Source organism: Catenibacterium mitsuokai (assembly GCF_025148785.1).
Lineage (GTDB): Bacteria > Bacillota_I > Bacilli_A > Erysipelotrichales > Coprobacillaceae > Catenibacterium > Catenibacterium mitsuoka.
Genome location: NZ_CP102271.1, coordinates 2,420,001 through 2,535,343, shown reverse-complemented (window position 1 = coordinate 2,535,343; position 115,343 = coordinate 2,420,001). Strand labels below are relative to the sequence as shown.

Genomic DNA, 115,343 nt, shown 5'->3' with positions numbered 1-115,343 from the left:
ATCTGTTCATATATCAGTAATAAAGGCTTAACGGAATACTCATTTGTAGCTGATATGTCAAGCGGATACAGCTGCAACTTAGGTTATCCTATTCCGAAGAACTGGGCATTTGATCAGTTCTTTGAATTTAATAAGAGAACAGGTGGGCAATTCCCTTCAAGTCCTTCATTTGATTTAGATAAGGCAGGCTATTCAGGTAGAGATAAGGGTATTACAACATTTGATAAAATGGCTTATATGTCACCAGATGAATTAGCAGAGAAAAGCTCAGATCAGATGATAGAAGAACAAAAAGATCAATTCGTTTGTAACATTCTAGAAAAATTAGGATATTTAAATAAAGTTGTTAAGGCAAACATTGTATATGAGAAAGAGTTCGTAGTCTCTGCAATTCCTACAGATGGATGTACAATTTTTGTATCTTGTAAAAACTCAAAATCTTTTACACCTGATAATGAGTTTGGTAAAAAACCTATTTATATTGAAATGGATAATACAGGTTCACTGACAACAACATGTGATAATCAAATTAAGGATTTGACAGCTGGCTTGGAGATTAAGGACAAAGATATCGTAAGAATACTAGATGGTACAGTAGATGGCCTAAGAGAAGTGGCAATCTCTATGAAGGCTGGAAAAATTGGTATGAAGATTGGAGTAAAGGATAATTTGCCTGTATATACAATTATCTTCACAACAAAAGATATTTTGCCTCAATTAGATACAAAAGATTATGAAATGACAACTGAAATCAGTTTTAAAATCATGCCTAGTATTTCAGATGGTGGAAAGCAGCCAAAATACGAAATTGATTGGGAGAGAGCAGAAAATTTCGGGGTGAACATTGGTCTATTAGGATTAGTTGGTTCTGGAACTTATTATTTGATTCTTAAATTACTAGAAGTTATAGGTGCATTAACACTTGTTTAATATTATAAACATAATAGTATAATTGGAGCTTTATTAGTTAATATCTCCAATTATACTTTTTACATATTTTGAGCTATTAAAAACATAAATAAGTTATATGTAATATTTATTATTTATGTTAGAATAATTCTAGTAATAAATATTCTTAATTTGTGAGGTTAGACAGAATGGAACTATTAATTGTTAAAAATAATCATCAGAATTATGCGAATTTAAAAAAAATAAGATTCTTCTTTTTTCATTTTATATACAAATTCTTTTTTCTATGTGGAGCAGTCTTAGGATTATTAACCGCATTGATTAACGTATTTAATGGTGATATGTTTGATTTTATCAAATTTTCTTTATTATCAGTTATTGTGTGTATATTACCTTTTGTTACATCAGAAGTTATGTTGAAAAGATTAATAAAACTTCAAAAAGAAAAATATGGATCAGATCAGGTAATTACCGATTTAATATTTGATAATGATGGAATTATTTCAGTTGAACAATCTACTCAAAATAAGAGTAAAATCATGTATAAGGATATTAAACAAGTTAAAGAAACAAAAGAAATTATACTATTTATAACTAAGGCAGGATATGCAACATTTTTTGAAAGAAAAAATGTGGAATCAAATGATCTCGAAAAATTAAAACAATTCTTTGATAAACAGAATATTTTATGGGAAAAATCAATATTAAATATATTTTAAACTTGATAATTTAACTTCTGAAATAGACAATTAGATAATAAAACTTGCAACACAGATTATTGAAGATATTAAAAATGGTCAGGCAGATGCTCTATTAACTGATATTTATGTAGATGAGTCTTTATTAGATACTCAGAAAGAAAGATATATTGCAGCTATTGAAAAGTTTATTTCACTTTATGGTGATAAGGAAGTAGAAGTATTCTCAGCACCAGGTAGAAGTGAAGTATCTGGTAACCATACAGACCACCAGCATGGTGAAGTATTAGCTGCTGCAATTAACTTAGATATTATTGCGATTACAGCACCTAGAGATGGTGAAATTAAGGTATTATCTGATGATTATGACTTAAAGGCTGTAGCTGTAGATGACTTAGAAAAGAAAGCTGAAGAAGAAGGTACTTCTGAAGGATTAATTAGAGGTACTCTTGCACGCTTTAAGGAATTAGGTCTTCATATTGGTGGTTTTGAAGCTTATATGACAAGTGAAGTATTACAGGGTTCTGGTCTTTCTTCATCAGCAGCATTTGAAGTCATGATTGGTACTGTATTATCAGGTTTATATAATGATATGACAGTGAGTCCAGTATTGATTGCACAGATTGGTCAGTATACAGAAAACGTCTATTTTGGTAAACCATGTGGATTAATGGACCAGTGTGCAAGTTCAGTAGGTGCTCTTATTCATATTGACTTTAAAGACAATGATCATCCTGTTGTAGAAAAAGTAGATGTTGATTTCTCTTCATTCCATCATAGTTTATGTATTGTAGATGTTCATGCATCTCATGCAGATTTAACTGATGATTATGCAGCCATTCCTACAGAAATGAAGGAAGTAGCACACTTCTTTGGAAAAGAATTCTTAAGAGAAGTATCAGAAGAAGAATTTAAAGCACATATTCCTGAATTACGTGAAAAGATGAGTGACCGCTGTGTCATCCGTGCATTACACTTCTTTAAGGAAGATGCAAGAGTAGAAAAAGCAGTATCTGCCTTAAAGAACAATGACTTTGATACATTCAAGTCAGTCATCAAATCATCAGGAGACAGTTCTTATAAATACCTACAGAATATCTATTCTAACCATGATGAAACAAACCAGGCAGTTTCTATTGCCTTAGGCTTATCTGAAGATATCCTAGGTAATAAAGGTGTATGTAGAGTACATGGTGGTGGATTTGCAGGTACGATCCAGGCCTTTGTAGAAGATGATTATGTAGAAACATATAAGACTGAAATTGAAAAGTATTTTGGTGAAGGTTCTTGTCATATTCTTAAAGTAAGAAAGTATGGCGGTAAGAAAGTAGAATTATAAGCATTAGAAAACCTCTTTGATATGAGAATCAAAGAGGTTTTCTTTACTATAGAATTGATTTTCTCCAAGTGATATTCTGCTTATCAAAAAACGCATGTAATCTCTCAATGTCTTCACTGCTGGCATTTTTCTTTTCAAAATAGATTTTAAAGCCTGCATTACTTGTAAAAAATACAATATCATTTGTTTCGTTAATTTTCTTTAAATCTTTGTATTTTATAGGAACTTTATTCGTTGATGAGTCTACCTTGGAGTAAAGTTCATCTTCTTCAAAGACTAAATCAAAATATATTACGTCTTTGTTGAATCGTTCTATTTGCTGTTTCATTAATTGTTTTAATAAAGCTCTTGATACAGCAAGATTAAATATAACTTCGAATAATAAAATAGCGCTAATTTTTATGCAAAAAGAAAAATCTCTCATAAATAGACCTATCAATAAAAATATCAAACCAAAAATGGATACAGCTACAAATAAGATTTTAGATATAGTAGGAAAGAATAGAATGATGATTTTTTTGAGAGTTGGATAATCCATTTTATTATTTTTGACGGTTAATGTTTCCATTTCTTGATACCCCCTTATTATAATATATAAGTTATTTTTACATAAACAAAACTATTAGTCAAAATGAAGTGTTATATAGGATTCTATAATTTCTATTTTATCCTTACTGAGCACCTACAAAATTGACTTTCTCCATGTGATGTTCTGCTTATCAAAAAATGCATGTAGTCTCTTAATGTCTTCATTACTGGCATTTTTCTTTTCAAAATAGATTGTATACTCTGCTTTACTTGTGAATATTACGACATCTTTGGTTTCTAATATTTTTTTAATATTCTTGTATTTCATGGGAATTTCATTTTTTGATGAGTATTCAGTTGAGGTTAATTTACTTTCATCAAAGACTAGATCATAGAAAATTACATCAGTGTGATACAAATCATTAAGTTGATTTATGTATTTTTTTGCGGTCATTCTTGATTGAATAAGAGGTGTTGTAGCTACAATTAGTAATATAATAATGCATGTTGCAATTTCAATAATATCTCCTGTATATAGATTTATAAACAAAGCAATCAATGCACCACAAAACATAGCCACTAGTGACAGTATATAATATGTAGGAAATGTGTAAAAGACAACTTTTTTAAGAGTTAAATAATCAATTTTATTATTTTTGACGGTTAATATTTCCATTATTTGATACCTCTCTATTCATAATATATTAATTTTAACATGGATAAGTAACAATTACACCAAGTATATCTGATATATATTACAAATTATGATTTCCTCTTTCGATTGATTATTTATTCTGATAAGATAATCATTTCATAATCTTGGCTGTGCTTGTATACAGAATAGCTTTTTACATCCAATGGTATATCAACTCGAACTTATATTTTACGGAAGTATTAAATCTAAATTCTATTTTGTTTAACTGTTTGGATAACCCTAAATTGAGTACCCGAATTGCAAGCAGAAACTGGAAATAAGAAGATAAATTAGATTTTATAGAAAATGGTATTATTAGTTACATTAAGTTTAGCTAGTTCGTTAAGAAATAGTTCTTCAGAAGAAAGGTATCCAAGTATCTTTCTTTTCTTCTGATTTATTTTATTGTTTATATCAATAGTTGTCTCCTTATCAATTGTATTAATATCAGTTCCTTTCGTAATGAAATATCTTATAAGTCCATTGCAGTTCTCATTTGAGGCTCTGTCACATGAATGATAGGGTCTACCGAAATAGACAGTGGTTCTTTTCTCTTTTGATTTTGGCTTTTGTTCTATATCCTTCCATCTAGAAAACTCACTTCCATTATCAAAGGTGATTGATTTAAAGATATCCTTAAAGCTATCACCATAGAACTTATGAAGCTTGTTTATCTGCATATAGACCTGCTTTGAAGATTTGGCAGAGATAGGAATCATATAATAGAAGCGTGTCTTTCTTTCAATCAGAGTAAGATATGCACCATTCTGTCCATCTCTAGGTCCAGTAACTAGATCACCTTCCCAGTGTCCGAATTCTTCTCTGTCCTTGATATATTCAGGCCTTTCGGTAATGGAAGTGCCTTTCTGTCTTTTTGGAATGTATGACTTCCAGTTCTTCTTTGTCTTTCTTCTGACCATGCGTGGAAGATCAATAGGCTTGATGGATGTTCTTCCCTGGTGGACATAGCTGTAAAATGTTTTAGTAGACACAGTCACTATATTCTTTATAATATCTGGCTGATGAATCCTTAAATAGTTTATGGTCTCATCAATAGAGGATAATCTATTTGATTTTACTTCTTGTTCGACAAGAGAGATGAACTCTTTTGATTTTTCAAATTTAGAGTTATTTGGAATCTTATGATTCTTGGATCTCTTCTCGAATGCAGCCATGGCAGAAAGTTCATAATGAATTTTAAGATGAGTATCTTTGATAGTTATAGTGGCATCCTTAATGACCGAATAGACATTAGAGACGGTAGTGCCTACAGTAGAAGCTAACTCTTTAATGAATTGAGTCTTGCCAATGTTACGCTTGCCAGAATGGGAAGCATTGAACTGAATCAAAGAATTGATGATGAATTCATAATGAGAAAAATTAAGGTGTTTATTTTTAGCTTTTTGTGATATATTAATGCTGTTCATAGGAATCTCCTTATAAAGTGTGGTAACTATATAATACGATTTCTATGGACTTTTTTTATACAGAAATTGAGAATAGGGGCTTGCGGCCGCGCGAATTGGGATAAAGGGGCATGCCCCTTTATCCCAATTCCTTAATTCCAGTTTCATTTTACAATTCAGACCCTAAATTGAGTATATAAAAATAGTTGACAGATAATGATGATATGATAAATTACTTATTAGAGGGTGATATTGAATGAGGATTGAAGTTCAAAATAATGTAATTAATAAAGAAGTTCTTGAAAGGAATAAAAAATATTTAATGCCTACTTGGAAGAATTATTTGGCAAGAATATATATTACATTCTTTCTTGTATTATCTATAATCTGTTTAATACAGGGAACTTCTGAAATGAGAATATATGCATTTGCTGCTTTTACAGTTGCAGCAGTGTTTTTCTTCGCTCGTATTTACGTTACTAAAAGAAACATCAATTTAATTTTATCTAAACAAATAGAGATATCAGGAAAAGAAGAAGTATTTTATTCGTTGGTCTTTGGAAATAATAGTGTCAATATAATTTTATCCAGTGATAAAACAAGTCAAATAAAGTATGAAGATATTAACAAGATAATTGATACACCAAAAGATTTTGTATTTATAAGTAAACATAGCTTTTTTATTATTTGTCAAAAAGATAATTTAAAGAGCGATGAAAAAGAAAAAATATATGAAATAATAAAGCGTATGAATATAAAGTTAGTAAAGGGAAAATAAATGTTGCATTCAATATAGTGGGCAATGTTGTTTTGAAGATAATAAAGAACTATTAAACCTATTACAAAGTATACCTAATGTTAAGTGGAAAGAAGCTAAACAATGGACACTAGTTTAGAAAGTAATAATAGATAGAATTATAACGACTGTGCATTTACTAATAGGGGTTTATTCCCCTGTTTTTTTTATGTATACTTGTTTAAAAGCGAGGTAATAAGAAAAATGTTATTTAATACACATACACATTTAAATAGTGAACAATTATTTGAAAATCGTGATTTATATATTCAGAATGCAATAGAAAGAGGTGTGAAGTACTTTACTGTTGTAGGTTATGATTTAGAGTCTTCACGTCTTGCAGTACAGATAGCGCATGAGTATAATTTTATTTATGCTGCAGTAGGTATTAGTCCTAATGATTGTAAAGAGACAACAGATGAGGATTTAGAGGCAATAGAAGCTCTTTCAAAAGATCCTAAGGTTGTTGCTGTAGGTGAAATAGGATTAGATTACTATTGGGATGAAGTATCTAAAGAAAAACAGATTGACTGTTTTAAGAAACAATTAGAAATAGCCAAGAGATTATCTTTACCTGTTACTATTCATGCCAGAGATGCTTATGAAGATACATTGGATATTCTTTCTAAGTCAGGTGTAAAGGGTATTATGCATTGTTATAGTGGAAGTTATGAGATGGCTTTAAGATTCATTAAGATTGGTTATTATATTTCTTTAGCAGGTCCTGTTACTTTTAAGAACGCGAAGGTTCCTAAAAGAGTCGCTGAAAGCGTAGATTTAAACTATCTACTTGTAGAAACAGATGATCCTTATCTCACACCAGCACCTTATAGAGGAAAACAGAATGAACCAGGTAATGTCTATTTTGTTGCACAAAAGATTGCTGAACTAAAAGGATTAAGCTATGAAGAAGTCGCAAAACAGACAACAGAGAATGCACTTAAAGTATTCCAGTTAAAGAAATAGTAATTAAAATAGAGTATAATATAGTCTATCAGGAGGCTAATCTGAATAAAAATTGAAAGAGAAAACAAATTTTACCCTAAAAAAGTGCATAAAGCCCCTTTCCCCAAATGGAAGGCTATTCTATTTGAGGTGAGTTCTTAGATTCTTTTCTGATGAGTTGTAGAATCTCTGCTTCAGACAAGCCTGTGCGGCTGAGTTGATTGAAGGCATTTCGTAAATTATTTTTAACGTATTCAATTCGTTGCTTCTTTGTTGTTTCAACATCTGCCATGTCTGTTGGATTAAATGCTTCACCTGTTTTTAAAAGATGATAGACAGCAATAAGTATTTTTCTCGCAATCGCAATGATAGCTCGTTTCTTACCGCGTCTTTTAGATATCTTGTTGAATTTGTCTGCATAGTATTCGCATTCCTTATCTTTTACGGCAGCATGTGCAACCTGAACAAGACAAGGCTTAAGATAAACGCCAGCTTTTGAAACTTTAACCGATTTCTTTTTGCCAGCTGATTCATTACATCCAGGAGCTAATCCAGCCCATGCAGCAAGTTTGCGATGAGAGGACCATTGAGACATATCAGTGCCGATTTCAGAGATAATGGTAATAGCAGATTTTCTATTGATTCCTGGTATTGTACAAAGAAGCTGTATGTAGTCTTCGTAGTTGGCAACCATCAAGTTGATATGGTGCTGTATTTCATCAAGAAGAGAATCCAGATAGTCCATATGTTTCTGAACGATTTTAATTCTAGCCTTTTGAAACTGATTTAGCTGAATACCATCAACAGCACTCAGGATGTCTTCATGAGATGCTTTACAACCGGCATGAACTTTAGAAAGAATATCTTCACTTGTATATGGATCATTTGATAAAATAGTATTGACAATAGCGGAAGCAGATTTACCAAAGATATCAGAAAAAACAATATCAAGTTTACAGTTTCCAGTAGTCAAAGCATTTTGGAAACGATTCTTTTCAGAAGAACGCATATTGATAAGTTTATACTGATAGCGGGTAAATTCCCTGAGGACGCGGATATCCTTTTCAGGGATATAGCTGGATCTGACAATACCGAATTTAAAGAGGTCGGCAATCCATTTGGCATCCTTATTGTCATCCTTCTCACCTTTGATAGCCTTGACCCATTTAGGATTGGCAACAACGACATTAGAAATATGGCCTTCTAATGCATTGTATACAGGGATATAGTACTTGCCGGTTGATTCCATGCATACATTTTGACAGTTGTTTTCAATAAGCCAATCCCTGAATTGAATGAGCTGGTTATTGAAGGTTGAGAATCTTTTTTTAATGTACTTGGGTTTGACGGATTCAGAGATGCAGATAACAGCAACAATGAAAGATTTGTGCACGTCAACACCACAAGATCTAGGGTAAACAATCTCCATAAATAAAAGGCTCCTTATAAGAATATAGAGAAGGAGCTCAGTGACTGACTGATCAACACTAAAAGATTAAACTCAAGTCAATGATTAATCTGCAGACTTAAAAGACATACTCATGTGTGCTTGAAAAGATCAGCCTTGCACTGGTTATTATACTGTTTTGACTTGAACGAGTTGCAAGAATCTACAACTCACCTCGCCGTGCTTTGTAGTGTAAGACTCCTTCAATTAAAATATAAAATAAGATGCCTGCACAAACAAGAATTATTCATTTCTATGTGTGCCTTGGAGCCGCAGGCGGAAAGGAATGTGAGGTTATTATGAACATATATGATAAGCTCGAACAATTATCCCTTACAGAAAGTGAAAAAACACTTATAGACTATGTTGTAGAACACTCAGAAGATATTATGAATATGTCTGCTGCAGATATTTCTAAAAACAGCTATGTGTCTGTATCTACTATTTATCGTATTATTGACAAACTAGAACTTTCAGGTTTACAGGCATTTAAATCTCATATTCATTTTGATCGTGAAAGATACCAGAAAGAACTTGTTTCAGTGGACTATAATTATCCTTTCAGAATCAATAACACAAACCATGAAATCATGACTAAAATGTTGAATCTCTATGATCAGACACTTCATTCTACATTAAACCTAGTGAATCTCGATGAATTTGGTAAAATTGTCCAGAAGATGTATGATGCGAATGTTATCGCATTATTTCCGTCTATAGGTAATTTCTTCATGGCTGAGTGTTTTAGACAGAACATGTTAGAAATAGGTAAGGATGTCATAGTAGAAAAACAGATCTTCTATCAAACAAAGGTGGCTGAAACATTAAAAAAAGGAGACCTCGCAATCGTGATCTCCTATGCCAATAGAACACCTCATGTAGAAGATTTCATCCGTGTGATGAATAAGAACCAGGTGACAACTGTTCTTATTTCTTCTACTAAAGAGAGTGAATTATCTAAACTTGTTGATTATCATCTCTATTTTGCATCGTATGAAGATTCAGAAGAAAAGATTGCCTCTTTTTCTTCAAGAGTTTCATTACAGTTCTTATTAGACTGTCTCTATGCATGCTATTTTAATAAAGATTATGAAAAGAATATAGACTATCGTATTGAACACTATATAGAACTCTCTTAGTTCTGTGTTGTACTTAATATCATAGTCCCAAGAAGAATATATTCCTGCATGTTATCTACTTTGGTAATAGGCGGAATATATTTTTTTGGTATAAGAGTAGCCATTTCTTCATATAAAGGAAGTACATGAGGAATAAAGTCACAATAAAGAACGAGTTCTTCTGGACTTAATAAACTGATAATAGATACTAAATAACGGGCGACAACCTCAATACATCCTTCAGGAGACATGCTGAGTGTCATTTTATCTTCTGTTAAATCTAAAGGAAGAAATTGTACTTCTCCTACTAAGTTATGCATACCATGTAGTAGGCAGTTATCCACAATAATACCTGCACCACTTATTGCATGTACAGGCTGGAATAAGAAAGCCAGTGAACTTACTTGATCCTGTGAAGAATAATAACCGACAGCTGCTGCATTGACATCATTACATATACATACAGGCAAATGATAACGTTCAGTGAGGACGTCTTCTAATCTCTCTGGTGTTTCCCATCCGACTAAACTTGTAGAAGACACATAACCATCATCAATAATACCTGGAGTCGCAATACCAATATAACGAATACGAGGATAATGAAGACGGGCAATATCTATAATGTCACAAATATCCTGAAGATTAACTATAGGTTTAATTACTTCATTATCTAATAATATTTCTTGATTCTTATCATATACACGATAAGCAACATGAATGGATTGTTTATTACGGAAAATAGAGAGAGCCAATGTCTTATGTTTAATTTCTACATCCAACATAACAGGTAAAGGAATCTTCTGATCAGATTGATTCTTTTTAATCTCTAATGATTCTTTCACAAGTGTAAAGATGGCTTTTACATCATATTTCGCAAATACTTCAGGGGGTACATTCAAGACAATCTTATCTTTAAGAATATCACATGCTTTAGCATGTAAATAAGAAATCTGTGGTGCTAAGAGAACGACATCATAATCCTGCGCTACATAGTATAAATTATTATAACCACTTGCTTCTGTCACATAAGGAAGACTCATTAATTTAGAAGCTTCATTCATCTTCATCGCAAAATAGCTGGTTGTTAAACCACCACTACAGCACAACAATATCTTAATCGTAGGCGATTCACCAATATGCTTCATATAATGAGTGAGTTCTTTAAATAACTTTATTGCATGATTCAATGTTTTCATCTGGAAATGTAGATAATATTCAATCTCACCAGATTGTGTATTGGTTGCTTTAAACTCTATGATATTCAATGGATTAAAGACAATTTCAATATCGGCATGCTTATTATAGAAATGAATCTCTGTATAGTCTTCATTCACTTTTGTTTCAAAGTCAGGCACTTCCTGCAATAGAATCCATTTCGCAAAGAGTATTGTATAAATATCACTTAAGAAATCATCCATGAATATCACCTCCATGTCCATATTTTAACATACTCACAATCTTTAAATACAGTAACTCTTGAAATATGGAAAATATATATCATATAAGCTAAATGAAAGCTGATAGAAATGAAAAAAACCTTGCGAATGCAAGGTTCTAGATATCCATCTCAAAGATGAATTTAGTATTTGTGATATTGTTTCCTGATAGACCACTGTAATTGTCTTTTTCTTTTAACTTCTTAATTGTAGTCATATCAGTGATCTTTTGAATACCTTCCTGATCAAATAGACTCATTCCTTCAGATAAGCTTTTTGCGCCAGTTGTAAGAGTCTGATATTGTTGAGAAAGTTCATTCCCAGCTTGACTCAACTCTGATAAGCTAGAAGATAATGTCTCTAATTGTCTTGATACAGGACTTTGAGAAAGCAATTGTGAGAGTTGTTCAAGGCTCTTCTTATTTGACATTAAGCTTTCCTGAACACCTTCACTGATTGCTTTATTGACTGCTGCACGTTGTTCATCAGTGAGATCAATATTATTTATTTTAGATTGAATCAGTTCTGTAGAATCCTTCATAGAAGATATTAAGTTTTTAATCAGTGCCTGTGTAGACGCATCATATTGTTTAGACCCTTTTAATAATGCATTGGCTCCATAACTCACTTTAGACACATTGGACATATATGTATGAAGATATTGTCCATACGTTGTACATCCTGCCAATAATTGGGCTGAACCTTCTACTAACTTCTGTGCTGATTGATTTAATTGATCTGTTGTCTTTGTGAGTTCACTTAAATCTAAATCTTTAAATACACCATCAGTAAATACAGTACTCATATAGTCACATTGGAAGTTCTTGATCTTCATAGTTTCCTCCATTTCCCCGCGCCTTCGTTGCGCGGACACAAATATATAATCAAACTCAAATCAAACTCAAATCCACCAAAACTCTAGTGTGCCTCTCGATATAATAGTATAATCAAAGAGAGGTGGTATACTACAGAGCACGTGAGGGAGAGTAGGCAATTCTACTCAAATAGAATATCCTGAATTGTTATAAGTAGCCGCTATCTTTTCAAGCACAAATAAGTTGGACTTAGAGCCAGGACACTTATGATTGTACAATCAACTGAGTGATTAGCTTAGATAGCAGTCAATGCCACTTCTCTTCTTTCAATGAAAGGAGAGATTTTTTTATGAAGATTGTTAGACCAATCTGCTGTGGCATGGATGTTCACAAGAATATCATTGTGGCTACAATCGGTATTACTAATAAGAAAACTCGTATTACCGAATACATCCAAGAAACGTTTTCAACTTTAAACCCTGATTTACTGAATCTTAAACAGTGGCTCATTAATCACAAATGCTTTGATGCATGCATGGAATCTACTGGCAAATATTGGATTCCAATTTTTAACATCTTAGAAGATGAAATCAATATTTACTTAACTCATCCAAAATATGTCAAAGCAATTAAAGGGAAGAAAACTGACAAGAAAGATTCAAAATGGATCTGTGACTTATTTAAACATGATCTAATCAAATTTTCTTTTATACCGCCCAAAGAAATAAGAGCTTTACGAGAAATATCTCGCTATCGCTATAAATTGGTTGGGATGCGTTCCTCTGAACGTAATCGATATCAGAACTGTATGACAGTTTCCAATATCGGTATTGGTTCTGTATTTTCAGATCCGTTTGGAAAGTCTGCACAAGCAATCATGAAAGAAGTACTTGAGTCAGATATCATTGAAGATGAGAAAATTTTGAAATGTATCCATAGATCGTGTAAAAATAAAGATAAGATTCTAGATTCCATTAAACACTGCAATATTGAAACTGATCAAAGGTTTAAAATGAATGAGTCAATGACTCATATGGAAGAATTACAAGTCCATATTGATAACTGTGAAATCGAAATGATGAAACGTGCAGCACCAATGTTCGATCAATTCATGCACATCACCCAACTACCAGGCATCAGCACTTTATCTGCAATTCTCATTATTTCAGAAATCGGAGTAGATATGAAACAATTCGAATCAGATAAACAGCTAACCTGTTGGGCTGGATTAGCACCTGCAAACAACGAAAGTGCTAACAAGAAAAAATCAGTTCGTATTTCTAAAGCAGGTCAATATTTAAAACCTTTATTAGTTCAGTGCGCTCTTGGAGCAATCAAAGATAAGGATGGCTATTTTGGAATTAAGTATTCTCGTATCAAAAAGAGACGAGGTCACAAGAAAGCCATTATCGCAATTGCAAGAATGATGCTTGTCAGTATATACCATATGATTCTTACTGGAGAGACATTTAATCCTTCAGATTATGAATCATTTAAAAATCCTAAGCCACCTATAAAGCAACAAGTTTTAACAGAAGAATCAGCAATTGAGTTTCTTAAGAAATCAGGTTTTGACGTTTCTAAATTAACTAAACCATAATATTCGATTATTCTATTTTTTCTAAATTATTCAAACTTGTTTTTAAGTTCGTCTTTTTTTATACGTTTTGATTGATTTTTGTTTCACACTTACTTCCATAGAATCCTTAAATGGTTCATAACCAGGACAACCTAATCCAACAATGGCTTGATAATCATCCATCAACATACTCTTTCCATTCTTCACTTCAATATCACTGACTGACTCTGTAGGAAGAAGCATAATAGTAGTCGCTACGAAAGGAGTCTCAGTACTATTCTTATATTTAAATACAGCCTTTAATGTCCCTGTTTTACCTTTGATATCTGTCACTTTCTGTCCATCCAAATAATAAGTCACATCGACACCGACAGGAAGTGCTGCATCTAAAGTACCCTCATACTGAATACTATTCTTATTATTCTCTATCAATAATTGATGATTATTCAAAGTGATATTCTCATCACCCTTATTACTGATATCCTTTAATACAGTTGTATCTTCAATAAGATCACCTTCACTTATAGAAGGAATAGTCACTTCCGCTTTTGTGCTTTTTATCTCTCCAAGTGTATTTGTCTTTACGGTAATGGTTTCACTCTTATTCACTGCTTCTTTTACATCATGTCCATTAGTTGTAAGTACAACAGGTGCTTCTTCTTTGACTGTCTTTGTTTTATTCGTCTTTGTCTCTGTTGTGCATCCTGTAAGCAGGATACAACATAATATCGCTATTAACTTCTTATTCATGCAAGTACCTCCTATTCCACATTCTTCAATGCATCCTGCATTGGAATCTTTTTAATCTTCTTATACTCAATTAACATCACTATGAAATAACTGATAAAACCAATAACGATTGTCTTTAAGAAAGTAAGGTTACTTACCGTTAGAGGCATCCATCCTGCCATCTCTTCTTTCATCATTGCCTCAAATATAGGCTTTAATATCGCATAATCGAGTGGCACAGTGATCAGAATAAACAAAGATACAATAATAGATGTCGATACAATATAAATAGAACTTACTTCATGATTGGTATAACCAAGAATCTTAGTCATAGAAATAGATTGCGCATTCTTTTCAATAATTGTTTTTGTAAGAAGATAAATAAGCACAATAAACATGATGACAGCCATTCCACAAAGTAAATAAGCCATACCTCCCATTGATACATTCAATTGTCGAGATACTTTACTTAATGAATCATAATCAATAGTTGTGCCTATATACTTTTCATTCATATCAGTAATAGGATTCTTAGAGAAATATCCAGAAAAATAATCATCATCTAAATCAAATAATTGATTCATTTTTTTCTGATTCATGAATATCGCAATCGCACCTGGATAGTTATATTCACCACTGACCTTTAATGTATACTTCTTATTTGTATACTCTGTCCTTAAGTGAAGTACATCGCCCTTATGGATATGATATTTATCTGCATAAGCACTTGATACATAAACACCATCATTAATAGAAATATAACGACTATTCTTCTTTACACCATATACAGTCACAGTATCTAATGTATTGTCTTCCATCTTTAAGCTATAAGCACTAAACTTCTCAGCTGTCTTTTCTTCTGTTTCTATTCCTTTTGTGAAAGTATAAGCTTCTATCATATTAGAAAAGCTCTTTTCACTAGACTGCAAGCTTGCTGGTACTTTAAGAATATATTGATAATCCGCAAACATATTCTGTTTAATATTAGTTCCATAGGAATTAATAATATCTGGCATCGCAAGTCCAAATAATAAGATCATATTCGCAAACATTAATCCAATAAACATTACAAGATAATGGGCTTTATTTTGAAGAATAATACGTGTTCTAAAACGTGTAATAAAAGGAATGCGTTGTGACAAAGGCATGACATGTGACTGCTTATGTCTCTTTAAATCTCTTCTCAAGAATTTAAGAGGAGATAGAGACAACTGTCTATTTAATATAAAGAGATTAATAATAAACATGAGTATAACAGGTATAATTGTTGTCTGAATAAAAGCACCTGCACTCCATACTGTTTGATAAGTTGTTAAACTATAGCTGGCATAATATAAGTTCGCCATAGTTACTCTAAAATAGGTATAACCTGCAATATTACCTATCAAGGCACTCATAAGTGTCACAATAATAGGAAGTGTCATATAATGACTGATCAATTCTTTCTTTGTATAACCAGATGCAAGCAATGTCCCAATCACATTGGCTTCTTTCTGGATTGTATTGGTCATAGTAACCGCAAATACAAATGCGATAATCACAATCATGATATATAAGAGAAGTCTGACCATCACACCGTCACTGCCCATATCATCACCAGTAAAATGAATGGCCTGGTTCTCATATTGAGGTGTATACTCCTCTAAATGCACTTCTTTATTCAATAACTTTAAGAATGATTCAGATTTCTTTTCTTCATTCTTTGGCTTATTTGTATAAAGCCATGAATAGCTATAAGTCATATGTGCTGTATCCCATTGATTAAATAAAGAAGGTTGTACAACAGCCACACCAAACTTGATGGCATCAAACATCGTATCGCTGTTATTTTCAAATAATGCGGAATAGTCAGGTAAAGCCACTAAACCACAGATCTTTAATGAATGATTCTGACTCTTAATAGTATCCCCAATAGATAATTTGTTATTGACGGCATACATACGATCTATCGCAATCTCTTTACTAGTTTGAGGAAGTTTTCCTTCCATCACACATACTTTATTCACACTTTGAGGTGTCGCAAAGATACGTAATTTATTTCCATTGATCAATGTTTCTTCTACATAGGAATGATCATAAAGACGCACACCCGCTTTAGAAATATTGATCAATGACTGATTATTTAGTTTCTTATCTACATTAAAGTGACCATCTTCAATTGTATACTTCTCAAAACTTTCATTATAAGCCCTGATCATACTCTCATCCGCCACAATAAAACCAGATACAAGACCAATCATACCTGTCATCAATAAGAAGATGACAAGATACTTACTCCAGTCTTCTTTTAATTCACGTATAAAACGTTTATTTAATGGATTCTTCATATTACCAATCCACCTCATTCACTCGTTTACGATTTGTATTGATATAGTCTTCTTTAATTCTTCCATCATGTAATACAAAGATATGATTCGCAATATACTTAATAGATTCATTATGTGTGACCATGATGATTGTATTTCCAAATCTTTCATTAATATCACAGATCAACTGTAATATATCCTGTGAAGTACGATAATCGAGTGCGCCAGTCGGTTCATCACAAAGAAGTATATCTGGATTCTTTATGACTGCACGTCCAATTGCAGTACGTTGCTGCTGTCCACCTGATAATTGATTAGGTAATTTATTTTGATGCTCATATAAACCAAGAGTATGTAATAAATCATCAATATCCAAAGGCTTCTTACTTAAATAAGCACCTACTTCGATATTCTCTCTCACTGTTAAGTTAGGAATTAAATTATACATTTGAAATATATAACCTAAATGATCACGTCTATATTGACTTAATTCCTTCTCTTTCATTGTCTTTAAACGATGTTTATTAATAATAAGTTCTCCCTCATCTAAACTATCAATACCCCCAATAATATTAAGTAGTGTAGATTTACCAGAACCAGAAGGACCAAGTAGTACACAAAATTCCCCTTGATTAATAGTCATATCAATCCCCTTTAATACATCAATATGACTCTCTCCCTGTCCAAAAGACTTCTTTAACCCCTTAATCTCTAAAAAATTCATAACATCTCCTCCTGTGTTAGTATTACCTAACTATATTATAATCGAATAGTTAGTTCGTGCAAACTAAAAACTATGATATAATGAAGAAAAAATGAGGTACATATATGAATTATACAGAAGAAGAATTATGCACATTAGTAGATCAATTACCAGATATTCAATATAACTTACAAATGCCTGTGACTTCTATTAATCTATTAGGTTTAACACCTGATTTATTTGATGAAGAAGTTTATGAAATATTAAAGGATTACTTTACTGAACAGAAATACAATGTCCTTACAACTTTCTTATATCATGATACATCCCTTGATATGGCCGGTTATGCAGATGTAAATATTGTAGTATCAGTCAAAGGATTAAAGATTGCTGAATTATTAAAAGAGAAGTATGGCACACCTTATGTCGTAGGATTCCCTTATGGGAAGTTCTCTTCTTATTTCTTTATGGCTGTTGAACAGGCATTAGAAACTGGCATTGACCAGATTCCTTATCAGAACTTCTTTAGATTACAGACAGAGCAGATGATTCAATTACATGGAGATCCTGTCATTATGAGTTCTATTGGATTTTCTTTATCACAACAATATGATTTTGGTTATCAAGTGATATCAGATAGAAAAGAAACATTAGGTCCAGTCGATTTTAAAGATACTAAAAAAGATGATATCCAAGTCGATATCACCTTCCCATTACATGAATCTATATTTGATTTAACTATTCATGACTTGTAATACACAATTTTCTATTGTTTCTATTCCCTGGTCATGAAAAGCATGAAGTAAATCTTCATCATAAGTCCCTGGCTGCATCCAGGCATACTTAATACCCAGCTCCCTCATATCTCTTATATAAGTCATACCAATTGCTTTCTTGACGACAAAAACAACAACATCTACAGGATATTGTATATCTAGAAGAGATGTATACATCTTGTCATTGTCTATTGTGTCATATTTAGGAGATATACCATAGACATGCTTACCTGCATTCTTTAAGCACTGATATATTTGATAACTATACTTCTCAGAATCAGGACTCATCCCAATGATACAATAATTATTATAGATCTTTAAAATATCTCTTTCTTTCATTGTTCATCACCGTTTTCATTATATCATACCACCAACATTTTTGATTGAATTTTACACCATAATAATGCATTTGTGGTATAATGACAAACGCGAATTGATGTGTTAATATAAACACGTATTAAATAAGAAAGGAAGGTCGTTAATAGTGTACGATATTATAGTTGTAGGTGCTGGCCATGCAGGTATTGAAGCATGTCTTGCTGGTGCAAGAACAGGAAATAAAACATTACTTATTACAAGCAACTTCTCTAATGCAGGAAGCATGCCTTGTAATACATCCATTGGAGGACCTGCAAAGGGCATTATTGTAAGAGAAATAGATGCACTTGGGGGACAGATGGGTAAAACTACAGATGCGACTTACCTTCAGATGAAGATGTTGAATACTGCAAAAGGACCAGGTGTTCAGTCTCTTCGTGCACAGGCAGATAAGAAAGCTTATCCACGCTATATGCAGAAAGTATTAAAGGAACAAGAAAATCTTGATATTGTAGAAGCAATGGTAGAGGATTTGATTGTAGAAGGTGATGAGTGTAAGGGTGTTATCCTTGCAGATGGTACACGCTATGAATCTCATACTACAATTCTTACTACAGGAACTTATTTAAAGGCTGAAGTCCTTGTCGGTCATTCTAAGACTCCTAGTGGACCAGATAAACAGAAGGAAAGCTTATATTTATCAAGTAAGTTAAAGGATTATGGATTTAGAATCCAAAGATTAAAGACAGGTACACCACCTCGTGTAGAAATCAATTCTATTGATTATTCAAAAACAACAGTACAGCCTGGTACAGATGCGAAACTTTCATTCTCATATGAAACAACACATTTCACACCAGTAGAAGATCAGACTGTATGTTACTTAACATATACAACGGCCCAGACACATAAACTTATTAGAGATAATCTAGATAAATGTGCGATGTTCTCAGGACTTATTAAAGGTATTGGACCACGTTATTGTCCATCTATTGAAGATAAGGTTGTTAAGTTTGCGGATAAGGAAAGACATCAGATCTTCCTAGAACCAGAATCTAAGGAAATGAATACAATCTATGTACAGGGATTCTCTACATCAATGCCTCATGATATTCAGGAAAAGATGGTGCATTCATTACCAGGACTTGAAAACTGTACTATTTTAAAATATGCATATGCGATTGAATATGATGCAATTGATCCATTACAGTTATGGCCTAGTCTAGAAACAAAGGTCTTAAAGAATCTCTTTACTGCAGGTCAGATCAATGGTACTTCAGGTTATGAAGAAGCAGCAGGTCAGGGTCTTATTGCCGGTATTAATGCGTCTAAGAAGGTAAAGGGGAATAAACCTTTAATCTTGAAACGTGATGAAGCTTATATTGGTGTACTCATTGATGACTTAGTGACTAAAGGTACTAAAGAACCATATCGTATGTTAACAAGTCGTGCTGAATATAGATTATTATTAAGACATGATAATGCGGATGAAAGATTAAGAAAATATGGCCATGATGCAGGTCTTGTAAATGATGAAGTCTATTCACTTTATCTAGATAAAATGAATCGTATCCATGCTGAAATAGAACGTCTAGATACCATTCATTTCTCACCTAAGAGTGAAATCAATGACCTCTTAGAAGAGAAGGGCTCAACACGTTTAAAAGAAGGTGTAACTGCCCGTGCCATTCTTCAAAGACCAGAATTAGTCTATGAAGACTTATTACCTTATATTGAACATGTTGACTTAACTGAAGAAGAAATGAGAAGAGTCACTATTCTTATTAAATATAAGGGATATATTGAAAAAACATTAAGACAAGTAGAAAAAGTAAAGAATATGGAAGAAAAGCAGATTCCTGCTGACTTAGACTATGATGATGTATTAAACTTATCATTAGAAGCAAGACAGAAACTAAAGAAGGTCAGACCTGTAACTATTGGTCAGGCAACACGTATTTCTGGTATTAATCCTGCAGATATTTCTGTTTTACTTATTCACTTAAAAACACAATACGGAGATTAATATGACACAACAAGAATTTATTGTGAGCTTAGAAGAAAAAGGCATTGTGCTTTCAGAGAAACAGATTGAACAGTTTGAAAAGTATTATGAAATACTCGTAGAATGGAATGAGAAGATGAATTTAACCGCTATTACAGATAGAGAAGGTGTTTATTTAAAACACTTCTATGATTCTCTTACAATTGCGTTTGATTTCCCATTCTCTAATCAAACAATCTGTGATGTAGGTGCAGGTGCTGGATTCCCTTCAGTTCCACTTAAAATCGTTTATCCAGAATTAAATGTCACTATTGTAGATTCTTTGAATAAGAGAATCACATTCTTGAATCACTTATTTAAAGAATTAGAATTAGATCATATTCAAGCAGTTGCATCACGTGCTGAAGATTTCTGTAAAGATCATCGTGAATCATTTGATATTGTCATGGCACGTGCAGTTGCAAGATTAAATATCTTAGATGAACTTTGTCTCCCATTAGTGAAGAAAGATGGTTACTTCCTTTCATTAAAAGGACTCAAAGCCCCTGAAGAATTAAAAGATGCGAAGGGAGGCATAAAGGTACTTGGAGGAGAAGTGATGGATGATTTTACTTTTACTTTAAGTGATCAGAATGATCATCGTCATAACATCGTGATCAAGAAAGTGAAATCAACACCTGCAAAGTACCCAAGAAACTATGGACAAATTAAGAAGAAGCCTTTATAGAAAGAAAAGGAACGTTATTAAAGATGCTTATTGTTTCTTAGATATCAATGATATTGTTGCGAATAAGGAACAGCCAAGAACTCATTTTGAAGATGAGAAGATCCAGGAACTCGCTGAATCTATTATGCAGAATGGTCTCTTACAGCCTATCGTAGTCAGAGAATATGAAGGTAAATATCAGATTGTTGTAGGGGAAAGAAGATACCGTGCTTGTAAACTAGCAGGTATTACAGAAGTGCCATGTATCATTCAGGAACTCGATGACAATCAGACAGCTAACGCTGCATTAGTAGAAAATATTCAAAGAGAAAATCTTTCAGCAATAGAAGAAGCCTTAGCTTATCAGCAGATTCTAGATACACAGGGCTTAACACAAGCCCAGCTCGCTGAAAAAGTAGGTAAGAAGCAGTCTACAGTGGCCAATAAACTTAGACTCTTAAAGCTTCCTATGACAGTACAGGAATCAGTTAAGAAAAAAGAAATCTCTGAAAGACATGCCCGTGCTTTATTAAAGCTAGAAGATACAGCACAACAGAATAATATGTTGAAGGAGATTCTTGAACATAACTTGACTGTCGATGAAACGGAAAAAAGAATTGCGAAACTATTAACACCTAAAAAAGAAAAACCACGTGTACGTACATTCTCTAAAAGTGTTAAAATCGCACTCAACACAATCAATCAGGCAGTGAAGATGGTCACTGATGCTGGGACTGATGTAGAAGAAAACATCGATGAAACAGATGATGAAGTCATCATTACCATAAAAGTAAAGAAGTAGATCCTAATTAGTAGGACCTACTTCTTTTTTAAACCTTTCTGGAATTCTATTATGGAATACAATATCCATAACTTCATCATAACTAAATTCATAACATTCATCTGTTTCAGTCACATGTATTCTTAATACATCACCTCTCTCTGCTTCTGTTAAGAATAAATATAAATTTCTCATCAATTCTTCCATATGGGACCTCCTATATATTTATTCTCAAAGAATCTTTAAATTACTTAATGATATAAAAAAAGATTGAGCTAAGCTCAATCTTCAACACATACGCATACAGGTGCAGGAATCTCTAATTCAGAATCTGTCATCAATAGCTTTTCATTCTCTTCATCAAAAGTAAGTACCTGAAGCTTATTATCTTCCTGTGCACCTACAATAACATACTTATCATCAATAATATTAAAGTCTCTAGGTTCTTTACCAGTATGTACCATATAAAGTAAAGAAATCTTACCATTCTCTTTATTGACTCTATATAAGGCAATAGAATTATGACCTCTATTAGAAATAAGTAGATGTTCTCCACTCTTTGTGAGATGAATGGCGGCAGCTGCATTAAATCCCTTAAAATGACGTGGAATACAATGAATAGCCTGAACTAAACTCATACGCCCCTCATTATACTTAAAGACCATGATCTTATTCGCAATCTCATTAATGAGATAACCATAATGCCCATCCTGTGAGAAAATCAAATGTCTAGGACCAGAACCAGGTACAACATTTACTGTATAATCTGTATTCTCTTTAAGAACACCATCTTTATAATTGTACATCACAATCTTATCAGCACCTAAATCTACAGCATATAAGAAACGTCTGTCAGGTGTAAAACCAACATTATGTACATGAGGTGCAGTCTGTCTCTTTAATAAATCAGGCCCCATACCAGTATGTCTCACAGCACCAATCTTATGATCAATACGATAATTTTCTAGTTTATAAGCAGCTGTTGCACCAACATGATAGTTTGCAGCAAAGATATACTTATTATCATCAGAGATACATAAATGTGTATAACTTCTACCAGAAGAAGAATAGTTATTATTAAGAATCAATTCATTCTTATGAATACTAAAACTTCCTAGTCCTCCACCTTCATTATTAGATCTTGCATTCTTATAAGATACATAAAGTTCTTTATTCTTCGCAATCAGATATGATGGAAAATCTTGAGTTAATATCTGTTGTATTTTCTTTAATTCCAATGTTTCTTCATTAAAAGAAACGATATAGATTCCTTTATCGTTACCTTTACCATAACTTGCCACATAAAATGTTTTCATAAATAAATCCTTTCGTTTGTCATAGGCGGAAACCCACTGCCAATAGGTGGTGGGAGGAGCCTTGTAAATCGTTATCTATTATCCCTGACTTTCAATATATTTTTTTATAGTTGCTGATGACACTCCTCCAACGCTACAATCAAAATAACTATCTGACCAAAATGTTTTTTCCCTCCAATACTGTTTTGATAAGATCGAACTATACTTTTGCCATAAGTGGTATGTTGTTGCCTGCTTTGTAATTTTGACAATATTGCAGACTCTATCTGTTGTATCGTAACTTAATATGAAATGTATATGGTCTTTGTCAGTTTCTATCGCAATAATTTCGTAGCCACGAGTATTGGCTATATCGAAAATCTTTTGTTTAACATCATCGGCGATATAATCTTTGAGTAATTGTTTGCGGTATTTGGTTACTAGAACTATATGTACTTTAAGGCTGTATTTTCGACTCTTATGACGATTGTATCTATTATCCACAGTTTACCTCAAAAGATTGATTATCACGTATATATTATATAATATATATAGTGAAATATCTATGAAAGGAGTGCATTTATGGAACAGATGAATATTACAGCCAAAATTCAAATAATCGCAGCTGAAGCAGATAAGGTCTTGCTTGATGAAACTATGTCTGTTTATCGTAATGCCTGTAATTATGTTTCAGAGTATGTATTCCGCACTCATGATTTAAAGCAGTTTTCACTTAATAAGGCTTTGTATTCTACTTTACGAGAAAAGTTTAACCTTAAGTCGCAGATGGCTCAGTCTGTTTTGAAGACTGTTATCGCCAGATATAAGACCATTCTTGAAAATCAGAATGAGTGGATTAAAACATCGTTCAAAAAGCCTCAGTACGACCTGGTTTGGAACAGAGATTATTCCTTAACACAAAACCGTTTTTCAATCAATACTCTTAATGGTCGTGTGAAGTTATCTTATTTTGCTGAGGGTATGTCTAAGTATTTTAACCATTCTGTTTACAAGTTTGGTACTGCCAAACTTGTAAATAAACATGGTAAATACTATCTGCATATACCAGTTACCTATGAGGTTGAAGAAAGTAATATTTCTGACATCTGTAATGTTGTAGGTATTGACAGAGGTATTAACTTTGTTGTTGCAACTTATGACAGCAAACATAAGTCTGGATTTGTTAGTGGCAAAGCTATTAAACAGAAACGTGCTAACTATTCCAAGCTTCGTAAAGAACTCCAAATGCGACATACGCCATCCTCAAGACGAAGACTAAAAGCTATCGGTCAGCGAGAAAACCGTTGGATGCAGGATATTAACCATCAGGTATCGAAGGCACTCGTTGAAAACAACCCAAAGCACACTCTCTTTGTATTGGAAGATTTGTCAGGTATTCGTAATGTTACAGAACGTGTTAAGACAAAAGGTCGTTATGTTTCTGTATCATGGTCTTTCTATGACCTTGAGCAAAAACTAATCTACAAAGCAAAACAGAATCAGTGTTCTGTTATTAAGGTAGACCCTCGCTATACAAGTCAGTGCTGCCCTTGCTGTGGACATGTTGAAAAGTCTAACCGCAATAAGAAGATACATCTGTTTACCTGCAAAAAATGTGGTTATAAATCTAATGATGACCGCATTGGAGCTATGAATCTGTATCGTATGGGAATAGACTATCTTGCAGATAGCCAAGTACCTAATACAGTTGTAGCAGAGTAAACTCTGCTGCAAAGGGTGCTGTCAACCACCCTATGATGTAACGCCACTTAGATAGCAATATCTATTGGGGTTAAAGGTCGGAGGTGTAAACCGTTAGTACGACTGGGCAGTTACAAGCCCATGACCTTTAGGTCGTGGGTAGTTGACAGGACACCTCCATACGAAAATATTCTATCACAATTATTCTCTATTTACTAATGAGTTTCATTATTATAAAATAATTGTAAAATAGTCAAAGGAGGACAAGAGGTTGGATAATAAGGAACTTTTATCTATGAGTGATGGTCTTTTAATTCAATTATTACAGAAAAATGCAAGATATAAGGTTTCTGACCTAGCCGCCGCGCTAGCAGAATCTAAAGACAGCATTGTAGAAAGATTAAATAGACTAGAAAAAGAGAAGATTATTTGTGGTTACCATACTATTGTCAACTGGGACAAGACAAATACTGAACTTGTGACTGCGATGATTGAGATTAATGCTATTCCTGAAAGAGAATATGGTTATGATCGTATTGCGTCACATATTTATAAGTACGAAGAAATTGAAACAATGTATTTATTATCAGGTGATTATGATTTTATGTGCATTGTAAAGGGTCGTACTATGCAGGAAGTCGCACACTTTGTTGCATCTAAATTAGCATGTATTCCAGGTGTTACAGGAACAAAAACAACATTTGTGTTAAAGCCATACAAAACAGATGGACATGTCCTAGTAGATGATGAAGATGGTAAAAATACGCGACTGGTGGTGACTCCATAAAATGGATTATGAGAAGAAATTAAGTACTGCAGCACAAACTATTAAACCAAGTGGTATTCGTAAGTTCTTTGATCTTGCAAACCAGATGGAAGGTGTTATTTCATTAGGTGTAGGGGAACCTGATTTTGCGACACCTTGGAAGATTAGAGAAGCTGCAATCTATTCAATTGAAAAAGGACGTACTTTCTATACCGCAAACAGAGGTTTATTAGAATTACGTCAGGAAATTAGTAATTATTATTATCGTCGTTTTGGTGTACATTATGATCCTGAAAATGAAATCATTGTGACTGTAGGTGGTTCAGAAGGTATCGATATCGCAGTAAGAGCCTTAATGAATCCAGGTGATGAAATGATTATCTTGGACCCAGGATATGTTGCTTATGAACCAAGTGTTATTCTTTCAGGAGGAGTACCTGTAAGAATTCACCTAGAAGAAAAAGATGAATTCAAATTAACACCTGAAAAGCTTAAAGCAGCTATTACACCAAAAACAAAGTTGATGTTAATCAACTTCCCATCAAATCCAACAGGTGGGGCAATGACAAGAGAGGACTATGAGAAACTTGTACCGATTATTAAAGAATCAGGTATTATTGTTATATCAGATGAAATCTATGCAGAATTAAGTTATGAAGAACCATTTAGTACATTGGCTTCATTCCCAGAAATCAGAGATCAGATTATTGTCATCAATGGTTTCTCTAAAGCTTATGCTATGACAGGCTGGAGATTAGGTTATGTTCTTGCAAACCCAGTATTCTCTAAGGCAATGTGTAAGATTCATCAGTATATTATCATGTCAGCACCTACTGGTGCACAATATGGTGCAATAGATGGATTGAGACATTGTGATAAAGAAGTAGAAGAAATGAGAGCCTCTTATCTCTCACGTAGAAACTTCCTTGTAAAAACGTTTAATGATATGGGACTTCATACATTTAACCCAATGGGTGCTTTCTATGTATTCCCATGTATCCGTTCTACAGGACTCACATCTGAAGAATTCTGTGAAGAACTATTAAATGATCAGAAGGTAGCCTGTGTACCAGGTACAGCCTTTGGTGATGCTGGAGAAGGATTTATTCGTGTTTCTTATGCATACTCACTAGAAGAATTAAAAATTGCGACTGAGAAGATTAAACTATTCTTAGATAACTTAAAAAACAGATCTCATTAGAGGTCTGTTTTTTCTCTTTCCAGCATCTCCTGATAGCTATAAACACAGCCACAGTAGTTCTGTCTATACATATGATATTCATCACTCATACGTGTTGATTTTAAATAACCATTATCCTTCTTAAAATCACTATGAAGGAATTTTGGTGCTTCTAGATCTAAATCATCACCAATCTCATTGATCCATTGGCTATTCTTATGAGGAGAAACAGACAACACAGTTGTCCAATAATCAAAACCATGCATTCTAGCATAATCTCTTGCTTTCTCCATTCTTACTTTATAACACACATAACAGCGGTAGCCCTTTTCCCCAGTATCCTTATATGGCGCAATATGCGTTAAATATTCTTCAGGATCATAAGTATCTTCTACCACTTGTACATTCTGGTTCTCTTTATCATTGAACTCTTTCACAAATCTTTCTAACTCAGATTCACGACGATGATACTCATCAGCAGGGTAGATATTACTATTTGTATAATAAATAGTAATATCAAAGTACTGACATAACTCCTTAATTACATTAGAAGAACAAGGGCCACAGCATGCATGAAGCAATAACTTTGGACGTCCTTCTAAATGTTTAAGAGTCTCCAACATCACTAAACGATAATTTTGTTTCATTAGTGGATAAACATTGCATCACCAAATGAGAAGAAACGATATTTCTCATTTACTGCAATCTTATAGGCATTTAAGATATGTTCTCTACCTGCAAGAGCACTTACAAGCATCACTAATGTAGACTTAGGAAGATGGAAGTTTGTGATCAATGCATCAATACCAGTAAATGTATAACCAGGATAAATAAAGATATTTGTATTTTCATGAGCTGCTTTGAAGCATCCATATTTAGAATGGTTGGCTTCTAGTGTACGGCAAGAAGTAGTACCCACCGCAATAATACGTCTACCTTCTTTTTTAGCCTGATTTAATTTTTCAGCGACTTCTTCACTAATTTCATAATATTCACTATGCATATGATGTTCTAATACATTTTCTACCTTAACAGGTCTAAATGTACCTAAACCAACATGTAAAGTCACATCTAGGATTTCAACCCCTTTTTCTCTTACTTTCTGAAGTAATTCTTCAGTAAAATGTAAGCCTGCAGTAGGGGCAGCAGCACTACCTTCTACCTTTGCATAGACTGTCTGATAACGATCAGGATCATTTAACTTTTCTTTAATATATGGTGGTAAAGGCATAATACCTAACTGATCAAGAATTTCATAGAAAATTCCATCATAAATCATCTTGAAGATACGAATACCTTCTTCTCTGATTTCAGTACACTGAGCCTTTAAACGACCATCACCAAAAGTAATCACAGTACCTAGCTTTACAATCTTCGCATTACCTACTAAACATTCCCATAAATCATCATGAAGATCCTTTAATAAAAGAACTTCTACATGTCCACCTGTTTCTTCCTTAAGACCATAAAGACGTGCTGGAATAACCTTTGTATTATTCCTTACAAGCACATCACCAGGCTTTAGATAATCTAAAATATCATAGAAATGTTTATGTTCAACATTTCCTGTTTCTTTATCTAGAACCATTAAACGTGAAGTATCACGTTTCTTTAATGGTGTCTGTGCAATTAATTCTTCTGGGAGATTATAATCAAATAATTCAATATCCATAAAACTAAAACGCCCTTTCATAAACATCACGACCATACTGTTCTAAGAATTCTTCCTTAAAATCAGCTAAACGGTCTTCTTGAATTGCTTTTCTAATATCTGCTGCAAGATCTAATAAGAATGCAACATTGTGAATAGATAATAAAGACTTACCAAAGATTTCGTCACACTTGTGAAGATGTCTTAAATAAGCTCTTGTATAATTTCTACATGCATAACAATGACACTTATCATCAATAGGAGTAAAGTCACGTTTATACTTTTCATTATTGATATTCATACGTCCATGATGTGTCATAAGTGCACCATGTCTTGCGACACGTGTAGGAAGTACACAGTCAAACATATCAATACCTCTCATAGCACCTTCGATTAAATCAATAGGATTACCTACACCCATTAAATATCTAGGCTTATCTTCAGGTAACCACTTAACACTATCTTCGATCATTTTATACATGATTGGTTTAGGTTCACCTACAGAAGTACCACCAATAGAATAACCAGGGAAATCCATATCAACTAAAGTCTTAGCACTTAGTTCACGTAAATCCGCAAACTCACCACCCTGGACAATACCAAATAAAGCCTGGTCTTCTCTCTTATGTGCTTCCTGACCTCTCTTAGCCCATCTTAATGTTCTTTCTACAGAGTTCTTCATATAATCATGAGTACATGGATAAGGTGCACATTCATCAAAACTCATAATAATATCAGCACCTAGATCTTCCTGAATTGCGATGGACTTCTCAGGAGATAAGAATAGCTTAGAACCATCCACAATACTCTTGAAGGTAACACCTTCTTCTTCAATCTTACGTGTCTTACCTAATGAGAATACCTGGAATCCTCCAGAGTCTGTAAGAATAGGTCCATCATAGTTCATGAACTGATGAAGCCCGCCTGCATCTCTTACAATATCACTTCCTGGTCTTAACCATAAATGATAAGTATTCGCAAGTACAACCTGAGAGCCCATTTCTTTAAGCTGTTCAGGAGAAATACCTTTTACTGTTGCCAGTGTTCCTACAGGCATGAACATAGGTGTTTCTACATCACCATGTGGTGTATGAAGAATCCCATATCTTGCGCCTGTCTGTTTACATACGTGTTTACATTCATACCAAAAATCTTTCATTATATCACCTCGATAACCTTGCCTATTATACGAAAAAATAGCCATTAAATCAATAAAAAAGGGGAAAGCTCCCCTTTCTTAAGAATATTATTTGTGTTTTAAGTCATCCAGTTTTTTAAGGATTAGAAGACCAAAGATAATAATCAGTCCAATAATCACTATGCCATAGGCTTTAATATATGTATCATAGGGAGAATTAACATATACTGTATGTTCTATACAATATAAAACCAAAAGTGATGTAAAAAACCAAATGAAAAATTTGACGAATTAAAGGTTAAGGCTTGTTATGGTCAAGACTCTTTACCAAGAGCTTATCGACCATCGAGCCAAGAAGATTGTTTAAATATTTATAAAATGCCTAAAGTGAAAAGTTAAATTCCACTTTAAAAAGAAACGAAAATGATGTGGAATTTAGTCGTTCAGGATTATATTTTCATAAGAATATCGGGTATTAATTCTGATATTCTTTTTGTTTTGGGAATGGAACTTAATCATTCGTACACTAGAAATGAGATTCTAACGTCATAAATCATGGTATTTTAAGGCGCAATAAAGCTATGGAATTTCGTTCATTTTTTCGAGTGTAAGACTAAATTCCACTTTACTTTCATGTGCTATTGTCAGCCTGCCTCTCATGTTTCATACATTCTCCGAATGATTTTAGTTATCTTCTTTTAATAAATATGGTTTTAAAATAATATCATCATTTTCTATTTTCTTGATTCCAAATTCTATGAATCTCTTGTATAAATCTGGATTAAGGAACTCCATCATCTCCAGCGGAGATTTTCCCTTCAGGTACTCCTTTGGCTGGGAATTGATGTGGGATACTATGAGATTAGCCTTCTCCTGTGAATCTAGACCAAGCGCTTGGAGATTTGTCCCTTTAGGGCATATGTAACGTATCTCCTTGTGGTAGTTTTCAAGACTTCCTTTCTGGCGTGATGCCATAGGATCACAGTAAAAGACATGAGTTCGCATGCTGCCATCATTATCTTTTTCCAGTCCTTCTGCATCCGAAAATTCAGAACCTCTATCCGTCTTGATTACTTCTACTTCTTTCAGGAACAGTTCTTTTCCTAATATCGATTCAAGAAGGTCTACACCTTCAACCATAACCTTTGCAGTCTTCTCTTCATGGTATATAATAAACATGAAAGAGTAAGACAGGAACTTAAAAGTCTGCATGAACGGACCGCTTTGTCCATTGTAGACGGTATCCATCTCGACGATACTAACGTTGTCATTATCGTCAGTATATGAGATGAAATCATCATAGGTGTGGCCTATCAGGAACTTTCTGTCTTCTCTTTTTTATATTTGACAGAATCCTTCTTTGATATTCTTCTTGTCTTGACTCTTAGATCAATATCAAGCAGACCGAACTGTCTAAATACGCCAGATTCTATGTAGTTGTATAATGTCTTTTCAGAAATATTCAATTCAGGATGAGAAGTAATGATCGATATGGTGATTGACCTTTCTTGATAAGAGGGACAATGATATCAGCTAAAGCCTTAAGCTCGCTATATGTCATATTTATTCCTTCTCTTGAGTTAATGAGGTCAGCCATATATTCCTTATTGGCGATATCTGCAGAATATGTGAACTTATCAAATCTGCAGTGCTGGTATTTAGGACAGCCATTGCAGGCCAGGGAGATCTGTCTCTTCGCTTACATTTAAAAACTACTAAGTCAGCACAGTTCTTGCATACATGGTGATGCTTGCATCTGTCCTTGTTGGCGCACGCAGGATCAAAGCTGCAAATATGTGAATGTTTTCTATGTGCCTTGATTTCTTTGCCTATAGTTGATTTATCCTTTCCAAGAGTTGCAGCGATAGAAGTCTTGGTAGAACCATTTTCTATCCCTCTCTGAATGATTTGTCTTTCTGAAAGAGTAAGATGCAGATTCTTATTTGATTTAGCCATGATAATCAGCCTTTCATGAAATAGAGAAACAGACATCACAGTAATTATATACCTGAAGGAGAAAATTCAACTATTGAAAGTGTAAAAGTAAATTCAACTGTAAGAGTAAAATCAAGTGGAAAGAAGTGAAAGACTAAACGCAACTTTGCCCCGCCTAAAGTGGAATTTAACTTTTCACTTTAGGTATTTATAAAATGTGTTTATAAGGGGAAGCGTTTAGCTTCCTTTTTGTTTATAATAAAGTAAAGGGTTGTTTATATGAATAATGTTGTACACTTTAATATGATTCTAGAAATTAATCAATTACTTAAAGAAAATAATATAGAATATTCAATTCATGGTGTTGGTGGATGTACATGCTGTGGGTTAGAACTTAGACAAGATGGTAAAAGTTATTCTACAGAAAATATTTTAGAAATCATAAATGGTTCTTTAAAAAATCACTGGATTTATGTTCAAGAAAACAAAAATCAGCCAGGATTTCTTACAGTTCATTCAAAATTTGATAAAAAACCTTGACTATAAAGTAACTCTATAGTGTTAGATAAAGTTAAGGAAGGGGTGTTATCTATGAAAACACACGAATTAGAAAAAGAATTAGGAATCTCAAAACATACCATCTTCTATTATGAAAAGGAAGGAATCGTTACACCACAAAGAGATGACAATGGTTATCGTAGTTATAGCCAAGAAGATTTACAAAAATTGATCATGGTAAAATTTTTACGTAATTTAAATATTTCTATTGATGATGTAAAAGCAATTTTAAATAATGAACTAGATTTTAAAGAATGTTTAAAAATCAATCAAATTCATCTAGAAAAACAAATTAAGAGTTTAGAAGAAGTTCAAGGAAATATTGAAATGTATGTAAGAAAAGATTTACCAATGTTACCCGCTTTACAACAAATCCAAAGAGAAACAAAGAATTATAAATTAGGTTATAAAAAAACAACGGATACAGTATCTCTTGGAAGAAGACTTACAAAGAAACTCGCAATAAAAAAATTCTTATATAAATTTATTCCTACATTTTTAATTGTTTTATTCTTTAGTGCTGTAAATGAGCAAGATGTTTTAACAAGAGTACTTTCAGTATTAGTGATTTCATTTGTATTTACAAATGGTTTGATTGCAGCTGATTTCCAGCTTTCACAATTATGGTTAAGATTACCACTTGATCAAACAAGAAATCAATCGGTAGAGTTTTTAAATGATCGTATTCGTTATTATCAATTTAAAGGTTATATAGATAATGTAAAATATTTTTATTCTGTTTTATTGGGTAAAGAAGATAAATTTATAAAGGAATATAAATATGAAGATATTCAAAGCGTAGAACTTCTTTTAAAACATCGTTATGAAATTTATGGAACACCGATTGCTAGAGATTGGTATGTTCTTGATTATCGCTTTGAATTTAAAGATGGAAATCATTTCTATTTCTATTGGCCTTTTACAATTGATGATGATGCCCGCTTTATTGGAATTATTTTAGATGAAAAGGTAGAAAATGTGATCGATAAAGATCATGTCATGGATGCTTTAAAAAATGGTATTCATTTAAATGATTATATGAAAAAGACTGAAGATTAAAAGTCTGTAATATTCTATATAAATATATTACAATAAAACTATAAGTACTAACTATTTTTAACGGGAGGAAATAGTACAATGAAAAATAAAATGATTATAAAAATTATTGTCTCAATTCTTTTATCCTATCTAATGGTTTTTATTATTAATTCATTGCTTAGTAATACTTATTTGGCTCAACCAGAACTTAATCATATTATTGTCCTTGATTATATTCTTGCTTGTTGCATTGTTATTATTGCGCTCATTATCATATTTGGTTTTTTAATCTTAAATAAGCATAAGTAATTCTAGAATTTAACTTATGTATTAAATGAAATCGTTCTTTTTAAGTAAAATGTTGCTTTGGGTGATTATATTACGCAGCAAAAATATCATAATGATACTCATGATATGCTTCCTTAAGTGAAATAGGCAATGGTATTAAGATAAAGAAAACTAATACCTTCGTGTCATTAAGAAAGGGTGTTTGCTATAAAATGGCAGACACCTTTTCTATTACCACAAAAAACATAAAAAAACATGGCATAAGACATGCTTCCAAAGAACTGTCACATAGTTTTACAACAACAGTGTATAAGTCATGTTAGGATGCTCTCTAATTTAGAGGCTTACATGATTGATTTTTTATGACACATTTAAATGATTTTTATGGTCTTTTGGGAATAGAATTAATGACTTTAGTTAAATACATGGAATGTGTGAAGTAGTACTATTTACTATACGTAATATCTAGTTTTATAATACGAAAAAATCCAGGAAATAATCCTGGATTAATCAAATGTAACATATTCGTTATCTAAAGGTTTAGCCCCTTCAACATGATCTACATCAAGAACACAGATATTCGCATTCATAGATGGATCATATTCAATATGTGTATGACCTTCTAATAGAAGCCATTCATTAGGTATGAATTTAGACGCATATTCACTTACACAAAGCATACCAATTAATGAAGTATCCTGTTCACAACATACCATTGCATAACGACCAAGAATAAAACCATTAGGAATCACTTTATCACGACCTATGAACTTACCTTTGATTTTAATTGTCTTTTGATCATAACGTTCTGGATGTTCCATCGCATCATAACAGAAGATACCAAAATCATGATCAGCAACTTCTAAATGATCCTGTGTATAATCATATGGTAATTCATCATCCTGCATAGTATTTACAGAACCATCTTTATTTTCATAGATGATCTGACATACAGGATTCATTGCCTTGATGTTGTTTCTTAAAGTAGACTTCTTCATACCATCTTCAATACGGTTAAAGATGACTAAGTCACTCTTAGCACAATGTTGGAATAAGAGTGCACGCATGTTATTCACATAAAGCTGGAAAGTAGAGGCATTAATAGTAGTTAGAATCTGTACAACATCCCAGTTTTCAGGGAATTTTGATTCTACAAACTGATCTACATTCCACATACCATTAAATTCTACAAGAACCTGTGTAGGATGATATTTCTCCTTTAAATCCTTAAAGAAATCGGCAGTGAAGTCTTCTTCATTCTCTACATAAACAATTTCACAGTTATGTTCCTTAATAGCTGCTTCATTATATTCTACTTCACCTTCTTCTGTCACAATAAGCACAGATGTCTCATAATCACAGAAGTCAGTATTAATAATTGTATCGTTGATAAATGTTGTTTTACCACTTTCTAAAAAGCCAGTAAATAGATAAATTCTTGTTTCTAAATTATCCATACATTAACCTTTCATTAAATCATAGATTTTATGTGCATCAAGCTTTTCACCAATCACACACATTCTTCCACCAACATCTGGTGTACATTCACGGATTTCATAATCGCCACTTACAAAGTCAAATTCAAACCATTTACCATCAGTACCCTTCACAATACCCTTAGAACGAAGAATATGACCTAAAGATTCATCAGTCCCTAAAGTCTTTAACTTATCATCAAGTTCTTCTTTAGTAAATGGATGTGCTGTTTCAATACCAATACTATTGAATACTTCATCTGCATCATGCATATCTTCTTCATCATAGTATAATGTGCTTTCTCCATCATGGTGATGATGTTCATGATCGTGATGATGACCACATTCACATTCGTGATCATGTTCATGGTGATGTTCACATTCGCATTCGTGGTCATGATCATGATGGTGTCCACATTCACATTCATGGTCATGATCATGGTGATGATGATGTTCATGATGATGTCCATGAACACTTTCCTGATGTTCCTTTTCAGCCGCAATCAATGCCTTTTCTAAAGCATCCTTATGATTACTTGCTTCAAGAATCATATCACCTGTAATCTGGTCCCATGGAGTAGTAACGACCGGTGCATGAGGATTTAACTCTCTAATAATATCTAAACATTCCGCAATCTTTTCTTCAGACACATCCTGTGAACGGCTTAAGATTACACAGCTGGCAGCACCAATCTGGTTATTAAAGAACTCACCAAAGTTCTTATGATACATCTTACATTTCTTTGCATCTACTACAGTAAAGAAACGATCAAGTGTTAAATCAGCACCATGTACCTTCTGTACAGCCGCAATAATATCAGATAACTTACCAACACCTGTTGGTTCAATAATAATACGATCAGGATGATATGTATCTACAACTTCCTTTAGAGCTGTTTCAAAATCACCTGCAAGACTGCAACAAATACAACCCTGACTCAATTCATTGACAGTAATACCTGCATCACGCATAAAACCACCATCAATTCCAATTTCACCAAACTCATTTTCAATGAGTACTAACTTTTCATCTTTTAAAGATTCATTTAATAATTTTTTAATAAGTGTTGTTTTGCCAGCACCTAAGAATCCAGAAATAATATCAACTTTTGCCATTTTATTGACTCCTTTCTTAACCATCTCACATTATATCATTTTTCTTAAAAAACGCTCATAAAATGATAAAAAAGCTTATATAAACTTTTTAATAAATACACCTATCCCATTAGAATCTTTATCCTCTGTGACATAGTTAGCGACAGCTTTCGCATGAATAGACCCATTTCCCATTACTACACCAACACCTGCTTCTTCCAACATATCTATATCATTATCTTCATCACCAAAAGCTATACATTGAGATATAGAAATATCATGAAGGGCTAAAGCCTCTTTTAAACCATTAGACTTAGACACATGAGGATTCATATATTCATATAAAAAACTGGTAGTCACTAAGGCAGACGCTTTATATTCTCTATTCTTAAATGATTTAGAACGTTCCACTATCTGAGGCATATAGCTTGGATTACATATAATCATCAATTTACGATAAGGACGTGTTAAGAATGTATCAAAATCTACAACTCTATATTCAATTCCATCACCTTCAGCCATATTTCTAATATAGTCATCATCCTTAGGTGCATATAGAATACCTTCATGACAGATTGTAAAGTTACAATCCATATCTTTGTAATGATTCATGATTTCTTTAATTAATTCAGGACTCAAAGTATGATTCTCCTGATATATATCAAGAATATAATCATCAATCTCAGAACCTCCAGAACCCACTACAAAATCAATACATCCTTCAATACCCCATGATTTTATATGATTTCTTACACTATCTGCATCTCTACCTGTACATATTCCAAATAATATACCTTTACTTCTTGCTTTCTTAATAGCTGTAACAGTTCTTTCATCTACGACCTGTTTACTAGTCAGTAATGTTCCATCTACATCACATACAATAGCACGTATATCCATATTTATTCCCCCGTCATTTTTATTATAGTATACTGTCTTCTTTTCAATATTCTCTTCATAATGTCTCTTAAATAAGCTGTATAAAGAGTATCTAATACAAATAATAGACTTAATCTTGTGCTATAGGAAGATATTTTCTTATAGTGATTTTATTTTAACGTAATCTCGATTTCAGGATCATATTCAGTAGAAGAAATCAGTACAATAGGGATATGATTCTTATGCAAAATTGAAGGAATCTTATCTGATAACATCCCACGTCCATTAAATGTAGTGACTATTACAAGGCGAGAAGAATCATTTGATGCAAAAAATAATTGTGATTGATATTCTTCTTTTAAGAATTCAATCTTCCTTTTATATTCTGATGTATTACTTTTAGTCGCTAAGTGATAAATAGAAATCACCAAAACATGCTTCACTTATTTCCAGGTAAGGCATATGAATCACTTTCTTAGAATTATCTAAAATATTTATCATATTTCTATAACTATGTATATGTCTGTGTTATAATCCCAAAAAAGGAAGGTGATATTTATGATAGATGGACATATGCATCTAGAATATGGGAATCTCTCAAAAGAATATGTACTACAGTTTGTGGAAAGTGCAGTAAAGAATGGTATGGATGAAATACAGATTCTTGATCACACACATCGTTTTAAAGAATTTAGACCTGTTTATGAAGGCGTAAGAAAAGCATCTCCTTATCAAGAAGAATGGTTAAACAATAAAGAAATGAAGTTTCATAGTACTTTAGCTGAATATTGTGCTTTGATTAAAAAAATCAAGGCGATGGATTTACCTATTAAGGTGTCTTTTGGTTTAGAGGTATGTTATGTACCTGAATATGAAGAAACAATTCGAGAAATATTAAAACCTTATCATTTTGATTTCTTAGTAGGAGCCATTCATTCTATCGACGGTAAACTCTATGATATGAAATGGTCAGAAGAAATTTTATGGAACAAGTATCCTGTGGATGAAATTTATAAGAGATACTATGAATGTGTTTTCTCACTTGTAAAATCTGATTTATTTACACAGCTTGCACATCCAGATACGATTAAGATGTTTGGCCATTATCCTACTTATGACTTACAGCCTACATATGATGAACTTGCTGAATTATTAAATGAACATCATATGAAAGCAGAAAACAATGTGGGATGTTACTATCGTTATCATACACCTGATATTGGCTTGTCAGATCAGTTATTACAGACCTTTAAAAAACATCATGTCCAGATGATTACTGCAAGTGATGCGCATCATCCAGAAGATGTAGGTCGTAATATAGCGGATGTCTGGGATAAAACAATGAAGTGAAGACTGTCTTCACTTTTTTGATATATTTTTATCATAATAGTACTTGAATGATATGCAAATATTGATAAGTTTGTTTCTAATTTCACATTGAATAATTCAATGGAATTTAATGAATATATAATAAATATGAAGGAAGGAGAGAGACTTATGAAGAAGATCTTATTGGTATGTAATGCTGGTATGTCAACAAGTATGCTTGTATTGAAGATGGAAAAGGCAGCACAAGATAAAGGCATTGAAATGGAAGTTAAGGCTCTCCCAGTAACAGATGCAGAAAAAGAACTCAATGACTGGGATGTCATTATGTTAGGTCCACAAGTTCGTCATATGGAAAAGAGATTAAGAGAATTAACATCTACACCAATTGAAGTCATCAATATGCGTGACTATGGTATGATGAACGGTGAAAAGGTATTAGATGCTGCTCTAAAAATCCTCGGATAATATTTGATAATTGAATTACTCCTTAATGTGAAAAGTGAAGATGGGTTCATCTTCACTTTTTGTTTTTCTCCAGTTTTTCTAAATGTTTCTGATGGAGCTCTTTATAATGATTAAAAGCATGAGGATTTAATTCCTGTAGCTTCTTTTCATATTTACTACGGTACTGTTTTAATACACGTAATGTTTCAGGATTCATTTCCTGTAACTTTTCTTCAATACGATCACGATATTGTTCGAGTCGTTCTTCTACATACTGCTCATTTTCATGAATCTTTTCCATGATTTCTGGAATATGCATTTCTAGTCTTGATAAGAATTCATCCGCTTCAATTAAACCTAGTTCACCAAAGTCTGTATGATTTTCAATATCTTTTAATAGATCAGGAGATAAGTCTGTTTTAGAATGAATCTTATCCAACATTTCTTGAGTCATCTTCTGTTTATGCTTTTCAGCTTCATTTCCAAAAGCCCATTCTAATTCAGGTTGTATAAATGAGATATGAGATGTTTCTAAATCTTCTAATGGATAAGGAGGGACAAGCCCACAATCTAATAATGCCTGCTGCATTGTACGTCTTACATGACCACTTGTGATTATTTCTATACCACCATTTTCTCTTAATGCCTGATTAAGATGATCCATATGACGTGTTAAATAGAAATCTATATTTCTTTTCTGTAAATCATTATAGAAGATAATCAAACGATCAATTGCAGTAAAATCAATATTACTAATACCAGAAGCATCTACAATAACCTGCTCAGTATCTTCTTTAATCGCTTTTTCTATATCTTCCTGGAACTTATCAATATTCGCAAAAAATAGATTTCCTGGGAAACGATAAATAATAGTATGTCTAATTGGTCTTGCATTCACATTCTTTTCTAGATTAAAGAAACCTGTCTGCCCTGGAATTACACCTAAGAAATGGGCTGGTGGAGTGACTGCCTTAATAACTACAGCGAGGAATGATAAAACAATACCAATTACAACACCATAAATAGTCCCAAAGATAAGTACTCCACAACATGCTGCCATAAAGATATAGAACTCATTTCTACTTTCTTTAAATAAACGTTGACCTAACGCAAAGTGACAGGCACCAAGTAAGGCAGTAATCACAATCGCCGTTAAAATAGGAACAGGAAGATATTCAATAAATCCTGTACCAAATAATAGAAGAAGTGCCATAGTTGCAGCAGCTGATAAGCTCATCACCTGAGTCTTACATCCATACTGTCTTGCAAGACCAGTTCTAGAAACAGAACCATTCGTCGGACAGCATCCTACAAGTGAAGTAGCTAGTTCAGCCATACCATAGGCAAATATTTCTTTGTTTCCATCTAATTTATAGCCATCCTTCATTGCATTACCCTGTGCAGATAATAAAGTCTGTGCGAGTACAACTATCGCAATAGATAATGTAGTAAAGAATAAAGCAGAAATATCTACATGGGCAATAGAAGGGATCACAAGTTTTGGTAAACCTGAATCAACATGAGGTAATAACTTCACTCCATATCTTTCTAAAGGGAATAGGGCAGTCAATAAAGCACCTATAAACATCATAAGAATGGGCATAGGAATCTTCTTATTTATTCTCTTTACTATAAGAATAATGGCAAGAGTGAAGATACCTAATACAAAAGATAAACCATTAAAGAGTGGTAACTCTTTAATAATATGATTGACTAATTCAAATATTTCACCTGTTCCTGTTGTCCCACCAAAGAGTTTAGGAACAAGCATCATAATAATAGATAAACAGATACCTGTTACGAATCCACCCATGACAGGTGTAGAAATATACTTAACAGCACGTCCTGCTTTAATAATTGAAAAGAAGATCAACCATAAAGCGACCATGAGTGCAATAACAGGGACCACCTGCATTGCTTCTTTAGTTCCTGCAGTAATACCAAGAGTTGCAAGAGCACTTCCAGTAAGAGCTGCAGGTGCTGCATCTACACCAAATACAAAATCATGACTCGTAGTAAATAAACTAAATACGAGAATAGGAACCAAAGAACCATATAAACCATAGACCATTGGTAGACCTGCTACCTGAGCATATCCCATTGATATAGGAATAGATATAAAAGCAACAATAATACCTGCAAAAATATCATTCATTGTCGCATTCTTAAATTTTTCCATACGCCACCTCTTTCTTAATTCTAATTATAATGATTTATCATCGTGAGTCTATCTCTATCAAACTGCCCTTGTATTGTATACAATCTAGAATATTTTTCAAAATATTTGTATTTTTTAATAATATCAGTGGACAAATTTGTATTAAACTAATATAATGCATATAAATTAACAAGGAGGACGTCGAAAATGACAGATAAGAGAGTTTATAATTTTTCTGCAGGACCATCTCAGTTACCTGTAGAGGTATTAAAGGAAGCAGCAAATCAGATGTTGAATTATAAAGGCTCAGGCATGAGCGTAATGGAGATGAGTCATCGTTCCTCAACATACCAAAAGATTTTTGATGATACAAAAGCAACTTTAAAGAAAGTTTTAAATATTCCAGATAACTATAAGATTTTATTATTACAAGGTGGGGCAACACAGGAATTCACAAACATTGCCTTAAACCTTATGGTAAATGGTAAATCAGATTATATCGTTACAGGAAGCTTCTCTGGTAAAGCGGCAAAAGAAGCGGCTAAGTTTGGGGATGTTCATATTGCCTATAACGGTAAGGATAACGATTTTACAGAAATTCCTACACAGGATCAGTTAGATATTCGTGAAGGTGTTGATTATGTACATCTTTGTAACAACAACACTATCTATGGTACAGAGTGGAACTATGTACCAGATACAAAGGGCGCACCACTTGTAGTAGATATGTCTTCTGATATCTTATCAAGACCTGTAGATGTTTCTAAATATGGTGTTATTTATGCCGGTGCACAAAAGAATATGGGTATTGCCGGACTAGGTGTAGTTATTATTAGAGAAGATCTAGTAAAACCACATCCAGCTAATATTCCAGTTCTTTCTGAATTAGATACTATGTTAGAAAAGGATTCTATGTATAACACACCACCATGCTGGGCTATTTATATGTTAGGTCTCGTAGTGAAATGGATTGATGAACAGGGTGGACTAGAAGTGATGAAGGAAAAGAATGAAAAGAAAGCAAAACTTCTTTATGACTACTTAGATCAGTCAGACTTCTATAAACCACATGCAAAGAAAGATGCACGTTCTAATATGAATGTAACTTTCACAACACCATCTAAAGAATTAGATGCTGAATTTGTAAAGGAGTCTATTGCAGCAGGTATGACAAACTTAAAAGGACATCGTAGTGTAGGTGGTATTAGAGCATCTATCTACAATGCAATGCCATATGAAGGTGTAGAATATTTAGTTAATTTCATGAAAGAATTCGAGGAGAAACGTAAATAGTATGTATAAGATTAAAACTTTAAATAAGATTTCTGAACAGGGCTTAGAAATCTTTGATGATAATTATGAAGTCGGTGATAATTTAGAACATGAAGATGGGATTTTAGTCAGATCAGCTAAATTACATGACTATGATTTCCCAGCTGAATTAAAGGCAATCGCAAGAGCAGGTGCAGGTGTCAACAATATTCCTGTAGATACATGTACTGAAAAAGGTATCTGTGTATTTAATACACCAGGGGCTAATGCGAATGCGGTTAAGGAATTAGTATTATGTGCTTTAATCTTAAGTTCAAGACAGGTGATTCCTGGTATTGAATGGGTAAAAACATTACCAGCTGATGATTTTGGAAAAGCTGTAGAAAAAGGTAAGAGCCAGTTTGTTGGTCCTGAAATTGATGGTAAGAAGCTTGGTGTTATTGGTTTAGGGGCAATTGGTGTGAATGTAGCCAATGCAGCTGTTAAATTAGGTATGGAAGTATATGGTTATGATCCATATATCAGTGTCAATGCAGCATGGAAACTATCTAAATGGGTTCATAAAGCAGCTACTGTAGAAGAATTATTCAAGGAATGTGACTATATTACTATCCATGTACCAGCAACTCCTGATACAAAGAATATGATCAATAAGAAGTCACTTGCAATGATGAAAGACGGTGTACGTATCTTGAACTTTGCACGTGATACATTAGTAAATACTGAAGATATCATTAAAGCATTAAAATCAGGAAAAGTGGCACGTTATATTACAGACTTTGGTTCTAAAGAACTTGTAGAAACTGAAAATACAGTTGTATTGCCACACTTAGGTGCTTCTACTCCAGAATCAGAAGATAACTGTGCAACTATGGCTGTAAAAGAAATGATTGATTACTTAGAAAATGGTAATATTCAGAACTCTGTTAACTTACCTACAGTTGTAGAACCACGTACTACAACATATCGTGTATGTATTATTCATAAGAATATTCCTAACATGTTAGCCGTATTTGCGAACGCATTTGCGAAAAAGAGCATGAACATTGAAAACATGGTCAATAAAGCACGTGGTGAATATGCATATACTGTCATTGATACAAATGATTTATCAGAAGATATCACTAAAGTGATTGAAAATCATGAAGGTGTTATTAAAGCTAGAATTATTGCGAAGATTGTTTTCTAAATCCTTCTTTTTGAATAGTCCATCTTAGTGATGGACTTTTTCTATTGAAAAATGTAAGATGGGAGTGCGAAGGGGTGATGGGATGAATAAATTAGTAGATGCTTTATCCTGGGTGGCTATGAGATGTACTCAGAATAAATACTTAAATGCAATTAAAAATACCTTCCAGAATTATATGCCAATATCTCTTACAGGTGCTGTTGGAATGCTTTGGACAAATGTATTAGTTAATGATCATGGGGGATTAGGTACTGTTTTTCCACTTATTATGGATTTAAAAATTTTTAATCCAATCTTTGAAGCATTGAATTATGCAGCAATTTCATGTATCTCTATCGTAATTGTATTATTATTATCTAGTGAAATTGCCCAGGCAAATGGGGATCATGATATTTATCCCATGATTGTCAGTTTTTTAAGCTGGTTGATTGTCACACCACATACAATAGATGGTTTACATATCAATGTGCTATTACGTACAGGTAATGGAGCACTTATTCAAACAAAACTATCTACTTTTGTCCATATTCCAAATTATATAGGAATCACGCTTAAAGACTTTGCGGCAGAGGGAATAAGTGTTACTTATACATATTCATCAGGACTCTTTACCGCGATGTTTGTCGCTATAATTGCGACAGAACTCTATCATTTATTAAGAAACTGCGATTGTCTCTTAATTAAGCTTCCTAGTCAGGTTTCTACCAATCAGGTATTATCATTCATGAATATTGTTCCTACGTTCTTGACATGCTTAATTATGAGTTCTATCTCTTATCTTTGTATCCTAAGCACAGGTCATACACTTAATACAAATATATATAATCTGATACAGCTTCCGTTACAGCTGATGGCAGGGGATAATTTAATTGCGGTTCTTGTTTTGTATCTTATTATCTCATTGTTCTGGATTGTTGGCTTCCATGGGAAGAACCTTATGTCGCCTGTCATTGAATCGTTTTATAGACCATTACTCTATATTAATATGGGAGCATTTAATGCGGGGTTCAGAGGAAAAGATATACCCTATGTATTCAATTCATCGATGTTTCAGATGTTTGGAGATATTGGCGGCTCAGGATGTACATTAGGGCTTGTGATATATATACTTGTTTTTTCTCAAAGACATGATAATCGTCTAGTAGCAAATATTTCTTTATTCCCAAGTTTAGTGAATATCAATGAAACAGTGATCTTTGGTATGCCTATTGTGCTTAATCCTCTATTAGATATTCCTTTTATTCTTGCACCACTTATCTCTCTTACAGTGGGATATTTCCTTATTCAAATAGGATTCTGTCCACATGTGATCATGGAGGTACCTTGGGTTATGCCACCTATTTTATTTGGCTTCTTAGTTACCGGAGGAAGTATCCATGGGGCAATATCACATCTCATATGTATATGTATCTCATTACTTGTGTATGCGCCATTTATTTATATATATGAGAGAAAACAGAAGAAAGAAGAATATATCTATTAAAGTGACAAAAAGAGTGAATTTATGCATATAAATTCGCTTTTTTTGTAACATCTATACAATATTCTTAAGAATGCTTGTTTAATCGTTTTATTAGATTATTATAAAGATGCAAAAAGAAAATAAATTTTTGCTTCCTAAATCGTCATGAGACGTCCAGCTCATGACATTTTTTTATTATTATCATTGATAAAATACCAATAAGATGATAATATATTATCATCTTAAGATTAAGGTCTTAAGATAGGAAAATCTAGTTATACATATCGTGGGGTGTAGGGACCTCATGATCTTGTGCAGATATGTCTGCATCTCCTGTACATTCTTATTCGGGTGCGAGGATAAGAATGATCACTGCTCGTAAGAGTATTGCTAATAATTAAATCCCTTATTGAACATGGATATAAAGTGAGTAATTAATGAAACCCTCATACTTTTAACTCATTATAACTTCGATTTTCCTAGGAACGCTGATCCTTTTAATCATTAGGGCATTGATTGAAAAACAGCCACTGCATTCATATTTCATCCATATCAAGCCAAAAGAATATTTATGTAGTGCATGATCCTCCTTATGGAGGATTCTTTTTTTTACAAATTATTAATATACTCTTTATTTGATGATAACCATACTTATTGTATAAGGTGCTATACTTGTGCACAGAGAGGAAATTATATGAATTATGATGTCAATTATATAAAAGAAGTGCTTTATCATGCTGGTGAATATATTATGGGGCAGTTAAGGGATGATTCAATCTATTCTAAAGGGAAAGATGATTATGTAACCGAAATAGACCTCATTGTACAGGATCAGATTAAGACATGTTTAATGGATAAATATCCTGATGTACAGTTCATGAGCGAAGAACAGATCAATGAAGTGGATTTCAGTCAACCATGCTGGGTATTAGATCCAATAGATGGTACAACAAATCTTATTCATGATTACCATTGCAGTGTTATCTCGTTAGCATTGTTGGAAAATGGTGAACCAACAATAGGGTTGATTTATAACCCTTATATGGGTGAGCTGTTTTATGGTATTAAAGGACAAGGTGCGTATCTGAATGAACATCGTATTCATGTAAGCCATCAAGAGAACCTCTCATCAAGCTTAGTGGCTGTAGGAACAAGTCCTTATTATAAAGATGATGAAATGCTGGATAAGAACTTCTATACGATTAAGGAAGTTATGAAACATTGTTCTGATATACGTCGTAGTGGTTCTTGTGCATTAGATATTGCATGGACAGCGTGTGGGCGTGTAGAGGCTTATTTAGAACGTCGTGTCAAATTATGGGACTATGCTGCTGGTAAGGTGATATTAGAAGAAGCTGGCGGTATACTATGTGATTATCGTGGACATCCAATTAAAAACCAATTAATCACAAATTTAGTTGTAGGCAAAGAAAACGTTGTTCACGATCTGATATCTCAATGTATTAATAAGTAGGGAGACCTGCTTATTTTTTTGTATTAAAAAACCTGGAATAAATCCAGGTTAATCAATAGGTTCCTGATAGAACCTTCCTTTTACAGCATTTGTTTTGACTATATTAACGAAAGCCTGTTTATCAATACTTTTAATAATTTCATAAACATCATTGACTTCTGCGGCACTGACGACTGTATATAACATGACACGATCTTCATGTGTATGAGATCCTTCACCAGTAAAACGAGTCATACCATGATGTGTCTTAACTAATAATTCTCTTTCTAATTCATCTGCTTTATTAGATATGATGAATAAAGTCATCTGCTGATCTGATTTGTGGAAAGTATCTATTGCCTGAGTAGATACGAACTGGAAGACAATAGAATAAAGAGATGCTTCAAATCCAAATAACATTCCAGAAGTTAATAATAGAATAATATTAAATCCTAGAATGATATTCCAAGAAGAAATATTCCACTTACGATGAATATAGACTGCAATAAAGTCTGTTCCTCCGGAACTTGCTTTACCATATAAGGCAATAGAAATAGCTAAACCATTTAATAAACCACCAAATAAAGCAATGAGTAATGGATCAGTTGTCACCTTATAAGAAGGAATCAAATCAACTAAGAATGAGTTTAAAACAATCATTAATACACTATAACCAGTAAATCGTTTTGAAATAAGTTTAAAACCAATAATAGCTGGTATCGCGTTTAATGAAATATTAAGCACAGAATAAGGAACAGTAATGTTAGCATACTTTAACATTATTCTCTGTATTAATAGAGTCATACCGGTAATACCACCAGGGACTAATTCACCAGCACGTACAAATGTCTTAATATTAAAGGCCATTAAACATGATGCAAGAATAACGCATGCGAATGATTTGAGGGCTTTTATTGATCTTTTTTGTTGGATTTCCTTTTCATATAACATAAATTTAACATTCGCCTCCTAAAATTCGACCAAATTGTACTATTGTTTAAACAATAACACAACCGTAATTGTGTAAAAAGTAAAAAATCACTTTTACATAATCTTAAGATAATACATACACAAATATGATTTTTTTGTTAAGGAGAAAAATTTATGATGTAGGTGTCTTAAGAAGACGGGAGGAAAAAAGTAAATATGAAAAAAATATTGACGCTTGTACTTACATGTGTACTTGCATTCTCACTTGCTGGTTGTGGAGGATCTAAAGATTCTTCAACGGCTGGTTCAGGAGATTTATCAGGAAAGATCTCACTTGATGGTTCTACATCAATGGAAAAATTCGTTACTGCTCTAGGCGAATCTTTCAAAGAAAAGAACCCTAACGTTACAGTTGAAGCTCAGTTCACAGGTTCATCGGCTGGTATCTCTTCAGTATTAAATGGTAAAGCTGATATCGGTGATTCATCAAGAGCATTAACTGATGAAGAAAAGAGCCAGGGGCTTGAAGAAAACATCGTAGCTATTGATGGTATCGCAGTTGCGGTTAATAAAAATAATACTGTTAAGAATGTAACTAAAGAACAGTTAACTAAGATTTATACTGGTGAAATCACTAACTGGAAAGAACTTGGTGGTAAAGACGAAAAGATCGTTGTTATTGGTAGAGAAGCGGCTTCTGGTACGAGAGGTGCATTTGAAGAATTATTAGAAGTAAAAGATAAATGTCAGTATGCACAGGAATTAGATAATACTGGTGCAGTTGTGGCAAAATGTGCTTCTATTGAAGGTGCTATTGGTTATGTATCACTCGATGCAGTTGATAAATCAATCAACACATTACAGTTAGATGGTGTTGATTGTACAGTTAAGAACATTAAAGCTGGTAAATATGCATTACAGAGACCATTTGTAATGGCTACTAAAGGTAAAATTGAAAAGCAGTCTAAATTAGTTCAGGCATTATTCGATTACATTGATAGTGATGAAGGGCAGGCTATCATTAAAAAAGTAGGTCTAATCAGTGCTAAATAGCATTGTCGGTACCAATAAAAGTAGACAAGCATCAGAAAAGGCAGCCGCATTAATCGTTAGTGTATGTGCTGCTTTTTCAATAGTTGCAGTCGTCGCTATTACTGCCTACATGATCTATAGCGGCACACCTGCACTTGCTAAGGTTGGTATCGGAAATATCTTATTGAAAACAGAATGGGTTCCTTCTCAAGGAAAGTTCGGTATTCTTTACATCATCTTAACTTCTATTGTTGGTACTTTACTTGCAGTCTTAATCGCAATACCTGTTGGTTTATTTACTGCAGCCGCATTAAGTGAAATGGTCACTGGTACTCCAAAGAAGATTATGAAAGCAGCTATTGAATTATTAGCTGGTATTCCATCCGTTGTTTATGGATTACTTGGTATCTTGATCATCAACCCACAGATGTATAAGTTAGAAAAGTTTTTTTATCATACATCTCATTCACATCAGTTCACTGGTGGGGCAAACCTCATTGCCGCAATTATTGTATTAGTAATCATGATCTTACCAACATTAATCAATGTCTCTGAAACAGCTCTTGAAACTGTTCCAAATCATTTAAGATTAAGCTCTTATGCACTTGGTGCAACTAAAATTCAGACAATCTTTAAAGTCGTTATTCCAGCGGCTAAGAATGGAATCATGAGTGCCATTGTATTAGGTGTTGGACGTGCTATTGGTGAAGCAATGGCTATCTTACTTGTTGCAGGTAATGCTGTTAATTTACCAGCACCATTCAATTCAGTACGTTTCTTAACAACCGCTATCGTATCTGAAATGTCCTACTCAAGTGGTGTACATAGACAAGTATTATTTACAATCGGCTTAGTATTATTCATCTTCATTATGATTATCAATATCGTATTAATGAAGATTCTAAAGAAGGGTGAAGAAAATGGATAAAGCAGATTCTAAAAAAGTATCAGCTACGTCTCCATTAAAGGAAGTGAACGCTGTGGATAGAACGTTATATCATAAAAAGAAAAGAATAGGAGACACTATACTACGTGGACTTATTTATCTATGTGCTGGTTTCTCTAGTATCTTAATTCTTGTCATTATTGGTTATGTATTTTCAAAAGCCATCCCACATTTCCATTTCAAGAATTTAATTGAACCAATGAGTCAGTTAATGAACCCTGAAGGTTTATTAGGTAATATCATCAATACTCTTTATATTGTCGTAGGTACATTATTATTTGCCTGCCCAATTGGTATTGGTGCTGCCATCTACTTAAATGAATATGCAAAAAATAAGAAGTTCGTTGCAGCTGTCTCATTTACAACAGAAGTATTATCAGGTATTCCATCAATTATCTTTGGACTATTTGGTATGATCTTCTTTGGTGAAATGCTTCATTTAGGATATTCAGTCATAAATGGATGTTTCACACTAACTATTCTTATCTTACCAATTATTATTAGAAACACTCAGGTTGCCTTAGAATCAGTTCCTTCTTCATATCGTGAAGCTGCATTAGGTATTGGTTCAACTAAGTGGTATATGATTCGTACTGTTATTCTTCCAAGTGCTATGCCTGGAATCTTAACGGGTGTGATTCTTGGTATGGGTCGTATTGTGGCTGAATCAGCTGCCTTATTATTTACAGCAGGTAGTGGTTATTTTATGCCAAGAGGATTCTTTACGCACTTGATGGAAAGTGGTGGAACACTTACTATCCAGCTTTATATGGCAATGAGTAATGCGGAATATGGACAGGCCTTTGTGATTGCGATGATCTTGATTATTCTTGTATTAATCATGAACTTTATCGCTAAATGGCTATCAAGTAAGTTTAATGTAGAAAAAGCAAAATAATGAGGTCAATATATATGAATAAAATGGAAATTAAGAATTTAAATCTATGGTATGGTGAAAAGCATGCCTTAAAGAATACAAGTCTAGATATCCCAGAACATAAGATTACAGCGTTCATCGGTCCTTCTGGATGTGGTAAATCTACATTCCTTAAAACATTAAACCGCATGCAGGATTATGTAAAAGGGGTAAAGATTACTGGACAGGTGACATTGGATGGTGAAGACATCTTTGATCCTAGAGTAGATACAACTTTATTGAGAAAGAAAGTAGGTATGGTATTCCAGCAGCCAAACCCATTCCCAATGAGTATTTTTGATAACATTGCCTATGGACCTAGAATTCATGGGATTAAGAATCATGCTGAATTAGAAAAGATTGTGATTAGATCATTAAAGCAGGCTGCTTTATATGATGAAATTGCAGATCGTCTCGATACAAGTGCATTAGGTTTATCTGGGGGTCAGCAGCAGAGATTATGTATTGCAAGATGTTTAGCTGTTAACCCAGATGTTATCTTATTGGATGAACCTACAAGTGCCTTAGACCCAATTTCTACATCTAAGATTGAAGATTTATTAATGGATCTTAAGAAAGATTATACAATTGTGATTGTGACACATAACATGCAGCAGGCTTCACGTATTGCAGACAATACCGCATTCTTCTTACAGGGTGAAATCATTGAAACGGGTGATACAGAAAAGATCTTCTCATTCCCTCAAGATAAGAGAACAGAAGATTATATTACTGGTAGATTCGGTTAATATTTAATTATCTAAATCAATATATTATAATGAAGGAGTAAAAATTATGAGAAGTCGTTTTGATCGAGAACTAGATACGCTTAATGTAGATCTTCAAAAGATGAGTGGTCTTGTAGAAAATGCATTAGAAAATACTATTGCTGCATTTCAAAACAAGAACACTAAGCTTGCGAAAGAAGTTATGGAAAATGATCGTATGATCAATGATATGGAACGTTCTATTGAGTCTATTTGTTTTAAATTAATGTTAAGACAGCAGCCAGTGGCAAGAGATTTACGTATTGTGACTACTGCTTTAAAGATTGTCACTGATCTAGAAAGAATTGGTGACCAGTGTTCTGATATTTGTGAAATTATCTTAGATTTATCTGGTGATCATATTTATAGAACAGTAGAACATATTCCAGATATGTTAAAGACTGCAAAAGAAATGGTACATAAGTCTATTGAAGCTTTTGTAGAAGGTGATGTAGATAAAGCACATAACATTTCTAGAATGGATGATGATATTGATGCATTATTCTTGGATATTAAAAATGAAATCATCCAGATTATGAAAGAAAATAGTGAAAATGCAGATGACTGTTTAGATTACTTCATGATTGCTAAATATCTTGAAAGAATTGGTGATCATGCATCTAATATCTGTGAATGGTTAGACTTCATGGAAACAGGATCTATCAACCAGCAGCGTATTATTTAAGGGGGATATAACCAATGAGCGAACGTATATATGTAATAGAAGATGATGAGAATATTCAGGAAATTATCAAGTTATCTCTTGAATCAAGTGGGTATCAAATTACCCTCTTTAATAATGCGATAGATGCAATTGTCGCAATTCATGAAGATACACCTGATCTTGCGATATTTGATGTCATGTTACCAGAATTAGATGGTATTTCAGCTATTAAACAGATTAGAAAGACTAATACAACTTTACCTATCTTAATTCTATCCGCAAAGGATCGTGAAATAGATAAGGTAAGAGGTTTAGATTCAGGCTGTGATGATTATATGACGAAACCATTTGGAGTGCTGGAACTTGCTGCACGTGTTCGCTCATTACTTAGAAGAAGTCAGCACCATTCAAAGGTTATTAAAACTACATCTTTAGAAATTGATAAATCGAAACATATTATTTTAAAGCAGGGTGAAAAACTTGAATTAACTCATAAAGAGTATCAGTTATTACTCTATTTAGTAGAAAACAAAGAACGTGTTGTAGAAAGAGAAGAACTCTTAAATAATATCTGGGGTTATGATTTTGTAGGCGAATCAAGAGCCTTAGATGTTCATATTCGTTCTTTACGTGCAAAACTTGGTGATGATGGACATCATTATATTAAGACAATCAGAAGTGTAGGTTATCGTTTTATTGAGGACGGACAATAATGAGACAATCTATATTAAGATATTTTATCTCTTTATTATTAGTATCTCTATGTATCTGTAGTGCAACGAGTATATTTATTATTTCTGGTTCAATGAAAGAGGATTCCGAAAGAGAAATGATGTATTCTGTTAAATTAATAGAATATAACTTAGATTACTCGGGTGATTTAAATAAACAGATAGAAACATTGAATCCACTTGCTTTCTCTGATGATACAAGAATATCTGTCATAGATGAAAAAGGTAAAGTTCTTGCAGATACATACAAGGATGATATTTCTTCTAATCATATAAAAAGAGAAGAAGTGCAGGAAGCACTTCATTCTTCAAATCATGAGGGGTATGCAATGAGACGTTCTGAGACAACCAATCAGCCACTTCTCTATGCTGCATATTATAAAGATACCCACATTATAAGATTGTCCATCCCTTATTCAGGTGTATGGGGTTATTTCCCAGAACTTGCTCCTGCATTTGCGATTTCTATACTAATCAGTATATTATTTTCATACATAGTTGCACGTAAACTCTCTAAGAGAGTCACTCAGCCTTTGACAGAAATCAGTGAGTCTCTTAATAATATGACTGAAGATTATCGTTTTAAACTTCCAACAACAGATTATGAAGAATTTACACCTATTATTGATACACTAGAAAATCTCTCTCATCGATTAAGAAAATCTATGAGAGAGACAAGATTTGAACAAGATAAGATCAATGCGATATTAAGAAAGATGGAGGAAGGCTTTATCTTACTTGATGAGAATGGCATGATCTTAAGTGTCAATGATAGTGCTATAAAGATTCTAGGACCTTTAAAAGAGAAGGACAATTTAGTTGATCATATCTCTTATCCAAATCTTATAAATGCGTTAAATAGTGCTTCTAAAAAACAACGTATAGAATTAAAGATTCATGATTTTGATTACCAATGTGCAATCTCCCGCCTTCCATTTGGTACAGCACTCTTCTTTGTAGATATTACCGCAATGAAGAACTCACAAAAGATGAGAGAAGAATTCTTCTCTAGTGTATCTCATGAATTAAAAACACCTATTACCGCTATTAGAGGTTACAGTGAATTATTATCACAAGGATTCATCAATGATGAAAATCAGAAGAAGATGATGCTTTCTAAGATTCAAACTGAAGTGACTAATATGTCTTCTTTAATTAATGATATCTTGATGTTATCTAGACTAGATAGTGATGATTTGATTGTAGAAAAAGTTCCTGTTAAGATGCAGGCATTAATGAAGGACATCTCACAAGATTATGAAGGTTTATTATTGAAATACAATGTAGAGCTTCATACAGATGTTGATCCTATTACTTATATTGGAAATGGGTCTCAGATAGAGACATTGATTTCTAATCTAGTAAGTAATGCGATTAAATACAATAAAGAAGATGGTCATGTTTATGTTCATATTTATAGTAAAGAAGATAATATGTTCATTGAAGTCAAGGATACAGGTATTGGTATACCACTTGCAGATCAAGGACGTGTCTTTGAAAGATTTTATCGTGTTGATAAGGGACGTAGTAGAATCAAAGGTGGTACTGGATTGGGACTTGCGATTGTTAAGCATATTGTTTCTTATAATAAAGGAACAGTGAAATTACATAGTCAATTAGGAGAAGGTACTTGTATTACGATTACTCTTCCTAACAAATCATAAGCTGTCATCGTACAGCTTTTTTAATTATTTTTTTAGACACCTATTAATAGGCGCTCTCCAGCGCTTACTCAATACATCTTTTGATGGATAGTACTACAATATAGATATCCAAGGAAGGGGATGTTGATATGATTTTGTTTCTATTATTTTTAGTTTTACTTGTACTAGGCATTGTGTATTTCATAAATAAATCCTTTCGTTTGTCATAGGCGGAAACCCACTGCCAATAGGTGGTGGGAGGAGCCTTGTAAATCGTTATCTATTGTCCCTGACTCTGTATAGTTGCTGATGACACTTCTCCAATGCTACAAGCAAAATAACCATCTGACCAAAATGTTTTTTCTTTCCAATACTGTTTTGATAAGACCGAACTATACTTATGTCATAAGTGGTATGTTGTTTCCTGCTTTACAATTTTGACAATATCGCAAACTCTATCTGATGTATCGTAACTTAATAAGAAATGTATATGGTCTTTGTCAGTTTCTATCACAATAATTTCGTAGCCACGAGTTTTAGCTATATCGAAAATTTTTTGTTTAGCATCATCGGCGATAGAATCTTTGAGTAATTGCTTACGGTATTTGGTTGATAGAACTATATGTACTTTAAGACTATATTTTCGTCTGTTATGATGACTGTATCTATTATTCATAAATCACATCTGATAGTTAATGATATCCACTAATTATGAGCATATACCATTATTAGTGAAATATCTATGAAAGGAGTACATCTATGGAACAGATGACTATTACAGCTAAAATTCAAATAATCGCAGCTGAAACAGATAAGGTTTTGCTTGATGAGACTATGTCTGTTTATCGTAATGCCTGTAATTATGTTTCAGACTATGTATTCCGCACTCATGACTTAAAGCAGTTTTCACTTAATAAAGCTTTGTATTCTACTTTACGAGAAAAGTTTAACCTTAAATCGCAGATGGCTCAGTCTGTTTTGAGGACTGTTATCGCCAGATATAAGACCATTCTTGAAAATCAGAATGAGTGGATTAAACCATCGTTCAAAAAGCCTCAGTACGACCTGGTTTGGAACAGAGATTATTCCTTAACGCAAAACCGTTTCTCAATCAATACACTTAATGGTCGTGTAAAGTTATCTTATTTTTCAGATGGAATGTCTAAGTATTTTGATCATACGATTTATAAGTTTGGTACTGCCAGACTTGTAAATAAACATGGTAAATACTATCTGCATATACCAGTTACCTATGAGATTGAAGAAAGTAATATTTCTGACATCTGTAACGTTGTAGGTATTGACAGAGGTATTAACTTTGTTGTTGCAACTTATGACAGCAAACATAAGTCTGGATTTGTTAGTGGTAAAGCTATTAAACAGAAACGTGCTAACTATTCCAAGCTTCGTAAGGAACTCCAAATGCGACATACGCCATCCTCAAGACGAAGACTGAAAGCTATCGGTCAGCGAGAAAACCGTTGGATGCAGGATATTAACCATCAGGTATCGAAGGCACTCGTTGAAAACAACCCAAAGCACACTCTCTTTGTATTGGAAGATTTGTCAGGCATTCGTAATGCTACAGAACGTGTTAAAACAAAAGATCGTTATGTTTCTGTATCATGGTCTTTCTATGACCTTGAGCAGAAACTAATCTACAAAGCAAAACAGAATCAGTCTTCTGTTATTAAGGTAGACCCTCGCTATACAAGCCAGTGCTGCCCTTGCTGTGGACATGTTGAAAAGTCTAACCGCAATAAGAAGATACATCTGTTTACTTGCAAAAAATGTGGCTATAAATCTAATGATGACCGCATTGGAGCTATGAATCTGTATCGTATGGGAATAAACTATCTTGCAGATAGCCAAGTACCTAATACAGTTGTAACAGAGTAAACTCTGCTACAAAGGGTGCTGTCAACCACCCTATGATGTAACGCCACTTTAGATAGCAATATCTATTGGGGTTAAAGGTCGGAGGTGTAAACCGTTAGTACGACTGGGCAGTTACAAGCCCATGACCTTTAGGTCGTGGGTAGTTGACCTACAATGCATATGTCTAAATCACGAATTTACAATCAATTAACTTCAAGCTACGGAGAAGGTTTTACTGCAGAGGAAGCGCAATATGCGATAGACAACCTACCTCAGTAATCGCAAAGTTGTATTTTTGAAAGAGTTGGAAAGAAGCACAAATAAATGCTTCTTTTTTTGAAAATACACAGTTATTCCATAAGTAATTAGTATAATGCTTGCAGGTGATAAAGCATGAAGATACTTTGGTTAATTGCACTCTTGTTGACAAGTGGATGTTCAACACGTGCCAATTCAAATTATATAGGCCAAGAAGTAAGGACGTTCTATTCAGGATTATTAAATGGTGAAGATATCTCTGTTACATGTAGGGATAGAGACTATAAGACTACTTTCTTTAAAGAGATGAATAAGAATCTTCATAAGAAGGAATATAAAGAGATTGACTCTTATGTCTTTAATAAACATTTAGATGTTTCTTATACGATTAAGAAGAATAATAGACTCATGCGTTGTTATCATGGTAGTTCTAAAGTATATGAGAAGCAGTATATGAATTACTTTTTTACTATTTCGGTTTTGGAGAGTGATTTGAGTAGTCCTCAGGTAGAGACATCTTCTTTTAGTTTTACAGATAAACGTAAAGTGTCTTTAAATATTCAAGTGACTAAGGATAATCACTATTACAATGCTATAATAACTGATAAAAAGACTGCAAGAACTTATAAAGAATTTAAATATCGTTTTGATAATGAAGTCTAGAGGAAAATCTAGACTTTTTGTGTATAATAGATATATAAGGCGAAAGGAGATTGGAATGAATAGCGCTAAATTTTATAAAGTATCTTATGAACAGTTTCAAATGGGAATGGAAAAGGAAGATGTAAAGGACATCTATGATGCGATTAAGCTTCCACGTCGTGCAACTAAAGGGTCTGCAGGATATGATTTTTATACACCTATTGATATACATCTAGAACCTGGAGAAACAGTCAAGATTCCTACAGGAATCCGCTGTGAAATGAATGAAAGATGGGTATTGATGATTTATCCAAGAAGTGGTTTAGGGTTTAAATATCGTCTACAGTTGAATAATACTGTAGGTGTTATTGATAGTGATTATTTCTATTCAGATAATGAAGGTCATATTTTTATTAAGATGACGAATGATTCAAATGAAGGAAAAGTAGTTGATGTTCAGGCAGGACAAGGTATTGCTCAGGGAATCTTCATGACATATGGTATTACTGAAGATGATGATGCGACTGAAACACGTAATGGTGGATTTGGTTCAACGACTAAATAATCTATGAAATATCAACTTCTTCTTGTAGTTATGTTACTTCTTTCAGGATGTAGTGCACCTCCTAAAGAAGTAAAGAAAAAAGAAACTTCGAGTGTTTCTTTTGTTGCAGTAGGAGATAATCTCTATCATCAATGTATGCTCGATGAAGCCAAGACTTCTAGTGGTTATGACTTTACAGGCTATTATAAGAATATTAAGAAGTATATCCAGGCAGATTATAGTTTTGTGAATCAGGAAACGATATTGGGTGGAGGTGCACCTTCTGGTTATCCCCTCTTTAATGCGCCTGATAGTGTTGCTGGTGATTTACAGAAGGTAGTATTTAATGTAGTGAATGGAGCTACTAATCATGTTTATGATCAAGGGACATCAGGTATATTACATTCTATCCAGGTATTTAATAAGTATCCTCGTATGACTTATTTAGGGCTTTATAAGAATGAAGAAGAAAAACAGAATATTAAGATAGTAGAAAAGAATGGCATTAAGATTGCATTTGTATCTTTTAATCAATATGTGAATGGTGTGACTTATCAGGAAAAGTTACCTTATATGATTAATTTTCATGAATCCACTATGATGGAGAATATGAAGAAAGCAAGAGAGAATGCTGATATTGTGATTGTGTCATGTCATTGAGGTATTGAGTATGATTATTATCCTAATACATTCCAAAAGAATATGGCTAAGCAGCTTGCTGATGCAGGTGCAGATGTGATTATTGGAACACATCCACATACATTACAGGATGTAGAATATATTCAAAGAGCGGATGGTAAGCGTACATTAGTTGCTTATAGTTTAGGTAATTTTGTGAGTGGCATGTTAGAAGAATCATGTCAACTAGAAGGTATGCTTTCTTTTGATATAGAAAAAAAGAAGATTAAGAATGTGGTATTCACACCACTTGTGAATTACTATACTTTAACGGGTAAAAGAGAAAGACATGATTTTTCTGTTTATCGTTTAAAGGATTATACAAACAAGTTAGTGGAGAAACATGGTTTTCCTAATCTGACTATTCCTTATATGAAAGAAGAAGTAAAACAGAAAGTAAAGAATATCAAAATTGATATGTAGGGCAGTCTTTGACTGCCTTTTGAGGTTATATTATGAAGGATTATAGACGTTATCACTATGATGAGAATAAACTCATTGATTATGGATTTAAAAAACAGGGTTATAATTATATATATAAGAAAGACTTACTCGATGGTGATTTCAGGATTGAAGTAATAATAAATGATATATTAGAGGCTAAGGTTTATGATTCTGATACAGATGAAGAATATACAAATATTCATCTGGTAGGTAAGCAGGGGAAGTTTGTACAAAAAGTGAGACAAGCTTATGAAGAATGTATTGAGGATATTTTAACTCATTGTTTTGTATATGATTATTTTATTTTTCCTCAATCTAAACGTCTTGTGCATCTCATTGAAGAAAAGTATCATGTTCTTCCAGATCATCCTTTCAAGGATGGTGATTCATTTGTGTTTAGAAATAATGATAAGTGGTTTGGACTTATTATGCATACAGATTATTCTAAGTTTCTAGATAAACAAGGAGAAGTAGAATGTCTGAATATTAAGGTTCCTATAGATACAGTTGACCATCCTTCTATCTATCCTGCTTTTCATATGAATAAGAAACATTGGATGAGTATACTATTAGATGAAACATTGAGTGATGAAGATATCATGTCTCTTATTGATCAAAGCTATCAGACTACTGTGGTATGTGAAGATTGGGTTATTCCCGCTTCTCCTAAGCGTTTTGATTTGATTCAGGCATTTAGTCAAAGTGATACTATAAGATGGCATCAAAAGGGAAATATTCATCAAGATGCTATTGTGTATATCTATTATGGGGCACCTTATTCAGCGATTATGTATAAGTGTCAGGTCATCGAGAGTGATGAAACAAGTATGCTTCTTAAACGTCTAAAGACATATGATCCTTCTCTTTATCCATTAAAAGTACTTAAGAAATATCGATTAAGAGCTATAAGAAGTGCTAGGCATATTCCTAAAGAATTAAAGGAGTATATAGGAAATACCGATAAATAAGTGAATTGTCTAGTAAATGTGATATAATAAGCACAGGCGAAGGAGGCTTTGGGAATGAAGGTAGAATATTATAAAGAATACAGTCCATGTCTTAAAAGAGATATGGAGTTTAAGGTGTATGGACATGCAGGAACACCGATACTAGTATTTCCAACACAGAATGGTAGATTTTATGATTTTGAAAACAATGGTATGGTCGCAACAGTAGAAGGCCTCATTGATAATGGGAATATACAATTATTCTGTTGTGATAGTATTGATTTAGAAACATGGAGTGAAGAAGGTGGTCATGATGTTGACTATCGTTCTTACATGCTTGAACAGTATTATCATTATATTGTCGATGAATTAGTACCAAGAATTATTGATATTAATGCGATGTGCGGTACACATGCAAATGGTATTTATACTACAGGATGTTCATTAGGTGCAACGCATGCAGCAAATTTCTTATTTAGAAGACCGGATATCTTTAGTGGATGTATCGCATTAAGTGGTTATTATGATAGTGATCTATTCTTCCATGATTACGTAGATGATAATATTTATCGTAATAGTCCTATCAAGTATATTGAAGGTATGAGTTATGATCATCCATATGTAGAAATGTATAGAAAACGTCGTATTGTATTATGTTGTGGTCAGGGTGCTTGGGAAGATGAAATGGTTCGTTCTACTAGTAGAATGAAGGAATTATTAGAATATAAAGATATTCCAGCATGGATTGATTTCTGGGGATACGATGTAAACCATGATTGGGATTGGTGGAGAGTACAGTTCCCATATTTCGTAAAGAGAGTTATCTAGGAGGAGAAGAATAGATGAATGTCGTATTTATATCACCACATTTTCCAGAATATTATCATAATTTCTGTTCACGTTTAAAAGATCGTGGTGTGAATGTATTAGGTGTTGGAGATTGCCCATATGATATGATCAGTGATGAAACAAAGAATTCATTGACTGAGTATTACTTTGTAGGTTCATTAGAGAACTATGATGAAGTATATCGTGCGTGTGCTTATTTCTCTAGTCAATATGGTAAGATTGACTGGATTGAGTCTGAAAATGAATACTGGCTAGAACTAGAAGCAACATTAAGAAGAGACTTCAATGTGACTACTGGTCCACAGATTCAGGATATGCGCTGGATGAAGTATAAATCAGCTATGAAAGAAGTTTATAAGAGTGCTGGTTTAAAAGTAGCAGATTATATTAAGTTAGATACACTCGATGAAGCTTTAGAGTTTACTAAGAAAAATGGTTATCCTGTGATTGTAAAGCCTGATAATGGTGTAGGGGCAACGCATACTTATAAATTAAAGAATGATGAAGAATTAAAGGATTTCTATAATCATAAACAGGATTATATTGATTATATTCTAGAAGATTTTGTGCCAGGTGATGTTGTAACATTCGAAGGTGTGACTGATAAGGATAAGAATATTTTATTCTCTACAAGTCATTTTATGGATACTTCTATTATGGATACAGTGAATGATGCATCTGATATTTATTTCCATTCTGAACCAGTAGAAGGTAAGCCTATTTATGAAATTGGTGAAAAAGTAGTTAAGGCATTTGATACAAAGAGTCGTTTCTTCCATTTCGAATTCATTAAGTTATCTGAAGATAAATCAGGATTAGGTAGAAAAGGTGATTTAGTTCCTCTAGAAGTGAATATGAGAGCACCAGGTGCTTTTATTCCAGATATGATGAACTATGCTTATGATGTAGATACATATACTATCTGGGCAGATATGATGATCTATAATAAATGTTTCTATGAAATTGAAAGAAAGTATTATGTGGGTTATGTAGGAAGACGCCTTGGTATTGATTATGAATTATCTGATGCCGAAGTGGCAGATAAGTATAGAGAATATATCAAGATTGAAGCAGATATTCCTCAGGTTCTTGCACAGGCTGAAGGTAACCATATCTTTATCTTCCGTGCTAAAACTAAGGCAAAGTTAAATGAAATTACTAAAGCAATTATTGCACATAAGAAGAAAAAGGCTGCACCTAAGAAAGCAGTAAAGAAGACAGTGAAAGCTGTGACTAAAAAGGTAGAAGAAGTTAAGGAACCTGTAAAAACAGTTGTAGAAGAAACTGTTAAGACAGTAGAAGAGAAAAAAGAACCAGTTAAGGAAACAGTGAAAGCTGTGACTAAGAAGGTTGAAGAAACTAAGGAACCAGTTAAAGCAGTTGTGGAAACTAAGAAAGAAGAAGTAAAAGCAGCTGTAGAAGAGAAGAAAGAAGAACTAAAAGAAGTAGTTAAGAAATCTCCTCGTGCTAGAAAAGCTGTTAAGAAACCTAGACATAAAGCAAAAAAGCGTTAATTAAGAAACTGTGATGAAATGATTTCATTTCTGATCAGTTTTTTCTTTATCTAAAAAACAGGCAGAACCAGTTTAAAAACCCCCACCTCAATATAGAATATAGGTGGGGGATGAATGTCGTTAATGCATCTGATAGAGAAATTTGGAGTAAGAAATAGTATAATACATATAGGAAACTTCTTTTCCTAAATCTACAGAAAGGAGGCTAAATATATGTATCTTACAATAAGACAGCAGGTAAAGCATCTGTCCAAGGAAGACTATCGTTCCATCAAGGAATTATGTCATATTGCAAAGAATCTTACTAATCAGGCAATCTATAACATCAGACAGCATTACTTTGCAGAAGGCAAGTATCTCAATTATGAGAAGAACTATACACTTTTGAAGTCGTCTGATAACTATAGAACGCTTAATTCCAATATGGCACAGCAGATACTGAAGGAAGTAGATGGTTCATTTAAATCATTCTTCGGTCTTCTTAAAAAGGCAAAGCAGGGAAAGCATGCACTTAAGGACTGCAGACTGCCACGCTATCTTCCAAAGGATGGATATACTACGCTCGTTATTGGATTTGTAAGACTTAAAGGGAATAAGCTCATACTTCCATATTCAAACAGCTTCAGAAAGACACATAAGGCTGTTGAGATTACTGTTCCACCTATACTGCTTGATAAGAAAGTGAAGGAAATACGTATCATACCAAAGGCAGATGCCAGGTTCTTTGAAATTCAGTACATCTATAATGCTGAATGCATTCAAAGGAATCTCAATACAACAAATGCACTGGCATTAGATCTTGGTATCAATAATCTTGTCACTGGAGTATCAAGTAAAGGTGAAACATTCATCATTGATGGAAGAAGACTGAAGTCCATTAACCAGTGGTTCAACAAGAAAAATGCAAGATTACAGTCTATCAAGGATAAGCAGCATTTTGGAAAGAAGACAACCAACAGACAGAAGGCATTAGCACGCAGACGCAACAATAGAATAAATGACTACATGAACAAGACTGCACGCAGGGTGATTGATTACTGTATCGATCATGATATTGGAACTCTTGTTGTGGGCTATAATGAAACATTTCAGAAGGATTCCAACATAGGCAGAAGAAACAATCAGACTTTCGTCAATATTCCATATGGAAGGCTGAGAGACAAGCTTGAATATCTCTGTGAACTGAATGGCATCATACTTGTCATGCAGGAGGAATCCTACACATCAAAGGCCAGCTTCTGGGATAAGGATGTTATACCAGTCTATAAGAGTGATGATACTGAAGAATACCATTTCAGTGGAAAGAGAATACATCGTGGACAGTACAGAACAGCGAGTGGACAAGTTCTGAATGCAGATGTAAATGGTGCATTAAATATCATGCATAAAAGTAGCGTTGTGGATGTAAACATCCTATACAGTAGAGGCGAAGTGGACACGCCTATAAGAATAAGGATTGCCTAGCAATAGGTGGAGACTTAAATATCAATCTTCTTAAACGGATGCGTAAGCATCCTAGAAGCCTTGACTTCAAATACGGAGTATTAAGTCGAGGTAGTTCACTTATTTTCTGTATATACAATGTGTTGACTGTTAATTGAGTGATGTTTATAATAGTTGAGAAGGAGTTTATGAACTATGAAAAAAACAACACTAACAGTGGCGACAGCACCAAAAACAAGCACTTTTCAGATGCGTATTAATCCAGAAATCAAAGCACAGGTAGAAGGAATCTATGCACAGTGTGGTATGACACTTACTGATGCTATTAATGCATTTATCCAGCAGTCTATTAATGTAGAAGGGATGCCTTTCTTAGTAACATCAAATAGTAAACAGGCATTAAGAGAACAGGCTATCTCTCAGTTAATGATTGAATTAGATAAAGGTGAAAAAGCACCTGCAGATGAAAGCATTTCTGAAGAAGATATATTAAAAGAATTTGGAATTGAACTATGAATCTAAGATATACAAGACAAGCACGTGCTGATTTAAGAAACCCTATGCGTTTGAATCCAAAGATTGTAAAACTATGTGCTGTATTAAAAACACACCCTGAAATAGGTGGTCAGCTATCTAATAGAACTGGATGGACAACAGATCTTTATTATGTCATTGCAGGAAAATATAGTATTTTCTATAAATATGATCATGATACAGTGACAATCATCCGTATTCTAACGAATGAAGAAAAATATATGAATGTCATCTTTGGTGATAAGTAAAAAGGATTGAATAAACTCAATCCTTTTTTAGTGCTTCTTCCATTGTTTCTTCACCAAGAAGATTATCAGATACCTTGATCTTATAGACAGAACTTAAGATACATTTATTATATATGTCTGGTAGTTCTGAGTCTAAATGATTTGTCTTAATGACACGCTCAAATACATCACAATACATATTATAGAATTCAGATAATTCTTTCTGACTCTGCTGTAATTGAATAAGTTTAGAAATCTCATCTAATGAAAAGACAGATTTTAATAAACAGATTAATGTGAAATAAACAATCTGTTCTCTTTCATACTTCTTCTTTATAGGTGCTTTCACAAGCTTATGTTTAACATAGTTATTAATCATTGTTTTTGTGATAATAGCGTCATTATCATTTTTTAAGAAAGACAAACTCTTTTCTATAATAGATACAACTTGATCTATATAGAGTGGAAAATCTGGTATCTCTTCCCATCTAGAAATATGTATATTATCGTAATTCATTTTCATCACCTACTTAAAAACTATCATTTATTGTATTCATTGTCAAATCATCTAGACCATAAAACAAACTGTATATATTTTTTCTTATCTGTTATAATTTGGTGGGTGATGAAAATGAAAAACAAGTTTAGTTTAAGATCAATTATAGTCATTATTGTGTTAGTTATTGTTGTATTTATGGGTGGTATGTACTTTGGAGGACATAGTACACCAGCTAAAGAAGAAATTACCTCAACAGCTTTAACACAGAAAATAAGAGATATTAATGAATTAGCTGTTTCAGAATATGATTATACAAAAGTAGGGAAGTTTTCTAATTCATTAAAGTTTAATGGCTGGACTGTTCCTTTAACACAGAAGTCTTTCTTAATCACTTATGAAGGTAAGCTAAAAGCAGGTGTGGATCTCTCTGATGTACAGATAGAAAAAACAGATAATAAGATTATTGTGAAAACATCTGCGGTAAAGATCTTATCTAATGAAATCGATGAGAATTCTATTGAGGTTTATGATGAAACAAAGAATATCTTTAATCAGATTTCTATTACAGACTACAAGACTTTCGCAAAGGAACAGAAGGAGAAAGTAGAAAAAGAAGCAATTAAGAATAAGTTCATAGAAAAGACTAAAACAAAAGTGAAGAAAAACATTAAAGATCTTATTTATATGACTGTAGATCAAGACAAGTATGAAGTAGAGGTAGAAGTAAGTGAATAAGTTAGAAGTATGCTGTGGCAGCTATGAGGATGCAATGAATGCATATCATGGCGGGGCAAAAAGAATTGAATTAAATAGTGCATTGGCATTAGGTGGATTAACACCTACAATTGCATCACTAGAACTTGTGAAGAATAATACAGATTTAGAAGTTATATGTATGGTGAGACCTAGAGGTGCAGGATTTGTATATAATGAATTACAATCTGAACAGATGATTATCGAAGCAGAAGAACTATTAGAACACGGGGCTGATGGTATTGCGTTTGGGTTCTTAGACTCTGATGGTAAAATCAATAGTGCACGTACAAGTGAAATGGTCTCTATTATTCATAGTTATGGGAAGACCGCAGTATTCCATAGAGCCTTTGATGTATGTGATGATCCAGATGCAACGATTCATAGATTAATTGAATTAGGTGTGGATAGAGTACTTACAAGTGGCATGAAGTCTACTGTGAGTGAAGGAGTTCAGCTTATTAAGGAACTGCAGGAGAAGTATGGCAATCAAATAGAAATATTGGCAGGTTCTGGAATTAATGAAACAAATGTCGTAGACATTATTCACTATACAGGTATTCATCAGGTTCATTCTTCATGTAAGAATTGGAGAGCAGATCCTACTACAGCTAATGATCATGTATCATTTAGCTATAATGGTATTAATTATGATTATGTAGATAAAGAGAAAGTGAAGAGAATGGTTTCACTTGTAGAGGAGGACTAATTATGCAGCAGTATTGTGAAATTGCGACACCTAAGGGTGTTATGAGAGGATTCTTTCATGTGCCTCATAGAAAAGAATTCCCTGTATTATTAATATTCCATGGTTTTACAGGACAATGTACAGGAACTAAGTTCTCTTATGTTTCTTTATCACGTTTATTAGAAGCACAGGGTGTTGGCACTTTAAGAATGGATTTTCTAGGCAGTGGTGAATCGGATCTTACTTTTAAAGAAATGACATTTGATGATGAATTATCATGTGCACGTATTCTATTAGAAGAATTAAAGAAGATGCCTCAAGTCACTGATATCTATGTCTTAGGACATTCTATGGGTGGTGCGATTGCGAGTGAACTTGCGAAAATTTATCCTGAAGATATTAAGAAGCTAGTCCTATGGGCTCCTGCTTTCTGTTTGCCAGATGCTTTAGATTATCTTACAGGTTCAGTAAAAGAAGCACCTGTTTATGATCATAATGGATTTGAAATCAGCGATGCTTTTGTAAAGGATATGATTCAAAGAGATTTCTATAAGAACTTAGATACATATAAGAATGATTTATTAGTCATTCATGGAACTGAAGATAAAACAGTACCTTATGCAATCAGTGAGAAATATACAAAGTTATTTGGTGATCAGATGATCTTCCATCCGGTTGTTGGTGCATCTCATAATTATGATAATGCGGATCATATTCATGAAGTTCTTTCTACAACTTATAAATTCTTAACAGAACAGGCTATGTAAGCCTGTTCTTTTTTTAAAAAAGAGTTGAGTTATTCAATATTTAATAAATTTTCTCATCTTGAAAACTATTCTTTATTGAAATGAAGACGAACTATGATATAATCTAAAAATTGAAAGAGGTGCGATTATGAATATTAGAAATATAGCAATTATTGCTCACGTTGACCATGGTAAAACAACATTGGTTGACCAGCTTATTAAGAAATCAGGAACACTTGAAGCACACGAAGAACTAGCTGAACGTGCTATGGATAGCAACGCTTTAGAAAGAGAACGTGGTATTACTATTCTAGCAAAGAATACAGCTATTCATTATAAAGACTATAAGATCAACATCATGGATACACCAGGCCATGCTGACTTTGGTGGAGAAGTAGAACGTATCATGCACATGGTGGATGGTGTTTTACTTGTTGTTGATGCTTATGAAGGTACAATGCCTCAGACTCGTTTCGTATTAAAGAAGGCATTAGCTGCTCATGTTAAACCTATCGTTGTTATCAACAAGGTTGACCGTCCAGTTGTAAGAATTCAGGAAGTTATGGATGAAGTTCTTGAATTATTTATGGAATTAGGTGCTGATGATAATCAGCTTGATTTCCCAACTGTTTTCGTTTCAGCATTAAATGGTACAAGCTCATTAGATCCTGATATTAGTACTCAGGTTCCTAATATGGACTGTTTATTCGATATGATTATCAATGAAATTCCTGCACCAGCAGTAGATGTTGAAGGTGGTTTACAGTTACAGCCGGCTTTATTAGACTACAATGATTATGTAGGAAGAATTGGTATTGGTAGAATCCAGAGAGGTTCTATTAAAGTGAATGAAAATGTTGTATGTTTAAGAGCTGATGGTTCTAAGACACAGTTCCGTGTACAGAAGTTATTCAGTTATTTAGGTATGCATAGATTTGAAGTAGAAGAAGCAAGTGCTGGTGATATCGTGGCTGTTGCAGGTTTAGCTGACATTGGTGTTGGTGAAACAATCTGTGAACCAAGCTGTGAAGAAGCATTACCATTACTTCATGTAGATGAACCAACAATCCAGATGATTTTTGGTACAAACACATCACCTTTCGCTGGTCAAGATGGTAAGTTTGTGACTGCATCTAAGATTGAAGAACGTTTATTCAAAGAAACAAACAAGGATGTATCTTTAAAAGTAGAACGTATTCAGAATAAAGAAGAATGGATGGTAAGTGGTCGTGGTGAATTACACTTATCTATCTTAATTGAAACAATGAGAAGAGAAGGATATGAATTACAGGTATCTAGACCTCATGTTATCTTAAAGGAAATCGATGGTGTGACATGTGAACCATATGAAGATGTAGAAATCGAAGCACCAGATGATTGTATTGGTTCAGTTATTGAATCATTAGGTTTAAGAAGAGGTATCATGGAAAACATGGATTCAATGGATGGTATGACTAAGGTTCATTACATCGTACCTTCTAGAGGTTTAATTGGTTTCATGACTAACTTCTTAACAATGACTAAGGGTTATGGTATTATTAACCACTCATTCTTAGAATATCGCCCATTAGAAGGTGAAGCAGTAGGTGAAAGACAGTTAGGTGTTCTTATTTCTATTGAAACAGGACAGACTACTGCTTATGCACTTGGTGGTGTAGAAAGCCGTGGTGTAATGTTTGTTGGTCCTGGTGTAGATGTATACGAAGGTATGATTGTTGGGGAACATGCAAAGGACAATGATTTAGTAGTAAACGTTACTAAGGGTAAACAGCAGACAAATACACGTTCATCTACAAAAGATACAACAGTTGTATTAAAGAGACCTAGACACTTCAATCTAGAAGCTTGTCTTGACTATATTAATGAAGATGAATTAGTAGAAGTCACTCCAAATAACATCCGTTTAAGAAAGAAATATCTTTCTGAACTTGATCGTAAGAGAGCTTATAGAGCTAAAAATTCAGCATCAGAATAAGGGGAGTAATGAGAATTACTCTCTCTTTTTTTTAAAGGAGTATGTTATGAAGATAAAAGAACTCACAACGATTGGTTTTAAACCAGCCCCTAAGAAAGACTATTATTACTATATTCAGGATCATTTCTATCTTTTACTACAGCTATTACCTCATCATAAAATTGCTTTATTGCTTACAACAGAAGATACAAAAACACAAAGAGATATATTAGAACAGTTTTTTATTAAAAGAGATGCAGTAGAGCGTATATATTCGAATGAAGAAGGTGCAGGACTTGTTCTTTCTTCTTCTATAAAAAAAGAAGAGTTAAAAGAGATTGTCTTAAAACTCAAGGAAGAGATCAATCAGTCCCCACAATGTCATCACTGCCATCAAAGCAAACCATTAAATGTATATTTATTAGATGATGAAATAGATATATTATGTTCTGACTGTTTTGAAAAGCATGAACGTATTACTAAACATACGGCTTCACCATTTGGAATACTTGGGGCCATTATTGGTGCAGTCATTGGTGGAGTTATCTGGGCTTTTGGATATAACCTAGGGTACATGATCTGTCTAGATGCGATATTACTTTCATTTCTTAGCTTTATTGGCTATAAGAAGCTAGGACACTATATTGATCAAAAGGCAAAGATTCTAATACCTCTTATAGATCTACTTGTTTTAATACTTGCACAATATGCTTCATGTGCCTTCTCAGTTCAGGCTGCTTTTAAACGCATTGGTGCTTCTAGTGTTTCCTTTATTCAGGCACTTGTTGTCGTACCAGGGATGATGTTTGATTCAAGTCTTATGGGATTGTTACTTGTTTATTTATTCTATGGTCTTATTTTAATGATTATTACTTTGGTTATTTTGTTTATATATGATAAGCGTAAAAACAGTTATTATTTTAAGTATAAATGTATAAATGATGAAAATAGTTGATGTTTTCAAGAAAAAATAGTTGATTGTAAAAAGAAAAGTGATATATTAAAAGTGGTTTTTATCATATTAGGAAATGGAGGACCCACACATGAAAACAAAAATTGAAGTACAGTTCATGAATAAAGATGTTAATGTGACTGATATCGAAAAATTAGTTAAAGAAGATATCAAGGAAAAGGGAATCAAGCTTAACACTCTTGAAACTTTAGAAGTTTACTATAAACCTGAAGATAGCGCAGTATATTATGTAGCGACTACAAAAGATAAGAAGGTTTACGGTGTAAACAACGATCCATTACATATTTAATGTAAAAGAGGCCTTTATAGGGCCTTTTTTAGTATCTTGTTGTATAATAAAGAAAAAGAGGAGAATACGCTTATGGACTATAAAGACTTATATTTCATAATTTCTATCGCGTTACAGATTCTTATTTTCTTTGAATTAAGAAGACAATCAAAGAACCTAATTATGTTAGTGATGAGTTTCTTGGTTACGGTATTATGTGTCTTATTCTTCTATAATGTTTTCTTGGTAGAAAAGCAGAAAACATTATTCTCTTTTGGTATGTTAGTTGTTGTATTCTTAATGTTCCTATGGAATGTAAATTATCGTTTTACAAAGATTATAAAATGAGAGAGTATCTCTCATTTTTTTTACGTAAAGAATTATGCTATAATGTTTTTGTATAAAAAGGAGGCAGAGTATGAAAAAGGTAATAGGGATCCTTGTTGCTGCTTTAATACTAAGCGGCTGTGGATCATCATCCGATAATCATGATGTAAAAAAGAGTTCTTTCATGAAAGAAGGAAAGAATAATTTATATGCTCTTTATAATACAAAAGGGCAGCGTTATACCAAAGATATGTATAAGGCTTATACGCCTTTTGAAGGCGGTTATTTAGTGACTGATGCAAATGATCAGACTGGTTACATTTCTAATACAGGTAAGACTATTGTAAAACCAGGACGTTATACAAGCTTAAAGACACAGGGTAATATGCTTGTAGGTGAAACTCAGTCACAGACGAGACTTTATTTAAGTGCATCAACTCTAGAGATGACAGAAAATACTTTAACACAGGTATTTGCGAATGATGCAGTTGTCTGGTCTACAAATGATAATGATGTAATTAATATTAACCAGCAGGGTTATGTTTATGCAAAACATGCAGGTACTGCAGTACTTACTGCAACTAAAGATAATGCATCTGTGACTTGTGTAATTAAGGTAAAAGCGTTACATCCATATTTTGATCATGACTCTTTAGATGTTTATACATTAGAACCAGCTACATTAACAGTGAATGACTATGGGGCTCGTACTATTGAATGGAAGTCTAAGGATCCTAAGATTGCGACAGTAGAAAATGGTGTGATTCAAGGATTAAAGCCTGGTACAACAACTATTAGCGCAAAGGTTGGAGATGATACTTTAGAGTGTAAGGTAAAAGTAAAACGTAAGACTTTTAAGATTTCTCATAAGGAAGCTACTTTCTATGTAGGTGATGAAGGTCAGTTAGGTATAGAAAATGCATATCCTGATATTAAGTGGGAAACAAGTAATGCAGCTGTTGCGACTGTTGCGAATGGCCATATCTGGACAATGAGTCCTGGTAAAGCAACATTAAAGGCAACAAGTAATGGACAGACAGTAAAATGCGTCGTTACTGTAAAGAAGAGAGTACCAAGACTTGATCAGACTAAGGTGACTCTTTTAACTGATCAGAAGGTTGTTTTAAATATTTTAGATAAGGCCAATCCAGAAGATGTTGTACAGTGGAGCTCTAATAAGAAAAAGATTGCTTCAGTCAATGAATTTGGTGAAGTAACAGGTCTTAAGAAGGGTAAAGCAGTTATTACTGCAAAGATTGGTAAGAAGAAATATAAAGCAACAGTTACTGTTAAGAAGAGACAGATTAAGATCAATCCTGCTAAGACAACTATTGAAAAGAATCAGCATATCTTCTTGCAGCTATTAAATAAGAAGGATGAAGATCAGGCAGTATGGACTACAAGCAATGATAAAGTTGTTATTGTAGCACAGAGTGGTGAAATTGCAGGGGTTAAACCAGGTAAGGCAACTATTACTGCACAGGTTGGTAAACAGAAGGCTAAAACAGAAATTACTGTAAAGGCTAAACCTCTTTCTTTAAGTAAAACAAAGATTGATATGGATGAAGAATCAGATGAATCTCTTTCTATTAATAACTATGAAAATCAGAAGGTAGAATGGTCAAGTTCTGATGAAAGTATCGCCACTGTAGAAAATGGCATCATCCATGCGAAAAAAGAAGGAACAGTGACTATTACTGCCACAATTGATAAGAAAGACTATACATGTAAGGTGACAGTTCATAAGCTTATTAAGGTTATTGATCAGAAAAAAATGACTGTTATTAAAGGTGGTCAGGGACAGTTAACAATCACAAATGTGGATCCTGAAAAGATTAAATGGGATACAAGCGATTATGGTATTGCGACTGTTGCGAATGGTACTGTTTATGGTATGAAGACAGGTAAGGCGACTATTACAGGTAAAGTCGGTAAGAAGACTTATACATGTAAAGTAACAGTAGTAAGAAATCCAGATACAGAAACAAAAACAAAGGCGGCTGATATATCACTTGGTGGTATTGAAGTATTAAATACAAAGGGTAAAGTACTTTATAAATCATCAGCAAAGACTGGTTTATTGAAGACAAATCTTCCTGTTGTAGTAAAGGATAAGACTTATAAAGTCATCAACAACGGTAAGACTCTATATGTTGGTAAGAAGAAAGTTTATTATGCATCTAGTTATGAAGATGCTTCTATTGTAGCTTTCAATGATTCTATTAATATTTATTTAAAGAATGGTAAGAAGACTTCTATTAAGGAAGTAGGTAATTATTCTATTCTTGCATCACGTAAAGATCAGGCAATTCTTTATGATGCTTATAATAAGAATACACTTGGTGTTATTGGTACTAAGGTCTATTCAAATGAGTATGCTTTAACAAGTGCCGAAATTACTAAGAAAAACAATGTTGTATTAACTGCAGGAGATGTAGTCAGTCTTTATAAAGATGGACAGATTATTCCTACAAACTCTAACTATAAAGACGATACACATTTCATTTCTAGAAATAAGAAGATTGCGTATGGACCTCATACAGTCTATAACGGTAAGAAGACAACCGAATTGAAGGGTGTACAGGTTTATCCTTATGCTTATGAATTAACAGTGTCTCGTTATCCAGGATTTGTGAAGGGTAAAGGCTATGCTTATTATGACTTCAATGGTAAGAAGGTCAGTCCTTATTATCAGGAAGCAAATCAGTATGATGAAAATAAGTGTGCAATTGTACAGCTTAAGAATAATAAGTATGAATTGATTAATGCAGAAGGTGAAAATGTATTAAAAGAATCATATCCTCGTTTAGAATTCATAGGCAATTCATATTATGCAGCCTATAATAAGAACGGCCAATTTAAGGTTTATGACTGTAATGGAAAAGAAGCTCTTTCAGATATCTATACAAAGATTCCTGAAACAGCTGCAATAGTCTTTGATGGACATCCATATCTTGCATTAGAAAAGAATGGACGTTCTTATATCTATGATGTGGATAATGGTATGAAGGAAATTTATTCTATTGAAAAAGAAATAGTTCTTCATGAAGAAGGTTATTTCACAATTGGAGATAAATACTATACTCTTACAGGTCAGAAGATCAAATAAGGGGGAATTCTATGGCAATTTTACTTGCAACTTTATTGGTGTTTGTTGGATTAATGTTGATATTCCAGCTGATCTATTTTGAAATCAGCCGTAAGCGTGCATTAAGAGTGAATAACTTAGTATGGTTTGAACAGTTCAATCGTCCTTTCAACTATACAGGAACAGCAAGCATGGTTGTATTATGTATTATCTGTTTTATGATTGGTGGTACAGAAGCAGCATTTATGTCAGCACAGTGGTTCTTAGAACTCATTATCTTTGTGGCATGCGGTGTTATTGCGGATGCTGTTGTACAATTTATTATTATCAAGTATGGTAAGTTCAGATGTCGTCAGCAGATTAGATCTGCAACAACTTTAATGAAAGAAATTGAAGAATTAAAACGTGGAGATGAAGATGACTATGGTTATGAAGTCTCTACACCACTTTATGATGAAGTTTCTATCACTAAGAGTTATGTACATCCAGAAGATCATCTTGCCTTTATGACGGTGGATAAAGGGCAGTTTGTAAAGGATTATAAAGATTATCCTGCCGCTACATTTGATATTGAACCTTATAGTGAAACAAGCGAAGTAGAAGCCACTTTAGAAGGATTACCTGTAAAAGCAACAAAACTTACAGAATCTAACTTACTTCCATTTAAGGATGAACGTATTGATGTATTAATGGATCAGTTCTCTAACTATGATAAGAATGAAGTATTACGTGTACTTAAACCAAATGGTACTTTCATTGTGAATCAGAATGGTAGTGATAACCTTCATGAATTCTTATCTATGTATATGCCTTTCAAGATGAGAGGTGTCTGGGATATGAATAGTTGTGCTATGACTCTTGCGGATGCAGGATTTGAAGTCGTAGAAACAAAAGAAGACAGAGGGTACATTCGTTTCCATAATCTTCGTCAGATACAGACATATTTCCGTAAGGTGGCTCCAGAAGTGGCTGAAAATATACCACAATATAAGAGCTTCTATATGCATGCATTAGATGAGATTAAACAGAATACATATTTCCAGTTGACAACATATCGTTTCTTAGTTGTCGCAAAGAAGAATTTCTAATAGGCTTTCTTAATTGAAAGCCTTTTTCAATAGGAGGTTTTTATGAATACAGTTGAAAGTAAAAGTGCAGTAAAAAATAGTGTATTACGTGTCATGATTGCTGCTGTTCTGATTATTATTCAGGTCTTCTTGATAGTGAAACTTGCGATATATTTATCTAAGTATTATGCCGCTTTTGATATCATTATGAGCTTGATTGCTTTCTTATGTGTATTACGTATCTATGGCAGACCTGATAATAGTGCTTTTAAGTTATCCTGGATTGTCCTGATTCTTATCTTTCCAGTCTTTTGTTTAGCTATTTATCTTATGTTTGGTAGACCTTCTTTATTAAAGACAGTACAGAAGAAGTTCAATAAGGTAAATGCCTATCTTGATACATATCAAATAGAGACAAATGGATTTGAAGAACTACAATGTGATGATCCTCTTCATGCCACTGAAGCTTATTATTTAAAATCTTTAGGTTTCCCAGTCTTTAATCATACAAAGATGAAATTCTATAGTTCTACGAATGAAGCATTAGATACACAATTAAAAGATTTGAATAATGCAAAGGAATTTATATTCATGGAATATCATGCTATTGAAGATTCAAAGGCATGGAGACAGATTGAAGATGTTCTTGTTGAAAAAGTAAAACAGGGGGTAGATGTCAGAGTCTTTTATGATGATATGGGCAGTGTTGGCTTTATTAATAATAAGTTTAGAACACGTCTTCATGAAGAAGGTATACAATGTCGTGTATTTAATCCTATCTTCCCTGTTTTAAATACTTTTATGAATAATCGTGATCATCGTAAAATAACTGTCATAGATGGTCTAGTAGGCTATACAGGGGGCTATAATCTTGCCGATGAATATTTCAATTATACACATCCTTATGGACTATGGAAGGACTCTGGAGTAAGATTAGAGGGTGATGCAGTAGACTCTCTCACAAAAATTTTCTTTGAGATGTGGCAGACATCCAGTAAAGAAGACAATGAAGACCTCACACCTTATTTAAAGAGGTATCAAGTAGAAGGGGAAGGTTATATCGTTCCTTACTCTGATACACCTTTAGATGATGAAGAAACAGGTGAGAATGTCTATTTAAATATGATCAAACATGCTGTTCATCATATTTATATCACAACACCTTACTTGATATTGAGTGATGAAATGCAAAGAGAACTCATTCTTGCATCAAAAAGAGGTGTCGATGTCAGAATCATTACTCCCGGTATTCCTGATAAAGCTGTTGTCTTTGCAATGACAAGAAGTTATTATTCACATCTTGTGCAGGCAGGTATTCATATCTATGAATATACACCAGGTTTTATTCATTCAAAACAATGTTTAGTCGATGATCAGGTCGGTGCTGTTGGTACAATTAATTTTGACTTTAGAAGTCTTTATCTACACTTTGAAAATGGCTGCTGGTTTACCCATAATCATGCAGTCAAAGAATTAAGAGAAGACTTTGATGAACTATTTGAAATCAGTCAGGATGTATCAGAGAAGTATATAAATACAAGTGTTGTATTAAGAGGGTGGAGATGTATCTTACGATTCTTTAGTCCTCTTATGTAAGGAGGTATTATGTTTCATTTTAAACCAGACAGAAAATATACGCAGATTGCAGTTTATGTAGTCGCAACTGTAATTGCGATTTATCTTGTCATTGCAGTAGGCAGTAACATGACAGATATCCTAAAATGGGCTAAAAAAGGATGGGGCTTTTTAACTCAGGTTTTCACACCTTTGCTCATTGGTTTTGTGATTGCTTATTTATTAAAGCCTTTAGTAGAAAAGGTGGAATCATCTCTTAGAAGTATTTCTTATTTCCAGGAAAAGAAGAAACTCAGCCATCAGTTATCTGTTGCGATTACTTCTTTAATTGTGTTATTTGTATTTGCGTTATTATCTGCATTTGTGATTAGAAGTATAGGTAAAGAATTAGCTGTAACACAATTCAAGGACATGAGTGATTTCTTACGTATTATTGCGAAGAATGTGAATGCATTCTATGAAGATCTGATTGTGCAGTTAAAGTCCATGAGTATCTCTACCGTACAATTACAGCAGTTCTTAAAAACATTTGCGAATGGTCTTACAACGAATATTCTAGGTGCTATTAGTAGGGTTTCTGACTTCTTTACAAACCTTCTATTCTCTATCATCTTTGCGATTTACTTTATGCTTGATGGAGAAAAATTATGGAACTATTGGAGTAAGAGTATTAAAGCCTTCACTAGTAGACAAGTAGATGTTGTCATTCACCAATTATTAGTAGATATCGAAGGTGTATTCTCTGGTTACGTACGTGGTCAGGTTATTGATGCATTTCTTATGTTTTTAATGGTAAGTATTGCGTTTGGTTTCTTACATATCAAGTTCTGGATTGTGATTGCGTTATTAGTTGGTATAGGGAACCTCGTTCCTTATGTCGGTCCATTTCTAGGATATGGCTCTATTGCAATTATAGGACTTGTGACTGGTGATTTACATATGGCTTTAAAAGCATTTATCGCATTATTGATTATTCAGGGGGTAGATGGTAACATCATCAACCCAAGATTGCTTAGTGCAAGTATTGACATTCACCCAGTACTCGTCATCGTATCTCTTATTATTGGTAGTATGATAGGTGGATTCTTAGGAATGCTCGTTTCTGTACCAGTCGGTGCATTATGTAAAATCTGGTTTGAAAGATTAGTAGATTATCGTACGCAATCTAAAAATGAATTAGTAGAGGAGAAAGAAAATGGAGTTTAGATTTGATCCATGGATGTTAGATGTAGATGTCAATGCAACACAGCATGACTATAGTAAAAATGATTATTCTAAAGAAAAACAATTAAATGAAGAACTAAAGAAAGCTATGTCTTTCCAGCAGTCTCGTATCTTTGAAACATTAGGTGTTGATCCTGATAAGATTCTTGTAGAAAAGATTCCTTTAGAAGGTTCACAGAATGTTTATAAATTCTCTTTTATTGTAAAGGGCAAACTTCTGACAATCACAAATATGCAGGCTGCAGTTTATAGTGATGAAAAGGTCTTTGGTCCTGAAATATTAGACCATGTAGAAGTTGTAGATATCCCAGAAGGTGGCGTAATGGTCTATGAAATGGGAAATTTAGCATTGGCTTTTAAACATCCAGGACATACAAATGAATGGAATTGTGGCTCTGTTTTAGGTGTCGGCTTTATACAAATTTAAAATTTATTATCAAAAAAAGATAGTATATATCAACGTTTTTGTAAGCGCTAGTAAAAAATGAGATAAAGGTATAGAAATTATTAGGATTTGTGATATAATAATCCTATATTCATAAGGAGGAATTTTTTAAATGGAAAAATTATCATTCGTAGTATCTGACCCAGTAGGTTTACATGCAAGACCTGCTACAATCTTAGTAAACCAGGCTAGCAAATTCTCTAGCAATATCAACTTAATCTATAACGGTAAGAGCGTTAACCTTAAATCAATCATGGGTGTTATGTCTTTAGGTGTTCCAACTAAGGCTACAGTAGAAATCGAAGCTGAAGGTGAAGACGAAAAGGACGTAATCGATTCTATCGCTAAGGTTATCAAAGAACAGAAAGTTGCTGAATAATATACTTTTGTTTTTGACAGTGGATTTTATCCACTGTTTTTTTTTTACACACTTTTTCCCATATTTACTCCATAATAACGCAAATATTATTTTTTATTATAATTATAAGGAGGCGTCATTATGTCTAAAGGGAAAGAGTGTTTACACTATTTATTACTATTTCTAATTGTATTGATCACAATGAATATGATTATGATGTGCTTATTTATTAAGCAGGGATCATTACAGGTAATTAATAAGTATAAGAAACAATTGAAATATGAAGTAACACTGACATCTAATAATGGAGGTGTTAGTCTTACTGATGCAAAAGAGTTAACACACCTTAAAGGTGTAAAAGCCTATAACTATGAACAATTAGTCAATGCATCCTCATCACTTCAATCTGTAGATACACATCTCTCTTTTCCTCGTATTCATTTAAAAAACTATCAGGGAGATTCATTTCTTCTTGCGGGTTATTCTTCTATGACGCTGATTCAGGACTTTAATTCAAAAGAATATCAATTAAAAGAAGGAAGACTACTCACAAATAAAGATGAGAATACATCCAATGCAGTTATATCCTACGCATTAGCTAAAAATAATAATCTTAGTATAGGAGACAGTATTCAGTTTAATACTGAAAAAGGAGATGTCTCATTATCTATTGTAGGTATCTATAAGAATAAGGTGGGTCTATTAAGTCGTCTAAAGCCCTATAATACAATCTTTATCTCTTTATCAAAAGCACAGTCATTAAGTCATACAGAACAGACGCTATCCTCTGTCACTTACTACTTAACTAAAGAAGATACATCAGAAGGTTTTATGAAGAGAGCACAAAAAATATCATTAGACTGGAATCAATTACAGCTTACTTCCAATGATGCACAATATAATGCATGTGTTTCTATCTTTGAAAATATATATGATAAAGTAAAGATGTTTCCATTTATACTATTAATCACAGGCTCATTTCTATTAATACTTGTATATATAAGATTATCAAAGAAACAGAATTTTTTAAAAACATTCATCGTATTTATTGTTGCGTTATCTATTACTTTCTTTACAAGTCCTTATCTTTCAAAATACACCATCAATACATCTCTTTCTCACCGTGATATGACAATATCTCAAAAAGAAATAAAAAAGATTAGGACAGTTTATACATCAAAAATCATGATAGAAACAATTGGTATTGCATCTATCATGTATTTAGAAACAGTGATTATAACATATAAGAAAAAGATCTCAGCCTAGGCTGAGATTATTTCTTTTGATTTTGAGAATAATCCATAAATACCACCAGTGTGCATAAATAGAATATTCTTTGCGTGATCAAATGTACCTTTTTCTAATTCATGGATCAGTCCATAATAGGCTTTACCTGTATAAACAGGATCAAGAATAATACCACTATGTCGAGACAAATCAGAGATAGCTTCTAATTCTTCTTTACGGCTTAAAGAGTAGCCTCTTCCTACATATCCATCGATCATATGAATATGACTTCTATCCACATCTTCAACATCAAGATGAGGCAATGTATCATCAATAATGCGATTGATTTCTTTAATAAAGAAATCAGCATCATCACATACATTAATACCTACAATATCTTTATGGGCTTGTCTTAAAACATTGCCTAGATATAAACCAGTATAAGTTCCACCAGAACCGACTGCATCAATAATAGTATCAAACACTATGCCTGTTTTTTTTTCATATTCTAGTATTTCATCAAAAGCATCGATATAACCTAAAGTACCGATTCCATTACTCGCTCCCATAGGAATAATATAAGGTTTTCCACCTTGATCTAATACTTCTTGATAGACTTCCTGCATCATTTCATCTTTATGCGCCTGAAAATCATCATGTTCCTTTACTCTAATATCAGCACCAAGCATATGATCTAAAAGGAAGTTGGCTGTTTCAATATTTTCACCCGGTTCTTTTCTAAGTATAAGAATACATTTTAATCCTAGTTTTGCAGCCACTGCAGCAGTAGATCGACAATGGTTGGACTGGAATCCACCATTTGTAATCAGTGTATCACATCCTAAAGATAATGCTTCTGCCACGCTGTATTCTAATTTTCTAATCTTATTGCCAGATGCGACACTATCTGTTAAGTCATCTCTTTTCACAAAAATATTTGGTTTATATTTGTTTGAGAGATAGTCTATTTTTTCTATAGGAGTAGGCAGCTGGGCCAAATGTAGTTTGTTCATATTATCACCTCTATATATAGTATAGTAGAATTAGATGATGAAATCACACTTTCTTATAAGAAAGTTTGGTATAATAATGAAGACAAGGAGATACAAATATGAAAACAATTGGTAAAGATGGTATTTTATTAAGACTCGCAAAGGATATGTATCCTGAGAGAGATGATTTATCTTCTATTGAAGTAAAAACATTATTTAATGATATTTGTCATAAATATATACAAAGAGAAGGCATCTATGATCTTCTTTCATGGCTAGAAGATAGTGACTTTTATAGTGCACCTGCAAGTACACGTTATCATGGAGATTATGAAGGTGGGTTATGTGATCATAGTCTTCATGTTTATTTCTGTTTTAGAAGTTATGTAAAGAAGCGTTGTGAACCAGGGTATCATTTATCTATGAGTGAAGAAAGTATAGCGTTATGTGCTTTATTTCATGATTTATGCAAGGTTGATATTTATAAGACAGAAATGCGTAATAAGAAGAATGCGCAAGGACAATGGGAACAGGTTCCTTTCTATACAATAGAAGATGCATTCCCTGTAGGACATGGTTCTAAGAGTGTTTATATTATGAATCGCTATTTAAATCTTACAGATATAGAAATAGCCGCTATTGCGTATCATATGGGCTTTAGTTATGGGGATGATGCGAGAACAGTAGGAAATGTATTTAGCCGTTTTCCTGAAGCATTTGCGTTATCTACAGCTGATATGGAAGCCACTTATTTTGTGGAAAATGAACATTGGCCACGATAAAGTGCTATAATATCATCCAAGGTGATATATATGAAAAAGAGTAAAATTAAAACAAATGCGTTAAGAATGCTTGATCGTGATAAGATTCCTTATGAGATCAAGACATATGAATATGATGAAGAACATTTGAGTGGTGAACATGTGGCATCACAAGTAGATATGGATGCAGGCGATATCTATAAGACACTTGTATTACATGAAGACCACGATTATTTAGTATGCTGTATTCCTGTATTAGAGGAAATAGACTTAAAGAAACTGGCTAAACTATCTGGGCATAAGAAGGTAGAAATGCTTCATATGAAGGATTTACTTGGCCTCACAGGTTATATGCGTGGGGGGTGTTCTCCTGTTGGCATGAAAAAGAAGTTTCCTACATATTTTGATGCCAGCATAGAAAAAGATCGTCCTATCGCCCTCTCAGCAGGTAAAAGAGGCTATCAGATGATTGTTTCATCAAAGGATATTACAACATATTGTGATGCAAAAATAGGGGATGTAGTGAGAAATCACTAATCCCCTTTTATATATCTGTAAGTGTTTACTTAGGAGTTCTTGACAAAAATCTGTCGATATTCATAAATATAACTATTAAATTTAGGTGAATATTTAAAACGTGAGTAAAAGTTATGAGAAAATAATGCAACTGTAGCGCTTTTTGTTTCTATAGGTTTTTGAAAATGGTATAATAAAAACAAGAGGTGACGCTTAAAAATGGATATTAATAAAAAATATGAGCAATGGTTAAATTATGGAGATATGGACGCTTCATTAAAGGCAGAACTTGCCGGAATGACAGAAGAACAGAAGGAAGATGCTTTCTATAAGAACCTTGAATTCGGTACAGCAGGTATGCGTGGTATCTTAGGTGCAGGTACAAACCGTATGAACATCTATACAGTTCGTAAAGCAAATATGGGATTTGCGAAATACGTAGCTAATTTACCAGAAGGTAAAGAACGTGGAGTCGCAATCAGCTATGATAACAGACATATGTCATATCGTTTTGCGATTGAATCTGCTAAGATTCTTGCAAAGTTTGGTATTAAGTCTTATATCATGGAATCTTTAAGACCTACTCCAGAATTATCTTTCGCAGTACGTTATTTAAAATGTGCAGGTGGTATCATGATTACTGCTTCTCATAACCCTAAGGAATATAACGGTTATAAAGTATATGATGATACTGGTTGTCAGTTAATCCCTGAATGGGGCGATATCGTTGTTGATTATGTAAATGAAATCGATGATGAATTAGAAATTGAACAGATTAGTGATGAAGAAGCTTATCCATTCATTACATGGGTAGGAGAAGAAGTGGATGAAGCTTACTACAAAGCTGTAATGGGTATTGAAATCAATCCTGGACTAGATAAGTCTGATTTCAAGATTGTTTATTCACCACAGCATGGTGCAGATAACATCCCTGTAAGAACATGCTTAAAGAGATTAGGTTATGATATTGTGCCAGTACTTGCACAGTGTGCACCTGATCCAGATTATACAAATACAAAGTCTCCAAACCCAGAAGTAGATGCTTCTTATGAATTAGCTATTAAGCTTGCGAAAGAAGTAGATGCTGATGTAGTCGCAATTACAGACCCTGATGGTGATAGACTTGGTGTTGTTGCAAAGCATAATGGTGAATATGTATTAATGAGTGGTAACCAGAGTGCTGCTGTATATCTTGAATATATCTTATCTCAGAGAAAAGAGAAGGGTACATTACCTGATAATGCAGTTATGTACAATACTATTGTTACAAGTGATCTTGGTGAATTAGTTGCTAGAAACTATGGTGTTGATGTTGAAAAGACATTAACTGGATTCAAGTTCATTGGTGATAAGATCAGAAAGTATGAAAAGACACATGAAAAACAGTTCATCTTCGGTTATGAAGAAAGCTATGGCTGTGTTGTAGAAGACTTCGTAAGAGATAAAGATGCTGTACAGGCTGTATTACTTGCTGCTGAATGTGGTAACTACTATAAGAAGCAGGGTAAGGATCTTATTGATGTATTGAATGAATTATATGCTAAGTATGGTACATTCAAGGAATCACAGATTGCGTTAGCTAAGGCTGGTGCTGCAGGTGCTGCACGTATCAAAGAAATGATGGATACTTTAAGAAAAGACAAGCCTACTGAAATTGGTGGCGTAAAGGTTGTATTAAGTGAAGATTATGCAACAAGTGAACGTTCTGATGGCACAACAATTGACTTACCAAAGTCAAATGTATTAAAGTATTATCTAGAAGATGGTTCTTGGATTGCTGCTAGACCTTCTGGTACAGAACCTAAGTGTAAATTCTATTTCTCAATTAAGGGTACAGATGCAAAGGATGCTGCTGATAAGACAGAAGTATTCCATAAAGCAATGATGGAATTAATTGGTGAATAACTCATATGGGGACTCTATCTTCGATAGAGCCCTTTATTATTTGGAGGTGGAACATGTATAAATTATTAGTTGTAGAAGATGAAGTGCTTATTAGAGATATTATTAAGGAATATTTTGCGGCAAGAGACTATGAAGTGATTGAAGCAGTAGATGGTTATGATGCTTTGAATAAAGTGAATCAAGATATTGATATGGTTTTACTTGATATCATGATGCCAGGAATGGATGGATATGAAACATGTAAGAAGATCCGTGAAAAATATGATATGCCTATTATTTTTATCAGCGCTTTGTCTGAAACTGATAATATGCTGGATGGTTATCATGTAGGAGCAGATGATTATATCACAAAGCCATTTAAACCTTCTGTTTTGTATGCGAAATGTCAGGCTATTTTAAATAGAAGCAAGAAGACAAAAAAAGAAGATAAAGAAATCATCTGGTTAGATGCAAGTAAACATTTAATGTATGTAGATGGTGAACCAGTCGCACTTCCTAATAAGGAATATTTATTAATGGAATTATTCTTAAATAATAAGAATCAGTTATTTACACGTTCTCAGATTTTAAATAAGGTCTGGGGCTATGATTATTATGGTGATGGACGTGCTGTAGATACTTATATTAAGAAGTTAAGAAAGAAGCTGGGTGTTCATTCACATCGTATTCAGACTATTATGAAGGCAGGTTATACATATACGGATGAAGAAGACTAAATGGTCTTTTGGACTTGTACAGCGTACCTTCTTCTTGATGTTGTTTGTATTTGTGATTATTCTTGGGCTTATGTCATTACAAGGCATTACAGAATACAAGGAACGTATTATTAGTTCTTCATATGATGCTTCATTGACTTCTGGCTTACAGAATATATATCAGACACAGTATTCTTTAGATAATCCAGATATGACCAAGTATTTAAAGAATTACTATCTTACAAATGAGGGGATGTCTGCGATAGTGGATAGTGATAATAATATCAAGTCATTTGTGAGTAGTGCTTCTTTGCATATTTCTCAATTGTGGATTCTTGACGATAGTACGAGTCAGGAAATCATGGTGGATATATCTGAAAATAATCTAGTAGAGAAAATCAATAAGTATATGATTGAACATCCTGATGAGAATTATGATGTAGTCATAGGTGGCGCTAAGTCTCAAAAGAAACAATATTATATTAATGATGGTGAGAAAGAGGTTGAATATTATACATCAATGGATACAACTGATATTCATCCTGCGTATCTTGCGATTAATGGTAAGGTTTTATTAAATGGCACACACAAATCATTAAAGAAATATAAAGTATCCTGGTATATGTCAGAAAGATGCTTTTATGAAAGAAACGGTTCAAGTGGCGGAAGAGAGTTCACTGATTATAAGAAACTTAAGAAGGCATTAGAGAAACAGATCAAGAAGATTGATAGTATTGAATATGCAAAAGGATCTGATTATGTGCATTCTAAGAGTATTAATGTGAATGGTGGGACAATGACTATTGTGCTTTCAGAACTGAATCAGGAAATATCTCCAGTGTCAAATGTGAGTGGTGTAAAAGGTTATTTTGTATCAGCTAGCTTTATACCTAAATTGACTAAAAGGGCTGCAGTGAACTATTTTGAACATTCCTGGTATATTTATATTATTGTACTCTGGCTGAATGTTGTGATTTCTATTGTGATCTCACATATGATCACAAAACCATTAAGACATGTATCAGAAGTTACAAATGAAATTGCGAAGAATGATTTCAGTGAGAAATTCTTGATTACACGTCATGATGAAATAGGGCAGTTGGAAAACAATATCAATATCATGAGTACGAACTTAGAGAATACAATCAATCAGCTGACTGAACAGCTTGAACATGTTCAAAGACTAGAACATACAAGAAAACAGTTTATTGCGAACTTTACTCATGAAATTAAAACACCTCTTGGTATTATTGCGGGGTATTCTGAATTATTAGAGGATGCCACAACGCAGGTTACAAGAGAGAAATATATTCATATCATTAATGAACAGATTGAACGTATTAATGGTATCGTACTTACAATGTTGGAATTATCTCGATTAGAATCAGGTAAGATAGAATTAAATAACTATCATGTTTCATTGTCAGAACTTGTAGAAGAAGTGATCGATGATTTTGAATATGAACTAGAAAAGAAGCAGCTTCATATTGTAAAAGAATATGAAGAAGTGGTTTTGGATTGTGATCCTATTCAGATAGAAAGGGTTATTAATAACCTGACATCGAATGCGATTAAGCATACAGATGAACAAGGTACAATTACATATCGTGTGACAAATCACCGTTTTGAAATAGAAAATGAAGGACAACATCTCTCTCAGGAAGAGATGGAATCTATCTGGGAAGCCTATATTTCTAAGGATCAAGGCGGAACAGGACTCGGTCTTCCTATCGTAAAAGCGATATTAGAGAGACATAGTTATCATTTTGGGGTAGAAAATACAGAAAAAGGTGTTCTATTCTACTTTGAATATTGATATAATAAGGCAAGTAGGGAATGGGTGATCTTATGAAACTAAAAAGAGTACAGTTTTTTATGTCTAAACAAAGCTATCTGGCTAGTCTCCTTGCGATTGCAGCATTAGTCTGTTATTTCATAGGTTACGCCTCAATTGCGATTATTCTGACTATCGCGATTATTATTTGTTTAGTTATTTATTTTATTCTTGGTCTCGTTTATTGGAGATGCCCTTATTGTCATAACTACCTTCCCACAAAAGATGCAGGTAGTTTAACAGTGTGTCCCCATTGCCAAAAAGAATTATTTAGAGATGAAGAAAATAATACTGTAGAAAAATAAAAGGCTGATATCGCTTATGTGATATCAGTCTTTTTTCTATAAGTAAATTGCTTTATTGATGTGAAGATAGTAGACAATAGGCTGTACATCTGTATGGAATACTTCTTTAAGTACTTTTGAGTAATAAGACAACTGTGTGCGGTGGAGCTCTTTAAGCACTTCTTCGCTGTTGTCTTTTGATACTCTATCTGTCTTATAGTCTAGTACATAAACTTTATTGTCTTTAATAAAAACTAAGTCAAATATACCATTGATGATGAGTCCATTCTCATCTTTGTATCTAAATTGTTTTTCCTGGTAAATTTGATCTGCATCTTTAATCAATTGATAGGTATCACTATTGATAAAATCATTGATATGAGGAAGATAGTTCTTTAGTACACTCAATCCTTCTTCATCAAACATCTGATTAGTATAAAGTGATTGAATCAATTCTTCAGGATCATCTTCTTTAAAATTGAAATAACTTAATAAGTTATGGACCAATGTTCCTCTATCTGTGGCTAGATAGCGTGTTCCTTCGTTACTAAAATCAAAATGTGTATCATCACTCTTCATTTCTTCCATACTTGTTACCGCAATACTGCGTGGTTCAACTGGATAAGGATATTCAAAATCATAATACTTTTTATAAGCACGGTATTGGTTTTCTATTTTTATTTTCGCATAAGGTGGAATACGTTGTACTGTTTCACTGCTATCTAGTATTGTGCAATGGAAACGTGCTAACTGAGTATCTTTATTCTCGAGTTCTTTAAAAGAAGAACGATCTAATGAAAGATAAGGTCTGATTTCAGGAATTAGTATCTTTATATCCTCCTGGAAATCCTTATGTCTTAATAAGGCCATAAGAACCCAGCTTAAATAATTGTTTGTAGAACGCATGGCGAGATTATATACAACACCCTGACCCTTCTTTAGAGTAGGGTCTGTATCATTGGCCTGTACCTGACGGGCAATAGAAATGATTTCTTCTTCATCCTTGATTGTACCGGTTAAGATGAGTTTCTTTTCTGCACGTGTTAAAGCAACATAAAGAATACGCATTTCTTCATTCACTGTTTCTTGACGAATGAACATCTTCAACATCTTTGAATAAGGATGCTCATACTTACATACAATATTTCCAAATGGAGATTCTTCTAGCTTACATACACTTCCTGCCACTCCATCATGCTGAGAAATAATAATTTCCGCATTTTCATCAGAGGAATTAAACTTCTTCTGCATGGCACTCACAAATACAACAGGGAACTGTAACCCTTTAGACTTATGAATAGTCATGAACTCTACAGCATCATTTTCATCACTCGCAATAAATCCAGGGGCCTGGCTAGAAGAAGAATCTAATAATTCTAGGTAATCCTTTAAATAAGGATATTCTTCATTTGTACGGAATGTTTCTAATAGAATATCTAAGTTTGCGCTACGTTGTTCGCCATTCATTAACTGGGATACAAAAGCCTGGTATCCTGTTTCTTTTAAACATTTCTTTAGTGTTTCATAGGGTGATGATGTCATGGCCGTGTTTCTTAAATCATCGAAAACCTCTAAGAAGTGAAGTACTTTACTGTTGGTATGATGTGTGAGGTTGATGTAAAGAGGATCATCTGCGTCTCTTATATCTAATAACTCATTCTCAGTAAAATGAGAGAATAAGAAGTTATTATGTAATACAGATAACATCGCAATATCATCATATGGATTAACCAAAGCCTTTAATAATGTCATCATACTAATGACTTCATTGGACTCAAACAAACCACTTGATAAAGTAATATTTGCAGGAATATGATAACGTTCAAACACCTTCTTATAAGTAATAAATTCAGTTGTAGCACGCATGAGTACCGCAAAATCATGATATTTATAATCCTTCAGTTTTTTCATGCTGATGATTTTCTGAGCAACCATATGTGCTTCTACTTCAGATTTTGTATATTCTTCCTGATTCTTATAAAGAGAAATAAGTATGTCTGTATCAAAATCATGATTCTTCTCTAGTTCAGGAAGTGTTGTACCTTTCGCATCAAAATCATATCTTAAAATTGCATTATCACCATGGATATACTCTAATCCACCTACAGAACTATCCATAATACAATCAAAAATATAATTGACACTATCCAATACAACTTTTTCAGAACGATAGTTATACTTTAAATCAATACGAATATTTGTATCATATTCTGTCATCTCTTCTAGTTTAGTAAATGTATCAAACTTATATTGGAAGATAGAAGGATCAGCTTGTCTAAATCGATAAATAGACTGTTTCATATCACCGACCATAAACATTGGAATATGTTCATCATAGTTCGCAATCTTTAAGACAAGGTTCTCCTGCATCTCATTGGTATCTTGATACTCATCCACCATGATTTCCTTTAGTGTATGATTCAATCTTTCTACAACAGGAAGATCAGGTTGCAACAATCTTGTCGCATATTCTTCTAGATCATGGAAGTCTAATTCATTTCTAGCTTTCTTTGCGTCACTATAATTTTTATTGAACTGATCCAATAGTCCATCTTTACCAAGTAAGAATTCAATATCTTTAAAAGAATAATCAAGATATTTTTTGAACTCCTCTGTTGAAGTAAAAGATAAAAACTTCTTTAATTTTGAAAGAGGATCAGTGACATTCCCTTTTAACTTTGTATATTGTTTCTTAACAGAATCATCGACACCTAATTCACTCCATTTAATATTTGCCATTTCTAACTTTTGAGACAGTAAACTATTTAATGTATCAAAGGTAAGAGGTCTATTTAAGGCATCGTAGAGATCAGAATAATAATCATATAATGCAGTGGCAGGTGCAGGTTTTTTCGCATTTTCAACAGTTTCAAAGAAATAAGTAATATCATGCTTTTCACAGAAACGATATAAAATATTATAGGCACTTAAACTTTTAAGACAGCAGTCTCTATATAATTGAGTCATACCGTCTAGAATAGGCATATTTCTAGAAAGATTAAAATCATAATATCTTTCATGAACTTGATCAAGGAAACGATGGAAATCTACAAAAGAATTGGTGATATTCTGGAAGTCTATTAAAGTCTTTTTTAAATCATCAAAGTTATTTTTTGTGTTATGACGATAAGCATAATCCTTGAAATCTGGATCTTCTACCCATTTCTCTAAACATTGATCGAGAACCTGGTCTTTAATTAAATCAGGTGAAGGGTTCACCTTAAATCCTGGCATCACACCAATCAAATAGCCATACTTCTCTAAGAGAGTCTTACAGAAACTATCAAATGTAGTGATGTAGGCATGAGGCAGTAATTGAATCTGTTCTTGAATATGTCTCAATGTTTCTTCATCGTGATCAGCGAGGGCTTCTTCATGTAAAGACACATTCAATCTTTGTTTCATTTCATTTCCGGCCGCTTTAGTAAAGGTTAATACAAGGAATTGATCCATTGAATAATGATCATTCACAATTAAACTGATTAAGCGGGCTACAAGAATTCTTGTCTTTCCTGAACCAGCAGGAGCACTGACAAGAATAGTCTTTCCTCTTAAATCAATTGCAGCCTGTTGTTCTTTATTGTATTTAGGCATTCTCATCATCTCCTTTTAGTTTCTTATACATATCTTTCGCAATCATTCTATTTTCATTTTCAAATACATCAAATAAGCATACTGGCTTATAAGGACAATAAGTACATGGATAAACCTTGAAATCATTATTTGGCTGGGCACCGTCTGTTAAGGTAGGGTGGATAGGAATTAATCCAGCATGAATCTTTTTATAGAGTTCAGAAATATGATTTTCTACATACTCCATAATTTGATCTAGTTCATCAGGAGAAATAACTTTTGCGCTATTCGCATATTCTCCAGACTTCTTTACCTTAACAGGTGCAACTAATTCAGGTGTAGATCCGAGTCCCTTTACAGAATTAGTAGATCCATCATCCACCATATAGCCTTCCATACGGTATTCTTTTAATACATCCTCATCACTAAGTGCATAACTTGAATCACGTGTGAGTATTCGTTTCTTCATATTAAAGTACAACATGCCTGCACGATCCTTATTCTCCTGTTTACATAACATATCTAGATAAACAAGCATTTGAATATTAAATCCCTGCATCGCAAGATTTAAATCAATTTCTTTGCTACTTGATTTATAATCCACTATACGTGCATAATTTCCAAATTCATCTACTCTATCAATAATGCCTGAAAAAGGAACATCACCAATCTGTCCAGAAATCTCTTTTTCTTTAGATACAGGTACATACCCACCTAGTTGTAACTGTTTCTGAATAATCTTGATTGTCATCTTCATATCTTTAATGAGATTATCAATAAAATATTGGTTCATTGGATGATCATCATATTTCTCTTTCAGATTCTCTTCTATATAATGTTTTGCTTCTTGATCTACAAGAGACTCATCATCCAGACATTTCTCCATTAAATAATGACATAAAGAACCAAGTTCACTTGATTGTAAAGTATCTTCTCTCTTTTCTGTAATCTTTAATCCATATTTAATATAATAAGAGAAAGGACATTTATTATATGTCTCTAAACGAGATACGCTGACCCCTCTTCCGAGCTTATTTGTATCTTTAATAAACTCAGGCTGGTTACTTGTCATTTTATAATGATCAATCAATCGATTGATAGGATCTTCATCTATACGTGATTGATTTAAATATAGGTTATTCTTGATGAGATTCAATGAAGGATTGATATATTCTAATTCAAAGAGATCACTCAAACGTGACATAAGAATAGAAGGAATCAATTCGTTGGCAGCCATATTCTTCTTACTATAAGAGAATGTATAAGATAAATAAGGATTTAAAAGAACCTGTATAATACGCTTATAATGTGCCTGTAACTGTTCATCTAATAATAGAGGATGAGGATTAAATTGTTTATAGTCTTCCTCCATTAAGAATCCTTTATCACTGATTTCTAAAGGTAGGAATGTTTCATTGATTCCTGTTAAATAAATATGTTTAGGTGAAGCAGTCAATCCCTTTTCAAGTGAAGTCACAATAACACCTGTCTTATTTGTAACTCTATTACCTGGAATAATGCATTGAAGGAATAAATCAAACTCTTTAGGACTAATTTCATCATCACATTGATAAGCATCAAGAGTTTTAATCATAGAGGCACTGATATCCTGTTTTTGAAGGAACTGAATAATTTCCTTAAAAGTATGTCCAATACACTCTGATAATGATCGAGACATTTTACGATAATCACTATTATAATGACATGCTGCATTTTGTGATAATGTGGCAGGAATATTGAGTTCATCAAAACATACTGTGAGATAATCTGAATAGCTTGCTTGATTGGTAATGATCATAAAGTCTTCATACTGCAGCTGCTCATTCACAATACGTGATTTAATATCACAGGCAATCTTCATACATTCCTGCATAGGGTGCCCCCCACTCATTACACGTCCTCTCGCTACTTTATGTACATCACTATTATCAAATAAGTGATGAATAATAGACTCTTCATATTCATTTAATACTTCATCTGCATCTGTCATCTCTAATAATGTGACTGGAACATAATTGTCTATCTTATTAAATAATTTTTTGGATGCAATGTGAGGATAATCATCACTCATAATATAAAGAGGTGTCTTTAACGAATCGTCTATTAAATCCTCTACCATCTCTTCAATTGTCCAATATCCTCCAGTAATAAGAGAATTAATTGTATATAAATCTTCACACTTCTTATTTAATAAAGTATCTTCGAAAAACTGATCAAGAGTTATGTTATTTCTATGAATCTTTTTAAGTGTAGAAATCAATTCAAGAATCATTTCATAAGAATTAGAACTAAATTGTATTGTATTAAATGTATGACAAGAAAGAATATGACGCATCATAAAAACAAGATCTGCCTGTGAATAAATATGACGGGCAAACTGTTTATGTGAAATCAAAATCTTATCTATATATTGTTTAAGTGTTAGAACTTCTATATCAAATAAACAGGAATACTTATTCAAGAATAGATCTTCTACATATTCTGTATTCTCTGTAATGATATAAGCAGGTCCCTGCAGTTTGTCTGCCAATTCATTGAGTTTTTTATTGAGGTGCATCCCTTTAATAATCTGCATAATGATTCTCCTTCATTTGTACTTTGGTACTATTATATCATTGCATCTAAAATCATGCATTAAGTTCAGTCTCTATAACACCTATATAATGGAGTTAAGAAAAAAAGAAACTGTAACGCTCTAGGTAGTAGATACTATCTGTTCGTTACAGCCTCTAAGATGATTTTCAATTATAATATTTAGATTATTTAATTAAAACAAATTCAGTTTCAACAGAAGGAGTAATTCCATTTATCCATTGATTTAAGAAAAAATCATTTTTCTTTGGGAATTCATTCACTAAATCATGACCTCTTTTGATTTCTATTTCTTCCGAAAAAGCAGTATTATCTTTTTCGAAGTAAATATCCTTAGTTTCGAGATGGAATATGATTGCTCGTGTGATCCACAGTTCATAGATATCATCAGAAATTTTAACTTTTTGATGCTCATTCACTAAAGTAATTTTATTGACTTTTTCATCAACTGGAGTATCAATTTGGTCAGTATCTTCAAAAAAAGAGCGAATGTCATTTTCATTTACCTCTTTAATTGACCATAAAGCAATATCATCAATTGAATCAAAATATTGTATCGATTCTTGTTCATTACGAAGTTCAAATGTTTTATCATTGATATAAATTCCTACGACTCCTGTTACACTGTTTGTATAATCAAATGAATCACATCGATACTTTTTGAAACTTTTACCAATAAATGGCTTGAAATGTGATTCACTTAATCTAAAATCTTGTATCTTAGTCATTTTTATCTTTTTCCTCCTTTACAAAATGTATTTTTTGTTGTTTGACTCCGCCTGACTCTTTGCTATTTTTAATATTGATATCTACAGCTGGAGTTCCATCAGATGAGGATACTTTTCTATAAGAAACAATTGTTCCATCTGCTAATTTTGCAATAGTACCCTTTCCATTAGACATTTTTTCTCAGTTGCTCCATGAGTTAATTAGTGAATAACCTTTTTGTGGAATATAGAAAAGAGCTGTAACGCTCAAGGTAGTATTAAATACTATCTATTCGTTACAGCTTTATCTATTAACGTAATTCATCAAGCCACATAGATACATCTGCATCACTAGGCATACGTAAATCTCCACGAGGAGATAAAGCCACTGAACCAACTTTAGGTCCATCTGGGATACAGCTACGCTTGAACTGCTGAGTAAAGAAACGTCTATAGAATAGAGTGAGCCATTTCTTAATTGTTGCTTCATCGTATTTATCACCATATGTATGAATCGCAATACGTAATAGTTTCTGTGGTTCATAATGGAATCTTGCATGATGATAAAGGAAGAAGTCATGTAATTCATAAGGTCCTACAATATCTTCTGTCTTCTGAGTAATTTCACCATCTTTTGCAGGAAGTAATTCAGGTGAGACTGGTGTATGAAGAATATCCTGTAATGTAGCTTCTAATACTTCACCTTTATATAAAGTGGATACATAATCAACAAGATATCTTACTAGTGTCTTAGGAACAGAGACATTGACACCATACATACTCATATGGTCACCATTATAAGTAGACCATCCAAGTGCAACTTCTGATAAGTCTCCTGTACCTACGACAATACCACCTGCCTGATTCGCAATATCCATAAGAACCTGTGTTCTTTCACGTGCCTGGCAGTTTTCATAAGTGACATCATGAACTTCAGGGTTATGATTAATATCCTTAAAATGCTGGTTAACGGCATCTTTGATATTGACTGTCATAGAAGTGACTTCTAGTTCCTTCATAAGTGTTAAGGCGTTATTTAAAGTACGATCTGTTGTACCAAAACAAGGCATAGTGACCGCAATAATATCTGATACAGGACGTCCTAACATCTTATATGCCTTATGCATAACAAGTAAGGCAAGAGTAGAATCAAGTCCTCCAGACATACCAACAACGACTTTCTTAATATGAGCGGCTTCTAATCTCTGCATTAAGCCATGAGTCTGGATATTAAATACTTCTTCACAACGGGCTGCACGTTTTTCTTTATCACTAGGGACAAATGGATGAGGATCATAATAACGATCTAAATCCAGTTCTTCATCATCTAACATAAATGGTACGGCATCAAAATAATCTTCACTCTCATAAGTGGTCATTTCAATACGTTCTGTATGAATCTTTTCTAAATCCATGTCGGCGTAGATTAAACCTGTTGAGTACTGAGTAGATTCTTTAAGTAATGTACCATTTTCATAAATAAGGTGATGATTAGAAAATACAACATCAGTTGTTGATTCACCCACACCCGTATTACTATAAACATAGCCACATACAAGTCTTGCACTTGTTGCACTGATCAAACTGCGTCTATAATCACTCTTACCTGTTAAGTTATTAGAAGCAGAAGGGTTCACAATAAGTGTGGCCCCATTTAAACATGCATCAGTACTTGGTGTATGAGGAGCCCATACATCTTCACATATTTCTACCCCAATCTTTAACCAAGGATGATTTACATCTTCAAAAAGCTGTTCAGTTGTGACGTGAATTTCCTGATCACATAAAGTAATATATTCATCGAGATCACGACCGCTCTTGAAATGTCTGCCTTCATAGAATTCATGATAATTTGGAATATATGTCTTAGGTACAGCACCTAGAATATCTCCTCTATGTAGTACAAGAGCACAATTATAAAGATCATTACGGATGACAAGTGGCATACCAATTACAATCACTGTATCAAGATCTTTTGTTTCATCTAAAATATATTGAAGTTGTGTTTCTGATTCATTCAATACTCTCTTCTGAAAGAAAAGATCTTCAATTGTATAACCAGTTAAACATAATTCATTTAATACAAGAACCTGTGTATGATTTGCGTTGGCTTCTTTTGATAAACGGATAATCTCCTGCGCATTCTTTTTCACATTTGCGATAGAGACTTTAAAAGAACCAGCTGCAACTCTAATAAAACCATCTTTCATAAGCATTCCTCCAATTTCCTTCTCATTATATCAAAAAAAGTTCACGTGAGTGAACTTTATAATAAATGTATATCATTTTCTTCGCAGATACGCATTGTATCTTCATCCCATAATGAAGCCTGTACTTCACCAATATGGGCTTTCTTTAAGAAGAACATACATAAACGTGACTGACCAATACCGCCACCAATACTTAATGGATAAACATTATTTAAAACATTCTGGTGATAAGGAAGTTCAGTACGTTCCTCTGCATGAGCTTTCTTTAGCTGTTCCTCTAAGGCTTTCGCATCAACACGTACCCCCATAGAAGATAATTCAAATGCATCATCAAGAATAGGATGATAAACAAGAATATCACCATTGAGAGTCCAGTCATCATAGTCCGGTGCACGTCCATCATGCTTGATGCCAGACTTAAGGGTATCCCCGATTTTCATTAAGCAGACTGCTTTCTTTGCTTTAGTGATGGCTCTTTCTCTTTCTTTTGGTGTTAAATCAGGATAAACATCTTCTAATTCCTGTGTTGTAATAAAGAAGATCTTTTCTGGTAATAATCCCTTATCTAACTGTGGATAATGACGAATCATTAAGAAGTCTAAATCTAATAAAGCTCTATAAATCTTCTTAACAGTCTGTTTGAAGAAATCAACAGTACGATCTTCAGGTTTGATCACTAATTCCCAGTCCCATTGGTCTACATACATAGAATGAAGGTTATCGATTGTTTCATCTCTTCTAATTGCGTTCATATCTGTATATAGTCCAGTATGTGCTTCAAAGCCATATCTATAAAGCGCATCACGTTTCCATTTTGCAAGTGAATGAATGATTTCAATTTCATCATCATTATTCAATTCATAGCTGTTGAAGGCCACTGGTCTTTCAGTTCCGTTTAAATCATCATTTAATCCTGTGTTTTTTAATAAGAATAATGGGGCAGATACTCGAGTGAGTCTTAATTCTTCTGATAAACGTCTTTCAAAATAGTCTTTAATCATTTTAATCGCAACTTCAGTCTCAATCAGATTGAGTTGTGAGTGATAATTCTCTGGTATAAATACTTTGCTCATAACTTTACTCCTTTATACATGATTATATAAGAAAAAAATAAAAAAGAAAGAAAGAAAACAGTATTTCTTTGAATATTTAAAAATATGTAATAATTTAGGGAAATTGAAAAAATAACGAACTTGATTGACTTATTTCCGATTATTTAATACAATGTTGAAAACACAAGATAAGGAGATGCACAATGGAAAAATTGTTTAAGAGCACAAGAGGCAATCAGACACCTATTGATTTTTATACATCTATTCTTCAGGGAATCGCAAGTGATGGGGGATTACTTGTACCTGACTTCGATTTTGAGAAGAAAAACTTAGAAGAACTTCTATCATTAAACTATGTTGATCTTGCAACAGAGATTATTAGTACATTTGCACCAAGCGATGCAAAGGAAGCGTTACATACAGCTTGCAACCAGGCTTATGGTGAAGGTTTATTCTGTGATGAAGTGGTTCCTGTAAAGAAAGCAGGAAATGTATATGTTGCAGAACTCTATCAGGGTCCTACAGCTGCATTCAAGGATATGGCATTATCTATGCTTCCTAGAATGATGACTCTTTCTTTAAAGAAGAAAGGTGAAGAACGTGAAGTGATGATTCTTGCAGCAACAAGTGGTGATACTGGTAAAGCTGCATTAGAAGGCTTTAAGGATGTTGAAGGGACTTGTATTAAGGTTTTCTATCCAATTGATGGTGTATCTGCTATTCAGCAGCAGCAGATGGTCACAACAACAGGTAAGAATGTTGAAATCATTGGTATTAGAGGAAACTTTGATGATGCACAGTCTGCAGTTAAGAAGGCTTTTGGTTCAAAAGAATTAAAAGAACTTTGTGATGAACATCATATTTTCTTATCTTCTGCTAATTCAATTAATATTGGACGTTTAATTCCACAGATTGTTTATTATTTCTATTCTTATTTAACACTTGTAAAGAGAAATGAAATTAAGTTAGGAGAAGCAGTGAACTTTACAGTGCCTTCAGGTAACTTTGGTAACTGCTTAGCTGGATGGATTGCAAAAAATATGGGCTTACCAGTGAACCAGTTCATTGTTGCTTCTAATAAGAATAATATCTTAACCGATTTCTTTACAACTGGTACTTATGATGCAAGACGTGAATTTTATAAAACGAATGCACCTGCAATGGATATCTTAGTTTCTAGTAACTTAGAAAGATTAGTATGGTTCATGGTGAATGGTGATAGTGAAAAAGTAAATAAGTATATGGAAGAACTTAAAGAAACAGGTGTTTATAAAGTAGATGATGAAACACTTGCAAGAGTTCAGAAAGAATTCAAGGCAGGATGTCTTGGAGAAGAAGATGTACTTAAAGTTGTTCATGACTGCTGGAATGAAAATAAGTATTTATTAGATACACATACAGCGGTTGGTTATGGTGTTTATGAAGAATATGTCAAGAATACTGGGGATACAACTAAGACAATCTTACTTTCAACTGCGTCACCTTATAAGTTCCCAGAATCTGTATATCAGGCATTAACTGGTGAAGAAGTAGATGTTTATACGGCTATTGAAAAATTACATGAATTAACTGGTATGGAAATTTCTTATCCATTAAAGGGTATTAAGAATCGTGAAATCCTTCATAAGGGTGTTATTGATAGAGATGCCATTTTAGATACTATTGCAGATAAAATCAAGGAGTACTAATTATGTTTGTAAAGGTAAGAGTTCCTGCAACAAGCGCAAACTTAGGACCTGGATTTGATGTTGCGGGTCTAGCAGTCACTTTATATAATACATTCACTTTTGAATTATTAGATGAAGGATTAGAAATCTTAGGATGTCCTGAACAGTTTGCGAATAAAGATAACTTAACTTATCGTGCCTTTGAAGAAGGTGCACGTTATGTAGGATTAGATTATAAAGGACTACGTATTACCAATGAAGGAGATGTTCCTTATACAAGAGGATTAGGTTCTTCTTCTACATGTATTGTTGCTGGTATTGTCGGTGCTTTCGCATTCAAGAATCGTTATGAAGAACGTCAGAACATCCTTGAACTTGCGACTAAGATTGAAGGACATCCAGATAACGTTGCCCCAGCCATCTTTGGTGGTTTAACTGTTTCTGTTATGGAAGAACATAAAGTGACTACACTTTCAATCCCTGTTAAACAGGACTATCGTTATGTAGCGCTCATTCCACCTTTCACATTATCTACAGAAAAAGCACGTTCTGTATTACCACAGACATTAGACCGTGCAGATGCGATTAAGAATGTTTCTCATCTTGCATTGATGGTTGCATCACTTATTAATGGATATGATGAAGGTTTAAAACTAGGCTTTAAGGATCGTTTCCATCAGCCATATCGTGGACACTTAATTGACAACTTCTTCCCTATTATGGATGTATTAGAGAAGGATGAAAAAGTATTAGGTGCTTATCTATCAGGTGCAGGGCCTACTATCATGGCTTTAATTCGTGCGGATGATACAATGGGTGTTGTTCGTATTAAAGAAGAATTAGGATCTTTAATTGACGGATGGCAAGTAGAAAAGTTAGAATTAGATGAACGTGGATTTACATGTGACTTTTTATAATACCTGGCAGTTGTCAGGTATTTTATTTTCAGGAGGATCAAATGAAGAACTATCATACACACACAACAAGATGTATGCACGCAATTGGAAGTGAAGAAGAGTATATCCTAGCAGCCATTTCAGCTGGATATACAGAACTCGGCTTTTCAGATCATACACCATGGCATTATGATTCAGGCTATCATGCAACAATGCGTATGGATGAATCACAACTTGAAGACTATGTCCATACATTATCAGTACTTAGAGATAAATATAAAGACAAGATTTCTATTAAGATTGGTTTAGAATGTGAATATTTTGAAGATAAGATGGACTGGCTTAAGGAGCAGGTAGAACGTTATGGACTCGATTATCTTATTTTAGGTAATCATTTTGATGGCAGTGATGAAACAGGTATTTACTATGGGTATCCTGTAAGTTTAGAAGAATTAAAAAGATATGTATCACAGGTGCTCAAGGCAATGGATACAGGTTTATTCTCATATGTAGCACATCCTGATGTTGTCTTTTATGATGAAAGTAAGCAGGAACATATTGATGAATTAGAAAAAATCTGTATTCATGCAGCTGAAATAAATATGCCTTTAGAATTCAATTTATTAGGATATAAGGCAATGCGTCATTATCCAAGTCAGCCATTTATTGATTTATGTAAAAAGCATCATAATCGTATTATTATAGGAACAGATGCGCATGATGCAGGTGCATTAAAAGACACTCAAACATACAATCGTGCTTATACTTATTTAAAAGAGAATGGATTAGAGATTACCGAAGATATAAAGATGTTGAAATAGGAGGCTTGAAAAAGCCTTTTTGTTTTGGTGATATGAGTGCATAATATAAATAAGAGAAGGAGAAAATGCATATGGTTAATTATGAAGAAGCAAAGAAAATCGCTTTAGAATCACTTGGTGAAATGGCAATACATATCAATGAAGCATTTGAAACAGAGGATGCTTATATTTTTAACGATTCTAAACATATCTATGATGGATGGATTCCTATTGTGATTAGAAAAAGTGATGGTCATCGTGTTCATTATGGTGAATATATGCTTGGTGATGATCAGACATGGACTTATAGGAAGAAAATAAAATTCTAATCCTTTTGACAACTATGAGTGTGCTTATAGTGAAAAACATCGATATATCCAATATTTTTTAATACACTAAAGACAATGGAAATGTAGTAATATATATCATGGTCGTATTATTTTATAGTTTGTATAATTGCTTTAGATGGGAAAAAACAATGATATTATTTCTTTTATAGCGAAAAACCTTTAAAATAGAAGTGCCTAGTATAAATCAAAGGCTTGATAATGGATATATTATTTGATGTATAATAAAGGTGGTGATAAAAATGGAACATATTACAGATATAGATAAAACAGCACATCTTGAAGAATGTGTAGAAGCGGTGAGAGAAATCATTAATCCAGATGATTATGGATTAACTGAAGAAGCGCTTTATGCCTTAACAAAAGAAATCATGGATACTTCTCTTACAATGGGAGGAGACTTTCATTTAGATAATATTCGTTTCTTTGCAGAACGTTTTATTAAGAGTGGATCAATCGCTCGTTTTAAGATGGCTCATGAAAATGATTTTTAAGGAGGAATTGTATGGGTAAAATAGAAGATGTTATCCAACAGTACCTGGATGAACATAAAAGTCATTATCTAGGTAAATATCGTTATAGATGTAGTTATCGCATTGGTGATACTGCTATGAAGTTTCATTATTATATGCTTGATGAGAGCTTCAGAAATATCGATATTTATGTTGAGCTTTCATATGGTGAGAAAGTTGATGCGGAATTTTCAGAAAATTTAAATGACCAGGAAAAGCAGTTTATTATTAAAGATGCGCTGGTACATATTTTTTATAAAGAAAAGTTTAAACATATTCTTCATTATTCTTTGATTCCAAAAATTGTGAAGGAACATCATTTGATTGATACAAACATGGCACCAATCGATTATATCGAGATATTGGAGTATATGAAGTATCATCAGGGTATTAATCAGAAGACAATTGATTCTTTTTATGAAATCTATCTTCCAGTGATGCATGATTTAATCAAGACACAAAAATATGATGTTTATATTTGTTCGTTGATCTTATTATTGCGTAACATACTTTATGAATATGATTGGGATGGACCAAATTCCAAGTATCGTGATACTGAATATCAATATCATTTATATTATGTGAGAGAATTGATCCAGGAAATCGTAGATCACTTAGATGTATTCTATAAGCATGCAGCAAGCTATTTGTTCCATCTTATGCATCTACTATGTCAGCATACCTTATTCGCATTTTGTATTATGAGCAATCTTGGTTCATTATTTAATTATAATGAGGTTGTTTTAAAGGCTTTATCAGACAATTTGAAAAAGCACTTTATCTTATATGATAAGGAAGCGAATAATTTAAATCAGTGTAATCTTGTTTATTCTTATTTATTTTATTCTTATTTAAATAAGAAAGAACCTTTTAGAGAAGTAATTAAACAGGTATTTAGAACAATTGTGGATTCTATTCTTGTTTATGCAAATCATGATTTAGATCTTGCATTAGGTAATACGTTATTAAAAAATGAAGGTTATGATGTATTGTTGGATTTATTCAGCAATGATTACAATACATTTATATTCACTTGCTTCCCAATTAGTTCATTCCCGACAGAAATGCGTACATCAGTTCGTAATGAACTTGTTGCCGCTATTCGATTCTTTGCAGGTAGAATGAATAATGATAAGTATAAACTCAGCTCATTTGAACAGGTATTGAATATCAATAGATTGTTATTAGATAATTTTGGAGATTGGTATAAATGAAAAAGAGAAACATAGTTACAGCGGTCTTCGGGACAGCTGTCCTTGCAGGTGCAGGGTTATATCAAAAAACAAGTCAGTTTGTGGATGAACGTTTATATCGTACACATATTAATCGTACTTCATTTGAGGTTTTAAAACCTCAGGTTGTACGTATTAAGAATATGAATGATGCGATTTTAACTGGTTATCTTCTTGAAGTGGATCATGCAGACAATACATTGATCATGGTTCATGGATTTACTAAGGATGCTTCTTCTTTAGAGAATGAAGCACTCTATTTTCAGTCAATCTGTCCACATACCAACATTTTGATGGTTGACTGTTATGGCAATGGTTCATCGGATGGTGTCACAAGAGGTGTTGGTTTTCAGGATGTTATGGATATCAACTACTGGAATCGTTATATTATTCAAAAATATGGTAAAGAACATCATGTCTTCTTCTATGGTAAAGAAACAGGTGCAACTGCACTACTTTGTGCAGGTAGTGCTGGCTTATTAAAGAATGCAACAAGCATGATTGTAGAAAGTACATTTAAGAATGTACGTGACTACTTTGCATATTTAATGAAGAATGATGGATATCCAGAATCAATCACACGACCTCTTCTTTCGATTGTGTTAAGAAAAGAATTAAATGTCACTCTAGATGATCTAGATGTCATGAGATATATTAGGAAAAATACTATTCCTACATTATTTATTCAGAACAAGAACAACAATAAAGCAGATTTTAATGATGTATTTGATTTATACAATGCAGCAGTATGTGAAAAAGAACTGATGCCATTAAAAGATAAGCCATTTTATGCTCTTGATGAAAAGCATCCTTATAAGGATCTTCTTACAGAGTTTTTAAATAGAAATGGATGATAGGAGGACGCTATGTATTTTAAAGAATCAAAAGGTTTCCCAAAGGATTTCTTATGGGGAAGTGCTTCAGCTGCTTATCAGGTAGAAGGTGCCTGGGCTGAAGATGGTAAAAAACCTTCTGTATGGGATAAGTTTGTAAGAATCCCTGGCAAGACATTCAAAGCCACTACAGGTGATAAAGCAGTTGATCATTATCACATGTATAAAGAAGATGTCAGATTAATGGGTGAAATGGGTCTTAAGACTTATCGTTTCTCAATTGCCTGGTCAAGAATCTTTCCAGCTGGTAACGGACAGGTGAATGAAAAAGGTCTACAGTTCTATGATGACTTAATTGACGAATGCTTAAAGTATAACATCGTACCAATGGTGACTGTATATCATTGGGATTTACCACAGGCATTAGAAGATCAATATCATGGCTGGGAAGACCGTCGTATTGTCGATGATTTTGTGAATTATGCAACAACATTATTTAAACGTTATGGTGATCGTGTTAAACACTGGATTATCTTGAATGAACAGAATGTCTTCACAGGCCATGGCTGGATGCTTGCAAAACATCCACCAGGAAAATTCAAAGATATGAAGACTTACTATCAGGTAAATCATCATGCATTCATGGCTCATGCTAAGTCAGTACTGGCATTAAAAGAACTTTATCCTGATGCATTAGTTGGCTCATCATTCGCATATGGTCCAGCTTATGCTGTGTCTGATAAGCCAGAAGATCAGATGGCATGTGTAGACTATGAAGATTTGAAGTCATATTACTGGATGGATGTTTATGCATATGGACGTTATCCAAGATCTGCCATGAAATACTTAGAATCATTAGGTGTTGCCCCACACTTTGAGGAAGGTGACCTTGAAATTCTAAAGGCAGCTGCCGCAAAGGTAGACTTTATGGGCGTGAACTATTATAAGACATGCAGTATTGAATATAACCCATTAGATGGTGTTGATTCTCTTGGCGGTGAAAACAATACAGGTAAAAAAGGTACAGCTGAGATGGAAGGTGTGCCAGGTATGTATAAAGTACCAGCTAATAAGAATCTTCCTACAACTGACTGGGACTGGACTATTGATCCTATGGGATTACGTTTTGCATGTCGTAAGATTACTTCACGTTATGATTTGCCAATCGTTATCTCAGAAAACGGGCTTGGTGCATTTGATAAATTAGAAGATGGACAGATTCATGATTCATATCGTATTGAATATTTACGTAACCATATCGAGGAATTAAAGAAAGCATGTGATGATGGATGTCGTATTCTTGCATACTGTACATGGTCATACACTGATTTGTTAAGCTGGTTAAATGGTTATCAGAAACGTTATGGTTTTGTCTATGTAGATCGTGATGAAGATGAAAACTCAGGTACTCTTAAGAGAATTCCAAAGGATTCTTATTACTGGTATAAGAAAGTCATAGAAACAAATGGTGAAGAATTATAAATGATTGAAGGCTGACTCACTGTAGTCAGTCTTTTATATGTTTAAATGGCGTATATAGAGGCTATAAGAGGCAGTTATAAAAAAAGGATAGAAAGTAATAAAAGTAAAAAAACATAGCGGATATCAGCTTAAAATAAGAATGCACAGGAAATTACTAAAAAATATTCAAAAAACACTTTACAAGTTCCGATATTTTAGGTATTATAGACAGGCAGTCCGGGAGACGGGCTGAGACAGAACATTGAAAACTGAACAGATACACGTCAGATTTATTTGAAAACATTTAATTGATGAGCTGAACATCAGCTCTTCACATATTTTCGTGGAGAGTTTGATCCTGGCTCAGGATGAACGCTGGCGGCGTGCCTAATACATGCAAGTCGAACGAATCTTCTTCGGAAGATGAGTGGCGAACGGGTGAGTAATACATAGGTAACCTGCCCCTGTGCGGGGGATAACAGGAGGAAACTCCTGCTAATACCGCATAGCCATGAGCACCGCATGGAGCTCATGCCAAATATCCTTCACGGGATAGCGCAGGGATGGACCTATGGCGCATTAGCTAGTTGGCGGGGCAACGGCCCACCAAGGCAACGATGCGTAGCCGGCCTGAGAGGGCGGACGGCCACATTGGGACTGAGACACGGCCCAGACTCCTACGGGAGGCAGCAGTAGGGAATTTTCGGCAATGGGGGAAACCCTGACCGAGCAACGCCGCGTGAGCGAAGAAGGCCTTCGGGTCGTAAAGCTCTGTTGTAAAGGAAGAACGTCGGACACAGGAAATGGTGTGCGAGTGACGGTACTTTACCAGAAAGCCACGGCTAACTACGTGCCAGCAGCCGCGGTAATACGTAGGTGGCGAGCGTTATCCGGAATCATTGGGCGTAAAGAGGGAGCAGGCGGCCGCAAGGGTCTGTGGTGAAAGACCGAAGCTAAACTTCGGTAAGCCATGGAAACCGGGCGGCTAGAGTGCGGAAGAGGATCGTGGAATTCCATGTGTAGCGGTGAAATGCGTAGATATATGGAGGAACACCAGTGGCGAAGGCGACGGTCTGGGCCGCAACTGACGCTCATTCCCGAAAGCGTGGGGAGCAAATAGGATTAGATACCCTAGTAGTCCACGCCGTAAACGATGGTCACTAAGTGTCGGGGGTCAAACCCCGGTGCTGCAGTCAACGCAATAAGTGACCCGCCTGAGTAGTACGTTCGCAAGAATGAAACTCAAAGGAATTGACGGGGGCCCGCACAAGCGGTGGAGCATGTGGTTTAATTCGAAGCAACGCGAAGAACCTTACCAGGTCTTGACATCGATCTAAAAGGGATGGAGACATCCTCATAGCTATAGAGAAGACAGGTGGTGCATGGTTGTCGTCAGCTCGTGTCGTGAGATGTTGGGTTAAGTCCCGCAACGAGCGCAACCCCTGTCGCCAGTTACCATCATTGAGTTGGGGACTCTGGCGAGACTGCCTCTGCAAGGAGGAGGAAGGCGGGGATGACGTCAAATCATCATGCCCCTTATGACCTGGGCCACACACGTGCTACAATGGACGGGACAGAGGGAAGCGAAGGCGCGAGCCGGAGCGGACCCCAGAAACCCGTTCCCAGTTCGGACTGCAGTCTGCAACTCGACTGCACGAAGCCGGAATCGCTAGTAATCGCGGATCAGCATGCCGCGGTGAATACGTTCTCGGGCCTTGTACACACCGCCCGTCACACCATGAGAGTTGGCAACACCCGAAGCCGGCGGCCCAACCCGCAAGGGAGGGAGCTGTCTAAGGTGGGGCTGATGATTGGGGTGAAGTCGTAACAAGGTATCCCTACGGGAACGTGGGGATGGATCACCTCCTTTCTAGGGAGACAGACGTGTAATGTTCAGTTTTGAGTGCTCTGGCACTCAGGAGAGATCCTTGAAAATCAGATATGATCATCAAATGGAAAGTTTTAAAAACTTTCTGCACACAAAGATAAGATGTAAGTGAGATCGAGAAATCAAACAAAGATAAGAAGGTCTAGTACATCTGGTCTGAAGGCAAAAAATACTAAGAACAGAAATACTCAAGCGAACTAAAGAGAACCAATCACAAGGTCAAGGAAGAAAGGGCGTACGGAGAATGCCTGGGCACAGAGAGGCGATGAAGGACGCAGCGAACAGCGAAATGCGGCGGCGAGCGGTAAGCACGCGATGACCCGCCGATATCCGAATGGGGAAACCCCTCCGCTTTCGAAGCGGAGACCGCATGACGACCGTCATGACGGGGCAATACGCAGGGAACTGAAACATCTAAGTACCTGCAGGAAGAGAAAGAGAAGTCGATTCCGTAAGTAGCGGCGAGCGAAAGCGGAGGAGCCCAAACCGGACATAGTCCGGGGTTGTAGGACCGCCGAGAAAGATGACATGAAGAGTCAGGAGAATCCCATGGGAAGGGGATCCGCAGAGGGTGAGAGACCCGTATCCGAAGGCTCGACATGGATCGAGGCGGCACCTGAGTACGGCGGGGCACGTGGAATCCTGCCGGAATCATCGGGGACCATCCCGAAAGGCTAAACACTACTCTGTGACCGATAGCGAACCAGTACCGTGAGGGAAAGGTGAAAAGAACCCCGGGAGGGGAGTGAAAGAGAACCTGAAACCGCATGCCCACAAGAAGTCAGAGCCCGTCAAAGGGTGATGGCGTGCCTTTTGTAGAATGAGCCGGCGAGTCACGATCAGCAGGCGAGGTTAAGCAGGAGATGCGGAGCCGCAGCGAAAGCGAGTCTTAACAGGGCGACATAGTCTGAGGTCGTGGACCCGAAACCGGGTGATCTAGCCATGAGCAGGTTGAAGTCGGGGTGAGACCCGATGGAGGACCGAACCGACCCCCGTTGAAACGTTGGCGGATGACTTGTGGCTAGGGGTGAAATTCCAATCGAACCCGGAGATAGCTGGTTCTCCCCGAAATAGCTTTAGGGCTAGCGTCGCAGCGAGAGAGCCGTGAAGGTAGAGCACTGAATATGCGATGGCCGCATCCCGCGGTACTGAGCATAATCAAACTCCGAATGTCACGGTGTCATCTGCGGCAGTCAGACGGCGAGTGATAAGGTCCGTCGTCAAGAGGGAAACAGCCCAGACCATCAGCTAAGGTCCCAAAGTGCATGCTAAGTGGAAAAGGAAGTGGAGACGTGCAGACAACTAGGAGGTTGGCTCAGAAGCAGCCATCCTTCAAAGAGTGCGTAACAGCTCACTAGTCGAATGACTCTGCGCCGATAATTTACCGGGGCTAAGCATGACACCGAAGCTATGGACAGGAATGTGGTAGGGGAGCATTGCATGCAGCGGAGAAGCATGACCGAGAGGGCATGTGGAGCGCATGGAAGAGAGAATGCCGGCGTGAGTAGCGGCACGTGGGTGAGAATCCCACGCACCGATGGCCCAAGGTCTCCAGAGGAAGGCTCGTCCTCTCTGGGATAGTCGGGACCTAAGGCGAGGCCGAAAGGCGTAGCCGATGGACGACGGGTGGATATTCCCGTACCCGATGTGTGGCGATGGAGTGACGGAGAAGGCTCAGGCAACCAGCTGCTGGAATAGCTGGGGCAAGCGAGATACCTGCGCACCAGGGAAATCCGGTGCGCGCAGGGGGAAGGCGCGAAGCATACGGAAAGCTGCGGCAAGTACGGAAAAGCTGAGAGCAGGCTTCCAGGAAAAGCTTCTAGCACAACACGCATCGGCCCGTACCGAAAATGGACACACATGGGCAAGGAGAGAATCCTGAGGTGAGCGAGAGAACTATAGCTAAGGAACTCTGCAAAATGACCCCGTAACTTAGGGAGAAGGGGTGCTCCAGAAATGGAGCCGCAGTAAAACGGCCCAAGCGACTGTTTACCAAAAACACAGCTCTCTGCGAAGGCGCAAGCCGAAGTATAGGGGGTGACGCCTGCCCGGTGCTGGAAGGTCAAGGGGAGCTGTCAGCGCAAGCGAAGCAGCGAGCCGAAGCCCCAGTAAACGGCGGCCGTAACTATAACGGTCCTAAGGTAGCGAAATTCCTTGTCGGGCAAGTTCCGACCCGCACGAAAGGCGTAACGATTTGGGCGCTGTCTCAGCTGTAGACTCGGTGAAGTCTTAGTACCTGTGAAGATGCAGGTTGCCCGCGACTAGACGGAAAGACCCCATGGAGCTTCACTGCAGGTTGACATTGGGCTTGGATGCATGATGTACAGGATAGGTGGGAGGCTGTGAGCCGTGCGCGCCAGCGTACGGGGAGCCGCTGTTGGGATACCACCCTTCATGCATCTAGGTCCTAACCGGAGGCAACGGGCCACGGGACAGTGTCAGTCGGGCAGTTTGACTGGGGCGGTCGCCTCCCAAAGAGTAACGGAGGCGCCCAAAGATACCCTCAGCATGGATGGAAACCATGCATAGAGTGCAAAGGCATAAGGGTGTCTGACTGCGAGACATACAGGTCGAGCAGGGACGAAAGTCGGGCTTAGTGATCCGGCGGATCCGAATGGAAGGGCCGTCGCTCAACGGATAAAAGCTACCCTGGGGATAACAGGCTGATCTCCCCCAAGAGTTCACATCGACGGGGAGGTTTGGCACCTCGATGTCGGCTCATCGCATCCTGGAGCTGAAGTCGGTTCCAAGGGTTGGGCTGTTCGCCCATTAAAGCGGTACGCGAGCTGGGTTCAGAACGTCGTGAGACAGTTCGGTCCCTATCTGTCGTGGGCGCAGGAGGTTTGAGGAGAGCTGCCCCTAGTACGAGAGGACCGGGGTGGACGGACCGATGGTGCACCAGTTGTCACGCCAGTGGCACAGCTGGGCAGCCAAGTCCGGACGGGATAAGCGCTGAAGGCATCTAAGCGTGAAGCCCCCTCCAAGATGAGACCTCCCATTGGCGACAAGTAAGGCCCCTCGAAGACGACGAGGTTGATAGGCCGCGAGTGCAAGCGCAGCGATGTGCTTAGCGGGGCGGTACTAATAGGCCGAGGACTTGGCCAAGATTGGAGAGAGTAGAGACTAGTAGAGATGACGTATCTGGTTTTGAGGGATCCCTCGAGGATCTGGCGGCGATAGCATGATGGACACACCCGTTCCCATCTCGAACACGGAAGTTAAGCATCATAACGGCGACGATAGTGTGAAGACGCGACAATAGCAAGCTGCCAGGTCCTTTTTTTATGCCTTCCTTCAGGAGGGCTTTTTTTGTGCAAAAAAAAAGGACCGATAAGGTCCTAATGTACATGGAATACTTGGATCAATAAGATCCAGGCTAAGCCATAGTATGTAACAACGGCAACTAAGTCATTGATTGTAGTAATTAAAGGCCCTGATGCAACAGCTGGGTCAACCTTGATTTTATGGAAAAACATTGGAATGACTACACCAACTAAACTTGAGAAGACCATAGCTACAAATAATGAAACACCAACACATCCAGATAAGATGAAGGCATCCATAAATGGTCTATTCTTGGCGAACATAATATAGAATCCAATAAATACAAATGATAATAATCCTAGGATTGTTCCATTACTTAAACCAATATTTAATTCTTTTAAGGTGAATTTGAATTTATCTTTAGCGGAGATGTTCTCATCAACAAGTAGTCTAATAGTGACGGCAAGTGACTGTGTTCCTACATTACCAGCCATATCTAAAATAAGTGATTGGAAACATACAACAATCGCAATCTCTGCAACAACTGATTCAAATAAACCTACTACAGTCGAAACAATCATTCCAAGGAATAAAAGAAGAATTAACCAAGGAAGTCTTTTTTTCATACCATCTTTTACTGTTTCATCTAGATCTGATTGTTCAGTCATACCTGCTAACTTAGCATAATCTTCATCCTGTTCATCTTCAACGAAGTCAGTAATATCGGTAGAAGTAATAACACCAATAATTTCATTATTATCGTTGAGTACAGGGAATGAATCTTCTTCGTATTCACGAATTTCATCAATACATTCACTGATTTCTTCGTGTGCATAAACATGTGGATAAGAAGTTGCGATAATTTCTTCTAAATCATCATTTTCTCTAGCAACAATTAAATCCTTTAAATCAATAGCACCATAATATTGATTATGATCAGTTACATAAATTGTATTAATATTATCGTGTGTACTAGATTGTCTTATTAGTTCCTTCATTGCTTTTCTGATAGTCAAACCACGTTCGATTGAAATGAAGTTAGTTGTAATTTCGTGACCAATCTGATCAGGATTAAATGATTTAATTAATAAGATATCCTCTCTTCTTTTTACATGTAAATAAGGAAGGAGACGGCTCTTAGTTTTTTCATTTAAGTTTTCTAAGATATCGACCGCATCATCTAAGTCCATCTTATTAAGAAGCATTGCGTACTTTTTATATCCAAAGTCCTGAATATAATCTTCTGGATCTTCAATATAACCAATAATGGAAGATAATCTTTTTATATCAAAATAATCAAAGAATAATTTTCTTTCTTCTTTTGGTAATAACTCAAATGCTTCTGCAATATCCTTGTCATGATATTCATCTAATAAATTTGTTTTTTCTTCAAGTGTATGTTCTGAAGAGATAATGCGCAAAATGTCCTGCACATAATCATTACTGTACTTTCTTTCTGTCATGATGTATTCCTCTCTTTCATAATATGATTATGCCGAGCAAATACCAGTGAAGTTCTTAAAAAATTAGACAAACAGTCACTGGAATTTGATTGCTTTTTCTATTTATTATGTGTTGCTCGTGACTGTCCATCTAAACCACCTCTTTTCATTGTCCATTTCTTTTTATAACAAAATCCACCAAAAAAGTAAAGTGAAAAAGTACCCTTTACATTAACATTTATTTCATACTTTTTAAGAAAATGGAAATTTTTTTCAAAAAACACTTTACAAGTTCCGAAATTTTAGGTATTATAGACAGGCAGTCCGGGAGACGGGCTGAGACAGAACATTGAAAACTGAACAGATACACGTCAGATTTATTTGAAAACATTTAATTGATGAGCTGAACATCAGCTCTTCACATATTTTCGTGGAGAGTTTGATCCTGGCTCAGGATGAACGCTGGCGGCGTGCCTAATACATGCAAGTCGAACGAATCTTCTTCGGAAGATGAGTGGCGAACGGGTGAGTAATACATAGGTAACCTGCCCCTGTGCGGGGGATAACAGGAGGAAACTCCTGCTAATACCGCATAGCCATGAGCACCGCATGGAGCTCATGCCAAATATCCTTCACAGGATAGCGCAGGGATGGACCTATGGCGCATTAGCTAGTTGGCGGGGGCAACGGCCCACCAAGGCAACGATGCGTAGCCGGCCTGAGAGGGCGGACGGCCACATTGGGACTGAGACACGGCCCAGACTCCTACGGGAGGCAGCAGTAGGGAATTTTCGGCAATGGGGGAAACCCTGACCGAGCAACGCCGCGTGAGCGAAGAAGGCCTTCGGGTCGTAAAGCTCTGTTGTAAAGGAAGAACGTCGGACACAGGAAATGGTGTGCGAGTGACGGTACTTTACCAGAAAGCCACGGCTAACTACGTGCCAGCAGCCGCGGTAATACGTAGGTGGCGAGCGTTATCCGGAATCATTGGGCGTAAAGAGGGAGCAGGCGGCCGCAAGGGTCTGTGGTGAAAGACCGAAGCTAAACTTCGGTAAGCCATGGAAACCGGGCGGCTAGAGTGCGGAAGAGGATCGTGGAATTCCATGTGTAGCGGTGAAATGCGTAGATATATGGAGGAACACCAGTGGCGAAGGCGACGGTCTGGGCCGCAACTGACGCTCATTCCCGAAAGCGTGGGGAGCAAATAGGATTAGATACCCTAGTAGTCCACGCCGTAAACGATGGTCACTAAGTGTCGGGGGTCAAACCCCGGTGCTGCAGTCAACGCAATAAGTGACCCGCCTGAGTAGTACGTTCGCAAGAATGAAACTCAAAGGAATTGACGGGGGCCCGCACAAGCGGTGGAGCATGTGGTTTAATTCGAAGCAACGCGAAGAACCTTACCAGGTCTTGACATCGATCTAAAAGGGATGGAGACATCCTCATAGCTATAGAGAAGACAGGTGGTGCATGGTTGTCGTCAGCTCGTGTCGTGAGATGTTGGGTTAAGTCCCGCAACGAGCGCAACCCCTGTCGCCAGTTACCATCATTGAGTTGGGGACTCTGGCGAGACTGCCTCTGCAAGGAGGAGGAAGGCGGGGATGACGTCAAATCATCATGCCCCTTATGACCTGGGCCACACACGTGCTACAATGGACGGGACAGAGGGAAGCGAAGGCGCGAGCCGGAGCGGACCCCAGAAACCCGTTCCCAGTTCGGACTGCAGTCTGCAACTCGACTGCACGAAGCCGGAATCGCTAGTAATCGCGGATCAGCATGCCGCGGTGAATACGTTCTCGGGCCTTGTACACACCGCCCGTCACACCATGAGAGTTGGCAACACCCGAAGCCGGCGGCCCAACCCGCAAGGGAGGGAGCTGTCTAAGGTGGGGCTGATGATTGGGGTGAAGTCGTAACAAGGTATCCCTACGGGAACGTGGGGATGGATCACCTCCTTTCTAGGGAGACAGACGTGTAATGTTCAGTTTTGAGTGCTCTGGCACTCAGGAGAGATCCTTGAAAATCAGATATGATCATCAAATGGAAAGTTTTAAAAACTTTCTGCACACAAAGATAAGATGTAAGTGAGATCGAGAAATCAAACAAAGATAAGAAGGTCTAGTACATCTGGTCTGAAGGCAAAAAATACTAAGAACAGAAATACTCAAGCGAACTAAAGAGAACCAATCACAAGGTCAAGGAAGAAAGGGCGTACGGAGAATGCCTGGGCACAGAGAGGCGATGAAGGACGCAGCGAACAGCGAAATGCGGCGGCGAGCGGTAAGCACGCGATGACCCGCCGATATCCGAATGGGGAAACCCCTCCGCTTTCGAAGCGGAGACCGCATGACGACCGTCATGACGGGGCAATACGCAGGGAACTGAAACATCTAAGTACCTGCAGGAAGAGAAAGAGAAGTCGATTCCGTAAGTAGCGGCGAGCGAAAGCGGAGGAGCCCAAACCGGACATAGTCCGGGGTTGTAGGACCGCCGAGAAAGATGACATGAAGAGTCAGGAGAATCCCATGGGAAGGGGATCCGCAGAGGGTGAGAGACCCGTATCCGAAGGCTCGACATGGATCGAGGCGGCACCTGAGTACGGCGGGGCACGTGGAATCCTGCCGGAATCATCGGGGACCATCCCGAAAGGCTAAACACTACTCTGTGACCGATAGCGAACCAGTACCGTGAGGGAAAGGTGAAAAGAACCCCGGGAGGGGAGTGAAAGAGAACCTGAAACCGCATGCCCACAAGAAGTCAGAGCCCGTCAAAGGGTGATGGCGTGCCTTTTGTAGAATGAGCCGGCGAGTCACGATCAGCAGGCGAGGTTAAGCAGGAGATGCGGAGCCGCAGCGAAAGCGAGTCTTAACAGGGCGACATAGTCTGAGGTCGTGGACCCGAAACCGGGTGATCTAGCCATGAGCAGGTTGAAGTCGGGGTGAGACCCGATGGAGGACCGAACCGACCCCCGTTGAAACGTTGGCGGATGACTTGTGGCTAGGGGTGAAATTCCAATCGAACCCGGAGATAGCTGGTTCTCCCCGAAATAGCTTTAGGGCTAGCGTCGCAGCGAGAGAGCCGTGAAGGTAGAGCACTGAATATGCGATGGCCGCATCCCGCGGTACTGAGCATAATCAAACTCCGAATGTCACGGTGTCATCTGCGGCAGTCAGACGGCGAGTGATAAGGTCCGTCGTCAAGAGGGAAACAGCCCAGACCATCAGCTAAGGTCCCAAAGTGCATGCTAAGTGGAAAAGGAAGTGGAGACGTGCAGACAACTAGGAGGTTGGCTCAGAAGCAGCCATCCTTCAAAGAGTGCGTAACAGCTCACTAGTCGAATGACTCTGCGCCGATAATTTACCGGGGCTAAGCATGACACCGAAGCTATGGACAGGAATGTGGTAGGGGAGCATTGCATGCAGCGGAGAAGCATGACCGAGAGGGCATGTGGAGCGCATGGAAGAGAGAATGCCGGCGTGAGTAGCGGCACGTGGGTGAGAATCCCACGCACCGATGGCCCAAGGTCTCCAGAGGAAGGCTCGTCCTCTCTGGGATAGTCGGGACCTAAGGCGAGGCCGAAAGGCGTAGCCGATGGACGACGGGTGGATATTCCCGTACCCGATGTGTGGCGATGGAGTGACGGAGAAGGCTCAGGCAACCAGCTGCTGGAATAGCTGGGGCAAGCGAGATACCTGCGCACCAGGGAAATCCGGTGCGCGCAGGGGGAAGGCGCGAAGCATACGGAAAGCTGCGGCAAGTACGGAAAAGCTGAGAGCAGGCTTCCAGGAAAAGCTTCTAGCACAACACGCATCGGCCCGTACCGAAAATGGACACACATGGGCAAGGAGAGAATCCTGAGGTGAGCGAGAGAACTATAGCTAAGGAACTCTGCAAAATGACCCCGTAACTTAGGGAGAAGGGGTGCTCCAGAAATGGAGCCGCAGTAAAACGGCCCAAGCGACTGTTTACCAAAAACACAGCTCTCTGCGAAGGCGCAAGCCGAAGTATAGGGGGTGACGCCTGCCCGGTGCTGGAAGGTCAAGGGGAGCTGTCAGCGCAAGCGAAGCAGCGAGCCGAAGCCCCAGTAAACGGCGGCCGTAACTATAACGGTCCTAAGGTAGCGAAATTCCTTGTCGGGCAAGTTCCGACCCGCACGAAAGGCGTAACGATTTGGGCGCTGTCTCAGCTGTAGACTCGGTGAAGTCTTAGTACCTGTGAAGATGCAGGTTGCCCGCGACTAGACGGAAAGACCCCATGGAGCTTCACTGCAGGTTGACATTGGGCTTGGATGCATGATGTACAGGATAGGTGGGAGGCTGTGAGCCGTGCGCGCCAGCGTACGGGGAGCCGCTGTTGGGATACCACCCTTCATGCATCTAGGTCCTAACCGGAGGCAACGGGCCACGGGACAGTGTCAGTCGGGCAGTTTGACTGGGGCGGTCGCCTCCCAAAGAGTAACGGAGGCGCCCAAAGATACCCTCAGCATGGATGGAAACCATGCATAGAGTGCAAAGGCATAAGGGTGTCTGACTGCGAGACATACAGGTCGAGCAGGGACGAAAGTCGGGCTTAGTGATCCGGCGGATCCGAATGGAAGGGCCGTCGCTCAACGGATAAAAGCTACCCTGGGGATAACAGGCTGATCTCCCCCAAGAGTTCACATCGACGGGGAGGTTTGGCACCTCGATGTCGGCTCATCGCATCCTGGAGCTGAAGTCGGTTCCAAGGGTTGGGCTGTTCGCCCATTAAAGCGGTACGCGA

The 115,343-nt window shown here is 35.1% G+C and carries 98 protein-coding genes, 5 rRNA genes and 3 pseudogenes (2 of these 106 cut by a window edge); 73 read left to right on the top strand and 33 right to left on the bottom strand.

Features of this window, described 5'->3' with window-relative positions:
• The 3 genes from NQ499_RS13030 to NQ499_RS13020 all read left to right on the top strand — a co-directional run.
• Window positions 1-930, top strand: partial view of a glycoside hydrolase domain-containing protein gene (locus NQ499_RS13030; RefSeq protein WP_259848544.1) — the end only. 1,326 nt of this gene lie to the left of the window's left edge; 930 of the gene's 2,256 nt are visible here — the last part of the coding sequence; the start codon falls outside the window, past its left edge; the stop codon is at window positions 928-930.
• 167 nt (window positions 931-1,097) lie between these two features.
• Window positions 1,098-1,628 (top strand): YcxB family protein, encoded by a 531-nt coding sequence (locus tag NQ499_RS13025; RefSeq protein WP_006507211.1) that lies wholly within the window; start codon window positions 1,098-1,100, stop codon window positions 1,626-1,628.
• A gap of 37 nt (window positions 1,629-1,665) precedes the next feature.
• Window positions 1,666-2,946 carry a galactokinase gene (locus tag NQ499_RS13020; protein ID WP_407651065.1) on the top strand — a complete coding sequence of 427 codons (1,281 nt, stop codon included), beginning with the start codon at window positions 1,666-1,668 and terminating at the stop codon, window positions 2,944-2,946.
• Window positions 2,947-2,992: 46 nt separating this feature from the next.
• Here the strand turns inward: NQ499_RS13020 and NQ499_RS13015 are convergent, their stop codons facing one another.
• The 3 genes from NQ499_RS13015 to NQ499_RS13005 all read right to left on the bottom strand — a co-directional run bounded on the left by NQ499_RS13015 (window position 2,993) and on the right by NQ499_RS13005 (window position 5,595).
• A complete protein-coding gene (locus NQ499_RS13015) occupies window positions 2,993-3,514 on the bottom strand; it encodes a hypothetical protein (RefSeq protein ID WP_006506747.1) in 522 nt (173 codons plus the stop codon).
• Between the two features lie 114 nt (window positions 3,515-3,628).
• Window positions 3,629-4,150, bottom strand: a complete 522-nt coding sequence (locus tag NQ499_RS13010; RefSeq protein ID WP_259848543.1) for a hypothetical protein — start codon at window positions 4,148-4,150, stop codon at window positions 3,629-3,631.
• A gap of 308 nt (window positions 4,151-4,458) precedes the next feature.
• Complete coding sequence (locus tag NQ499_RS13005) at window positions 4,459-5,595, bottom strand: IS30 family transposase (RefSeq protein WP_259848542.1); 1,137 nt, start codon at window positions 5,593-5,595, stop codon at window positions 4,459-4,461.
• A gap of 235 nt (window positions 5,596-5,830) precedes the next feature.
• Between NQ499_RS13005 and NQ499_RS13000 the strand changes: the two genes are divergently transcribed.
• Window positions 5,831-6,352, top strand: coding sequence for a YcxB family protein (locus NQ499_RS13000; protein ID WP_006504661.1), 522 nt, complete (start codon window positions 5,831-5,833; stop codon window positions 6,350-6,352).
• A gap of 222 nt (window positions 6,353-6,574) precedes the next feature.
• Window positions 6,575-7,336 carry a TatD family hydrolase gene (locus NQ499_RS12995; protein ID WP_006504660.1) on the top strand — a complete coding sequence of 254 codons (762 nt, stop codon included), beginning with the start codon at window positions 6,575-6,577 and terminating at the stop codon, window positions 7,334-7,336.
• A 115-nt stretch (window positions 7,337-7,451) separates the two neighbouring features.
• Here the strand turns inward: NQ499_RS12995 and NQ499_RS12990 are convergent, their stop codons facing one another.
• The gene (locus tag NQ499_RS12990; protein WP_006504659.1) at window positions 7,452-8,744 is read right to left on the bottom strand and encodes an IS110 family RNA-guided transposase; all 1,293 of its coding nucleotides are present in this window, start codon (window positions 8,742-8,744) and stop codon (window positions 7,452-7,454) included.
• A 317-nt stretch (window positions 8,745-9,061) separates the two neighbouring features.
• Between NQ499_RS12990 and NQ499_RS12985 the strand changes: the two genes are divergently transcribed.
• On the top strand, window positions 9,062-9,901 hold the full coding sequence (locus NQ499_RS12985; RefSeq protein WP_259848541.1) for a MurR/RpiR family transcriptional regulator: 840 nt from the start codon (window positions 9,062-9,064) through the stop codon (window positions 9,899-9,901).
• Here the strand turns inward: NQ499_RS12985 and NQ499_RS12980 are convergent.
• Both NQ499_RS12980 and NQ499_RS12975 read right to left on the bottom strand, forming a co-directional pair.
• Entirely contained in the window at window positions 9,898-11,298 is a 1,401-nt protein-coding gene (locus NQ499_RS12980; RefSeq protein ID WP_040390293.1) for an ROK family protein, read from the bottom strand. The genes NQ499_RS12985 and NQ499_RS12980 overlap by 4 nt on opposite strands.
• Window positions 11,299-11,434: 136 nt before the next feature.
• Window positions 11,435-12,151, bottom strand: coding sequence for a hypothetical protein (locus NQ499_RS12975; protein WP_259848540.1), 717 nt, complete (start codon window positions 12,149-12,151; stop codon window positions 11,435-11,437).
• A 329-nt stretch (window positions 12,152-12,480) separates the two neighbouring features.
• Here NQ499_RS12975 and NQ499_RS12970 point away from each other — a divergent pair, with 329 nt between their 5' ends.
• Complete coding sequence (locus tag NQ499_RS12970; RefSeq protein ID WP_259848539.1) at window positions 12,481-13,731, top strand: IS110 family RNA-guided transposase; 1,251 nt, start codon at window positions 12,481-12,483, stop codon at window positions 13,729-13,731.
• A gap of 42 nt (window positions 13,732-13,773) precedes the next feature.
• On the opposite strand, the gene NQ499_RS12965 is transcribed toward NQ499_RS12970, so the two are convergent.
• Genes NQ499_RS12965 through NQ499_RS12955 form a run of 3 tightly spaced genes read right to left on the bottom strand, consistent with a single transcriptional unit; the run spans window position 13,774 to window position 17,469 of the window.
• The gene (locus NQ499_RS12965; RefSeq protein WP_259848538.1) at window positions 13,774-14,460 is read right to left on the bottom strand and encodes a hypothetical protein; all 687 of its coding nucleotides are present in this window, start codon (window positions 14,458-14,460) and stop codon (window positions 13,774-13,776) included.
• A gap of 11 nt (window positions 14,461-14,471) precedes the next feature.
• Window positions 14,472-16,766 (bottom strand): ABC transporter permease, encoded by a 2,295-nt coding sequence (locus NQ499_RS12960; RefSeq protein ID WP_040389714.1) that lies wholly within the window; start codon window positions 16,764-16,766, stop codon window positions 14,472-14,474.
• A gap of 1 nt (window position 16,767) precedes the next feature.
• Complete coding sequence (locus NQ499_RS12955) at window positions 16,768-17,469, bottom strand: ABC transporter ATP-binding protein (protein ID WP_006505093.1); 702 nt, start codon at window positions 17,467-17,469, stop codon at window positions 16,768-16,770.
• A 104-nt stretch (window positions 17,470-17,573) separates the two neighbouring features.
• Between NQ499_RS12955 and NQ499_RS12950 the strand changes: the two genes are divergently transcribed.
• Window positions 17,574-18,203 carry a nitrogenase component 1 family protein gene (locus tag NQ499_RS12950; RefSeq protein ID WP_006505092.1) on the top strand — a complete coding sequence of 210 codons (630 nt, stop codon included), beginning with the start codon at window positions 17,574-17,576 and terminating at the stop codon, window positions 18,201-18,203.
• Here the strand turns inward: NQ499_RS12950 and NQ499_RS12945 are convergent.
• Window positions 18,183-18,563, bottom strand: a complete 381-nt coding sequence (locus tag NQ499_RS12945) for a CoA-binding protein (protein ID WP_006505091.1) — start codon at window positions 18,561-18,563, stop codon at window positions 18,183-18,185. The two genes, NQ499_RS12950 and NQ499_RS12945, sit on opposite strands and share 21 nt — an antisense overlap.
• 145 nt (window positions 18,564-18,708) lie before the next feature.
• Between NQ499_RS12945 and mnmG the strand changes: the two genes are divergently transcribed.
• From mnmG to noc, 3 genes are read left to right on the top strand one after another with little or no spacing between them, the layout of a single operon-like run.
• Window positions 18,709-20,568: a tRNA uridine-5-carboxymethylaminomethyl(34) synthesis enzyme MnmG gene (gene mnmG, locus NQ499_RS12940; protein WP_006505090.1), complete on the top strand. Its 1,860-nt coding sequence runs from the start codon at window positions 18,709-18,711 to the stop codon at window positions 20,566-20,568.
• Between the two features lies 1 nt (window position 20,569).
• On the top strand, window positions 20,570-21,274 hold the full coding sequence (gene rsmG, locus NQ499_RS12935; protein ID WP_006505089.1) for a 16S rRNA (guanine(527)-N(7))-methyltransferase RsmG: 705 nt from the start codon (window positions 20,570-20,572) through the stop codon (window positions 21,272-21,274).
• On the top strand, window positions 21,246-22,055 hold the full coding sequence (noc, locus tag NQ499_RS12930; protein ID WP_006505088.1) for a nucleoid occlusion protein: 810 nt from the start codon (window positions 21,246-21,248) through the stop codon (window positions 22,053-22,055). The genes rsmG and noc overlap by 29 nt, the downstream gene beginning before the upstream one ends.
• A 3-nt stretch (window positions 22,056-22,058) precedes the next feature.
• On the opposite strand, the gene NQ499_RS12925 is transcribed toward noc, so the two are convergent.
• From NQ499_RS12925 to tnpA (NQ499_RS12915), 3 genes are all read right to left on the bottom strand, one after another.
• Complete coding sequence (locus NQ499_RS12925) at window positions 22,059-22,241, bottom strand: hypothetical protein (RefSeq protein WP_006505087.1); 183 nt, start codon at window positions 22,239-22,241, stop codon at window positions 22,059-22,061.
• Between the two features lie 74 nt (window positions 22,242-22,315).
• The gene (locus NQ499_RS12920; protein WP_006505086.1) at window positions 22,316-23,350 is read right to left on the bottom strand and encodes a lactonase family protein; all 1,035 of its coding nucleotides are present in this window, start codon (window positions 23,348-23,350) and stop codon (window positions 22,316-22,318) included.
• Between the two features lie 78 nt (window positions 23,351-23,428).
• Window positions 23,429-23,833, bottom strand: coding sequence for an IS200/IS605 family transposase (gene tnpA, locus NQ499_RS12915; RefSeq protein WP_006505085.1), 405 nt, complete (start codon window positions 23,831-23,833; stop codon window positions 23,429-23,431).
• Between the two features lie 78 nt (window positions 23,834-23,911).
• Here tnpA (NQ499_RS12915) and NQ499_RS12910 point away from each other — a divergent pair, with 78 nt between their 5' ends.
• The 3 genes from NQ499_RS12910 to NQ499_RS12900 all read left to right on the top strand — a co-directional run bounded on the left by NQ499_RS12910 (window position 23,912) and on the right by NQ499_RS12900 (window position 26,997).
• On the top strand, window positions 23,912-25,051 hold the full coding sequence (locus NQ499_RS12910) for a transposase (protein ID WP_259848537.1): 1,140 nt from the start codon (window positions 23,912-23,914) through the stop codon (window positions 25,049-25,051).
• Window positions 25,052-25,325: 274 nt separating this feature from the next.
• Complete coding sequence (locus tag NQ499_RS12905) at window positions 25,326-25,817, top strand: Lrp/AsnC family transcriptional regulator (RefSeq protein WP_006506908.1); 492 nt, start codon at window positions 25,326-25,328, stop codon at window positions 25,815-25,817.
• A gap of 1 nt (window position 25,818) precedes the next feature.
• Complete coding sequence (locus NQ499_RS12900) at window positions 25,819-26,997, top strand: aminotransferase class I/II-fold pyridoxal phosphate-dependent enzyme (protein ID WP_006506909.1); 1,179 nt, start codon at window positions 25,819-25,821, stop codon at window positions 26,995-26,997.
• On the opposite strand, the gene NQ499_RS12895 is transcribed toward NQ499_RS12900, so the two are convergent.
• The 4 genes and pseudogenes from NQ499_RS12895 to NQ499_RS13765 form a co-directional block, all read right to left on the bottom strand.
• Window positions 26,994-27,623, bottom strand: a complete 630-nt coding sequence (locus tag NQ499_RS12895; protein WP_006506910.1) for an epoxyqueuosine reductase QueH — start codon at window positions 27,621-27,623, stop codon at window positions 26,994-26,996. The two genes, NQ499_RS12900 and NQ499_RS12895, sit on opposite strands and share 4 nt — an antisense overlap.
• Window positions 27,623-28,648, bottom strand: a complete 1,026-nt coding sequence (gene queA / locus NQ499_RS12890) for a tRNA preQ1(34) S-adenosylmethionine ribosyltransferase-isomerase QueA (protein WP_040390208.1) — start codon at window positions 28,646-28,648, stop codon at window positions 27,623-27,625. Before queA ends, NQ499_RS12895 begins: the two co-directional genes overlap by 1 nt.
• A gap of 4 nt (window positions 28,649-28,652) precedes the next feature.
• Window positions 28,653-29,786, bottom strand: coding sequence for a tRNA guanosine(34) transglycosylase Tgt (gene tgt, locus NQ499_RS12885; RefSeq protein ID WP_022424920.1), 1,134 nt, complete (start codon window positions 29,784-29,786; stop codon window positions 28,653-28,655).
• A 663-nt stretch (window positions 29,787-30,449) separates the two neighbouring features.
• Window positions 30,450-31,721, bottom strand: a pseudogene (locus NQ499_RS13765) (transposase).
• Window positions 31,722-31,979: 258 nt separating this feature from the next.
• On the opposite strand from NQ499_RS13765, the gene NQ499_RS12870 reads away from it, so the two are divergent.
• Window positions 31,980-32,240: an RDAC family protein gene (locus NQ499_RS12870; RefSeq protein WP_006507050.1), complete on the top strand. Its 261-nt coding sequence runs from the start codon at window positions 31,980-31,982 to the stop codon at window positions 32,238-32,240.
• 51 nt (window positions 32,241-32,291) lie between these two features.
• Entirely contained in the window at window positions 32,292-33,317 is a 1,026-nt protein-coding gene (locus NQ499_RS12865; RefSeq protein ID WP_040390245.1) for a MerR family transcriptional regulator, read from the top strand.
• Between the two features lie 773 nt (window positions 33,318-34,090).
• On the opposite strand, the gene NQ499_RS12860 is transcribed toward NQ499_RS12865, so the two are convergent.
• The 4 genes from NQ499_RS12860 to NQ499_RS12845 form a co-directional block, all read right to left on the bottom strand.
• Window positions 34,091-35,041 carry a TIGR03943 family putative permease subunit gene (locus tag NQ499_RS12860; protein WP_006507047.1) on the bottom strand — a complete coding sequence of 317 codons (951 nt, stop codon included), beginning with the start codon at window positions 35,039-35,041 and terminating at the stop codon, window positions 34,091-34,093.
• A gap of 3 nt (window positions 35,042-35,044) precedes the next feature.
• Window positions 35,045-36,175, bottom strand: a complete 1,131-nt coding sequence (locus tag NQ499_RS12855) for a CobW family GTP-binding protein (protein WP_040390244.1) — start codon at window positions 36,173-36,175, stop codon at window positions 35,045-35,047.
• Window positions 36,176-36,250: 75 nt separating this feature from the next.
• The gene (locus NQ499_RS12850) at window positions 36,251-37,054 is read right to left on the bottom strand and encodes a Cof-type HAD-IIB family hydrolase (protein ID WP_006507045.1); all 804 of its coding nucleotides are present in this window, start codon (window positions 37,052-37,054) and stop codon (window positions 36,251-36,253) included.
• Window positions 37,055-37,203: 149 nt separating this feature from the next.
• Window positions 37,204-37,464 carry a hypothetical protein gene (locus NQ499_RS12845; protein ID WP_050772221.1) on the bottom strand — a complete coding sequence of 87 codons (261 nt, stop codon included), beginning with the start codon at window positions 37,462-37,464 and terminating at the stop codon, window positions 37,204-37,206.
• A gap of 127 nt (window positions 37,465-37,591) precedes the next feature.
• Here NQ499_RS12845 and NQ499_RS12840 point away from each other — a divergent pair, with 127 nt between their 5' ends.
• A complete protein-coding gene (locus tag NQ499_RS12840) occupies window positions 37,592-38,383 on the top strand; it encodes a histidinol-phosphatase HisJ family protein (protein ID WP_006507043.1) in 792 nt (263 codons plus the stop codon).
• A gap of 147 nt (window positions 38,384-38,530) precedes the next feature.
• Complete coding sequence (locus tag NQ499_RS12835) at window positions 38,531-38,827, top strand: PTS sugar transporter subunit IIB (protein WP_022424927.1); 297 nt, start codon at window positions 38,531-38,533, stop codon at window positions 38,825-38,827.
• 52 nt (window positions 38,828-38,879) lie between these two features.
• Here NQ499_RS12835 and NQ499_RS12830 read toward each other — a convergent pair whose 3' ends face one another.
• Entirely contained in the window at window positions 38,880-40,985 is a 2,106-nt protein-coding gene (locus NQ499_RS12830) for a SulP family inorganic anion transporter (protein ID WP_006507041.1), read from the bottom strand.
• 186 nt (window positions 40,986-41,171) lie between these two features.
• Between NQ499_RS12830 and serC the strand changes: the two genes are divergently transcribed.
• The 4 genes from serC to NQ499_RS12810 all read left to right on the top strand — a co-directional run bounded on the left by serC (window position 41,172) and on the right by NQ499_RS12810 (window position 46,361).
• Window positions 41,172-42,257: a 3-phosphoserine/phosphohydroxythreonine transaminase gene (gene serC, locus NQ499_RS12825; protein ID WP_006507040.1), complete on the top strand. Its 1,086-nt coding sequence runs from the start codon at window positions 41,172-41,174 to the stop codon at window positions 42,255-42,257.
• A gap of 1 nt (window position 42,258) precedes the next feature.
• Window positions 42,259-43,425 (top strand): phosphoglycerate dehydrogenase, encoded by a 1,167-nt coding sequence (locus NQ499_RS12820; protein ID WP_006507039.1) that lies wholly within the window; start codon window positions 42,259-42,261, stop codon window positions 43,423-43,425.
• Between the two features lie 82 nt (window positions 43,426-43,507).
• On the top strand, window positions 43,508-44,908 hold the full coding sequence (locus tag NQ499_RS12815; protein WP_040390243.1) for a PTS sugar transporter subunit IIC: 1,401 nt from the start codon (window positions 43,508-43,510) through the stop codon (window positions 44,906-44,908).
• 673 nt (window positions 44,909-45,581) lie between these two features.
• Complete coding sequence (locus NQ499_RS12810; protein WP_006507037.1) at window positions 45,582-46,361, top strand: inositol monophosphatase family protein; 780 nt, start codon at window positions 45,582-45,584, stop codon at window positions 46,359-46,361.
• A 48-nt stretch (window positions 46,362-46,409) separates the two neighbouring features.
• Here NQ499_RS12810 and NQ499_RS12805 read toward each other — a convergent pair whose 3' ends face one another.
• A complete protein-coding gene (locus NQ499_RS12805; protein ID WP_006507036.1) occupies window positions 46,410-47,291 on the bottom strand; it encodes a YitT family protein in 882 nt (293 codons plus the stop codon).
• 195 nt (window positions 47,292-47,486) lie between these two features.
• Here NQ499_RS12805 and NQ499_RS12800 point away from each other — a divergent pair, with 195 nt between their 5' ends.
• The 7 genes from NQ499_RS12800 to NQ499_RS12770 are packed head-to-tail and all read left to right on the top strand — an operon-like array spanning window position 47,487 to window position 53,990.
• Window positions 47,487-48,323, top strand: a complete 837-nt coding sequence (locus tag NQ499_RS12800; RefSeq protein ID WP_006507035.1) for a phosphate ABC transporter substrate-binding protein — start codon at window positions 47,487-47,489, stop codon at window positions 48,321-48,323.
• The gene (gene pstC / locus NQ499_RS12795) at window positions 48,313-49,230 is read left to right on the top strand and encodes a phosphate ABC transporter permease subunit PstC (RefSeq protein WP_006507034.1); all 918 of its coding nucleotides are present in this window, start codon (window positions 48,313-48,315) and stop codon (window positions 49,228-49,230) included. The genes NQ499_RS12800 and pstC overlap by 11 nt, the downstream gene beginning before the upstream one ends.
• Window positions 49,223-50,146: a phosphate ABC transporter permease PstA gene (gene pstA, locus NQ499_RS12790; RefSeq protein WP_006507033.1), complete on the top strand. Its 924-nt coding sequence runs from the start codon at window positions 49,223-49,225 to the stop codon at window positions 50,144-50,146. Before pstC ends, pstA begins: the two co-directional genes overlap by 8 nt.
• A gap of 14 nt (window positions 50,147-50,160) precedes the next feature.
• Window positions 50,161-50,913 (top strand): phosphate ABC transporter ATP-binding protein PstB, encoded by a 753-nt coding sequence (gene pstB, locus NQ499_RS12785; protein WP_040390242.1) that lies wholly within the window; start codon window positions 50,161-50,163, stop codon window positions 50,911-50,913.
• A 46-nt stretch (window positions 50,914-50,959) separates the two neighbouring features.
• Complete coding sequence (gene phoU, locus NQ499_RS12780) at window positions 50,960-51,616, top strand: phosphate signaling complex protein PhoU (RefSeq protein WP_006507031.1); 657 nt, start codon at window positions 50,960-50,962, stop codon at window positions 51,614-51,616.
• A 14-nt stretch (window positions 51,617-51,630) separates the two neighbouring features.
• Entirely contained in the window at window positions 51,631-52,308 is a 678-nt protein-coding gene (locus tag NQ499_RS12775; protein WP_006507030.1) for a response regulator transcription factor, read from the top strand.
• Window positions 52,308-53,990: a sensor histidine kinase gene (locus tag NQ499_RS12770; protein WP_040390241.1), complete on the top strand. Its 1,683-nt coding sequence runs from the start codon at window positions 52,308-52,310 to the stop codon at window positions 53,988-53,990. Before NQ499_RS12775 ends, NQ499_RS12770 begins: the two co-directional genes overlap by 1 nt.
• 259 nt (window positions 53,991-54,249) lie before the next feature.
• Here NQ499_RS12770 and tnpA (NQ499_RS12765) read toward each other — a convergent pair.
• Window positions 54,250-54,645, bottom strand: a pseudogene (gene tnpA / locus NQ499_RS12765) (IS200/IS605 family transposase).
• An 83-nt stretch (window positions 54,646-54,728) separates the two neighbouring features.
• Between tnpA (NQ499_RS12765) and NQ499_RS12760 the strand changes: the two are divergent.
• From NQ499_RS12760 to NQ499_RS12710, 11 genes and pseudogenes are all read left to right on the top strand, one after another.
• Window positions 54,729-55,868 carry a transposase gene (locus NQ499_RS12760; RefSeq protein ID WP_259848535.1) on the top strand — a complete coding sequence of 380 codons (1,140 nt, stop codon included), beginning with the start codon at window positions 54,729-54,731 and terminating at the stop codon, window positions 55,866-55,868.
• Between the two features lie 153 nt (window positions 55,869-56,021).
• Window positions 56,022-56,126, top strand: coding sequence for an Ltp family lipoprotein (locus NQ499_RS12755; protein ID WP_326924428.1), 105 nt, complete (start codon window positions 56,022-56,024; stop codon window positions 56,124-56,126).
• A gap of 114 nt (window positions 56,127-56,240) precedes the next feature.
• Window positions 56,241-56,768, top strand: a complete 528-nt coding sequence (locus NQ499_RS12750) for a hypothetical protein (RefSeq protein WP_006506289.1) — start codon at window positions 56,241-56,243, stop codon at window positions 56,766-56,768.
• 55 nt (window positions 56,769-56,823) lie between these two features.
• A complete protein-coding gene (locus NQ499_RS12745) occupies window positions 56,824-57,312 on the top strand; it encodes a dUTP diphosphatase (protein ID WP_040390041.1) in 489 nt (162 codons plus the stop codon).
• Window positions 57,313-57,315: 3 nt separating this feature from the next.
• A pseudogene (locus tag NQ499_RS12740) lies at window positions 57,316-58,392 on the top strand (CapA family protein).
• 32 nt (window positions 58,393-58,424) lie between these two features.
• Window positions 58,425-59,381 (top strand): MmcQ/YjbR family DNA-binding protein, encoded by a 957-nt coding sequence (locus tag NQ499_RS12735; RefSeq protein WP_006506285.1) that lies wholly within the window; start codon window positions 58,425-58,427, stop codon window positions 59,379-59,381.
• Between the two features lie 54 nt (window positions 59,382-59,435).
• Complete coding sequence (locus NQ499_RS12730) at window positions 59,436-60,188, top strand: esterase family protein (protein ID WP_006506284.1); 753 nt, start codon at window positions 59,436-59,438, stop codon at window positions 60,186-60,188.
• A gap of 14 nt (window positions 60,189-60,202) precedes the next feature.
• Window positions 60,203-61,723 carry an ATP-grasp domain-containing protein gene (locus NQ499_RS12725; RefSeq protein WP_006506283.1) on the top strand — a complete coding sequence of 507 codons (1,521 nt, stop codon included), beginning with the start codon at window positions 60,203-60,205 and terminating at the stop codon, window positions 61,721-61,723.
• Window positions 61,724-61,936: 213 nt separating this feature from the next.
• Window positions 61,937-63,187, top strand: a complete 1,251-nt coding sequence (locus NQ499_RS12720) for an RNA-guided endonuclease InsQ/TnpB family protein (protein WP_259848534.1) — start codon at window positions 61,937-61,939, stop codon at window positions 63,185-63,187.
• A gap of 174 nt (window positions 63,188-63,361) precedes the next feature.
• Window positions 63,362-63,682: a type II toxin-antitoxin system RelB/DinJ family antitoxin gene (locus NQ499_RS12715; RefSeq protein WP_006505232.1), complete on the top strand. Its 321-nt coding sequence runs from the start codon at window positions 63,362-63,364 to the stop codon at window positions 63,680-63,682.
• Complete coding sequence (locus NQ499_RS12710) at window positions 63,679-63,948, top strand: type II toxin-antitoxin system RelE/ParE family toxin (RefSeq protein ID WP_006505231.1); 270 nt, start codon at window positions 63,679-63,681, stop codon at window positions 63,946-63,948. Before NQ499_RS12715 ends, NQ499_RS12710 begins: the two co-directional genes overlap by 4 nt.
• Before the next feature lie 16 nt (window positions 63,949-63,964).
• On the opposite strand, the gene NQ499_RS12705 is transcribed toward NQ499_RS12710, so the two are convergent.
• The gene (locus tag NQ499_RS12705) at window positions 63,965-64,444 is read right to left on the bottom strand and encodes a DUF1836 domain-containing protein (RefSeq protein ID WP_155812607.1); all 480 of its coding nucleotides are present in this window, start codon (window positions 64,442-64,444) and stop codon (window positions 63,965-63,967) included.
• A gap of 114 nt (window positions 64,445-64,558) precedes the next feature.
• On the opposite strand from NQ499_RS12705, the gene NQ499_RS12700 reads away from it, so the two are divergent.
• From NQ499_RS12700 to NQ499_RS12635, 14 genes are all read left to right on the top strand, one after another.
• Entirely contained in the window at window positions 64,559-65,161 is a 603-nt protein-coding gene (locus tag NQ499_RS12700) for a DUF4230 domain-containing protein (RefSeq protein WP_238319827.1), read from the top strand.
• Window positions 65,154-65,888: a copper homeostasis protein CutC gene (locus NQ499_RS12695; RefSeq protein ID WP_006505228.1), complete on the top strand. Its 735-nt coding sequence runs from the start codon at window positions 65,154-65,156 to the stop codon at window positions 65,886-65,888. The genes NQ499_RS12700 and NQ499_RS12695 overlap by 8 nt, the downstream gene beginning before the upstream one ends.
• A gap of 2 nt (window positions 65,889-65,890) precedes the next feature.
• On the top strand, window positions 65,891-66,634 hold the full coding sequence (locus NQ499_RS12690) for an alpha/beta hydrolase (RefSeq protein WP_006505227.1): 744 nt from the start codon (window positions 65,891-65,893) through the stop codon (window positions 66,632-66,634).
• A 127-nt stretch (window positions 66,635-66,761) separates the two neighbouring features.
• The gene (gene typA / locus NQ499_RS12685) at window positions 66,762-68,588 is read left to right on the top strand and encodes a translational GTPase TypA (protein ID WP_006505226.1); all 1,827 of its coding nucleotides are present in this window, start codon (window positions 66,762-66,764) and stop codon (window positions 68,586-68,588) included.
• Window positions 68,589-68,634: 46 nt separating this feature from the next.
• Window positions 68,635-69,522, top strand: coding sequence for an FUSC family protein (locus NQ499_RS12680; protein ID WP_040389747.1), 888 nt, complete (start codon window positions 68,635-68,637; stop codon window positions 69,520-69,522).
• A gap of 88 nt (window positions 69,523-69,610) precedes the next feature.
• Window positions 69,611-69,829: a DUF6465 family protein gene (locus NQ499_RS12675; protein ID WP_040389746.1), complete on the top strand. Its 219-nt coding sequence runs from the start codon at window positions 69,611-69,613 to the stop codon at window positions 69,827-69,829.
• Window positions 69,830-69,901: 72 nt separating this feature from the next.
• Window positions 69,902-70,156, top strand: coding sequence for a hypothetical protein (locus tag NQ499_RS12670; RefSeq protein WP_040389745.1), 255 nt, complete (start codon window positions 69,902-69,904; stop codon window positions 70,154-70,156).
• A gap of 70 nt (window positions 70,157-70,226) precedes the next feature.
• Window positions 70,227-73,244: an Ig-like domain-containing protein gene (locus tag NQ499_RS12665; RefSeq protein WP_006505222.1), complete on the top strand. Its 3,018-nt coding sequence runs from the start codon at window positions 70,227-70,229 to the stop codon at window positions 73,242-73,244.
• A gap of 11 nt (window positions 73,245-73,255) precedes the next feature.
• Window positions 73,256-74,311, top strand: a complete 1,056-nt coding sequence (locus NQ499_RS12660) for a class I SAM-dependent methyltransferase (protein ID WP_006505221.1) — start codon at window positions 73,256-73,258, stop codon at window positions 74,309-74,311.
• A gap of 42 nt (window positions 74,312-74,353) precedes the next feature.
• Window positions 74,354-75,886 carry a cardiolipin synthase gene (gene cls, locus NQ499_RS12655; RefSeq protein ID WP_006505220.1) on the top strand — a complete coding sequence of 511 codons (1,533 nt, stop codon included), beginning with the start codon at window positions 74,354-74,356 and terminating at the stop codon, window positions 75,884-75,886.
• 9 nt (window positions 75,887-75,895) lie between these two features.
• Complete coding sequence (locus NQ499_RS12650) at window positions 75,896-77,071, top strand: AI-2E family transporter (RefSeq protein ID WP_006505219.1); 1,176 nt, start codon at window positions 75,896-75,898, stop codon at window positions 77,069-77,071.
• Window positions 77,061-77,516, top strand: a complete 456-nt coding sequence (locus NQ499_RS12645) for a hypothetical protein (RefSeq protein WP_006505218.1) — start codon at window positions 77,061-77,063, stop codon at window positions 77,514-77,516. Before NQ499_RS12650 ends, NQ499_RS12645 begins: the two co-directional genes overlap by 11 nt.
• Window positions 77,517-77,646: 130 nt before the next feature.
• The gene (locus NQ499_RS12640; RefSeq protein WP_006505217.1) at window positions 77,647-77,913 is read left to right on the top strand and encodes a phosphocarrier protein HPr; all 267 of its coding nucleotides are present in this window, start codon (window positions 77,647-77,649) and stop codon (window positions 77,911-77,913) included.
• Window positions 77,914-78,033: 120 nt separating this feature from the next.
• Window positions 78,034-79,158, top strand: a complete 1,125-nt coding sequence (locus NQ499_RS12635) for an ABC transporter permease (protein WP_006505216.1) — start codon at window positions 78,034-78,036, stop codon at window positions 79,156-79,158.
• Here NQ499_RS12635 and NQ499_RS12630 read toward each other — a convergent pair.
• Window positions 79,155-80,132 carry a D-cysteine desulfhydrase family protein gene (locus NQ499_RS12630; protein WP_259848533.1) on the bottom strand — a complete coding sequence of 326 codons (978 nt, stop codon included), beginning with the start codon at window positions 80,130-80,132 and terminating at the stop codon, window positions 79,155-79,157. The two genes, NQ499_RS12635 and NQ499_RS12630, sit on opposite strands and share 4 nt — an antisense overlap.
• 98 nt (window positions 80,133-80,230) lie before the next feature.
• Between NQ499_RS12630 and NQ499_RS12625 the strand changes: the two genes are divergently transcribed.
• The 6 genes from NQ499_RS12625 (at window position 80,231) to NQ499_RS12600 (ending at window position 86,127) form a co-directional block, all read left to right on the top strand.
• The gene (locus NQ499_RS12625; protein ID WP_006505213.1) at window positions 80,231-80,893 is read left to right on the top strand and encodes a hypothetical protein; all 663 of its coding nucleotides are present in this window, start codon (window positions 80,231-80,233) and stop codon (window positions 80,891-80,893) included.
• 30 nt (window positions 80,894-80,923) lie between these two features.
• Complete coding sequence (ybaK, locus tag NQ499_RS12620; protein WP_006505212.1) at window positions 80,924-81,409, top strand: Cys-tRNA(Pro) deacylase; 486 nt, start codon at window positions 80,924-80,926, stop codon at window positions 81,407-81,409.
• A 198-nt stretch (window positions 81,410-81,607) separates the two neighbouring features.
• The gene (locus NQ499_RS12615; RefSeq protein ID WP_006505211.1) at window positions 81,608-83,293 is read left to right on the top strand and encodes a phospho-sugar mutase; all 1,686 of its coding nucleotides are present in this window, start codon (window positions 81,608-81,610) and stop codon (window positions 83,291-83,293) included.
• Window positions 83,294-83,346: 53 nt separating this feature from the next.
• Window positions 83,347-84,009, top strand: a complete 663-nt coding sequence (locus NQ499_RS12610) for a response regulator transcription factor (RefSeq protein WP_040389744.1) — start codon at window positions 83,347-83,349, stop codon at window positions 84,007-84,009.
• The gene (locus tag NQ499_RS12605) at window positions 83,996-85,804 is read left to right on the top strand and encodes a sensor histidine kinase (RefSeq protein ID WP_006505209.1); all 1,809 of its coding nucleotides are present in this window, start codon (window positions 83,996-83,998) and stop codon (window positions 85,802-85,804) included. Before NQ499_RS12610 ends, NQ499_RS12605 begins: the two co-directional genes overlap by 14 nt.
• 32 nt (window positions 85,805-85,836) lie before the next feature.
• Complete coding sequence (locus tag NQ499_RS12600; protein WP_040389743.1) at window positions 85,837-86,127, top strand: hypothetical protein; 291 nt, start codon at window positions 85,837-85,839, stop codon at window positions 86,125-86,127.
• 36 nt (window positions 86,128-86,163) lie between these two features.
• Here NQ499_RS12600 and NQ499_RS12595 read toward each other — a convergent pair whose 3' ends face one another.
• The 6 genes from NQ499_RS12595 to asnA all read right to left on the bottom strand — a co-directional run bounded on the left by NQ499_RS12595 (window position 86,164) and on the right by asnA (window position 96,261).
• Window positions 86,164-89,700: a UvrD-helicase domain-containing protein gene (locus tag NQ499_RS12595; protein WP_040389742.1), complete on the bottom strand. Its 3,537-nt coding sequence runs from the start codon at window positions 89,698-89,700 to the stop codon at window positions 86,164-86,166.
• Window positions 89,693-92,254 carry a PD-(D/E)XK nuclease family protein gene (locus NQ499_RS12590; RefSeq protein WP_006505206.1) on the bottom strand — a complete coding sequence of 854 codons (2,562 nt, stop codon included), beginning with the start codon at window positions 92,252-92,254 and terminating at the stop codon, window positions 89,693-89,695. Before NQ499_RS12590 ends, NQ499_RS12595 begins: the two co-directional genes overlap by 8 nt.
• Before the next feature lie 184 nt (window positions 92,255-92,438).
• Window positions 92,439-92,999 (bottom strand): hypothetical protein, encoded by a 561-nt coding sequence (locus tag NQ499_RS12585; RefSeq protein WP_006505205.1) that lies wholly within the window; start codon window positions 92,997-92,999, stop codon window positions 92,439-92,441.
• Window positions 92,992-93,174 (bottom strand): hypothetical protein, encoded by a 183-nt coding sequence (locus tag NQ499_RS12580; protein ID WP_006505204.1) that lies wholly within the window; start codon window positions 93,172-93,174, stop codon window positions 92,992-92,994. The genes NQ499_RS12585 and NQ499_RS12580 overlap by 8 nt, the downstream gene beginning before the upstream one ends.
• A 115-nt stretch (window positions 93,175-93,289) precedes the next feature.
• On the bottom strand, window positions 93,290-95,188 hold the full coding sequence (locus NQ499_RS12575; RefSeq protein WP_040389741.1) for an NAD(+) synthase: 1,899 nt from the start codon (window positions 95,186-95,188) through the stop codon (window positions 93,290-93,292).
• Between the two features lie 56 nt (window positions 95,189-95,244).
• Window positions 95,245-96,261, bottom strand: coding sequence for an aspartate--ammonia ligase (gene asnA, locus NQ499_RS12570; RefSeq protein ID WP_006505202.1), 1,017 nt, complete (start codon window positions 96,259-96,261; stop codon window positions 95,245-95,247).
• A 182-nt stretch (window positions 96,262-96,443) separates the two neighbouring features.
• Here asnA and thrC point away from each other — a divergent pair, with 182 nt between their 5' ends.
• The 11 genes from thrC (at window position 96,444) to rrf (ending at window position 109,151) form a co-directional block, all read left to right on the top strand.
• Window positions 96,444-97,928, top strand: coding sequence for a threonine synthase (thrC, locus tag NQ499_RS12565; RefSeq protein WP_006505201.1), 1,485 nt, complete (start codon window positions 96,444-96,446; stop codon window positions 97,926-97,928).
• A gap of 2 nt (window positions 97,929-97,930) precedes the next feature.
• Entirely contained in the window at window positions 97,931-98,824 is an 894-nt protein-coding gene (gene thrB / locus NQ499_RS12560) for a homoserine kinase (RefSeq protein WP_006505200.1), read from the top strand.
• A 41-nt stretch (window positions 98,825-98,865) separates the two neighbouring features.
• Window positions 98,866-99,624 (top strand): histidinol-phosphatase, encoded by a 759-nt coding sequence (locus NQ499_RS12555; protein WP_040389740.1) that lies wholly within the window; start codon window positions 98,866-98,868, stop codon window positions 99,622-99,624.
• A gap of 71 nt (window positions 99,625-99,695) precedes the next feature.
• Window positions 99,696-99,932 carry a hypothetical protein gene (locus NQ499_RS12550; RefSeq protein WP_040389739.1) on the top strand — a complete coding sequence of 79 codons (237 nt, stop codon included), beginning with the start codon at window positions 99,696-99,698 and terminating at the stop codon, window positions 99,930-99,932.
• A gap of 260 nt (window positions 99,933-100,192) precedes the next feature.
• Window positions 100,193-100,444 carry a hypothetical protein gene (locus tag NQ499_RS12545; protein WP_006505197.1) on the top strand — a complete coding sequence of 84 codons (252 nt, stop codon included), beginning with the start codon at window positions 100,193-100,195 and terminating at the stop codon, window positions 100,442-100,444.
• Between the two features lie 11 nt (window positions 100,445-100,455).
• Complete coding sequence (locus NQ499_RS12540; protein WP_006505196.1) at window positions 100,456-101,676, top strand: hypothetical protein; 1,221 nt, start codon at window positions 100,456-100,458, stop codon at window positions 101,674-101,676.
• Window positions 101,673-102,548: an alpha/beta hydrolase family protein gene (locus tag NQ499_RS12535; protein WP_006505195.1), complete on the top strand. Its 876-nt coding sequence runs from the start codon at window positions 101,673-101,675 to the stop codon at window positions 102,546-102,548. Before NQ499_RS12540 ends, NQ499_RS12535 begins: the two co-directional genes overlap by 4 nt.
• A 12-nt stretch (window positions 102,549-102,560) precedes the next feature.
• The gene (locus NQ499_RS12530; protein WP_006505194.1) at window positions 102,561-104,009 is read left to right on the top strand and encodes a glycoside hydrolase family 1 protein; all 1,449 of its coding nucleotides are present in this window, start codon (window positions 102,561-102,563) and stop codon (window positions 104,007-104,009) included.
• Between the two features lie 319 nt (window positions 104,010-104,328).
• A 16S ribosomal RNA gene (locus NQ499_RS12525) occupies window positions 104,329-105,858 on the top strand.
• 235 nt (window positions 105,859-106,093) lie between these two features.
• Window positions 106,094-108,981 (top strand): 23S ribosomal RNA (locus NQ499_RS12520).
• Between the two features lie 61 nt (window positions 108,982-109,042).
• Window positions 109,043-109,151, top strand: a 5S ribosomal RNA gene (rrf, locus tag NQ499_RS12515).
• Between the two features lie 63 nt (window positions 109,152-109,214).
• On the opposite strand, the gene mgtE is transcribed toward rrf, so the two are convergent.
• Window positions 109,215-110,603, bottom strand: coding sequence for a magnesium transporter (gene mgtE, locus NQ499_RS12510; protein WP_006506811.1), 1,389 nt, complete (start codon window positions 110,601-110,603; stop codon window positions 109,215-109,217).
• A 406-nt stretch (window positions 110,604-111,009) separates the two neighbouring features.
• Here mgtE and NQ499_RS12505 point away from each other — a divergent pair.
• A 16S ribosomal RNA gene (locus NQ499_RS12505) occupies window positions 111,010-112,540 on the top strand.
• 235 nt (window positions 112,541-112,775) lie between these two features.
• A 23S ribosomal RNA gene (locus NQ499_RS12500) occupies window positions 112,776-115,343 on the top strand (it continues 320 nt past the right edge of the window).
• The 16S, 23S and 5S rRNA genes sit together here, the layout of an rRNA operon.

Coding starts and splice junctions, on each gene's coding strand:
- NQ499_RS13025 (WP_006507211.1), top strand. CDS start 1,098: ATGGAACTATTAATTGTTAAAAATAATCATCAGAATTATGCGAATTTA.
- NQ499_RS13015 (WP_006506747.1), bottom strand. CDS start 3,514: ATGGAAACATTAACCGTCAAAAATAATAAAATGGATTATCCAACTCTC.
- NQ499_RS13010 (WP_259848543.1), bottom strand. CDS start 4,150: ATGGAAATATTAACCGTCAAAAATAATAAAATTGATTATTTAACTCTT.
- NQ499_RS13005 (WP_259848542.1), bottom strand. CDS start 5,595: ATGAACAGCATTAATATATCACAAAAAGCTAAAAATAAACACCTTAAT.
- NQ499_RS13000 (WP_006504661.1), top strand. CDS start 5,831: ATGAGGATTGAAGTTCAAAATAATGTAATTAATAAAGAAGTTCTTGAA.
- NQ499_RS12995 (WP_006504660.1), top strand. CDS start 6,575: ATGTTATTTAATACACATACACATTTAAATAGTGAACAATTATTTGAA.
- NQ499_RS12990 (WP_006504659.1), bottom strand. CDS start 8,744: ATGGAGATTGTTTACCCTAGATCTTGTGGTGTTGACGTGCACAAATCT.
- NQ499_RS12985 (WP_259848541.1), top strand. CDS start 9,062: ATGAACATATATGATAAGCTCGAACAATTATCCCTTACAGAAAGTGAA.
- NQ499_RS12980 (WP_040390293.1), bottom strand. CDS start 11,298: ATGGATGATTTCTTAAGTGATATTTATACAATACTCTTTGCGAAATGG.
- NQ499_RS12975 (WP_259848540.1), bottom strand. CDS start 12,151: ATGAAGATCAAGAACTTCCAATGTGACTATATGAGTACTGTATTTACT.
- NQ499_RS12970 (WP_259848539.1), top strand. CDS start 12,481: ATGAAGATTGTTAGACCAATCTGCTGTGGCATGGATGTTCACAAGAAT.
- NQ499_RS12965 (WP_259848538.1), bottom strand. CDS start 14,460: ATGAATAAGAAGTTAATAGCGATATTATGTTGTATCCTGCTTACAGGA.
- NQ499_RS12960 (WP_040389714.1), bottom strand. CDS start 16,766: ATGAAGAATCCATTAAATAAACGTTTTATACGTGAATTAAAAGAAGAC.
- NQ499_RS12955 (WP_006505093.1), bottom strand. CDS start 17,469: ATGAATTTTTTAGAGATTAAGGGGTTAAAGAAGTCTTTTGGACAGGGA.
- NQ499_RS12950 (WP_006505092.1), top strand. CDS start 17,574: ATGAATTATACAGAAGAAGAATTATGCACATTAGTAGATCAATTACCA.
- NQ499_RS12945 (WP_006505091.1), bottom strand. CDS start 18,563: ATGAAAGAAAGAGATATTTTAAAGATCTATAATAATTATTGTATCATT.
- rsmG (WP_006505089.1), top strand. CDS start 20,570: ATGACACAACAAGAATTTATTGTGAGCTTAGAAGAAAAAGGCATTGTG.
- noc (WP_006505088.1), top strand. CDS start 21,246: ATGGACAAATTAAGAAGAAGCCTTTATAGAAAGAAAAGGAACGTTATT.
- NQ499_RS12925 (WP_006505087.1), bottom strand. CDS start 22,241: ATGGAAGAATTGATGAGAAATTTATATTTATTCTTAACAGAAGCAGAG.
- NQ499_RS12920 (WP_006505086.1), bottom strand. CDS start 23,350: ATGAAAACATTTTATGTGGCAAGTTATGGTAAAGGTAACGATAAAGGA.
- NQ499_RS12910 (WP_259848537.1), top strand. CDS start 23,912: ATGGAACAGATGAATATTACAGCCAAAATTCAAATAATCGCAGCTGAA.
- NQ499_RS12905 (WP_006506908.1), top strand. CDS start 25,326: ATGAGTGATGGTCTTTTAATTCAATTATTACAGAAAAATGCAAGATAT.
- NQ499_RS12900 (WP_006506909.1), top strand. CDS start 25,819: ATGGATTATGAGAAGAAATTAAGTACTGCAGCACAAACTATTAAACCA.
- NQ499_RS12895 (WP_006506910.1), bottom strand. CDS start 27,623: ATGAAACAAAATTATCGTTTAGTGATGTTGGAGACTCTTAAACATTTA.
- queA (WP_040390208.1), bottom strand. CDS start 28,648: ATGGATATTGAATTATTTGATTATAATCTCCCAGAAGAATTAATTGCA.
- tgt (WP_022424920.1), bottom strand. CDS start 29,786: ATGAAAGATTTTTGGTATGAATGTAAACACGTATGTAAACAGACAGGC.
- NQ499_RS12870 (WP_006507050.1), top strand. CDS start 31,980: ATGAATAATGTTGTACACTTTAATATGATTCTAGAAATTAATCAATTA.
- NQ499_RS12865 (WP_040390245.1), top strand. CDS start 32,292: ATGAAAACACACGAATTAGAAAAAGAATTAGGAATCTCAAAACATACC.
- NQ499_RS12860 (WP_006507047.1), bottom strand. CDS start 35,041: ATGGATAATTTAGAAACAAGAATTTATCTATTTACTGGCTTTTTAGAA.
- NQ499_RS12855 (WP_040390244.1), bottom strand. CDS start 36,175: ATGGCAAAAGTTGATATTATTTCTGGATTCTTAGGTGCTGGCAAAACA.
- NQ499_RS12850 (WP_006507045.1), bottom strand. CDS start 37,054: ATGGATATACGTGCTATTGTATGTGATGTAGATGGAACATTACTGACT.
- NQ499_RS12840 (WP_006507043.1), top strand. CDS start 37,592: ATGATAGATGGACATATGCATCTAGAATATGGGAATCTCTCAAAAGAA.
- NQ499_RS12835 (WP_022424927.1), top strand. CDS start 38,531: ATGAAGAAGATCTTATTGGTATGTAATGCTGGTATGTCAACAAGTATG.
- NQ499_RS12830 (WP_006507041.1), bottom strand. CDS start 40,985: ATGGAAAAATTTAAGAATGCGACAATGAATGATATTTTTGCAGGTATT.
- serC (WP_006507040.1), top strand. CDS start 41,172: ATGACAGATAAGAGAGTTTATAATTTTTCTGCAGGACCATCTCAGTTA.
- NQ499_RS12820 (WP_006507039.1), top strand. CDS start 42,259: ATGTATAAGATTAAAACTTTAAATAAGATTTCTGAACAGGGCTTAGAA.
- NQ499_RS12815 (WP_040390243.1), top strand. CDS start 43,508: ATGAATAAATTAGTAGATGCTTTATCCTGGGTGGCTATGAGATGTACT.
- NQ499_RS12810 (WP_006507037.1), top strand. CDS start 45,582: ATGAATTATGATGTCAATTATATAAAAGAAGTGCTTTATCATGCTGGT.
- NQ499_RS12805 (WP_006507036.1), bottom strand. CDS start 47,291: ATGTTATATGAAAAGGAAATCCAACAAAAAAGATCAATAAAAGCCCTC.
- NQ499_RS12800 (WP_006507035.1), top strand. CDS start 47,487: ATGAAAAAAATATTGACGCTTGTACTTACATGTGTACTTGCATTCTCA.
- pstA (WP_006507033.1), top strand. CDS start 49,223: ATGGATAAAGCAGATTCTAAAAAAGTATCAGCTACGTCTCCATTAAAG.
- pstB (WP_040390242.1), top strand. CDS start 50,161: ATGAATAAAATGGAAATTAAGAATTTAAATCTATGGTATGGTGAAAAG.
- phoU (WP_006507031.1), top strand. CDS start 50,960: ATGAGAAGTCGTTTTGATCGAGAACTAGATACGCTTAATGTAGATCTT.
- NQ499_RS12775 (WP_006507030.1), top strand. CDS start 51,631: ATGAGCGAACGTATATATGTAATAGAAGATGATGAGAATATTCAGGAA.
- NQ499_RS12770 (WP_040390241.1), top strand. CDS start 52,308: ATGAGACAATCTATATTAAGATATTTTATCTCTTTATTATTAGTATCT.
- NQ499_RS12760 (WP_259848535.1), top strand. CDS start 54,729: ATGGAACAGATGACTATTACAGCTAAAATTCAAATAATCGCAGCTGAA.
- NQ499_RS12755 (WP_326924428.1), top strand. CDS start 56,022: ATGCATATGTCTAAATCACGAATTTACAATCAATTAACTTCAAGCTAC.
- NQ499_RS12750 (WP_006506289.1), top strand. CDS start 56,241: ATGAAGATACTTTGGTTAATTGCACTCTTGTTGACAAGTGGATGTTCA.
- NQ499_RS12745 (WP_040390041.1), top strand. CDS start 56,824: ATGAATAGCGCTAAATTTTATAAAGTATCTTATGAACAGTTTCAAATG.
- NQ499_RS12735 (WP_006506285.1), top strand. CDS start 58,425: ATGAAGGATTATAGACGTTATCACTATGATGAGAATAAACTCATTGAT.
- NQ499_RS12730 (WP_006506284.1), top strand. CDS start 59,436: ATGAAGGTAGAATATTATAAAGAATACAGTCCATGTCTTAAAAGAGAT.
- NQ499_RS12725 (WP_006506283.1), top strand. CDS start 60,203: ATGAATGTCGTATTTATATCACCACATTTTCCAGAATATTATCATAAT.
- NQ499_RS12720 (WP_259848534.1), top strand. CDS start 61,937: ATGTATCTTACAATAAGACAGCAGGTAAAGCATCTGTCCAAGGAAGAC.
- NQ499_RS12715 (WP_006505232.1), top strand. CDS start 63,362: ATGAAAAAAACAACACTAACAGTGGCGACAGCACCAAAAACAAGCACT.
- NQ499_RS12710 (WP_006505231.1), top strand. CDS start 63,679: ATGAATCTAAGATATACAAGACAAGCACGTGCTGATTTAAGAAACCCT.
- NQ499_RS12705 (WP_155812607.1), bottom strand. CDS start 64,444: ATGAATTACGATAATATACATATTTCTAGATGGGAAGAGATACCAGAT.
- NQ499_RS12700 (WP_238319827.1), top strand. CDS start 64,559: ATGAAAAACAAGTTTAGTTTAAGATCAATTATAGTCATTATTGTGTTA.
- NQ499_RS12690 (WP_006505227.1), top strand. CDS start 65,891: ATGCAGCAGTATTGTGAAATTGCGACACCTAAGGGTGTTATGAGAGGA.
- typA (WP_006505226.1), top strand. CDS start 66,762: ATGAATATTAGAAATATAGCAATTATTGCTCACGTTGACCATGGTAAA.
- NQ499_RS12680 (WP_040389747.1), top strand. CDS start 68,635: ATGAAGATAAAAGAACTCACAACGATTGGTTTTAAACCAGCCCCTAAG.
- NQ499_RS12675 (WP_040389746.1), top strand. CDS start 69,611: ATGAAAACAAAAATTGAAGTACAGTTCATGAATAAAGATGTTAATGTG.
- NQ499_RS12670 (WP_040389745.1), top strand. CDS start 69,902: ATGGACTATAAAGACTTATATTTCATAATTTCTATCGCGTTACAGATT.
- NQ499_RS12665 (WP_006505222.1), top strand. CDS start 70,227: ATGAAAAAGGTAATAGGGATCCTTGTTGCTGCTTTAATACTAAGCGGC.
- NQ499_RS12660 (WP_006505221.1), top strand. CDS start 73,256: ATGGCAATTTTACTTGCAACTTTATTGGTGTTTGTTGGATTAATGTTG.
- cls (WP_006505220.1), top strand. CDS start 74,354: ATGAATACAGTTGAAAGTAAAAGTGCAGTAAAAAATAGTGTATTACGT.
- NQ499_RS12650 (WP_006505219.1), top strand. CDS start 75,896: ATGTTTCATTTTAAACCAGACAGAAAATATACGCAGATTGCAGTTTAT.
- NQ499_RS12645 (WP_006505218.1), top strand. CDS start 77,061: ATGGAGTTTAGATTTGATCCATGGATGTTAGATGTAGATGTCAATGCA.
- NQ499_RS12640 (WP_006505217.1), top strand. CDS start 77,647: ATGGAAAAATTATCATTCGTAGTATCTGACCCAGTAGGTTTACATGCA.
- NQ499_RS12635 (WP_006505216.1), top strand. CDS start 78,034: ATGTCTAAAGGGAAAGAGTGTTTACACTATTTATTACTATTTCTAATT.
- NQ499_RS12630 (WP_259848533.1), bottom strand. CDS start 80,132: ATGAACAAACTACATTTGGCCCAGCTGCCTACTCCTATAGAAAAAATA.
- NQ499_RS12625 (WP_006505213.1), top strand. CDS start 80,231: ATGAAAACAATTGGTAAAGATGGTATTTTATTAAGACTCGCAAAGGAT.
- ybaK (WP_006505212.1), top strand. CDS start 80,924: ATGAAAAAGAGTAAAATTAAAACAAATGCGTTAAGAATGCTTGATCGT.
- NQ499_RS12615 (WP_006505211.1), top strand. CDS start 81,608: ATGGATATTAATAAAAAATATGAGCAATGGTTAAATTATGGAGATATG.
- NQ499_RS12610 (WP_040389744.1), top strand. CDS start 83,347: ATGTATAAATTATTAGTTGTAGAAGATGAAGTGCTTATTAGAGATATT.
- NQ499_RS12605 (WP_006505209.1), top strand. CDS start 83,996: ATGAAGAAGACTAAATGGTCTTTTGGACTTGTACAGCGTACCTTCTTC.
- NQ499_RS12600 (WP_040389743.1), top strand. CDS start 85,837: ATGAAACTAAAAAGAGTACAGTTTTTTATGTCTAAACAAAGCTATCTG.
- NQ499_RS12595 (WP_040389742.1), bottom strand. CDS start 89,700: ATGCCTAAATACAATAAAGAACAACAGGCTGCAATTGATTTAAGAGGA.
- NQ499_RS12590 (WP_006505206.1), bottom strand. CDS start 92,254: ATGCAGATTATTAAAGGGATGCACCTCAATAAAAAACTCAATGAATTG.
- NQ499_RS12585 (WP_006505205.1), bottom strand. CDS start 92,999: ATGACTAAGATACAAGATTTTAGATTAAGTGAATCACATTTCAAGCCA.
- NQ499_RS12580 (WP_006505204.1), bottom strand. CDS start 93,174: ATGTCTAATGGAAAGGGTACTATTGCAAAATTAGCAGATGGAACAATT.
- NQ499_RS12575 (WP_040389741.1), bottom strand. CDS start 95,188: ATGAAAGATGGTTTTATTAGAGTTGCAGCTGGTTCTTTTAAAGTCTCT.
- asnA (WP_006505202.1), bottom strand. CDS start 96,261: ATGAGCAAAGTATTTATACCAGAGAATTATCACTCACAACTCAATCTG.
- thrC (WP_006505201.1), top strand. CDS start 96,444: ATGGAAAAATTGTTTAAGAGCACAAGAGGCAATCAGACACCTATTGAT.
- thrB (WP_006505200.1), top strand. CDS start 97,931: ATGTTTGTAAAGGTAAGAGTTCCTGCAACAAGCGCAAACTTAGGACCT.
- NQ499_RS12555 (WP_040389740.1), top strand. CDS start 98,866: ATGAAGAACTATCATACACACACAACAAGATGTATGCACGCAATTGGA.
- NQ499_RS12550 (WP_040389739.1), top strand. CDS start 99,696: ATGGTTAATTATGAAGAAGCAAAGAAAATCGCTTTAGAATCACTTGGT.
- NQ499_RS12545 (WP_006505197.1), top strand. CDS start 100,193: ATGGAACATATTACAGATATAGATAAAACAGCACATCTTGAAGAATGT.
- NQ499_RS12540 (WP_006505196.1), top strand. CDS start 100,456: ATGGGTAAAATAGAAGATGTTATCCAACAGTACCTGGATGAACATAAA.
- NQ499_RS12535 (WP_006505195.1), top strand. CDS start 101,673: ATGAAAAAGAGAAACATAGTTACAGCGGTCTTCGGGACAGCTGTCCTT.
- NQ499_RS12530 (WP_006505194.1), top strand. CDS start 102,561: ATGTATTTTAAAGAATCAAAAGGTTTCCCAAAGGATTTCTTATGGGGA.
- mgtE (WP_006506811.1), bottom strand. CDS start 110,603: ATGACAGAAAGAAAGTACAGTAATGATTATGTGCAGGACATTTTGCGC.